The 115,343-nt window shown below is 60.8% G+C and carries 96 protein-coding genes and 6 pseudogenes (1 of these 102 running past the window's edge); 67 read left to right on the top strand and 35 right to left on the bottom strand.

Annotated features, from left to right (window positions below; genetic code table 11):
- Positions 1-205: 205 nt before the first annotated feature.
- A complete protein-coding gene (map, locus tag ABOA88_RS11570) occupies positions 206-997 on the bottom strand; it encodes a type I methionyl aminopeptidase (RefSeq protein WP_196169560.1) in 792 nt (263 codons plus the stop codon).
- A gap of 129 nt (positions 998-1,126) precedes the next feature.
- Here map and pcaQ point away from each other — a divergent pair, with 129 nt between their 5' ends.
- From pcaQ to ABOA88_RS11595, 5 genes are all read left to right on the top strand, one after another.
- Positions 1,127-2,059: a pca operon transcription factor PcaQ gene (pcaQ, locus tag ABOA88_RS11575; protein ID WP_196169559.1), complete on the top strand. Its 933-nt coding sequence runs from the start codon at positions 1,127-1,129 to the stop codon at positions 2,057-2,059.
- A 205-nt stretch (positions 2,060-2,264) separates the two neighbouring features.
- Positions 2,265-3,011, top strand: a complete 747-nt coding sequence (locus ABOA88_RS11580) for an FKBP-type peptidyl-prolyl cis-trans isomerase (protein ID WP_070573011.1) — start codon at positions 2,265-2,267, stop codon at positions 3,009-3,011.
- A 263-nt stretch (positions 3,012-3,274) separates the two neighbouring features.
- Entirely contained in the window at positions 3,275-3,715 is a 441-nt protein-coding gene (locus ABOA88_RS11585; RefSeq protein WP_196169557.1) for a YkvA family protein, read from the top strand.
- 166 nt (positions 3,716-3,881) lie between these two features.
- Complete coding sequence (locus ABOA88_RS11590) at positions 3,882-4,217, top strand: helix-turn-helix domain-containing protein (protein ID WP_196169556.1); 336 nt, start codon at positions 3,882-3,884, stop codon at positions 4,215-4,217.
- Positions 4,214-4,582: a hypothetical protein gene (locus ABOA88_RS11595; protein WP_043206664.1), complete on the top strand. Its 369-nt coding sequence runs from the start codon at positions 4,214-4,216 to the stop codon at positions 4,580-4,582. The genes ABOA88_RS11590 and ABOA88_RS11595 overlap by 4 nt, the downstream gene beginning before the upstream one ends.
- Positions 4,583-4,607: 25 nt before the next feature.
- Here the strand turns inward: ABOA88_RS11595 and ABOA88_RS11600 are convergent.
- Positions 4,608-5,762 (bottom strand): annotated as a pseudogene (locus ABOA88_RS11600) (EAL domain-containing protein); the annotation flags it as partial.
- Positions 5,763-5,873: 111 nt separating this feature from the next.
- Positions 5,874-7,955: a carboxy terminal-processing peptidase gene (locus ABOA88_RS11605; protein ID WP_168166377.1), complete on the bottom strand. Its 2,082-nt coding sequence runs from the start codon at positions 7,953-7,955 to the stop codon at positions 5,874-5,876.
- A gap of 142 nt (positions 7,956-8,097) precedes the next feature.
- Between ABOA88_RS11605 and ABOA88_RS11610 the strand changes: the two genes are divergently transcribed.
- Positions 8,098-9,060, top strand: coding sequence for an NAD(P)H-quinone oxidoreductase (locus tag ABOA88_RS11610; RefSeq protein ID WP_196169554.1), 963 nt, complete (start codon positions 8,098-8,100; stop codon positions 9,058-9,060).
- A gap of 91 nt (positions 9,061-9,151) precedes the next feature.
- Here ABOA88_RS11610 and ABOA88_RS11615 read toward each other — a convergent pair whose 3' ends face one another.
- The 6 genes from ABOA88_RS11615 to ABOA88_RS11640 form a co-directional block, all read right to left on the bottom strand.
- Positions 9,152-9,805, bottom strand: coding sequence for an HAD family hydrolase (locus ABOA88_RS11615; RefSeq protein ID WP_196169553.1), 654 nt, complete (start codon positions 9,803-9,805; stop codon positions 9,152-9,154).
- A 13-nt stretch (positions 9,806-9,818) separates the two neighbouring features.
- Positions 9,819-10,808: an ABC transporter ATP-binding protein gene (locus ABOA88_RS11620; protein WP_070573021.1), complete on the bottom strand. Its 990-nt coding sequence runs from the start codon at positions 10,806-10,808 to the stop codon at positions 9,819-9,821.
- Between the two features lies 1 nt (position 10,809).
- Complete coding sequence (locus ABOA88_RS11625; protein ID WP_196169552.1) at positions 10,810-11,601, bottom strand: ABC transporter permease; 792 nt, start codon at positions 11,599-11,601, stop codon at positions 10,810-10,812.
- Positions 11,591-12,430, bottom strand: a complete 840-nt coding sequence (locus tag ABOA88_RS11630) for an ABC transporter permease (protein WP_043206657.1) — start codon at positions 12,428-12,430, stop codon at positions 11,591-11,593. Before ABOA88_RS11630 ends, ABOA88_RS11625 begins: the two co-directional genes overlap by 11 nt.
- Positions 12,427-13,233 carry an alkaline phosphatase family protein gene (locus ABOA88_RS11635; RefSeq protein WP_196169551.1) on the bottom strand — a complete coding sequence of 269 codons (807 nt, stop codon included), beginning with the start codon at positions 13,231-13,233 and terminating at the stop codon, positions 12,427-12,429. The genes ABOA88_RS11630 and ABOA88_RS11635 overlap by 4 nt, the downstream gene beginning before the upstream one ends.
- 108 nt (positions 13,234-13,341) lie before the next feature.
- Entirely contained in the window at positions 13,342-14,406 is a 1,065-nt protein-coding gene (locus ABOA88_RS11640) for an ABC transporter substrate-binding protein (protein ID WP_090343631.1), read from the bottom strand.
- Positions 14,407-14,729: 323 nt separating this feature from the next.
- Between ABOA88_RS11640 and ABOA88_RS11645 the strand changes: the two genes are divergently transcribed.
- Positions 14,730-15,443 (top strand): UTRA domain-containing protein, encoded by a 714-nt coding sequence (locus ABOA88_RS11645; RefSeq protein WP_367851117.1) that lies wholly within the window; start codon positions 14,730-14,732, stop codon positions 15,441-15,443.
- 100 nt (positions 15,444-15,543) lie between these two features.
- Here the strand turns inward: ABOA88_RS11645 and ABOA88_RS11650 are convergent, their stop codons facing one another.
- The 8 genes from ABOA88_RS11650 to minC form a co-directional block, all read right to left on the bottom strand.
- A complete protein-coding gene (locus ABOA88_RS11650; RefSeq protein WP_367851118.1) occupies positions 15,544-18,384 on the bottom strand; it encodes an RHS repeat domain-containing protein in 2,841 nt (946 codons plus the stop codon).
- 151 nt (positions 18,385-18,535) lie between these two features.
- Positions 18,536-20,686 (bottom strand): mechanosensitive ion channel family protein, encoded by a 2,151-nt coding sequence (locus ABOA88_RS11655; protein WP_196169547.1) that lies wholly within the window; start codon positions 20,684-20,686, stop codon positions 18,536-18,538.
- A gap of 44 nt (positions 20,687-20,730) precedes the next feature.
- Positions 20,731-20,895 (bottom strand): hypothetical protein, encoded by a 165-nt coding sequence (locus ABOA88_RS11660; protein ID WP_167358066.1) that lies wholly within the window; start codon positions 20,893-20,895, stop codon positions 20,731-20,733.
- Between the two features lie 155 nt (positions 20,896-21,050).
- Positions 21,051-22,340, bottom strand: coding sequence for a M18 family aminopeptidase (locus tag ABOA88_RS11665; protein ID WP_043206652.1), 1,290 nt, complete (start codon positions 22,338-22,340; stop codon positions 21,051-21,053).
- A 123-nt stretch (positions 22,341-22,463) separates the two neighbouring features.
- Positions 22,464-23,099, bottom strand: a complete 636-nt coding sequence (locus ABOA88_RS11670; protein ID WP_196169546.1) for an RluA family pseudouridine synthase — start codon at positions 23,097-23,099, stop codon at positions 22,464-22,466.
- A 115-nt stretch (positions 23,100-23,214) separates the two neighbouring features.
- On the bottom strand, positions 23,215-23,469 hold the full coding sequence (minE, locus tag ABOA88_RS11675) for a cell division topological specificity factor MinE (protein ID WP_043206650.1): 255 nt from the start codon (positions 23,467-23,469) through the stop codon (positions 23,215-23,217).
- Between the two features lie 3 nt (positions 23,470-23,472).
- A complete protein-coding gene (minD, locus tag ABOA88_RS11680; protein ID WP_043206649.1) occupies positions 23,473-24,285 on the bottom strand; it encodes a septum site-determining protein MinD in 813 nt (270 codons plus the stop codon).
- A gap of 95 nt (positions 24,286-24,380) precedes the next feature.
- On the bottom strand, positions 24,381-25,142 hold the full coding sequence (gene minC, locus ABOA88_RS11685) for a septum site-determining protein MinC (RefSeq protein ID WP_196169545.1): 762 nt from the start codon (positions 25,140-25,142) through the stop codon (positions 24,381-24,383).
- A 110-nt stretch (positions 25,143-25,252) separates the two neighbouring features.
- Here minC and ABOA88_RS11690 point away from each other — a divergent pair, with 110 nt between their 5' ends.
- Together ABOA88_RS11690 and ABOA88_RS11695 are read left to right on the top strand one after the other, a co-directional pair.
- Complete coding sequence (locus ABOA88_RS11690; RefSeq protein WP_367851119.1) at positions 25,253-26,188, top strand: lipid A biosynthesis lauroyl acyltransferase; 936 nt, start codon at positions 25,253-25,255, stop codon at positions 26,186-26,188.
- Positions 26,189-26,203: 15 nt separating this feature from the next.
- The gene (locus tag ABOA88_RS11695; protein WP_196169544.1) at positions 26,204-27,361 is read left to right on the top strand and encodes a patatin-like phospholipase family protein; all 1,158 of its coding nucleotides are present in this window, start codon (positions 26,204-26,206) and stop codon (positions 27,359-27,361) included.
- Between the two features lie 96 nt (positions 27,362-27,457).
- Here the strand turns inward: ABOA88_RS11695 and ABOA88_RS11700 are convergent, their stop codons facing one another.
- Both ABOA88_RS11700 and ABOA88_RS11705 read right to left on the bottom strand, forming a co-directional pair.
- The gene (locus tag ABOA88_RS11700; protein ID WP_437437080.1) at positions 27,458-28,192 is read right to left on the bottom strand and encodes an MlaA family lipoprotein; all 735 of its coding nucleotides are present in this window, start codon (positions 28,190-28,192) and stop codon (positions 27,458-27,460) included.
- 73 nt (positions 28,193-28,265) lie between these two features.
- Complete coding sequence (locus ABOA88_RS11705; RefSeq protein WP_196169542.1) at positions 28,266-29,564, bottom strand: serine/threonine protein kinase; 1,299 nt, start codon at positions 29,562-29,564, stop codon at positions 28,266-28,268.
- A 223-nt stretch (positions 29,565-29,787) separates the two neighbouring features.
- Between ABOA88_RS11705 and ABOA88_RS11710 the strand changes: the two genes are divergently transcribed.
- Positions 29,788-30,153 carry a hypothetical protein gene (locus tag ABOA88_RS11710; RefSeq protein ID WP_196169541.1) on the top strand — a complete coding sequence of 122 codons (366 nt, stop codon included), beginning with the start codon at positions 29,788-29,790 and terminating at the stop codon, positions 30,151-30,153.
- An 86-nt stretch (positions 30,154-30,239) separates the two neighbouring features.
- Here the strand turns inward: ABOA88_RS11710 and ABOA88_RS11715 are convergent, their stop codons facing one another.
- Positions 30,240-31,784 (bottom strand): glycoside hydrolase family 17 protein, encoded by a 1,545-nt coding sequence (locus ABOA88_RS11715; protein WP_367851120.1) that lies wholly within the window; start codon positions 31,782-31,784, stop codon positions 30,240-30,242.
- 217 nt (positions 31,785-32,001) lie between these two features.
- Between ABOA88_RS11715 and ABOA88_RS11720 the strand changes: the two genes are divergently transcribed.
- From ABOA88_RS11720 to ABOA88_RS11765, 10 genes and pseudogenes are all read left to right on the top strand, one after another.
- Entirely contained in the window at positions 32,002-32,862 is an 861-nt protein-coding gene (locus tag ABOA88_RS11720; RefSeq protein ID WP_196169539.1) for a glycine betaine ABC transporter substrate-binding protein, read from the top strand.
- Positions 32,863-33,074: 212 nt separating this feature from the next.
- Positions 33,075-33,386, top strand: coding sequence for a DUF485 domain-containing protein (locus ABOA88_RS11725; protein WP_070091671.1), 312 nt, complete (start codon positions 33,075-33,077; stop codon positions 33,384-33,386).
- Positions 33,383-35,047 (top strand): cation acetate symporter, encoded by a 1,665-nt coding sequence (locus ABOA88_RS11730; protein ID WP_043206636.1) that lies wholly within the window; start codon positions 33,383-33,385, stop codon positions 35,045-35,047. The genes ABOA88_RS11725 and ABOA88_RS11730 overlap by 4 nt, the downstream gene beginning before the upstream one ends.
- Positions 35,048-35,441: 394 nt before the next feature.
- Positions 35,442-36,065 carry a response regulator gene (locus tag ABOA88_RS11735; RefSeq protein ID WP_367851121.1) on the top strand — a complete coding sequence of 208 codons (624 nt, stop codon included), beginning with the start codon at positions 35,442-35,444 and terminating at the stop codon, positions 36,063-36,065.
- Positions 36,066-36,076: 11 nt separating this feature from the next.
- Positions 36,077-39,268: a transporter substrate-binding domain-containing protein gene (locus tag ABOA88_RS11740; protein ID WP_367851122.1), complete on the top strand. Its 3,192-nt coding sequence runs from the start codon at positions 36,077-36,079 to the stop codon at positions 39,266-39,268.
- 131 nt (positions 39,269-39,399) lie between these two features.
- Complete coding sequence (locus tag ABOA88_RS11745; RefSeq protein WP_196169537.1) at positions 39,400-39,882, top strand: CS1 type fimbrial major subunit; 483 nt, start codon at positions 39,400-39,402, stop codon at positions 39,880-39,882.
- Between the two features lie 99 nt (positions 39,883-39,981).
- Positions 39,982-42,483, top strand: coding sequence for a TcfC E-set like domain-containing protein (locus tag ABOA88_RS11750; protein ID WP_196169536.1), 2,502 nt, complete (start codon positions 39,982-39,984; stop codon positions 42,481-42,483).
- A 62-nt stretch (positions 42,484-42,545) separates the two neighbouring features.
- Positions 42,546-43,280 (top strand): molecular chaperone, encoded by a 735-nt coding sequence (locus ABOA88_RS11755; protein WP_196169535.1) that lies wholly within the window; start codon positions 42,546-42,548, stop codon positions 43,278-43,280.
- A gap of 42 nt (positions 43,281-43,322) precedes the next feature.
- A pseudogene (locus tag ABOA88_RS11760) lies at positions 43,323-45,302 on the top strand (AAA family ATPase); the annotation flags it as partial.
- 63 nt (positions 45,303-45,365) lie between these two features.
- Positions 45,366-45,569, top strand: coding sequence for a carbon storage regulator (locus tag ABOA88_RS11765; protein ID WP_367851124.1), 204 nt, complete (start codon positions 45,366-45,368; stop codon positions 45,567-45,569).
- Here ABOA88_RS11765 and ABOA88_RS11770 read toward each other — a convergent pair.
- The 5 genes from ABOA88_RS11770 to mnmC form a co-directional block, all read right to left on the bottom strand.
- Positions 45,558-45,785 carry a YheU family protein gene (locus tag ABOA88_RS11770; protein ID WP_043206612.1) on the bottom strand — a complete coding sequence of 76 codons (228 nt, stop codon included), beginning with the start codon at positions 45,783-45,785 and terminating at the stop codon, positions 45,558-45,560. The genes ABOA88_RS11765 and ABOA88_RS11770 overlap by 12 nt on opposite strands.
- A gap of 89 nt (positions 45,786-45,874) precedes the next feature.
- A complete protein-coding gene (locus tag ABOA88_RS11775) occupies positions 45,875-47,059 on the bottom strand; it encodes an osmoprotectant NAGGN system M42 family peptidase (RefSeq protein ID WP_196169512.1) in 1,185 nt (394 codons plus the stop codon).
- A gap of 99 nt (positions 47,060-47,158) precedes the next feature.
- Positions 47,159-48,901: an N-acetylglutaminylglutamine synthetase gene (gene ngg / locus ABOA88_RS11780; RefSeq protein WP_196169511.1), complete on the bottom strand. Its 1,743-nt coding sequence runs from the start codon at positions 48,899-48,901 to the stop codon at positions 47,159-47,161.
- Between the two features lie 3 nt (positions 48,902-48,904).
- Positions 48,905-50,692 (bottom strand): N-acetylglutaminylglutamine amidotransferase, encoded by a 1,788-nt coding sequence (locus ABOA88_RS11785; protein ID WP_196169510.1) that lies wholly within the window; start codon positions 50,690-50,692, stop codon positions 48,905-48,907.
- Positions 50,693-50,833: 141 nt separating this feature from the next.
- Positions 50,834-52,810 carry a bifunctional tRNA (5-methylaminomethyl-2-thiouridine)(34)-methyltransferase MnmD/FAD-dependent 5-carboxymethylaminomethyl-2-thiouridine(34) oxidoreductase MnmC gene (gene mnmC / locus ABOA88_RS11790; protein WP_367851125.1) on the bottom strand — a complete coding sequence of 659 codons (1,977 nt, stop codon included), beginning with the start codon at positions 52,808-52,810 and terminating at the stop codon, positions 50,834-50,836.
- 144 nt (positions 52,811-52,954) lie between these two features.
- Here mnmC and pap point away from each other — a divergent pair, with 144 nt between their 5' ends.
- Positions 52,955-54,448: a polyphosphate:AMP phosphotransferase gene (pap, locus tag ABOA88_RS11795; protein WP_196169508.1), complete on the top strand. Its 1,494-nt coding sequence runs from the start codon at positions 52,955-52,957 to the stop codon at positions 54,446-54,448.
- Positions 54,449-54,675: 227 nt separating this feature from the next.
- Positions 54,676-55,638, top strand: coding sequence for a DMT family transporter (locus tag ABOA88_RS11800; RefSeq protein WP_043206606.1), 963 nt, complete (start codon positions 54,676-54,678; stop codon positions 55,636-55,638).
- An 84-nt stretch (positions 55,639-55,722) separates the two neighbouring features.
- Here the strand turns inward: ABOA88_RS11800 and ABOA88_RS11805 are convergent, their stop codons facing one another.
- Entirely contained in the window at positions 55,723-57,117 is a 1,395-nt protein-coding gene (locus ABOA88_RS11805) for a class II fumarate hydratase (RefSeq protein WP_196169507.1), read from the bottom strand.
- A 157-nt stretch (positions 57,118-57,274) separates the two neighbouring features.
- Here ABOA88_RS11805 and ABOA88_RS11810 point away from each other — a divergent pair, with 157 nt between their 5' ends.
- The 7 genes from ABOA88_RS11810 (at position 57,275) to ABOA88_RS11840 (ending at position 65,135) form a co-directional block, all read left to right on the top strand.
- Positions 57,275-57,796, top strand: coding sequence for a DUF2059 domain-containing protein (locus tag ABOA88_RS11810; RefSeq protein WP_196169506.1), 522 nt, complete (start codon positions 57,275-57,277; stop codon positions 57,794-57,796).
- A gap of 10 nt (positions 57,797-57,806) precedes the next feature.
- A complete protein-coding gene (locus ABOA88_RS11815) occupies positions 57,807-58,103 on the top strand; it encodes a BolA family protein (RefSeq protein ID WP_196169505.1) in 297 nt (98 codons plus the stop codon).
- Between the two features lie 116 nt (positions 58,104-58,219).
- Positions 58,220-59,152 carry an oxygen-dependent tRNA uridine(34) hydroxylase TrhO gene (gene trhO, locus ABOA88_RS11820; protein ID WP_196169504.1) on the top strand — a complete coding sequence of 311 codons (933 nt, stop codon included), beginning with the start codon at positions 58,220-58,222 and terminating at the stop codon, positions 59,150-59,152.
- A 3-nt stretch (positions 59,153-59,155) separates the two neighbouring features.
- A complete protein-coding gene (locus ABOA88_RS11825; protein WP_334280343.1) occupies positions 59,156-59,788 on the top strand; it encodes a DsbA family protein in 633 nt (210 codons plus the stop codon).
- The gene (locus ABOA88_RS11830) at positions 59,781-61,613 is read left to right on the top strand and encodes an ABC transporter ATP-binding protein (RefSeq protein WP_367851126.1); all 1,833 of its coding nucleotides are present in this window, start codon (positions 59,781-59,783) and stop codon (positions 61,611-61,613) included. Before ABOA88_RS11825 ends, ABOA88_RS11830 begins: the two co-directional genes overlap by 8 nt.
- A gap of 236 nt (positions 61,614-61,849) precedes the next feature.
- Positions 61,850-64,306, top strand: a complete 2,457-nt coding sequence (locus ABOA88_RS11835) for an EAL domain-containing protein (RefSeq protein ID WP_367851127.1) — start codon at positions 61,850-61,852, stop codon at positions 64,304-64,306.
- A 43-nt stretch (positions 64,307-64,349) separates the two neighbouring features.
- Positions 64,350-65,135: a TenA family transcriptional regulator gene (locus ABOA88_RS11840; protein WP_196169500.1), complete on the top strand. Its 786-nt coding sequence runs from the start codon at positions 64,350-64,352 to the stop codon at positions 65,133-65,135.
- A 100-nt stretch (positions 65,136-65,235) separates the two neighbouring features.
- Here the strand turns inward: ABOA88_RS11840 and ABOA88_RS11845 are convergent, their stop codons facing one another.
- From ABOA88_RS11845 to ABOA88_RS11860, 4 genes are all read right to left on the bottom strand, one after another.
- The gene (locus ABOA88_RS11845) at positions 65,236-65,976 is read right to left on the bottom strand and encodes a YciK family oxidoreductase (RefSeq protein WP_196169499.1); all 741 of its coding nucleotides are present in this window, start codon (positions 65,974-65,976) and stop codon (positions 65,236-65,238) included.
- 151 nt (positions 65,977-66,127) lie between these two features.
- Positions 66,128-66,799, bottom strand: a complete 672-nt coding sequence (gene mupP, locus ABOA88_RS11850; RefSeq protein WP_196169498.1) for an N-acetylmuramic acid 6-phosphate phosphatase MupP — start codon at positions 66,797-66,799, stop codon at positions 66,128-66,130.
- A 2-nt stretch (positions 66,800-66,801) separates the two neighbouring features.
- The gene (gene ubiG / locus ABOA88_RS11855) at positions 66,802-67,500 is read right to left on the bottom strand and encodes a bifunctional 2-polyprenyl-6-hydroxyphenol methylase/3-demethylubiquinol 3-O-methyltransferase UbiG (protein ID WP_070091629.1); all 699 of its coding nucleotides are present in this window, start codon (positions 67,498-67,500) and stop codon (positions 66,802-66,804) included.
- A gap of 61 nt (positions 67,501-67,561) precedes the next feature.
- The gene (locus ABOA88_RS11860) at positions 67,562-68,884 is read right to left on the bottom strand and encodes a TRZ/ATZ family hydrolase (RefSeq protein WP_367851128.1); all 1,323 of its coding nucleotides are present in this window, start codon (positions 68,882-68,884) and stop codon (positions 67,562-67,564) included.
- 109 nt (positions 68,885-68,993) lie between these two features.
- Here ABOA88_RS11860 and mtnA point away from each other — a divergent pair, with 109 nt between their 5' ends.
- From mtnA to ABOA88_RS11940, 16 genes and pseudogenes are all read left to right on the top strand, one after another.
- The gene (mtnA, locus tag ABOA88_RS11865; protein ID WP_196169496.1) at positions 68,994-70,070 is read left to right on the top strand and encodes an S-methyl-5-thioribose-1-phosphate isomerase; all 1,077 of its coding nucleotides are present in this window, start codon (positions 68,994-68,996) and stop codon (positions 70,068-70,070) included.
- A 277-nt stretch (positions 70,071-70,347) separates the two neighbouring features.
- The gene (gene gyrA, locus ABOA88_RS11870; RefSeq protein WP_367851129.1) at positions 70,348-73,119 is read left to right on the top strand and encodes a DNA gyrase subunit A; all 2,772 of its coding nucleotides are present in this window, start codon (positions 70,348-70,350) and stop codon (positions 73,117-73,119) included.
- A gap of 175 nt (positions 73,120-73,294) precedes the next feature.
- Positions 73,295-74,380, top strand: coding sequence for a 3-phosphoserine/phosphohydroxythreonine transaminase (gene serC, locus ABOA88_RS11875; RefSeq protein ID WP_168166382.1), 1,086 nt, complete (start codon positions 73,295-73,297; stop codon positions 74,378-74,380).
- Positions 74,380-75,474 (top strand): prephenate dehydratase, encoded by a 1,095-nt coding sequence (gene pheA, locus ABOA88_RS11880; protein WP_023379266.1) that lies wholly within the window; start codon positions 74,380-74,382, stop codon positions 75,472-75,474. Before serC ends, pheA begins: the two co-directional genes overlap by 1 nt.
- A 118-nt stretch (positions 75,475-75,592) precedes the next feature.
- On the top strand, positions 75,593-77,833 hold the full coding sequence (locus ABOA88_RS11885; RefSeq protein ID WP_196169494.1) for a bifunctional prephenate dehydrogenase/3-phosphoshikimate 1-carboxyvinyltransferase: 2,241 nt from the start codon (positions 75,593-75,595) through the stop codon (positions 77,831-77,833).
- Complete coding sequence (cmk, locus tag ABOA88_RS11890; RefSeq protein ID WP_196169493.1) at positions 77,830-78,516, top strand: (d)CMP kinase; 687 nt, start codon at positions 77,830-77,832, stop codon at positions 78,514-78,516. The genes ABOA88_RS11885 and cmk overlap by 4 nt, the downstream gene beginning before the upstream one ends.
- 124 nt (positions 78,517-78,640) lie before the next feature.
- Positions 78,641-80,320, top strand: coding sequence for a 30S ribosomal protein S1 (gene rpsA, locus ABOA88_RS11895; RefSeq protein ID WP_043206589.1), 1,680 nt, complete (start codon positions 78,641-78,643; stop codon positions 80,318-80,320).
- A gap of 341 nt (positions 80,321-80,661) precedes the next feature.
- Complete coding sequence (ihfB, locus tag ABOA88_RS11900; RefSeq protein WP_367851130.1) at positions 80,662-80,961, top strand: integration host factor subunit beta; 300 nt, start codon at positions 80,662-80,664, stop codon at positions 80,959-80,961.
- Positions 80,962-80,980: 19 nt separating this feature from the next.
- Positions 80,981-81,244 carry a LapA family protein gene (locus ABOA88_RS11905; protein WP_367851131.1) on the top strand — a complete coding sequence of 88 codons (264 nt, stop codon included), beginning with the start codon at positions 80,981-80,983 and terminating at the stop codon, positions 81,242-81,244.
- Positions 81,245-81,558: 314 nt separating this feature from the next.
- Positions 81,559-82,983 (top strand): annotated as a pseudogene (locus ABOA88_RS11910) (MBL fold metallo-hydrolase RNA specificity domain-containing protein).
- A gap of 64 nt (positions 82,984-83,047) precedes the next feature.
- Positions 83,048-83,320 (top strand): annotated as a pseudogene (locus ABOA88_RS11915) (IS5/IS1182 family transposase); the annotation flags it as partial.
- Between the two features lie 420 nt (positions 83,321-83,740).
- Positions 83,741-84,994, top strand: coding sequence for a flippase (locus tag ABOA88_RS11920; RefSeq protein WP_440127977.1), 1,254 nt, complete (start codon positions 83,741-83,743; stop codon positions 84,992-84,994).
- Complete coding sequence (locus tag ABOA88_RS11925; RefSeq protein ID WP_367851133.1) at positions 84,994-86,259, top strand: hypothetical protein; 1,266 nt, start codon at positions 84,994-84,996, stop codon at positions 86,257-86,259. Before ABOA88_RS11920 ends, ABOA88_RS11925 begins: the two co-directional genes overlap by 1 nt.
- On the top strand, positions 86,256-87,191 hold the full coding sequence (locus ABOA88_RS11930; protein ID WP_367851134.1) for a phosphotransferase: 936 nt from the start codon (positions 86,256-86,258) through the stop codon (positions 87,189-87,191). Before ABOA88_RS11925 ends, ABOA88_RS11930 begins: the two co-directional genes overlap by 4 nt.
- A 42-nt stretch (positions 87,192-87,233) precedes the next feature.
- A complete protein-coding gene (locus ABOA88_RS11935; RefSeq protein WP_367851135.1) occupies positions 87,234-88,349 on the top strand; it encodes a glycosyltransferase in 1,116 nt (371 codons plus the stop codon).
- A 107-nt stretch (positions 88,350-88,456) separates the two neighbouring features.
- Entirely contained in the window at positions 88,457-89,533 is a 1,077-nt protein-coding gene (locus tag ABOA88_RS11940) for an acyltransferase family protein (protein ID WP_367851136.1), read from the top strand.
- Between the two features lie 177 nt (positions 89,534-89,710).
- Here ABOA88_RS11940 and ABOA88_RS11945 read toward each other — a convergent pair whose 3' ends face one another.
- From ABOA88_RS11945 to tnpB, 3 genes are all read right to left on the bottom strand, one after another.
- Positions 89,711-89,971, bottom strand: a complete 261-nt coding sequence (locus tag ABOA88_RS11945) for a DUF6429 family protein (RefSeq protein ID WP_367851137.1) — start codon at positions 89,969-89,971, stop codon at positions 89,711-89,713.
- A gap of 68 nt (positions 89,972-90,039) precedes the next feature.
- Positions 90,040-91,572, bottom strand: coding sequence for an IS66 family transposase (gene tnpC / locus ABOA88_RS11950; RefSeq protein ID WP_367851138.1), 1,533 nt, complete (start codon positions 91,570-91,572; stop codon positions 90,040-90,042).
- An 18-nt stretch (positions 91,573-91,590) separates the two neighbouring features.
- Complete coding sequence (gene tnpB / locus ABOA88_RS11955) at positions 91,591-91,950, bottom strand: IS66 family insertion sequence element accessory protein TnpB (protein ID WP_367851139.1); 360 nt, start codon at positions 91,948-91,950, stop codon at positions 91,591-91,593.
- 160 nt (positions 91,951-92,110) lie between these two features.
- Here tnpB and ABOA88_RS11960 point away from each other — a divergent pair.
- Positions 92,111-92,248: pseudogene (locus ABOA88_RS11960) on the top strand (IS630 family transposase); the annotation flags it as partial.
- A 22-nt stretch (positions 92,249-92,270) separates the two neighbouring features.
- Here ABOA88_RS11960 and ABOA88_RS11965 read toward each other — a convergent pair.
- Together ABOA88_RS11965 and ABOA88_RS11970 are read right to left on the bottom strand one after the other, a co-directional pair.
- A pseudogene (locus ABOA88_RS11965) lies at positions 92,271-92,456 on the bottom strand (transposase domain-containing protein); the annotation flags it as partial.
- A gap of 225 nt (positions 92,457-92,681) precedes the next feature.
- A complete protein-coding gene (locus ABOA88_RS11970) occupies positions 92,682-93,527 on the bottom strand; it encodes a class I SAM-dependent methyltransferase (RefSeq protein WP_367851140.1) in 846 nt (281 codons plus the stop codon).
- A gap of 588 nt (positions 93,528-94,115) precedes the next feature.
- Between ABOA88_RS11970 and wbpA the strand changes: the two genes are divergently transcribed.
- The 21 genes from wbpA to ABOA88_RS12075 all read left to right on the top strand — a co-directional run.
- Positions 94,116-95,429 carry a UDP-N-acetyl-D-glucosamine 6-dehydrogenase gene (wbpA, locus tag ABOA88_RS11975; protein ID WP_367851141.1) on the top strand — a complete coding sequence of 438 codons (1,314 nt, stop codon included), beginning with the start codon at positions 94,116-94,118 and terminating at the stop codon, positions 95,427-95,429.
- Between the two features lie 16 nt (positions 95,430-95,445).
- Entirely contained in the window at positions 95,446-96,396 is a 951-nt protein-coding gene (gene wbpB, locus ABOA88_RS11980; protein ID WP_367851142.1) for a UDP-N-acetyl-2-amino-2-deoxy-D-glucuronate oxidase, read from the top strand.
- Between the two features lie 7 nt (positions 96,397-96,403).
- Complete coding sequence (gene wbpD / locus ABOA88_RS11985; RefSeq protein ID WP_367851143.1) at positions 96,404-96,979, top strand: UDP-2-acetamido-3-amino-2,3-dideoxy-D-glucuronate N-acetyltransferase; 576 nt, start codon at positions 96,404-96,406, stop codon at positions 96,977-96,979.
- A gap of 93 nt (positions 96,980-97,072) precedes the next feature.
- Complete coding sequence (locus ABOA88_RS11990) at positions 97,073-98,182, top strand: DegT/DnrJ/EryC1/StrS family aminotransferase (RefSeq protein ID WP_367851144.1); 1,110 nt, start codon at positions 97,073-97,075, stop codon at positions 98,180-98,182.
- Positions 98,179-99,456 carry a lipopolysaccharide biosynthesis protein gene (locus tag ABOA88_RS11995; RefSeq protein WP_367851145.1) on the top strand — a complete coding sequence of 426 codons (1,278 nt, stop codon included), beginning with the start codon at positions 98,179-98,181 and terminating at the stop codon, positions 99,454-99,456. The genes ABOA88_RS11990 and ABOA88_RS11995 overlap by 4 nt, the downstream gene beginning before the upstream one ends.
- The gene (locus ABOA88_RS12000; protein WP_367851146.1) at positions 99,450-99,992 is read left to right on the top strand and encodes an acyltransferase; all 543 of its coding nucleotides are present in this window, start codon (positions 99,450-99,452) and stop codon (positions 99,990-99,992) included. The genes ABOA88_RS11995 and ABOA88_RS12000 overlap by 7 nt, the downstream gene beginning before the upstream one ends.
- 10 nt (positions 99,993-100,002) lie before the next feature.
- A complete protein-coding gene (gene pseC, locus ABOA88_RS12005; protein ID WP_367851147.1) occupies positions 100,003-101,142 on the top strand; it encodes a UDP-4-amino-4,6-dideoxy-N-acetyl-beta-L-altrosamine transaminase in 1,140 nt (379 codons plus the stop codon).
- Between the two features lie 8 nt (positions 101,143-101,150).
- The gene (pseF, locus tag ABOA88_RS12010; protein ID WP_367851148.1) at positions 101,151-101,837 is read left to right on the top strand and encodes a pseudaminic acid cytidylyltransferase; all 687 of its coding nucleotides are present in this window, start codon (positions 101,151-101,153) and stop codon (positions 101,835-101,837) included.
- On the top strand, positions 101,834-102,466 hold the full coding sequence (locus ABOA88_RS12015; protein WP_367851149.1) for a pseudaminic acid biosynthesis-associated methylase: 633 nt from the start codon (positions 101,834-101,836) through the stop codon (positions 102,464-102,466). Before pseF ends, ABOA88_RS12015 begins: the two co-directional genes overlap by 4 nt.
- A gap of 1 nt (position 102,467) precedes the next feature.
- Complete coding sequence (locus tag ABOA88_RS12020; protein WP_367851150.1) at positions 102,468-103,616, top strand: N-acetyl sugar amidotransferase; 1,149 nt, start codon at positions 102,468-102,470, stop codon at positions 103,614-103,616.
- The gene (hisH, locus tag ABOA88_RS12025) at positions 103,613-104,236 is read left to right on the top strand and encodes an imidazole glycerol phosphate synthase subunit HisH (protein ID WP_367851151.1); all 624 of its coding nucleotides are present in this window, start codon (positions 103,613-103,615) and stop codon (positions 104,234-104,236) included. The genes ABOA88_RS12020 and hisH (ABOA88_RS12025) overlap by 4 nt, the downstream gene beginning before the upstream one ends.
- The gene (gene hisF, locus ABOA88_RS12030) at positions 104,230-105,012 is read left to right on the top strand and encodes an imidazole glycerol phosphate synthase subunit HisF (RefSeq protein WP_367851152.1); all 783 of its coding nucleotides are present in this window, start codon (positions 104,230-104,232) and stop codon (positions 105,010-105,012) included. The genes hisH (ABOA88_RS12025) and hisF overlap by 7 nt, the downstream gene beginning before the upstream one ends.
- Complete coding sequence (gene pseG, locus ABOA88_RS12035; RefSeq protein ID WP_367851153.1) at positions 105,009-106,526, top strand: UDP-2,4-diacetamido-2,4,6-trideoxy-beta-L-altropyranose hydrolase; 1,518 nt, start codon at positions 105,009-105,011, stop codon at positions 106,524-106,526. The genes hisF and pseG overlap by 4 nt, the downstream gene beginning before the upstream one ends.
- A complete protein-coding gene (gene pseI / locus ABOA88_RS12040) occupies positions 106,523-107,575 on the top strand; it encodes a pseudaminic acid synthase (protein WP_367851154.1) in 1,053 nt (350 codons plus the stop codon). Before pseG ends, pseI begins: the two co-directional genes overlap by 4 nt.
- Complete coding sequence (locus ABOA88_RS12045) at positions 107,575-109,005, top strand: hypothetical protein (RefSeq protein ID WP_367851155.1); 1,431 nt, start codon at positions 107,575-107,577, stop codon at positions 109,003-109,005. Before pseI ends, ABOA88_RS12045 begins: the two co-directional genes overlap by 1 nt.
- A 164-nt stretch (positions 109,006-109,169) precedes the next feature.
- Complete coding sequence (hisH, locus tag ABOA88_RS12050) at positions 109,170-109,769, top strand: imidazole glycerol phosphate synthase subunit HisH (RefSeq protein ID WP_367851218.1); 600 nt, start codon at positions 109,170-109,172, stop codon at positions 109,767-109,769.
- Position 109,770: 1 nt separating this feature from the next.
- The gene (locus ABOA88_RS12055) at positions 109,771-110,544 is read left to right on the top strand and encodes an AglZ/HisF2 family acetamidino modification protein (protein WP_367851156.1); all 774 of its coding nucleotides are present in this window, start codon (positions 109,771-109,773) and stop codon (positions 110,542-110,544) included.
- Complete coding sequence (locus ABOA88_RS12060; RefSeq protein WP_367851157.1) at positions 110,534-111,652, top strand: N-acetyl sugar amidotransferase; 1,119 nt, start codon at positions 110,534-110,536, stop codon at positions 111,650-111,652. The genes ABOA88_RS12055 and ABOA88_RS12060 overlap by 11 nt, the downstream gene beginning before the upstream one ends.
- Positions 111,653-111,696: 44 nt before the next feature.
- Positions 111,697-112,893, top strand: coding sequence for a glycosyltransferase family 4 protein (locus ABOA88_RS12065; RefSeq protein WP_367851158.1), 1,197 nt, complete (start codon positions 111,697-111,699; stop codon positions 112,891-112,893).
- Positions 112,894-112,896: 3 nt separating this feature from the next.
- Complete coding sequence (locus tag ABOA88_RS12070) at positions 112,897-114,108, top strand: glycosyltransferase family 4 protein (RefSeq protein WP_367851159.1); 1,212 nt, start codon at positions 112,897-112,899, stop codon at positions 114,106-114,108.
- A 42-nt stretch (positions 114,109-114,150) separates the two neighbouring features.
- Positions 114,151-115,343, top strand: partial view of a hypothetical protein gene (locus ABOA88_RS12075; RefSeq protein ID WP_367851160.1) — the beginning only. 1,234 nt of this gene lie beyond the right edge of the window; the window shows 1,193 of its 2,427 coding nt (coding positions 1-1,193); the start codon lies at positions 114,151-114,153; its stop codon lies off the right edge, out of view.

Consider the following 115,343-nt stretch of genomic DNA (forward strand, 5'->3'; position numbering starts at 1 on the left):
AATACCGGCCTGTCACGCCGGGGGTCGCGGGTTCGAGTCCCGTCCGCTGCGCCATATTCCAGCTTCCAGGGCCCACTGAACACCCGGAAGCCACAAAAAAGCGACCTTAGGGTCGCTTTTTTGTTTTTGTCCTTTCTTATCCAGGCTTCGCAAGCGTTGGCGCTCGGCATCGTAATTGGGGCGTCCCCTACGCCCCTTCCGGAATTCAAGCCATCGCGGTTGCCCAGGCCTTTTCTTCCTCGCGTAGCGTCAGCACTTCTACCCCAGTCTCCGTCACCGCCACGGTATGTTCCCACTGGGCCGACAGCGAATGATCGCGGGTAATTACGGTCCAGCCATCGCGCAAGGTGCGTGTGCCACGCCCACCCTGGTTGATCATCGGTTCGATGGTGAAGACCATGCCGGGCTTGAGCTTCATGCCCATGCCCCGATGGCCGAAGTGCAGCACTTCAGGGCCTTCGTGCATCTGCTGGCCGATACCATGGCCGCAGTATTCCCGGACCACGCTGTATCCTGCCGCCTCGGCATGAACCTGGATGGCATGGCCGATATCGCCGAGGGTGGCACCGGGGCGAACCTGGGCGATGCCTTTCCAGAGCGCCGTATAGGTGGTATCCACCAGGCGTCGGGCGTCACCGCTGACCTGGCCGAGACAGTACATTTTCGATGAGTCTGCAATATAGCCGCCCTGTTCCAGGGTGATGTCGACGTTGATGATCGACCCTTCCCTGAGCACCTCATCGGCCTTTGGCATGCCATGGCACACCACATGATCCACGGAGGTGTTCAGCGCGTAGGGAAAGCCATACTGCCCCTTGCTCGCCGGCCGCGCCTTGAGCGTCTGTACGATGAAAGCCTCGGCGCGGTCGTTGATCTGCAGGGTGGTCACGCCAGGGCGAATGAAACTGTCCAGTTCAGCGAACACCTGGGCCAGCAGTTGACCTGCCCGGCGCATGAGGTCGAGTTGGGCCGGGGTCTTGAGGATCACTTGGGACATTGGCAGGGCTAGAATCGCAATGGCAAAGGGTAGCCAGAATAGCCCTACAGACGAGGCATGCGCCACCGCTTGCCACGGAGGGCAAACAGGTGCTTGAAGCGCGAGGCCCGAAGCTGCAAGCTGCCGAGCATGAACCTCGATACCCGCATCAAGTACCGCCATCTGTTGTGTTTTCTGGAGATTGCCCGCCAGGGCAGCCTGGCCAGGGCTGCCGATGTATTGGCGATCAGCCAGCCTGCGATATCCAAGACCCTGCGCGAGCTCGAACAGCTGCTCGAAACCCGCTTGTTCGAGCGCACCCGCCAAGGCGTCGAATTGACCGGCGCTGGCACCTTGTTCATGCGATATGCCGGCCCCAGCGTCCAGGCTCTACGTGAAGGCGTGGGTAGTGTTCGTGGTGAGGCGCGGGCGCCGTCGCAGGTGCGCATCGGTGTGTTGTCGACAGTCGAGAGTTTGCTCATGCCAGAGGTGCTGTGCCGGCTTCACCAGCGGCATTCGGCCTTGGTGATCGAAGTGGTGACTGGCGCCAGTGCGCAACTGCTTGGGCAGTTGCGTCTGGGTGAGCTGGAGCTGGTTGTAGGGCGCATGACCGACAGCCCCCAGATCCAGGGGTTGTCCTTCGAACATTTGTACAGCGAGTCGATGAGTTTGGTGGTACGGCCCGGCCATCCTTTGCTGGCGCGCCGCCCCGTTGAACGCGCGCGGGTTGGCGACTACCCGCTGGTCCTGCCGCCCCAGGGCACGACCATCCGCCAGCACGCTGATAGCCTGTTCGTGCAGTGCGCGATCCAGATGCCAGCCCAGCGCCTGGAGACCTTGTCCTTGGCCTTGAGCCGTCGTTACCTGCTCGGCAGCGATGCGGTCTGGGTGGCGCCGCGTGACGCGGTACTGATCGACCTGGGGCGTGGCGAGTTGGTCGAACTCGACCTCGGTGTGCGCGAGCCTGGTGGTTCGGTGGGCATCTGTCGTAATGCCGCGTTGCCCCAGGGTGTGCCTGGACAATGGGTATGCGAGGTGCTGCGTGAAGTCGCAGGGCAGTACCGGGATGGCCTATATCCGTGAGCGTGCAGGCCTTTGGCCATGCCGGAGGTGCGCGGGCAGCTCGAATCTGACGTACGTAGGGACAATGACACCTTCAATTGATCGGAAATATCCGTGAACTTATCGGACATTCCCTGCTCTCATGCCGGTAGCCATTGGTCACGGCCGCCTGCTAAGCTCGCGGCTTTACCTGATTGCCCTTATGGCGCATGAACAAGGAACTAGCATGAAACAGCATCGTTTGGCGGCTGCGGTTGCCCTGGTTGGCCTGGTCCTGGCGGGCTGCGACGCTCAGACCAGCAGCGTCGAGCTGAAGACTCCGGCACAGAAAGCCTCCTACGGTATCGGCCTGAACATGGGCAAGAGCCTGGCTCAGGAAGGCATGGAAGACCTTGATTCGAAAGCAGTAGCTCTCGGTATCGAGGATGCGGTTGCCAAGAAAGAGCAACGCATCAAGGATGAAGAATTGGTCGAGGCTTTCACCGCGTTGCAGAAGCGCGCCGAAGAACGCCTGGCCAAGGCCAGCGAGGAAGCGGCTAGCGCCGGTAAGAAATTCCTCGAAGAAAACGCCAAGAAGCCTGGCGTGGTCACCACTGCGTCGGGCCTGCAGTATGAAGTGGTCAAGAAAGCCGATGGCCCACAGCCCAAGCCTACCGACGTCGTCACTGTCCACTACGAGGGTAAGCTGATCGACGGCAAGGTCTTCGACAGCTCCGTCGAGCGTGGCAGCCCGATCGACCTGCCTGTCAGCGGTGTGATCCCTGGCTGGGTGGAAGGCCTGCAACTGATGCACGTCGGCGAGAAGTACAAGTTGTACATCCCGGCTGACTTGGCTTACGGCGCCCAGAGCCCGAGCCCGCTGATCCCGGCCAACTCGGTCCTGGTGTTCGACCTGGAACTGATCGGTATCAAGGATCCGGCCAAGGCAGAAGGCGAGGCCGAGGCTCCGGAAGCCGAAGCACCTGCCAAGTAATCGCGCTGTTCACAACGCCCCGTCTCGACGGGGCGTTGTCGTTTCTATGGTTTGACGAAGGCGAACCTCGCCGTGGCTGTACAGTCGTAGCAAGGGTAGGGCAGCCTGAAGCAAAACGTTTGCGGTTTGAAACGACTGTGTAAAAAACGCCCGATCTGAGTGAGACCCTTGCCCTGTGGGCACCCCGCGTCGGAAACTGCACCCTGTTCACAAGGTTATCCACAATAAATGTGGATAACCTTCCCTGCCGATATGGAGGCCTCATGAGCGCACCCTGGAATTTCGCCCGCTTCCTGCCCTTGGCGGAGCGCCTGCTCAGCCGTGGCCGTCTGCCGGCCCTGTTGTTCGCCGTGGCGCGCAAGGGGCCGAAGCTGGGCCAACTGCGTGAGGATGTGCGCCTGCTTCAGGCCTTGTGCCTGGCGTGGTGGCGTGGCGAGTACCGGGCCATCAGCCCCAAGGCGCTGATCACGGTGGTGGCTGGCCTGCTGTACTTCGTAAGCCCGCTGGATGCCATTCCCGATTGGCTGGTGGGCGTTGGTTTTCTCGATGACATCGCCGTGCTCGGTTGGGTGCTCAAGACCGTGGCCGATGAATTGAACCGCTTCAAGGCCTGGCGCGACAGCCAGGCACCCGAGCGGCTGCGGGTGGTGGAGCGGCTGCCGGAGACCCCTGAAAGCCTGCGCCTGGAGCGTCGCGCACCCTGAGGATCGGGCCCGGATTCCCTGCCGCTCTCACATGAGGCTGAGCATATTTCGGTATGAAAAACGCTGATCTACCCGACCTGCACACACGACCGCGCTTGGACATATAATTGGCATAAGGATTATGCCTACGGATTACATGCTGTAATCCTACGTAAAGGGGGTTGTAATGGGTATTCAGGTCATTAGCCGGGACGGTCAACCCGAGTACGCCGTAGTTCCCTGGGAGCAATATCAGGCGTTGCTCAAGGCTGCCGGGCAGGCGCCTGCCAGCGTCGAATCGAAAGCCACTGCCGCCGCCGAGGCGCCGAGCCTGGCGTCATTGAGCGAACTGACACGATTGCGTGAAGCCAAGGGTCTGGCACCGGAACAACTGGCGCGCAGTGTCGGTATCAGCCCGGCCTATCTGGGCATGATCGAGTCCGGCGAGCGCCAGCCAGACGCTGCGATCCTACGCAGCCTGGCCTGGCATCTGGGTATCGCTGGCTGGAGCGAGCCATCATGAGCCAGGTCAGGATCAGCCGACAGCATTGGGAGAGCCTGCTGGGCGAACTCGATGTGGCCCGCCGTCAACGTCACCTGCTCACCTACCGCGCCTTGATCGAACGCCTGCAGCTTCCCAGCCCGGCCATGCAGACCTTGACCGCGGCCCTGGAGTACCTCGCCGTCCTCGATGCCCGTGCCGATCAGCCACTGCGCAGCTCGCTGGTGATCAGCCAGGGCGCCAGCCGCCTGCCGCGTACCGGCTTCTTCGAGTGCGTCGAGCGCCTGGGGCGTTTCTCCGGGCCGGTCGATGGCCTGGAAGCGGCGTCCTGGCATGCCTCCGAGGTGGTGCGGGTGTTCGAGTACAGCTATCCGGAACATGCCTGACGCAGCACGTTCAGGCTGCTGCCTGCTCGGTGATCAACCGCAGCAGGTCAAGCACTCGTCCTATGCCCAGATAACGGCCGTTGTGGGTGATGACAAAGTCCTCATCGAGGCGTTGGCGAACCCGGCTGGTGATCAAGCGGCTGGCTTGGCGTAGTGACTGCAGACGCTCCATGGCCAGAAACTCCACGCTCATCAGCTGCGCAACCGCCTTGGCCGGAGTGGCCGGCAACCCCTGCCGATGGATAAGGCCGCACGGTCTGCCCTCATCATCCAGCACGGCCAGGGAATTGACCCCCGCGCAGGCCTCGAAGGCATCCAGCACCTCTTCTATCTTGCTATCAACCGTCACTGCCCGCTGCTCGATCAGCAACGCCCCTAAATCGTCGGGCCTGGCCCTGGGGTCAGGCGTCTCGCGGTTCGTCTGCAGCAGCGGCAGGAAGCCTTCGCGTGGCGGATACTCCTGTGGGCGGCCGAGCAAATAGCCCTGAACCAGATCCACGCCCATTTCCCCAAGTACCGCCAGTTCTTCGGCCAGCTCGATGCCTTCGGCGATCACCTGGGCCTTTGAGGCACGGGCGATCTGCAGGATGGAACCGACGAATTCGCGCTTGAGCGGGTCCTGGTGGATACCGTCGATGAAATGTCGATCGATCTTCACGTAGTCCGGCCGCAGCTCCGACCACAGGCGCAGGCTGGAATAGCCCGCGCCCAGATCGTCCAGGGCGATGGAAAAGCCCATGTCGCGGTAGTGGTGCAAGGCGTTGGACAACAACTGGAAATCGTCGGTCGGGGTGTGTTCGGTCAGCTCGATGACCACCCGGCTCGGGGGCAGCCCGACCTGCTCCAGTAGCTTAAGGGTGCGGCCGGAGGGGTAGTGGGGTTCGAGCAGCGACTCGGGGGAGACGTTGAGAAACAGCTTGCCCTCCAGTGCCTGGTCGCAGAACCGTCGGCAGGCACTGTCGCGGCAGGCTTCTTCCAGTTCGGTGAGGCGACCGGCCTGGTGGGCGATGGCGAACAGGTTCAGAGGCGCGTGCAACGGGCTGTTGGAGGGGCCGCGACTGAGTGCCTCGTAACCGAGGACGCGGCGTTCGGAAAGGCAGATGATCGGCTGGAACAAGCTGTGGATGCTGCGTTGAGCCAGGATGGCGCTCAATGCGCTGAGCTGTTCGGTGACGGTCATGGACTGCTTCCTGAAAGAAAAAGGGCCGGGCGCTTGCGCGTCCGGCCCTTCTATTTCACGACAGTCGAATGACTATTTGATGACAGGTCACATTATTCTGCCATCACGTTCTCAGTGCTTGGCCACCTGCGAATTGAGGCTCAGGTAGTCAAGCAGGATGCGCCCTGTCTCGGACAGGTAGGCATCGTCTTCCGGCTTGGTGTCCTCGTCCTCGGTGGGCAAGGCGTCCTCGTCTTCCTTCTTGAGCTCCTTGAGTGGCTCTTCGCCCTTGGCCTTGCGACGGATGTTCTCCAGTGCCAGTTGCTTGGCTTCGATCTCGTCGTGGCGGGCGCGGCGCTCCTGCTCGTTGAGGCTGACAGTCTTTTCGTTCATCAGCTTCTGGGTCAGGGCCAGGCGATCGCGGATATAGGCAAATTCCGGATCCTTGGCGCTACGCGCATCGTGACGGGCCTTGAGCTCGGTCAGGAACGGCTTGAACGGGTCCATGGCCGGGCGCACGACAGGGCGGATGGTGTCCCATGGCATGGCTTCGGGCAGGGCGCTTTCGCCGATTTCCTTGGTGTCGATGATCGATGGGTAGTCGATATCCGGCAGCACGCCCTGGTGCTGGGTGCTCTGTCCGGAAACCCGGTAGAACTTGGCCAGGGTCAGTTTCAGCTCGCCGTGATTGAGCGGCTGGATGGTCTGCACGGTGCCTTTGCCGAAGGTCTGGCCGCCGATGATCAGGGCACGATGGTAGTCCTGCATGGCACCGGCGAAGATCTCCGAGGCCGAGGCCGAGAGGCGGTTGACCAGCAGGGCCAGCGGGCCTTTGTAGAAGGCACCGGGGTTTTCATCCTCGAGCACGTCGACACGGCCGTCGCTGTTGCGCACCAGCACCGTCGGGCCTTTCTCGATGAACAGGCTGGTCAGTTCGGTGGCTTCCTGCAGGGAGCCGCCGCCGTTGTTGCGAAGGTCGATGACCACACCGTCGACTTTTTCTTTCTGCAGCTCGGTGAGCAGCTTCTTCACGTCGCGGGTAGTGCTCTTGTAGTCCGGATCGCCTGCGCGATAGGCCTTGAAGTCCAGGTAGAAGGCTGGAATCTCGATGATGCCCAGCTTGTACTCGCGCCCATCCTGCTTGAGCTTGAGCACCGACTTCTTGGCGGCCTGCTCCTCGAGCTTCACCGCCTCGCGGGTGATCGACACGATCTTGCTGGTTTGGTCGTTGGGCGCGTTGCTGGCCGGGATGATCTCCAGGCGCACCACCGAGCCTTTCGGGCCGCGGATCAGCTTGACCACTTCGTCCAGGCGCCAGCCGACCACGTCGACCATTTCCTTGTTGCCCTGGGCCACGCCGATGATCTTGTCGGCCGGTGCCACCTGCTTGGTCTTGGCCGCCGGGCCTGCCGGCACCAGGCGCACGATCTTGACCTGGTCGTTGTCACTTTGCAGCACAGCGCCGATACCTTCGAGCGACAGGCTCATGTTGATATCGAAGTTTTCCGCGTTATCCGGCGACAGGTAGTTGGTGTGCGGATCGTACGACTGGGCGAAGGTATTGATGTAGGCCTGGAAGATATCCTCGGCACGGGTCTGGTCCAGGCGCGACAGTTGGTTCTTGTAACGCTTGGTCAGGGTTTCCTGGATCTGCTTGGGATCTTTGCCTGCGATCTTCTGGCGCAAGACTTCATCTTTGACGCGCTTGCGCCACAGGTCGTCGAGTTCGGCCTCATTCTTCATCCACGGGGCATCCTTGCGGTCGACCAGCAAGGTTTCGCGGGTGGTGAAGTCCATTTTGTCGACGCCCTTGTCCAGCTCCGCAAGCGCGAAGTCCAGGCGCGATTTCACGCGGTCCAGGTAGCGCTTGTAGATGGTGAAGCCAGGCTCCAGGTTGCCGCTTTTGAGGAAGTCATCGAACTGGGTCTTCCACTTGTCGAACTGGGCGATGTCGGCGGCGGTGAAGTAGCTACGCGAGGGATCGAGCAGCTTGATGTAACTGTCGTAGATGATGATCGAACGGGCGTCGTCCAGCGGCGGCTTGCTGTAGTGGTGGCGCTTGAGCAGTTCCACTACGTTGAGACTGGCGACAATCTCGTCGCGGTCAGGCTGCAGGCTGTCCCACTTGTTGGCGGCCGATGCATTGCCGCCGAGCGTGAGACTGCCGAGGCCGATCATGAGGGCGAGGGCGGTGCTGGGCAGGAAATGCTTCATGCTGATTCGACGTAAAGGCAATTGATCACGCATAGTAGGCCGTCTTTTCCGTTCGCCGGCTCCAGGAGAGCCGGACGCATACTGCAAAAAGCCCGGGACATGGCGATCCCGGGCTCAGTCATGACTCAACTATGGAGGCACTGTGAAGGCATTGCAAGGCGTTGACGGACATGTGGCCTGGGTAGAAGCCGAGCGCCCGGCCTGTGATGCGGGTCAGGTCCGAATCCGTGTGGCTGCAGCGGGACTCAACCGTGCCGATCTGCTCCAGCGCGCAGGCTTGTACCCGCCGCCCCCTGGTGCCAGCCCGTACCTGGGCCTGGAGTGCGCGGGGGTGATCGCGGAGGTCGGCCCGGGCGCGGATTGGCGTGTTGGCGACCGGGTTTGCGCATTGCTCGCAGGTGGCGGCATGGCCGAGGAGGTGGTGGTCGATGCCCGTCATGTCCTGCCGGTCCCCGAAGGCCTGAGCCTGCACGAGGCGGCAGCGATCCCTGAGGTGTATGCCACGGCCTGGCTGAACCTGTTCCAGCTGGCGGGCCTGCAGGCCGGTGAAAAGGTCTTGGTACATGCTGGGGCCAGTGGAGTGGGGTCGGCGGCGATCCAGCTGTGCAAGGCGTTTGGCAACCCCGTGTGGGTCAGTGTCGGCTCGCAGGATCGTCTGGCCTACTGCCAGGCGCTGGGTGCGACCGGTGGCGTGGTGCGCAACGAGAATCTGGAGGCGCTGGAAGGCTTCGGCCCGTTCGATGCGATCCTCGATCCGGTGGGGGCCAGCTACGGGCCGCTCAACCTAAAGCTGCTGGCCCGAGACGGGCGTTGGGTGATCATCGGTCTTATGGGCGGGCGCAAGGCCGAGCTGGACTTGGCGCAACTGCTGGCCAAACGGGTGCAGGTCACAGGTTCCACACTGCGCAACCGTGACGATACCTTCAAGGCTGAACTGCTGCGCGACCTGGGCCAACAGGTGTGGCCGCTGTTCAGCGAGGGACGGCTTTCACCGCAACTGGTGGACACCTACCCGGTGGCCTTTGCCGAGGCGGCGTTTGCGGAGCTGTCGAGCAACCAAGTGTCGGGCAAGCTGGTGCTGGTGATCGACCCTGGCTTGGTGTAAGCCGGGCAGGCCTATTCGCGGGTAAACCCGCTCCCACGGGGCTGGTGGGAGCGGGTTTACCCGCGAAAGGCCGGAACAGGCGCTGTGAGTATCAGCTCCAGCTCAGGATCGGCCACCCATTGATCTGCGCATGCTCACGCAAGACCGGATCCGGGTTGACCACATGCGGGTAGTCGACTTTCAGCAGCAGCGGCAGGTCATTGCGCGAGTCCGAATAGAAGCTGGCGCCTTCGAGGTTCTCCTGCTCTTGGTCCAGCCACTCCAGCAGGCGGGTGATCTTGCCTTCACGATAGGTCAGCACACCATGGGTCTTGCCGGTGTACACGCCATTCACCGCTTCCAGCTCGATGGCCAGGTATTCGTCGACGCCCAGACGCGCCGCGATCGGTCCCACCAGATGGGTTCCCGAGGCGGAGATGATCAGGATGCGGTCGCCACGCTTGCGATGTTCGGCAATGCAGCGGCAGGCGTCGCCAAAGATGATCGGTTCGATCACGTCCTCGACCCAGGGCTCGATCAGGTGTTCGACCTCCTCGAGGGTACGTCCTGCTATCGGCTCCAGGCTGAAGGCCATGTACTCCTCCATCTGCAGGTGGCCCTTGCCATACGCTTGCATCAATTCCTGGTCGCGGCGCAGGAATTCCTTGCCGTCGACCCAGCCCAACTGGGCCATCTGCTTGCTCCACAGCGAGGCGCAGTCACCGTGGATGAGGGTTTCGTCCAGATCGAATATTGCCAATGCCATTGTGTTGTTCTCCTTAGGCCACTTCTCGTAGCGCCGTGGGGTCGATCGACAGGGACACCCGCTGGCCATCGGCATGCAGGTCGGCCGATGAACGATTGAGCACGTCCACCACCAGTTCCACGCCACGCACCTGCACCCGGTAGCGGATGACGTTACCCAGCAGGCTGTGGCTGCGTACCTGGCCTTCGAGCTCGCCGTCCAGGTGCAGGCTGATGGCTTCCGGGCGGATCGCCAGGCGGGCGGCCACCGGGCGTTGCAACAGGCGGCTGGCGGCGTCCGGGTCGAGCAGGTTGTAGTTGCCGATGAAACCTGCGGCGAACAGGTCCACGGGCGCTGTATAGAGGGTTTCGGCATCCCCGCTTTGGACGATGCGTCCCTGGTTCATCAGGAAGATGCGATCGGACATCGTCAGCGCTTCTTCCTGGTCGTGGGTGACGAAAATCGTGGTCAGCCCCAGCTCGCGCTGGATCGCACGGATCTGCTCGCGCAGGTGCTTGCGGATACGCGCATCCAGGGCCGACAGTGGTTCGTCGAGCAACAGCAGACGAGGGCGGGTCACCAGCGATCGGGCCAGGGCCACGCGCTGGCATTGGCCGCCGGAGAGCTGGTGCGGATAGCGCCCGGCAAAACTGCCTAGCTCCACCAGCTCCAGGGCCTCGCGAACCCGGGCCTGGCTCTCGTCGGCCTTGGTCTTCTGCATGCGCAGGCCAAAGGCGACGTTCTGCTCCACGGTCATGTTGGGGAACAGCGCGTAGCTCTGGAAGACCATGCCGATGCCGCGCTTCTGCGGGCTGACAGGCACCAGGTCCTGGCCATCGAGCAGGATCCGGCCGCTGTCCACTGGGGTGAGGCCGGCGATGCAACGCAGCAGGGTCGACTTGCCGCAGCCGGAGGGGCCGAGCAGGGTGACGAACTCGCCGCGTTCGATCTGACAGTCGATGTCGTGGAACACCGGGCTGCCGGCATAGCTTTTGTGCAGTTTCTGTACGCTGACGAAGCTCATGTCAGGATTTGTCCTTGTTCAGGCGATTGGCGACCCAGGTCAGCACCAGCACGAAGGCGAAGTAGGAGATTACCAGTGCACTGTTGAAATGGCCGCTGCTGTTGCGCATGTTGTTCAGGTACACCTGCAAGGTCTCGTAGCGTGTACCCACCAGCAGGTTGGCGAAGACGAACTCGCCGAACAGGAAGGAAAACGACAGCAGCAGTGCCACCATCAGGCCCTTGCGCAGGTTCGGCAGCACTACCAGGAGCGCAGCCTGCCAAGTGCTGGCACCGAGCAGTTGGGCGGCGTCCATCAGGTCGCGCAAGTTGATCGCCTGCAGGTTGTTGGTGATCGCCCGGTACATGAAGGGCAGGGCGATGGTGAAGTAGCAGCCGATCAGGATCCAAGGCGTACCGACCATGGCCATCGGGCCACTGCCATACAACTGCAGCAGGCCCACCGAGGACACCACCGGTGGCACGGCGAACGGCAGGAGGATGAGGATGTTCATCAGCGCGTCCAGCCGGGGAAAGTGGTAATGCACCACGAACAGCAAAGGCAGGATCAGCACCACCGACAGCACCAGCGCCCCCACGCACACCAGCAGCGACTGGCCGAAGGCCGCGAGAAAGCGTGGCTCGCTCCACAACGCCAGGTACCACTTGAAGGTGAGGCCGCTGGGCAGCAGGCTCGCCGACCAACTGGTGGCCAGGGAGTAGAGCAGGGTGCCGGCCAGCGGCAACAGCAGGATGATGAACAGCAGGTACACCACAACCCGGTGATAGAGGCTGGTGCGAGGTTCAGCGCGCATGGTAGCTCCTCTTGAGCAGCCATTGATGGACCACGGTGACCAGTGTCATCAGCCCCACCAGCACCATGGCCAGGGCGCTGGCCAGGTTCGGGTCCAGGGTGATGTCGCCGGCCACCAGGGCCGCGATGCGGATCGGCAGTACGTTGAAGTTGCCGGTGGTCAGGGCGTAGACGGTGGCGTAGGCGCCCAGAGCGTTGGCCAGCAGGATCACGAACGTCCCCAGCAGCGCCGGAGCCAGCACCGGCAAGCCGATGTGCCGCCAGAACTGCCAATGGCTCGCGCCCAGCAGTGCTGCCGACTCGCGCCAATCTTCACGCAGGGCGTCGAAGGCCGGGTAGAGCAGCAGTACGCCCAGGGGAATCTGGAAGTAGGTGTACACCAGGATCAGACCGCTCTTGGAATAGATGCTGAAATCCTCGAGCAGGCCCACCTGCTTGAGCAGCAGGGTCAGGGCGCCGTTGAAGCCCAGCAGGATGATGAAGGCGAAGGCCAGCGGCACGCCGGCGAAGTTGCTGGTCATGTTGGCGAAGGCGCTGACGAAATCACGCAGGCGTGAATCCACCTGGCGCAGGGAGTAGGCACCGAGGGTCGCGATGACGATGCCGAACAGGCTCGACCAGAAGCTGATCTCCAGACTGCGTTGTAGCGCCTGCAGGTAGAACTTCGAGGCGAAGACCTTACTGAAGTTGGCCAGTCCCCAGCCGCTTTCACTCTGCAGGCTGTTGATGGCCACCCAGGCCAAGGGCGCGATCTGGAAAACGATGAAGAACACGGCAAACGGGAGCAGGCAGAGCAAGGCCAGGTAGCGGCCACGTTGGCTGGCATTCACTTGAGCAGCTCCCGGCAGACTGGCTTGTCATGGGGGGCGCCGAGCAGCTCGCAGATCGTGCCGCACAATTCGGTCTGCAGGGGCGTGGCCGCGGGGTCCAGGCTGAAAGCGTCACCGAACACGAACAAGGGCACCTCGCGCTCCTCGGCCAGCAAGCCATTGTGCGAGCGGTCGTTGTTCATGCCGTGGTCGGCGGTCACCAGCACCTGGTAGCCCTCCTGCAGCCACAGCGGCAGGTAGTCGGCCAGCAGGATGTCGGCGCTGCGAGCGGCATTGCGGTACTGGCTGCTGTCCAGACCATGGCGGTGCCCGGCGTCATCGATGTTCATCGGATGCACCAACAGGAAGTTCGGCGCATGGCGCCGACGCAGGTACTCGGCATCGGCCAGCAGGTGCGAGTCGGGGTAGTGGTCGGCGTAGTAGAACAGGCCGTGCTGGATCGGCAGCTTCGGCGCATGGGTGTGACGGTCGCGCAGCGGGTCGAAGGGCGAGCGGTTGTACAGCTCGCTGAACCAGTGATACGCCGCCGCCGCGGTCCCCAGGCCCGCTTCGCGGGCATAGTGGAAGACACTGCGCTGGGTGGACAGACGATTGATGTTGTTGTGCACGATGCCGCTGTCGATAGGCGGGACACCGGTGAGAATGCATTCGTACAGCGGGCGTGACAGCGATGGCAGCTCGCACTCTACGCGGTACAGGGCGGCACGGTCGGCCTCGACATAGGCATGCAGATGACCCATGGCATGGTGGGCCACCTGATGGTTGAGGCCGTCGAGCAGGACCAGGATGACGTTGTGTTGCATGGTGGCTCCCAGTGGAGCTGCAAGCTGCAAGCTACAAGCGGCAAGAAGAAGCAGGCATGTCGATCACCGGCTTTGACTTGAAGCTTGCAGCTTGGCACTTGAAGCTTTTTATTCCATCTCGATGATCACTTGCTCTTGCCACATCTGCGGCAGCTTCTTGGAAGTGGCCTCCCAGGCCTCGGCATTCTTGATCGGTTGGGCGGCGCTGTACTGCTCGTTCGGCAGCAGCTTGGCCTGCACCTCGGCCGGCAGCTTCAGGTGCTCGGCGCGAATCGGACGGGCGTGGCCGATGGCCAGGTTGGTCTGGCCGGCATCACTGAAAATGTACTCACGCGTCAACTTGGCCGCGTTGGGGTGCTTGGCGTACTTGTTGATGATAGTGGTATAGCCGGAGATCACTGATCCATCGGACGGGATCAGCACCTCGAAACGCTTGGGATCGATCTGCTCCCGGTAGCTCAGGCCGTTGAAGTCCCACACCACGCCGACTTCCACTTCACCCTTCTCTAGAGTCTGGATGGTCGGGTTGGCCAGCGACAGGCGCTTTTGCTGGGCGAGTTTGGTGAACAGTTGCAGGCCTGGCTGCAGGTTGCTCTCGTCGCCCTTGTAGGCGATGGCTGCGGCGAGCACGCCGTTGGCAGCCTGGGCGGCGGTGCCTACGTCGCCGATGGCGACCTTGTACTTGCCTTTTTCCAGGTCGTGCCAGGTTTTCGGGCGTTCGCTTTCCTTGACCAGGTCCTTGTTGATGATGAACGCGATGGTACCGGTATAGGCCAAGGCCCAGTGACCGTCCTTGTCCTTGGCCCACTCTGGAACTTGATCCCAAGTACTGGGTTTGTACGGTTGGGTCACACCTTTGGTGGCGGCGATGGGGCCGAAGGCGGCGCCCACGTCACCGATGTCGGCACTGGCATTGTCCTTCTCGGCATCGAACTTGGCGATCTCCTGGGCCGAGCTCATGTCCGTGTCGCTGTGCTTGAGCCCGTATTTGCTGGCAAGGTCCGCCCAGGTGCCTTTCCAGTTGGCCCAGGCATCGGGCATGCCCACGCTATTGACGGTGCCTTCCTTGCGGGCGGCCTCTTCCAGGGCCTTGAGATCGGTATCGGCGGCCATGGCCGAGGTGCACAGGGCGATGGCCGAGCCCAGCAGTGACGCCATGAAGAACTTTTTCATCCGAAGCTCCTTTGGTGGGGCCTTGCAGTGTTGTTGTAGGAAAACCGTTCGTTTGCGAACCTTTGGTCTAGGTCAGCAATCCTCGAGCCAAGGTAGGCCGGTTGCGTGACAGTTTGATGTACGAGCAGGCCAGCAACCCTGCGGTGCAGGCCCTGGCACTACAGCGTAGACCAGATCGCAGGCCTTTATTCGCAAGGCCTTGCTCGTTTCCTGGGCCAGCACTGGTAGTCTTTGTCACAGGATGTTCATCAGCCGTCCCTAGGCTTGCACTATTCTCCAATTGCCCAACATTGGGGCTGGACTAGTCCATACAGGTAACCTTGATGCACTCGACGCCACCGCGCGCGGTAACAGCCATCTGCCATGCCTTGCAGGAGCAGATCGAACACGGCCTGCTGGCGCCGGGCGGCAAGCTGCCGGCCGAACGCAAGCTCAGTGAGGTGTTCGACACCACGCGCATCACCCTGCGCGAGGCCTTGGTGCAACTGGAGGCCCAGGGGCTGATCTATCGCGAGGAGCGGCGGGGTTGGTTCGTGGCGCCGGAGCGGCTGACCTATGACTTGATCGAGCGCAGCCACTTCCATGCCATGGTCCGGGAGCAGGGGAGGGTGCCCAGTACCGAGCTGCTGTCGGCTCGGTTGCAACCGGCCTCGGCGGCAATCTGTGCGCGATTGCGTTTGCCGGCGTTGTCCAGCGTGGTACAGATCTGCCGCTTGCGTCGTATCGACGGTCGCGCGGTGCTGTATGCCGAGCATTACCTGAACCCCAGGTATTTTCCTGGGATCCTGGAGTTGGATCTCGGTCAGTCGCTGACCGAGATCTATGCCAGAGCCTATGGGATTGCTTATGGCCGAGTATGCTTCGAGATCCTGCCGACCGCGTTGCCGGCTCCGGCTGCCGCAGCCCTCAAGGTCTCGGCGGGTAGCCCGGGGTTGCATGTCACCCGGGTCAACAGCGACCAGCATGGGCATCTGATCGACTGTGACCTGGAATATTGGCGTCATGATGCGATATGCATTAGAGCGGACGCCGGTTGACGTTCATGGTTTCCATGCTGTTGCTGTTCTGGATGAGCGCCGTCAGTCCTGGCTCACCCGACCTCCATGCCGGGTCTGAAGCGCTTGGAGTTTGGAGGGATTACTGAGCGGCGGGTTTATGGCTGGCGACCAACGCTTTCAATCCGTTCAGCCCGGTTATGGCCGCGTCATATGCTTTTCGATAGACCGTTTCTCTGATCCAGTGATTCTCGAAGGCGGGATGGTTTTTTGAGCGAACGCAATATTCGAGGAAGCCCGAACGCCCTAATATGGGATCGATATGCTCGCGTTTTACGCTGAGTTTTCCAAATTCTGCGTCGATGGTCGCTTTGAGTCTATGGAGCAGCGCCTCAGTTGTTTCAATGTCCGCCGCCAGTTGTTGGATGAGGTCGTCCTTGGATATATTTTGGGATTTCAACAGCTCTTTCGTGCCCTTGTACATGGAGGAAAAGGGAACAGAAAGTGGAAGTGGCGCTTGGTCCGCAGCCTCAAGTACACCGTTTACCAGCTTGTTCGCAGTGACGTCGACTGCTTTCTCCCCGATCTTCTCCAGATTGATGTTCTCTTTTCTAAACACCTTGAGTTTGTGACTTATCCCACCTTTTGATTTTTTTTCCAGTCGCTTCGCCATATCGGTGTCCGGTACTGCATGAAATTCCGGAAGTGCTTTTTCCGCCGCTTTTTTAGCGACGTAGGCGCCTGCGAATGTTCCAACAACAGGTACAACGGAACCCAGTACACCCCCTCCTATACCTGCGAGTACACCTATGCCCTCCCGGACAGTTCCTCCTGCTACGTACAACGCTGCACTGCCTCGTTTGCTCTGCAAAAATGCCTCTACCTCCATCCGGGTATTTTGTATTTCTTGAGGGGCCGCCTCGAGCGCGGCATATTCGTAATAGACCCCCTTGGAGGACAGTCCCATCCCATCTTCCAATGTCGCCGGATTGTTGCGCACCATTCGATAGAGATTTATCCCGTCTATCGCAACGGCCGGATCCGCGCTCAGCCATCGTCCGCTCCAGGGTTGATAATAGCGGTAGCCGTAGTAGCACAGCCCTGTGGCATCGCGTTCTTTGCCCGAATAGCGCACGGTCTTGTAATCGGCTTCGACTTGGCTTCGGGCAGTCCAGACGGCCGTCCCCCCGAAAGGGTAATACTCTTCCTGACTGATGATCTGACCGTTGTCGTCCAACTCAAGACTGATGCTGTCGATGGCATTGCCATAGCTGTAGCGCACCGAGTCGTTGCTCATACCGGTTGGTACACCGGTTTCCCAGTGCAGTAGCCGCGCATTGACGCTGGTTGTTTGATCGAGGATGACGTGAAGCGCTTCTTTGAGGGAGTTTCCATTGGAACGGGTGCGCAGTTCCAAACCTGGTAAATAGAGCACCCGTTGAGTGCTGGTGTGTTGTGTATGGTTTTTCGCTATGCGTTGGTTCTTTGCGTCGTAGCGGTAGGTTTCCTGAAGCGCTGTCTCGGCGTTTTGCGTAAGCCATACCACCTCGGCCAGCTCCCCGCGTGAGGTCCAACGCAAGGGTTGACCGGGTTGGAGTTGCAACTGATTGCCCGAAGCGTCGAACAGAGAGTCGACCGTCGCGGGGTCTTCAGTGAAGTTGTGCGCGACGGCCCGGTTGGTACGGTCAGATACCGTCATGCTGAGGGTGTAGTTGCCCTGGGAAGCCGGTGAGCGATGGCATATACGGATCAAGTTGCCCCCGCAATCATAGTGGTAGCTGCGGGTGTAGTTGGTAAATGCACCGTCATTGGCGGGCAGTGGGATCGTGGGAGAGGGGGGCTTGGAATGTTGTCGCGCAATATTGGCCATTTCACGACCGCTGGCGACGACCAACTGATACAGGCTGTCATAACGGTAGCGGTTTATCGGTACGATTTTCTGGTTGCGCCAGAATCGCGTTGCTTCGGCGTCGTTGCGTACGCTGAGGACATTGCCGACGGGATCGTATTCGTACCGTAGATCCTGAAAAACTTTCGGTTCTTGTCGCGCGCCGCCAAGGCGTTCGGTCTTGCAGTGCATAAGGCGCAGGGTCGCAGGTTCGTAGGCGTAGGTAGTGACGACGCCATTACCCTGCTCTTCACGCAATTTATGCCCGGCGGCTGAGTACGCCACGAATTTCAAGACAACCTTTACCTTCCCGTCTTTAAGTATCAGGTAGCTGCTGGTGAGCTGGCCTGCCACGTCGTACGTCTGGGCTCGGATATGGCCGAAAGCATCGCATTGGCTGACTTGGGTCCCGGTAGCATCGGCACGACACGAAGTGGCAAAGGTGCCAGCTGTCATCGATTCATCCCAGGCGGACTCATCCTGCCCTTGCCAATCCGCCTCCAGATCCTCCGCCAGCAGTCTACGCATGGATGACAGCACCACCCCCGTCAATCCGACGCTATTCACTTCGGTGCAGCCGGCGGTGTCATAGTGTCGTACGCATTGGCCTGCAAGGTTTTGCCCCTTGACCGCTTCCGTATCGCTACCCCAGAACAGGCGTTCTATGACGCGTGTCTCTTCTGCGCTGGTCTGTTCGCTGATGCTCAAAAGTCTTCCTGCGAGGGAGGATTCTTCATAGGCCCAGCGGCGAATGACCCCCATGGCGCTGATTCGCAGCAGCGCGCGCCCCTGGGCATCGCTCAATGCCAGCGTGGTACCTGCATCGACACTCTCGGTACACAACGCCTCGCCAGTCAGTGATGGGTGGATGCTGTAGTTGGGCTTGAGGTTGGCGTCAATGCCGTCGCGCGAATGCAGGCGAGGATCGATGCTCTGAACGAGCTGTCCTCGTGCGTTGAATGTATGGCGGATGATACGTTCATCGAGCGTCGAGGGCGTGTCTGGGTGGCGATGGTAACCAATCTCACGTATGCCGAGCCCCCGGTTGTCTCGTACAGTGACGGTCGGCGTGCCTTTATGCAGCGAAAAATCCATGGTTTTGCTTCTTTAATCATGTTGGCGTTTCCCACATCGGTGGGTGGTTTACGATTCAGCATGATCAGAGGTTTATGTGCCAACAAGGCGAACAATGCTTAGTGGTGGCCAGGAAAAAGTACTGCACTTCACAGTTTTTTCCTGGTTGTATCTATGTGGCGGGAGATTCGCCAGTGCTGCCTCCACCCGCCGTCACGACCTGCACCGACAACCGTGGCGTCGCCAGATCCAGCCCTGCTTCATCGAGCTGGCGCTTCAAGGCCAGGTTGAACGCCCGCGACACCTCCCATTGCTTGATGGGCGCCGTCTTGAACCGCGCCCGCAAGATGGCCGACCCTGATTCGAAGCTCTCTACCCCCTGCAGCTCCAACGGGGACCAAATGTTGCGCCGCATCAGCGGGTCGTTGCGCAGCTTTTGCCCGACCTCGCGAATCAAGGTGATTGCCTGGTCGATCGCCATGCTGTGGGGAATGGCCACCCGGAAAATCGCATAACCGAATTCTCGCGAGTAGTTCTTGATGCTCTTGATCTCGCTGAACGGAATCGTATGCACGATGCCGTCGATGTCCCGCAGTCGCACGGTGCGGATGGTCAGGCCCTCGACCGTGCCCAGGTGGCCCCCCACATCCACGTAGTCGTCGATGGCCAAGGAGTCCTCGATGATGATGAACAGGCCGGTGATCAGATCGGCTACCAGCGACTGGGCGCCGAAACCGATCGCCAGGCCGATGACACCGGCACCGGCGAGCAGTGGGGTGACGTTCATGCCCATGTTGGCCAGGGCGACGATCACCGCGATGATGAAGATCGCCACGAACATGACGTTGCGGATCAGCGGCATCATGGTTTGTGCGCGGGCGTTGGCCATGCCCCGGCGTGAGCGCACCAGGGCGTGATGCACGGCTGTGTCGGCCAGGATCCATACCAGCCAGGCGGCGATCATGGTTCCGGCCAGGCCTACCAGGCGCATGCTCACGTCATGGCCATCGCCCTCGGCGAAGTTGATCATCGACAGGCCCCAGACCCGCAGGCCAAGTTCGATGAACACCAACCAGATGAACAGGTGTACCAGGGCGTAGCCGAAGTTGCGCAGGCGCTCGGCGTATACCTCCTGGCGGCGGTTGGCGCGCTTGGGATTGGCCGCATGACGGCGCACCAGGCCGTTGAGCACCATGCATACCACCACCAGCACGGTGCACATCAGCGATTGGCGCAGGGCCGTGCTGGTGTCACCGGCCGAGACGAACGTGGCGAACAGCGAGACAGCCACCAGGATCAGCGCGGGTACGAACCAGAAGCTGCCGAGGATCTCGATGGTGTCACTCAGGGTTCGTCGTGTCAGGCGGCGGGACAACGGCTGGTTGCGAATCAAGTGAGCGATGGGGCGGCGAAAACGCAGGATGAACAGGCCGGTGCACACCGCCGCCACCACATTGGCCAGGGTCGCGAGGGCATGGGCCAGGTGGCTGCCCAGGGCGGTCGTCATGCGCGGGTCGCTCATTGCCTCGCCAAACGCGGCGAAGCTGCCGATCAGCCACAGCGGGCGGAACGCCTGATGGCGCAGGATGTACAGGGCGCGATGGCGATGCGGGCCGTCGAGCAGTGAGAAGGCGATCACGCAGATCGCCGAGAACAGGGTGCCGACCACCAAGGCGTAGGCCAGGACCATGGCCAGTGATTTGCCCAGGGAAGAGGGTAGGGCGAAGCTCAGGTAGACCGTGAACACCAGTGCCACCATCCAGGGCCCAAGCTTGCGCAAGGCAAAGCGGACCAGGTCCCAGGTGCGTGGGTGTTGGGGCAGCTCTTCGGTCAGGCCGAAGCGCAGGCGCACGCGATGGCCGATCCAGTTGAAGGCATACGCCAGCAGGCTCCAGACCGCGATGATCGCAGCGAAGCCGAACAGGATCGCCGGCCATTGATGCACGGGAACGATCAGGGCCGCTAGCTCCTGCTGGGCCTGGTCGATTTCCAGGGACCAGCGCCGGAATGGGCTGGCGTCGCCGCTGAATTGCTTTTCCAGGTCGTGCAACGCGCCGCCGATCAGCCCGAGCACGCCCTGTTCGACGGTCGGTTGCGACTGTTTGGTGGCATCGCGCAGTTTTTTCAGGTCGGCCAGCAGCTTGGCGCGTTGTTGGTCGTTTTCCAGGTTCTTGATCACCTCATCGAGCGACTTGCCCAAAGGCTCGGTCGCCTCCGGCTGCGCTGGCGCACTCGATCCGAGCAGGCTTGGCAGACCCGCCGCCTGGACCGGGGTGATGAACATGAACAACAGCAGGAACAGGCAACGCAGGAGTGCAGGCACCGGGAAATCTACCTCAGGTCAAACGATTGACCGAGTGTAGAGGTTTATGAGGGCAGTTGCTCCAGGATCTTCCAGCAAGTGAGACCGAAGATACCCAGGGTTCCGATCCACATCATCAGTACGCCGATATTGCGTTCGCGCAGGCTGAAACCGATGGTCAGCAGCAGCAGGAACAGGAAGACCGGCAGGAACAGCGACAGGAACGTCATGGACAGGAATCCTTCTGAAAGATAGGGCCATGCTTTAAGCATAGCGGCTCGGGGCGCAGGCGAGATTGATCAGGGACAGGCATCGAGCCTGTCGACAGACTATCGGTGGGTGTTGGCGACGCCGGGGCTGGGCCGCAGAGCGGCCCTTGGCCCACTCAGGGCAGTTCGCGGCTACGGTAGAACGCGGTGAGCACCTTCACCAGGTGCGCCAGGTCATGGCTGCCGCATAGCTCGCGGATCGAGTGCATGGCGAAGGTCGGCAGGCCGATGTCCACCGTGCGCACGCCCAGGTGGCTGGCGGCGATCGGGCCGATGGTCGAGCCGCAACCCATGTCGCTGCGTACCACGAAGCTCTGTACCGGTACTTCCTCGGCCATGCACAGATGGCGGAAGAAGCCCGCGGTTTCGCTGTTGGTGGCGTAGCGCTGGTTGTTGTTGACCTTGATCACGGGGCCCGCATTGAGCTTGGGCCCATGGTTGCCGTCGTGCTTGTCGGCATAGTTGGGGTGCACGCCGTGGGCGTTGTCGGCCGAGACCATCAGCGAGCGCTGGATGGTGCGCACGTAGTCGTCGCCATCGGGCAGCAGGCGCTGCAGGGTCTGTTCGAGCATCGGGCCGTCGGCGCCGCAGGCTGAGCAGGAACCGACTTCCTCGTGGTCGTTGCACACCAGCACGCAGGTTTCGTCGCTGTCCGCCGCCAGCAGGGCCTGCAGACCGGCGTAGCAGGAAAGCAGGTTGTCCAGGCGGGCAGCGGCGATGAAGTCGCCATTGAGGCCGATCAGCGCGGCATCCTGGGTGTCGTAGAAGCTCAGCTCGTAATCCAGCACCACGTCGGCATTGAGGTCGTGTTCGCGGGCCAGTTGCTCGGTGAGCAGGGCGCGGAAGTCCACGCGCTCGTCACCGGCCACCTGGGCCAGGATGGGGGGCAGTTCGAGCTGAGGGTTGATCGCCCAACCTTCGTTGGCGGTGCGGTTGAGGTGGATCGCCAGGTTCGGGATCACCGCGATCGGCAGCTTGAAGTCCACCAGCTGGCTCTCGACCTTGCCGTCGCGACGGAAGGTGACCCGGCCGGCCAACGACAGGTCGCGGTCGAACCAGGGCGCGAGCAGCGCGCCGCCGTAGACCTCGACGCCCAGTTGCAGGAAGCCGTGGCGTTGCAGTTCAGGCTGTGGCTTGACCCGCAGGCACGGACTGTCGGTATGGGCGCCGACCATGCGGATACCGCCGAGCAATGGCGATTGCTTGCCCAGCTTGATGGCGATGATCGAGGAGTCGTTGCGGGTCACGTAATAGCGGCCACCCGGCACCGTGGCCCAGCTGTCGCGCTCGTCCAGGCGCTGATAGCCGGCGGCCTCCAGACGTTGGGCGAGGCTCGCGGTGGCATGGAAAGGCGTCGGGGAGGCCTTGAGGAAATCGATCAGGCCGGCATTCAGGGAATCGCGCATAACTCACTCCGGTTCGAGCTTCAAGCTTTAAGCTGCAAGCTTCAAGCAAGAGCGGCAGTTGGGGCAAGTTCCACGCCATCCGCTTTGGCTATTTCTTGCAATTTGTCGCTTGAAGCTTGTAGCTCAAAAAGGTGCCGGGCACTCGAACTTCAACCGCTCGCCCGTCACCGGGTGGGTGAAGCTCAACATGCTCGCATGCAGGCACAGTCGATCGTGGGCGGCCAGGGCTTGAGGGTTGGCATACAGGCGATCGCCCAGCAGTGGGTGGCCGATCGACAGCATGTGCACGCGCAATTGGTGCGAGCGCCCGGTGATTGGGGTCAGCTCTACCCGGCAGTATTCGCCACAGCGCTCAAGGATGCGCCAGAAGGTCAGGGCATGCTTGCCCTGTTCGTGGTCCACCACATGGCGGGGTTTGGTCGGTGGGTCGTAGCGCAGGGGAAGGTCGATGCTGCCGCTGTCCAGCGCCGGTTGCCCCCAGCACAACGCGGTGTAGGCCTTTTCGGTCTCGCGGTCATGGAACTGGCGCGAAAGCTCGCGGTGGCTGTCGGCATCGCGGGCCAGCAGGATGATGCCGGAAGTTTCCCAGTCCAGCCGATGAACGATCAGCGCATCAGGATAGCCGTTCTGCTGCAGACGGGTGATCAGGCAGTCCTTGTTGTCCTCGGCGCGACCTGGCACCGACAGCAACAGTGTCGGCTTGTTGACCACCAGGATGGCAGCGTCTTCATGGAGGATCTGGACGTTCGACAGCGGCATTGCAAAGTCTCTTTGGAAAGCACTGTGGGAGCGGCTTGTCCAATGCTTGCGTCAGCCTGGGCTGGCACGATCATCGGACAAGCCGCTCCCACAGGGGCGACCCGAAATAGCTGGATCAGCGATCGGGCAGGGTGATGTTCAGCTCCAGGATCGAGCAGCTACCCTGGTTCTCAAGCTCGATATGCACGTCGTCGCTGCCGATATTCACGTACTTGCGGATCACTTCCAGCAGCTCTTTCTGCAAGGCTGGGAGATAGTCCGGCTCGCTACGCTGGCCGCGTTCGTGCGCCACGATGATCTGTAGACGCTCTTTCGCTACCGACGCGCTGCTTTGTTTCTGTCTGCCACGAAAGAAGTCAAAAAGGTTCATGGTTTATTTGCCTCCAAACAGGCGCGCGAAGAATCCTTGCTTCTGCACATCGATGAACCGCAGTGGCTTCTCTTTGCCCAGCAGGCGGTCGACAGTGTCGCTGTATGCCTGACCGGCATCGCTCTGGTCGTCCAGGATCACTGGAATACCTTGGTTGGAGGCCTTGAGCACGGCCTGGGATTCAGGAATCACCCCCTTGAGCTTGATCGCCAGGATCTCTTCGACGTCGGCGATGCTGAGCATTTCGCCCTTTTCGACGCGCTCAGGGTGGTAACGGGTGATCAGCAGGTGTTCCTTGATCGGCTCCTCGCCGTTCTCGGAGCGGCGCGACTTGCTCGACAGGATGCCCAGCATACGGTCGGAGTCACGAACCGAGGAGACTTCCGGGTTGGTCACCACGATGGCCTCGTCGGCGAAGTACATCGCCAAGTGAGCGCCCTTCTCGATGCCGGCCGGGGAGTCGCAGATAACGAAGTCGAAGGATTCCTTGAGCTCCATCAGGACCTTCTCGACGCCTTCCTGGGTCAGGGCGTCCTTGTCGCGGGTCTGGCTGGCGGCCAGCACGAACAGGTTTTCCAGTCGCTTGTCCTTGATCAGGGCCTGCTGCAGGTTGGCTTCGCCGTTGACCACGTTGACGAAGTCATACACCACGCGGCGCTCGCAGCCCATGATCAGGTCGAGGTTACGCAGGCCCACGTCGAAGTCGACGATGACAGTCTTGTAGCCACGCAGTGCGAGGCCGGTACCGATAGCGGCGCTGGTGGTGGTCTTGCCCACCCCCCCCTTGCCGGAAGTAACCACGAGAATCTTGGCCAAGGTGTTTCACCCCTAAATAAACGGGACGCGTGTCCCTGCAAATACAAAAAACGGCAACGGGAAAAAGTTGCGCTAAAAATGCCGGCAAGTATCCGTTAAAGACGGGTGATGTTCAACACATCGCCGGACAGGCTGATCTGCACGCCAGCCCCCCACAGCGGGTCGCGGCGCAGGTCTTCGCACACCTTGTACTGACCGGCGATGGAGACCATCTCCGCTGTCATCTGCTGGCAGAAGATACGGGCCCGGGTGTTGCCCTTGATACCGGCCAGTGCGCGACCGCGCATGGCGCCGTACACATGGATGTTGCCATCGGCGAGAAGTTCCGCGCCGGGGCTGACCGAGGCGGTCACGATCAGATCGCCGCCCTGGGCGTAGATCTGCTGGCCGCCGCGGACCGGCGTCGTGATGATGCGGGTGGGGCGCACTTCAGGTTCAGCCGGAGGTGGTGGCGGAGCTGGCGCGGGTTCGGGTTTCTTCACCTCAGGCTCCGGTTCCAGTGGCCGCTCACGCGCACCGGAGGGCGGCAACACGGGCAGGTCGATGGCGATCGCCGCGGCGATGTCCTCGATCCGACTGGCCCGCACGGCCAGGGTGCGCAGGCCATGGTGCCGGCAGACGCGCATGAGGCCGGGCAGGTCGATCGTCCCGCTGTCGGCCGGCAGCTTGTCCAGGGCCAACACCAAGGGGGTATTGCTGAAAAAATTGGGGGCCTGGGCCACTTTCGCCGCCAGTTGCCGGTCGAGGGCTTCGAGGTCGTTGCGCGCCAGCTCCAGCACAGTGATGGCAAGCATGCTGCCCTTGAGCTGGAAGACGGGTGCGGTATCGGAGGTCGGGTTGAGGCTCATGGTCTGCATAGACGGCTTGTTGCGAAAAAAGTGCCCTGACTTATAACGATAAGACCCGTTGGCCGCAACCGCAGGCGAACCGATGTAGAATGGCCACCTTTGTCTTGCCGGAAGCTTCAATGGAACGCCCGCGTTTTTGTCCGTATTTTCTTCACCCACGATTTTGGGGCCTTTGGTTGGGCCTTGGCCTGCTGTGGCTGGTAGCCCAGTTGCCATACCGTGCCCTGCTGGCCTTGGGCCGTGCCTTGGGCGCGCTGATGTATCGGGTCGCCGGTGAGCGCCGGCGTATTGCCGCGCGCAATCTGGAGCTGTGTTTCCCGGAGCTGTCGCGCGACGAACGGCAACATCTGCTCAAGGAAAACTTCGCTTCGACCGGCATCGCCTTCTTCGAGATGGCCATGAGCTGGTGGTGGCCCAAGCCGCGCTTGGCCCGTCTGGCCCATATCGAAGGCCTGGAGCACCTGCAGGCCGCCCAGCGCGAGGGGCAGGGTGCCATCCTGATGGCCGTGCATTTCACCACCCTGGAGATCGGCGCTGCCTTGCTGGGCCAGGCTCATACGATTGACGGCATGTACCGTGAGCACGGCAACCCGCTGTTCGACTACATCCAGCGCCGTGGCCGCGAGCGCCACAACCTCGATTCGCTGGCGGTGGAGCGCGACGATGTGCGCGGCATGCTCAAGCTGCTGCGCGGCGGCCGCGCCATCTGGTACGCCCCGGACCAGGACTACGGCGCCAAGCAGAGCATCTTCGTGCCGTTGTTCGGCATTCAGGCCGCGACCGTCACGGCGACCACCAAGTTCGCCCGCCTGGGCAAGGCCCGGGTAATCCCCTTCACCCAGAAGCGCCTGGAAGACGGCAGCGGTTATCGTTTGGTCGTTCACCCTCCGCTGGAGGATTTCCCTGGCGAGACCGAAGAGGCCGACTGCCTGCGTATCAACCAGTGGGTCGAAGGTGTGCTGCGGGAGTGCCCGGAGCAGTACCTGTGGGCCCACCGGCGCTTCAAGTCGCGTCCGCCGGGAGAACCGCGGCTTTATGACAAGAAAAAACGCTGATCGCGGGTGACAACGATGGCGCCACTCCCCACCACAGGCCTGATCCTCTCCGGCGGCGGCGCTCGTGCCGCCTATCAGGTGGGTGTGCTGGCCGGTATCGCCGAGTTGCTGCCGCCGGGCGCGGCCAATCCGTTCCCGGTGATCGTGGGGACCTCGGCGGGCGCCATCAACGCTGTCACCCTGGCCAGTGGTGCCACGCGCTTCACCGAGGCGGTGCAGCGGCTGACGACCTTCTGGCAGAACTTTCGCAGCCACCTTGTGCTGCGCAGCGACTGGCCCGGTGTCATCCGCCAGGCCAGCCGCTTCGTCAGCCACAATTTGTTGGGGATCGGCGGTCAGGTCCCGGTGGCGCTGCTCGACAGCAGCCCCTTGCGGGGTCTGCTGCAATCACATCTGGATCTCGATGGAATCGGCCACTCCCTGGCTGCCGAGCAACTCAGGGCGGTGGCCATCACTGCCTTCGGCTATGAGTCGGGCCAGGCGGTGACGTTCTATCAGGGGCGCGGCACTATCGAGCCCTGGTTGCGCCATCGGCGCATCGGCGTCCCGACGTCCCTGACCATCGAGCACCTGCTGGCGAGCTCGGCGATCCCGTTGCTGTTCGCCCCGGTCAAGCTCGACGAGGAATACTTCGGCGATGGCGCGGTGCGCCAGTCGGCGCCGATCAGCCCAGCGCTGCACCTGGGCGCCAGCCGGGTGCTGGTGGTAGGGGTCAGCGGCAACCCGCAGCGGCCTTCGGCACCGATGCCGAACCAACGGGTATTCAGTGGGCAGCAGCCCAGCCTTGCGCAAATCGGGGCGCACATGCTCAACAGCACGTTCATCGACAGCCTCGAGGATGACATCGAGCTGCTCCAGCGCCTGAACCACCTCAGCCACCTGCTGCCGGCACACCTGAATGCCCGGCGTCTGGGCCTGGCGCCCATCGATGTGTTGGTGGTAGCGCCCAGTCAGCCGCTGGACGAGATCGCAGCGCGTCATCGCCGCGAACTGCCGGCGGCACTGCGCTTGTTCCTGCGCGGGCCGGGGGCGACCCGTACCAGTGGCGCGGGGGTATTGAGCTATTTGTTGTTCGAGGCCAGCTATTGCAGTGAGCTGATCGAGCTGGGGCGCAAGGATGCCCTGGCCAAGCGGCGGGAGCTGTGTCAATTCCTGGGGTTGAATACCCCTTGATGCTGCTGAGGGCCGCGCCCTCGATTCGCGAGTAAAACCGCGCCCACAGGCTTCTCGTGCGTGGGCGCGGGTTTGCCCGCGAAGGGGGTGAAGGACTTACTCGGCGATTTGCAGCTTGCGTGCCTGGGTGTACACGTAGCGCACCTTTTCGTACTCGAACGGTGAGTTCAGTTGCCCGTAGCGGAAGTTGGTGGTGTAGCGTTTGTCCACTGCCCGCAGCACGGTGATTTCCGGGTGATCGCTGCTGGCATCGGCAACATTGAGGAAGTTCGCCTCGCGTTCGCCCACATAGTCCACCACCAGCCCGGTGGTGTCGCGCAGGTTCGACGGCCCCAGAACCGGCAGCATGATGTAGGGCCCGTCGGGCACCCCATAGAACCCCAGGGTCTGGCCGAAGTCTTCACTCTGGCGCGGCAGGCCCATCGTGGTCGCCGGATCCCACAGTCCGCCCACGCCTATGAGGGTGTTGAACATCAGGCGTGCGGTGATCTCGGCCGAGCGCTTGGCCTTGAGCTGCAACAGGCTGTTGAACAGGTTGGGCACATCGCCCAGGTTGTTGAAGAAGTTGCTTACCCCGGTGCGTACGAAGCGTGGGGTGACGTAGCGGTAACCCTCGACCACTGGCAGCATCACCCACTGGTCGAAGCGGTAGTTGAAGTGATAGATGCGCCGGTTCATCGACTCCAGCGGGTCATAGACGTTCAGCGCGGTGAGGGTGGAGCGTTCGAACTCGCGCTGGTCGAGCCCGGGGTTGAATTTGAGTTCGCGCAGCGGGTCGAGGAAACCGTCGGACTCCACCGTCGGGGAGTCGGCCTTGTCGACTTCGACCACGCTGGCGCGGGGCGCTGTCTCGGCTGCCAGGGCGTTGCCGGCGACGAGCAGGGCGGTGACGAGCAGCAATTTGTTAACCACGGAAGAACTCCAGCATCGCATCGCTGTTGACGCGGTAGTTGAGGTTGCCGCAATGGCCGCCATGAGGGTAGAGCGTCAGGCGATCACCGAACACCCTGCGCAGGAAACCGATATCGCCAGGGCCGAGGATGACGTCGTCGGCATTGTGCATCACGGCGATCTTGGGGCTGTCCCGCAGGTAGTCTGCCAGTGCGTAGAGACTCACCTGGTCGATCAGTTGCAGTACGCTGCCGCCATCGGTGCGGGCTCGCCACATGGGGATCACCTGCTCGGTGATGTAGCACTCGAAATCGCACTGCAGTGCACGCTTGAAGAACGGCGTGAGGCTGCTGCCTTCGGTGATCGGGAACTTCGGCGGAATGATCAGGCCACGGCGGTTGACCAGGTCGGAGGTGAAGGCGATGTCGGCCGCCGAGAAGCGGAACGAGGTGCCGATCAGCATGGCCATCTGCTCGTTGGACAAGTGCTGGCGCGACTTCTGGAAGTCGTAGAGCAACGCCTCGTTGAGGTCGATGTAGCCCTTCTGCTGGAAGTACAGGGTGAGCTTTTCCAGCATCAGCTCATAGAACGTGGTGCTGTGATCGATGCCCTTGACCCGGGTCTGCACCAGCTTGTCCAGGTTGCTGACCGAGGTATAGAGGTTGACCGGTGGGTTGAGCAGCAGCACGCGCTTGAAGTTGAAGCTGCGCCGGGTCTCGTCCAGGTGGCTGACGAAGGCTGCGTCGAGGGCACCGAGGCTATACCCGGTGAGGTAGAACTCGCTCACCGGCAGGCGCGGGTGTTGGGCGCGCACGGCTTGCATGACGCGATACAGATCCTCGGCATCGTCCTTGCTCACGCCCGGCGTGGCAAAGCGCGAGGCAGCGCTCATGAAGTCCCAACTGGTGGGCGAGGACAGTTGCACCACATGGAAGCCCGCCTGGTAGAAGAGCTTCTTGAGGTATTCGTTGATGCTGCTGGAATAGGGCGCGCCGGTGCCGGCGATGAGAAAGATCAGCGGAGCCTCGTGATCCTGGCGGGCCAGACGGTACTTGAGCTTGCGCACTGGCCAGAAGTTGTCCGGCAAGGTGAAGGCTCGCTCCGGACGCAGGTTGAGGCTGTAGTCGGATTGGCTGATGTCCTCGTCGTTGGGCAGCGTGGGGCGCTGCTCTGGCGGCGTGGTGGCGATGGTGGCCTCGAACGGATTGGTCAGCGGATAGCCATAGCTCGCGGCGTCGATATCCCGCGCCGAGGCGGCTGTGGCCAGGAGCAGGCCGCAGAGCGAGGCGACGAGGCACAAGGGTCGTAGCATGGGATCCCCCAAGAAAGTACGTAAGGCAAATCGCTACCTAGGACCATGATAAGCAGGCCAAAGTTGCCTGCCGCAGTGTTCTCTGTCGTGCCAGATGTTGCCGCGACAGTCTACAGCGCGGCAAACGGTCATCCTTGGAACATAGCCACCGTGGCGGATTTTGCCTTGCAAGGTGGGCAAGGGCGTTTATGCTGGCGTTCATTTTCAACCCGTTGGAGTTCCCATGGCCCGCTCGCTGCCCATCGCCCTGTTGCTGCTGTTGCTGTCGGCATGGCTGGCTGCCAGCTATGGGGTGCGTTATGGGCTGATGGAGGATGCCCGCTGGGTCGGGCTGTGCAGCGCGGCGCAGGGGTACTGGCAATGCCAGGCCCGCGCGTGGCTGGGATTGGGCATCCATCATCAGGTGCTGGCCTGGGGCGCGCTGGGTATTTCGCTGCTGGCGCAGTGGGTGCCGGGGCGGGGCGGGTGGGGGTTGGCTGTGCTGGGGCTGTTGTTCGGGATTCCGGCTTTGGTGCTGTATACCGCGAGCATTGCGGTATTCGCGGTGGTGCTGGCGGGGTTGAGGTTGGTTCGACAGCCTGCGAATTAGCCAACAGCCGGGAGACCCTGCTTGTGGGTAAACCCGCTCACCGTGGGACTTGCGGGCGCGGGTTTACCCGTGAAGGCACCTCTTTTTTAGTTTTTGCGCAGACTGCGCCACAACGCTGCGACCATCGCCGCGCTGACAACCGTCCAGCCCCACGCCTGGATATTGTTCACCCCTTCGATGAACAACTGCGGCGCGATCCCGGCTCCGACAATGAACGCCAGCAACGCGATCTCGGCCCTGGGCGCCGCCACGGGGCGCGCGAGGTAGACAGCTGCCGGCAGCACCAGCGCCGCCGTGGGGAAACTGCGATAACGCGGGTCGAACACCATCGCCAGCATGCTCACCGCCGCCGCGAAACCCGCCGCCAGCAGCCACCATCGGGCATGACGTTCCAGCCAGGCGAACAGACGTTCGCGCCAGCCGCCGCGTGCGGCCAGTGCCAGCGCACCATGGGCCAGCACCACCAGGTTGAGCCCGGCCAGCAATCCTGACCACACCCATTCCCCGGTGAAACGCGCGTTCGTGCGCATCAGTTCGCCCCACAACCCCAGGCTCGCGGCACCCAGCGCGGCCAGCAGCGGCAGCAGCGTGGCCGCGTGCCGATTCCCAGGTCGTCCAGCCAACAGCAAGGTAGCAGCAAACAGCAGGACACCTGCCAGCCACCACTGCGGCCAGTACGGCAGATTGCTTACCGGCCCTTCGAGCACGCCTTTGTCCTGGCGGTCGGCGTCGTACAGCCCCCAGTAACCGCCAACCGCCCCCTCGCTGGCGCGCTTCCAGGGCTGGTCGAAGGCTTCGATCAGGTTGTAGCGCCAGCCATTGGCTTCGGCCAAGGCAACGAAACCACGGATGAAGCGCGCTTCGTTGGCTCGGCTCGGTGTGGCGGTTTCGCGCTGGCGCCCTTCGCTGGGCCAGCCGGTCTCGCCGATGAGAATGTCCTTGGGAGCAAAGCGTGCGCCGAACTGTCGGCGTACATCGGCCACATGGGCCAAGGCGTCGTCGATGCCGCGGGGGGCGTCTTCCCAGTAGGGCAGCAGGTGAATGGTGAGAAAATCCACCTCCGGTGCTATCTCGGGGTGCTGCAACCAGAACTCCCAGACATCGGCATAGGTCACCGGTACTTTCACCTGGCTTTTGACCCGAGCGATCAAGCCAGCCAGGCGTTCGCCGGTCACCTCCTTGCGCAGCAACGCCTCGTTGCCCACGATCACGGCGCTGACTACATCTGGATTGGCGTTGGCCGAGGCGATCAGCGCGTCGACTTCCTTGTCGGTATCCACCGGGTTGGCATTGACCCAGGCGCCAAGCATCACCTTCAGCCCATGTTTGCGCGCCAGGGCGGGAATCGCCTCAAGACCGGTCATCGAGTAGGTGCGTATGCACTCAAATCGCTCGGCCAGCAGCGCAAGGTCTGCGTCCATGCGGGCCGGGCGCAAGCGGAAGGGTTGGTCGAACGGCGACTGGTCCTTGTCGAACGGTGTGTAGGACGCGCACTGCAATTTGTGCGTCGGGCTGGCCACATCGGGTAGGTGCACCGGCTTGCCAAGCCCGTACCAGAACGCCCCGAGCCCGACCAGGGCGAGCAGGCAGGCAAACAGGTAGTGGGGCAGAAGGCGTGTGCTGCTGGGCATCGGGCGGTCCGTCGTCAGGCGCAAAAGTCTAGATGATAGCCGCAAACGCTCTAGATCAAGCATTCACCATGCAAGGATCACGCAGGGCGCAGGATTGGACGGTGATTGATGGCGATTTGCTGTCGTTTATCGGTCGGTAAAGGTCGTGCTCAGAGCAGGTCGGCTATGGTCTGAGGATGATGATGCAGCTTCCGAGACCTGACGAGGGGATGCTTTGATGGCTACGTTTACAAGAATGCGACGTTTCCTGGGTGTGGGGACAGCCCTGGTTTTGGCCATGAGCGCTGCACAGGCAATGGCCAAAGAAGTGAGCATAGGTTACGTGGATGGTTGGTCCGACAGTGTGGCAACCACCTATGTGGCCGCTGAAGTGATCAAGCAGAAACTCGGTTATGACGTGGACCTCAAGCCCGTCGCCACCGGCATCATGTGGCAGGGTGTGGCCACCGGTAAGCTCGACGCCATGCTGTCGGCCTGGCTGCCGGTCACCCACGGGGAATACTGGGGCAAGAACAAGGACAAGGTGGTCGACTACGGCCCCAACTTCAGGGATGCCAAGATCGGCCTGATCGTGCCGGAGTACGTCAAGGCTGCCAGCATTGCCGACCTCAAGACCGATGAAAGCTTCAAGCACAAGATCGTTGGCATCGACGCCGGTTCCGGCGTGATGCTCAAGACCGACCAGGCCATCAAGGACTACGCCCTGGACGGTTACAAACTGCAAGCCAGCTCCGGCGCGGCGATGACCGCTGAACTGGGCCGCGCCTACGCCAAGCAGCAGTCCATCGCCGTGACCGGCTGGGTGCCGCACTGGATGTTCGCCAAGTGGAAACTCAAGTTCCTTGAAGATCCAAAAGGTGTGTACGGCGCCGCCGAAACCGTCAACAGCATCGGCAGCAAGGAACTGGCGACCAAGGCGCCGGAAGTGGCCGAGTTCCTGAAGAACTTCCACTGGCAGTCCAAGGATGAAATCGGCGAAGTCATGCTGGCCATCCAGGAAGGTGCCAAACCTGATGCCGCGGCCAAGGATTGGGTTGCCAAGCACCCAGAGCGCGTGAAGGAGTGGACCGGCAAGTAATCAGCTTCCGTAGTCGACTCTGCTGTTTTCGCGGGTAAACCCGCTTCCACAGGTATTGCACAGGCCTGTGGGAGCGGGTTTACCCGCGAATTTGTTACGCAATCTGTAAAACACCATTGCATCTAAGACTAAGGTCGTCTGGTTGGTGTCCATCGGCGGAATAAAGTAAGGGCGGGTTCTCCCTTATTTGCGTTGCTGCTAGGACAAAAACAATGAACGACAGCATCTACCAATCGATACAGAACAGTCCGCGCTTCAAGGAACTGGTCACCAAGCGCGAGCGTTTCGCCTGGATTCTTTCGGCGATCATGCTTGGTCTCTACTGCAGCTTCATCCTCCTCATCGCCTATGGCCCGCAAATCCTGGGCACCAAGCTTAGCCCTGACTCGTCGATCACCTGGGGCATTCCCTTGGGCGTCGGCCTGATCGTTGCGGCGTTTGTCCTGACCGCTATCTACGTGCGGCGCGCCAATGGCGAATTCGATGAGCTGAACAAAGAGATCCTCAAGGAGGCGCAACAATGATCCGCCAAGCCAAAGCCCTGGCCGTCCTGGCCTGCGGTGCTTTCGCACCCGCCGTGTGGGCCGCTGATGCCCTGACCGGCGAGGTGCACAAGCAGCCGCTCAACGTCTCGGCGATCGCCATGTTCGTGGCCTTCGTCGCCTTTACCCTGGGTATTACCTACTGGGCCTCCAAGCGCAACAAGTCGGCCTCGGACTACTACGCCGCGGGCGGTCGCATCACAGGTTTCCAGAATGGCCTGGCTATCGCCGGTGACTACATGTCGGCCGCCTCCTTCCTGGGGATTTCCGCGCTGGTGTTCACCTCCGGCTATGACGGCCTGATCTATTCGATCGGCTTTTTGGTCGGCTGGCCGATCATCCTGTTCCTGATTGCCGAGCGTCTGCGCAACCTGGGCAAGTACACCTTCGCCGACGTGGCTTCCTATCGTCTCGGGCAGAAGGAAATCCGCACGCTGTCGGCTTCCGGTTCTCTGGTGGTCGTGGCGTTCTACCTGATCGCCCAGATGGTCGGTGCCGGCAAGCTGATCCAGCTGCTGTTCGGCCTGGACTACCACGTTGCGGTGATTCTGGTGGGTATCCTGATGTGCCTGTACGTGCTGTTCGGCGGCATGCTGGCCACTACCTGGGTACAGATCATCAAGGCCGTGCTGCTGCTCTCCGGTGCCAGCTTCATGGCGCTGATGGTGATGAAGCACGTGGGCTTTGACTTCAATACCCTGTTCTCCGAGGCGATCAAGGTCCACGCCAAGGGCGAGGCGATCATGAGCCCGGGTGGCCTGGTCAAGGACCCGATCTCGGCGTTCTCCCTGGGTCTGGCGCTGATGTTCGGCACCGCCGGCCTGCCGCACATCCTGATGCGCTTCTTCACCGTCAGCGACGCCAAGGAAGCGCGCAAGAGCGTGCTCTACGCCACCGGTTTCATCGGTTACTTCTACATCCTGACCTTCATCATCGGCTTCGGCGCGATCCTGCTGGTTAGCACCAACCCGGACTTCAAGGACGCCGCGGGCGCCCTGATCGGCGGCAACAACATGGCGGCGGTGCACCTGGCCAATGCCGTGGGCGGCAGCGTGTTCCTGGGCTTCATCTCCGCAGTGGCCTTCGCCACCATCCTGGCGGTAGTGGCGGGCCTGACCTTGGCCGGTGCCTCGGCGGTGTCCCATGACCTGTACGCTAGCGTCTGGCGCAAGGGCAAGGCCAACGACAAGGACGAGATCCGTGTGTCGAAGATCACCACCATCGCCCTGGGCGTACTGGCGATCGGCCTGGGCATCCTGTTCGAGAACCAGAACATCGCCTTCATGGTGGGCCTGGCCTTCTCCATCGCTGCCAGCTGCAACTTCCCGGTGCTGCTGCTTTCGATGTACTGGAAGAAACTGACCACCCGCGGCGCCATGATCGGTGGCTGGATGGGCTTGGTTAGCGCCGTGGGCCTGATGATTCTGGGCCCAACCATCTGGGTGCAGATCCTTGGCCACGAAAAAGCCATCTATCCGTACGAGTACCCGGCGCTGTTCTCCATGCTCATCGCCTTTGCCGGTATCTGGTTCTTCTCTGTGACCGACAAGTCCAAGGCTGCCGAGGACGAGCGCGCGCTGTTCTTCCCACAGTTCGTCCGCTCGCAGACCGGTCTGGGGGCCAGTGGCGCGGTTTCCCACTAAGGTCTTTCTTCTGCTGTCATGACGCCCCGCTAGTCGGGGCGTTTTTATTGGCTATGAGAAATTTCGCAATGCCATAGGACGTTTCGCAGTTTCATTGGGACCAGTCTCGTTAAAAACGTAAGCCGGATTGCCCACACTTCTCGCTTCGACCCCGTACTCCTGCAAGGCCGATTGACGACCTCATGGGGCGTTTTTACACGTTGAAGCCCGTCGGCTGATGGATGACTGGATGTAGGCGTCGTCTGACGTGCCAAACGGATATTTCCTATTACGTTTGGGAGGCGTCCGACTATTCATATGCGTCAATCAGCGAACAATAGTTCCAGTGATAGTCAATTGGCCACTATCGGGCTTCTGCAAAGGCCAACTGCTGATTTGTAAAGGATGACACTCCATGAAAGTTGTGATCGTGGACGACCACCCCTTCATCCGTTCCAGTGTGAGCATGCAACTTCGCCAGGACAGGCTCGAGGTGGTCGGCCAGGCAGATAACGGCGTCGATGCCGTGCGCCTGGTACGCGAGCATATGCCGGACCTGGTGGTGCTGGATCTTGTGCTGCCCGATATGGATGGCCTGCAGGTTCTGCTCCGGATTCGGGAAATGCCACAGCCACCGAAGGTCCTGGTGCTGACTTCGCACCTGGCCGATTACTTTTCCTTGCGGTGCATGCGGGCAGGGGCGTCGGGGTTTTTGTCCAAGAGCGACAATCTCGACGAGCTGAGCAAGGCCGTGCTGGCCTTGCGCTCCGGCTACAGTTATTTCCCGGATGTGTCGTACAGCTCCGTCAACCACAAAGACATGATCACCACCGAGGCTCAACGCATCGCCGCGCTCAGTGATCGTGAAGTGATCATTTTCCAGTACCTGGCGCGTGGCTTGAGCAACAAGGTTATTGGCGAATTGATGCTGATCAGCAACAAAACGGTCAGTACCTACAAGACACGTCTGTTGGAAAAACTCAGGGTGAGCTCGTTGATCGAGCTGGCCGACCTCGCTCGCCGCAACCAGCTCATCTAGAACATTTCTCCGTGCCCTTACGTCTTTTACTGACGGCGTTGCTGTATTGCATCGCCGTCACCGTCGCCCATGGTGCTCCACAGCTCAACACGCATCCCTTTTCCGAAGGTGCTGAGCGGCCGGACCTGGACAATCGACAGCTTCGCTGGTTGTGGGAGCGCCGCACCTTGCGCCTGGGGGTGATCGATCGAGAGAACCCGCCGTTCGAAATCCTGGGCACAGGCTTGTCTTTCGAAGGTATAACCGCCGATTACGCCAGCCTGTTGGCCGCCCAGTTGCGGCTACAGGTGAAGGTCAAGGTGTTCACCTCCTTCGACAGTGCAGTCAAAGGCTTGCGAGCGGGTGATATCGACCTGCTTGGCTCGATGACAGTGGAGCAGGCCAAGGCCCAAGGCTTGCGTCTGTCCCGCCCCTACGTCAGCGATGCGCCCACCTTGTTGGCGCCGAGCGTGCGTGTGCCCCTGGACCCTAGGCAGGCTGTGCGTCTGGCAATGGTCGACGGCTACCGTGCACTGGATCAGGTGGGGGCGGCCTTCCCCCTGTCTCAGTTGCAAACCTACCCTTCGCCGGCGAGCGCCTTGGCCGCGCTGTCGCTTGGCCAGGCGGACCTTTACCTGGGCAGCGAGCAGGGGGTGCGCTATGTGTTGGGGCGCAATGAGTCTGGTGGTTTCGAGGAGGTTGGGCGTGCCAGCCTGCCTGAGCAGATGCTCGGCTTCGCCATGGCCGAGGACGACAGCCCGTTGGCGGACCTGGTCGATACAGCTCTGGGCAGCCTCTCAGTGTCCCAGCGCCTGGAAGTGAGCAAGCGCTGGCGGCCCACGCTGATCGACAGTCACCATCCCGAACCTCTGCAATTGAGCGTCGCCGAGCAGCTCTGGCTGCGCGACAACCCGCGTGTGACGGTATTGGCCGATGAGCATCTGGTGCCGTTGAGCTATCACGACGCCAATGGCAGCTGGCGGGGCATGAGCCTGGACGTCCTGCAACTGATCGAGCGCCGCACCGGCTTGCAGTTCGATGTTCGGCCCGGCGGTACCATCGAGCGGATGATCGATCAACTGCGTCAGGGGCAGGCGCAGTTGATCGCCGGCTTGCCCGATAGCCCGGGACGGCGCCGATACTTGAGCTTCAGTCGTGCCTATCTGAGTGCACCGCGGGTATTGGTGACGCGCGATGAGCCCCAGGCGCCGACGGCGCTTGCGCAGTTGCAGGGGCAGCGGTTGGCGCTGGTCCAGGGCAGCGCCGTGCAGGATGAACTGCATCAGCACTATCCAAAGCTTCGTCAGTTGAACGTTGCAACCCCGGTGGACGCGCTGCACGCCGTGGCCAAAGGCAAGGCCGCCGCTGCCGTGCTGACCTTCGATGACGCCCGGCCCCTGATCATCCGCTGGTACCCGGGGCGCTTGAAGGTCGGCGCCAGCCTGGCACTGCCGCCTGTGCATTTCGCCTTGGCGAGCCTTCGCGGGGCGACGGAGCTGCAAGGCATCATCAACAAGGCCATGTTCAGCCTGGCGCCACAGGAAATCGACGCGCTGGTGCGCCGCTGGCGCAACCCCATGATCGTCGCCGACGGCAACTGGCCTCGTTATCGGGCCACGGTAATGGCAGGCTTTGCCGTGATCGTCGTATTGCTGGCCATGGCATTGCTGTGGGTGCGTTACCTGCGGCGCCTGCACCTGCAATTACGGGGGGCCAAGCAGGACGCTGAGCAAGCCAGCCAGGCCAAGACCGACTTCCTGGCCACCATGAGCCATGAAATCCGCACCCCCTTGCATGCGGTGCAGGGCATGCTCGAACTGGCCCAGCGCAAGGCGGCCCAAGGGGTACTCGATCGGCTGGCCATCGAGGTTGCCAGCGATGCGGCACGTGGCCTGCTGGAACTGATCGGCGACATACTCGATATCACGCGTATCGAGTCCGGGCACCTGAAACTGGTGCTTGAGCGGGTTCGATTGAATGAGCAGGTTGCCCGGGTCGTGCAGCTCTTTGCGCAACAGGCCAAAGGTAAAGGACTGGAGTTGCTCCTGGATACGCAAGGTCCGGTCGAAGCGCAGGTGATGCTCGATCCGCTGCGGTTCAAGCAAGTGCTGGCAAATCTGTTGAGCAATGCGGTCAAGTTTACGCCGCAAGGCCATGTGCGTGTGCGGTTGCGGGCACGGCAGGATGAAACGAGGCTGCTGGTCGAGTTGCATGTCGAGGACACCGGTATCGGCATCGATGCAGCCGAACTGGACGCGCTCGGCCAGCCCTTCCGCCAGGCCAGCAATCAGCGGCAATCGGCCCGTTGCAGCGCCGGCCTTGGCCTGGGCATCAGCCGCAGCCTCTGCCAGATGATGGGTGGCGACCTCAGGTTGCATAGCGTCCTGGGGCAAGGAACGCGCGTGGAACTGAACCTTGACCTGGCGCTGGCACCTGAGCGTGAGCAGGCCCTGCCCGCCAGTGCGCCACCGGCCATGGCGGGGGAGCTGCGCTTGCGAGTACTGGTGGTCGATGACTATCCGGCCAATCGGCTGCTGCTGGCCCAGCAACTGGACTTTCTCGGTCACCATGCCCGGGTGGCCGAGGATGGCTCACAGGCGCTGCGCCTGTGGCTCAAGGAGCACTTCGATGTGGTGATCAGCGACTGTAACATGCCGCAGCTCAATGGCTATGCCTTGGCGCGGGCCATTCGCGAACACGAGCGTCGCAGCGGCAGGTCGCGTTGCCGCTTGATCGGCCTGACGGCCAGCGCCATGACGCGCGAGCGCCGGCGGTGTCGTGCCGTCGGCATGGATGATTGCCTGTTCAAGCCGCTCGGCCTGGATAGCCTGCAACGGGCATTGGCCGATGGCATGCGCCAGCAAGACGCAGAGCAGCCCATGCTCGACCTCGAACACCTGCTGCGTCTGGTCAACCGGGACCAGGTAGCGCTCAAGGCCTTGCTGGGCGACCTGCGCAGCAGTAACCAAGAGGACCTGCAGCGCCTGGAGGCCGTGGGCAACGATGCGTCGGCGTTGGCGGGGCTGGCCCATCGCGTCAAGGGCGGGGCGAGAATCGCCCGGGCTGATCGACTGTACGAACGGTGCGAACAGCTCGAGCGAAGTTGTGCCACGCAACCACTGGATGTCGAGCGCCTGCGTAACGATGTCCAGGCGCTGCGCCGAACGATGATGCAGCTGGAGCATCAATTGGCGAGGATGCCGGCCCGCGGTGTTCAAGGCTGAGCACCGTATGAAATTTCTACAGTACGCTCGGAGCGGTCCTGCATATACACGTACAGCGCTTGTCGATAATTCACTCCGTCAGCGGCGAATTGCCGAGATGACATTTCAGATTTTTCAAGGAGATGAATGGAATGAAAGCGCGTTTTCTGGCTATCCCTTTTCTGGCTCTGGCTGCAGGTTCGGTGACAGCCGCCGAGACGATCGAGAAGCAGATCCAGGTCATTGCCCAGGTACCGACCGAGAAGTTCTATGTCGAGCCGGTCGGCAACTGGATGGACGATCCGCAAGCGCTTACCTGGAACCCGCAGCGTGAGGACTTCAGCGAAATTCGTCGTCAGTTCCAGGCCAAGAGCACCATCGGTCCCGTGACGGCCTTCCTGCTCAACCAGCCAGAGGTCGTCAGCGGTATCGACAAGTTCGGTCTGAACGTCACCCTGGCTGGCAAGGCGCTGGGCCTTACGCCTGTTCCGCTGTTGACCAAGGAGCAGGCCGCTGCCGGCACCACCATGGATTTCGTGGTCAGCGCGGTGAAACCCACCGGTGGTTATAAGGCCGGCTCCTATCAGGGCATGGTCAACATGATGTTCGAAAGCGAAGCCCCAGGCGGCGCCTGATTCCTCTCTGCGGCATACCGCACTCCCTCTTCATTGCCTCCCTCCGCTGCTCTATGTTCTTCGAGCGGCAGGGGGTAGGCTTTGCCTGCGGAAAGAGTCATGTTCCACTTCATTGCACTTCACCGTTATCTGCGCGGTTGGCTGGTCTGTAGTACCTGCCTGATGCCCTTGCAGGCCTGGGCCGAATCTCAGGTTCCACCTTCTGTGGTTCGCCAATTCGATGGGTTGCCGCGCGAGTTCGAGGCGCATTTCTTCGACGTGCCGCTGGCGGTTCGCGTCGAGCTGGATGGGCGTTACCTGGGCGACGCCATGGTGATCCTGACCCGCGACGAACGCGTGCAACTGCTCGAGTTCACCGATACCCAGGAAAGCCGCGAATCGCCTGTGGTTCGGCGTCAATGGCAGGAGCGTCTGCAGGCCGGGCGCCTGCTTGGAGACTGCACTCGCAACTGCCCTGATGGGTTGCAGGCCATTCATTACAGCCTGGCCAACTCCCAGCTCTCCCTGGTCACAGCCAATGCCGAAAACAGCGTGGATCATCTGCGTTATCACAAGATGCCTGAGGGTGGCAGTGTGGGTTTGCTCGTGCGTAACCAGCTCAACCTTGTGCATGATGGTGACGACACCACCGGCCGCATCGCCTTCCAGGGCCAAGGCAGCCTGGGCAACTGGACCACGGTCGCTGACGCCCAGGCCGACCGCGTCAGCCAGAGCCAAGTGGGCACGCGCTATCGCATGGACCAGCTCTATGCCGAGCGTCTGCTCGAGCAGAATTTCTTCCGTTTGGGTTACTTCACCCCAGGCGCCCAGGGCTTGACGCGCCAGCCCACATTGCTGGGCGACGCCCCCGATACCACGCTTGGGTTGATGTTCGGCAGCAGCGACAGCCTGCTGATCGACAACGGCCAGCCCAGCTCCACACCGATCTATGTCACGCCCAACCGCCAGGGGATCGTCGAGATCTATCGCAACGGTGTGCTGATCAACAGCCAGCCGGTACAACCGGGTCTGCAGACCCTCGATACCCGTGTATTGCCCGGTGGCATCTACGAGGTGGAAGTGCGCCTGGTCGAAGACGGTCAGGAGACCTCGCGTACCGAGGCTTTCATCTACAAACCTTCTAACTGGCGCAACCCGGAAAGCCGCTGGCGCTACAACGCCTACCTGGGGCAGCAAACCAGCCTGTTGAACAACTGGGGATATGAGCGTCAGGACAGCTTCGGCGGCGGCGTGATGAGCAATTACCTGCTGCATCCGCGTGCGGTGCTTGGCTTGTCCGCGCAGCGCGTGGACGAGGCGCTGCAGTACGGCACTTCGCTGGACTGGGATGTCCTGGAGCGGCTGAAGCTCTATGGCAACGTCAATTACACCGAAGACCGTGGCACGGGCTACGACATGCAGCTCATCCAGTCCTACGCCCAGGGGTCGATGGTGCTCAGTCACAGTCAGTCCTGGGTCGAGACCGGCCGTACCCATCGGGGCGAGGCGTCCCGGCAGGAGCAACGCAGTCAGTCGAGCCTGTCCCTCAGCCACCGGGTCACCCAGCGCAGCAATGCGACCTTGCGCCTGTCCCACAGCTCGGGTTCAGCCAGCGGCACGGGCATCGACCTGGGCTGGGCGTTTTTCGGCAAGATGTTGGGCTCCGACGCCAACTGGCGTCTTTCGGTGTTCGACCGGCCCGGTACCGCCAGCAGCGGCGATGCGCGCAGCCGTGGCGTCAACCTGACGTTGAGCATGAACCTGGGCGGGCCGGGCAAGCGTATCGCTGCTAGCCTGGGCAGCCGTACCTCGCGTGATGGGCGCAGCGACCAGCACGCGTCGGTGTCCTATCAGCAGGATGTGGACGCAGGTCCTGTGCAAAGCCTGGGCGTCAGTACGACGATCGACCGCTACGGCACCGGTTTTGGTAGCAATGTCCAACTGCAAAGCGACAGCCTGTACGGGGATGCGTACGCGCAAACCTCGACGATCAACAACACGCTCAGCGCCGGCCTGAACCTGCAGAGCATCGCGGCCTTCGGCGGCGGCAAGATGGCCATGAGCGGCCAGTACCTGACTCACGAGGCGGGCCTGATCGTGGATGTGGATTCCGATGTCGATGGCCTGAAACTGCGCGCCGACGACCAGCAGGGCAGCAGCGCCACCTTGCGCCCGGGTCGCAACATCATCCCGGTCACGGCGTTCAAGTCAGGTCATGTGCAGTTCGACTTCGACGGTGACGATGCCCCGGCTGCTGTCATTCAGCCGTCGGGCCTGGACTATCACCTCAACCGGGGGGGCGTGGAGTACCGCCAGTTGCATGTGATGCGCACGGTCACGGTGCTTGGCAGGCTGCTCGACGAGAAAGGCCAACCCATGCGTGGCGCGCATGTCATCAATCATGCCAGCCGCGGTGTCAGCGAAGCCGATGGGTTCTTCTCGGTGGAGATGAGCCATTCCACGCCGACTTTGGAAATTCGCCAGGCCGGTACGGTGAGCTGCCTGCTTAGCCTGCCAGTGAACAGCTTGAAGCGCGAAGGCGATGTGCTGCTGGCGGGCGACCAGGTGTGCCGCACCAGCAGCCTGGCCGATCGCGGTAACGCACCCGAAGGTGATTCATGAGAGGCGGCCTGCGGTATCGAGACCGCAGGCCAAGGATGTCGTTAGCAAACCGGAGGTTGGAAATGCATGGGTTCAAATCGCTGTGCCTGGCGCTATTGTTGGTGCCACTGGTGGCCAAGGCAGGCCCAGAGCTCAACGTTGGCGGTCTCTACGACTACCTGGAGGACGGCAAGAGCACCCTGCTTAAGCGTATCTACAACGGGGGGGACGCCACGGCCTTCGTCAAGGTCAGTGTTGCCGAGCTGGTCTATGGGGCAGATGGTGTGCCAAAGGAAGTGGACCTGGAGCAACTGCCGCTGGAGCAGCGTGGCGTGATCGCCAGCCCCGCACGACTGATCGTGCCGGCGCGCGGCATGCAGGCCGTGCGCCTGCTGTATCGCGGCGAGCGTGACAAGGAGCGCTACTTCCGCCTGCGCTTCGTGCCTGTGCTGCCGGAGAAAAACGATGGCTTCGCCATCAGCGCGGCTGACGCCAAGCAGTACAGCGATGCCCTCAAGGCCGGCGTTCAACTGCTGGCCGGCTACGGCACTTTGCTGTTCGTTCGCCCCCAAGGCGCGCACTTTCGCACGCCCATGCATCGGGAGGGCGCGGACTTCGTGGTGGTCAACCAGGGCAACAGCACGGTGGTGCTGGACAACTTCCGACATTGCGTTCGAAACGGCACCGAATGCGTTGCAGGTACCAAGCATCACCTGTTGCCTGGCGTGATGCGCAAGTTTCCCGAGCGGCCAGGGCGTGAGTATCGCTTCGAGTTGCTCGAAGGAGGGCTGCGCCAGGAGCTGGCGTTCAAAGACTGAAACAGCCCGTTGTCCATACACGCTAACCAGGAGGGCGTGTTGATGTGGTGTTTGCCCCAAGGATTGCAAGCGACCGCGGTGCTGCTTGTTCTTCTGTTGTCGTCGTGGGCCGAAGCGGCCAATGTCACCATTGGCGCGCGGTTCCGTACCGAGACGGGTAATCATTTTCTGTTTGCGCTGATTTGCCAGCAGCCCGACTTGGCTGAAGGGCTTTCGCGCCATTGCGGTCTGGACCTCCAGGCCCTGCAGGTCGAGCTGAAACGACGATTGAAGGATCAACCCGGCGGTAATACCCAGAGCGTGGTGTTCTCCGAGTCGTTGGTCGGAGTCTTGGACGACGCCTGGGAGCGGGCCTGCGTGCAATGGGGACATTCGTCGATTGGTGCGGCTTGTTGCTGGGCGTCATGGTTCGAACAGGGCGCAGCGCATCATCTGGAAGTGGCCTCCCTGCACGCCTGGCTTGCCTGCGATACGTCCGCGGCAGTGGCGTGGTTGCGCACTCAAGGCCCGGCGCAGCGGACACCTGGACGGCAAGCAGGGGCACTGGAGGCGTACGGCCACAACCTGACCCAGCAAGCGCGCGAGCAGCGTCTTGATCCTGTCATCGGGCGTGAAAAGGAAATTCGCCAAGTCATCGATGTCTTGCTGCGTCGTCGACAGAACAATCCGCTGTTGGTCGGGGAGCCCGGTGTGGGAAAGACTGCACTGGTAGAAGGGGTCGCGCAGCGCATTGCGGCCGGCGACGTGCCGCAAATCCTGAAAAACTGCGAAGTCTACAGTCTGGACCTAGGCCTGCTGCAGGCAGGGGCGAGTGTCAAAGGCGAGTTTGAGAAGCGCCTGCAAAGCCTGGTGGACGAAGCGGCGGCCTCGCCTGTACCGGTGGTGCTGTTCATTGACGAAGCCCATCGACTGCAAGGCGCAGGTGGCATGGCTGGGCAGAACGATGCGGCGAACATGCTCAAGCCGGCGCTCTCCCGAGGCCAGTTTCAGGTTATCGCCGCGACCACCTGGGCCGAGTACAAGAGCATCTTTGAAAAAGACGCCGCGCTGGCGCGTCGTTTCCAGTTGATCAAGGTCGAGCCACCGAGCGAAACATCCGCCATTGCGATGCTGCGCCATGTCGCTCCGCTGCTGGAGCGGCACCATGGGGTGACCATTCTCCACGAAGCGATCGAAGCGGCCGTGCGGTTGTCGTCGCGTTACATCATCGATCGCCAATTGCCCGACAAGTCCCTCGCATTGCTGGATACGGCGTGTGCTCGGGTCGCCCTCTCCCAAGCCCATGTTCCGCACGCCTTGGAAGACCTGGACGCACAACTGGCCAGTCTGGTCAGCCATCGGGATTGGTTGGCGCGCGAGAAGCGCGAGGTTCGGCTGCTGGAGGAGCTTGTCAGCACCCAAGCACGGCTCCAGCGAGCTCGAGAGGATGTTTACCAGCAATGGCAGCAGCAAAGAGCCTGGGTACAAGAAACGCTTGCCGGAATGCCCGCTGGCGATGTCGCCAGCCGATCCCTGGCCGAGGCGCATGAACAGCAGGTGATGGTCCATGTCCACGTCGATGCGATGTGCGTGGCGCATGTGCTTTCGGGCTGGACCGGAATCCCGCTTGGCAAGCTCAAGGAGCGCACGCAAGCCAGCGAAGCGACGTTGCTGGGCCAACTGCAAAGCCACGTGGCCGGTCAGGAACCGGCATTGAAGGCGCTGGCCCGCAAACTGTTCATCACTCGAGCGGGGCTGCAGGCACCGGACAAGCCGGCAGGGGTGTTCATGCTGGCCGGCCCCTCGGGGGTGGGCAAGACAGAAACGGCGTTGGCATTGGCAGAGGTGTATGGCTCAGGGCCAGAGAGCCTGATCACGCTGAACATGTCCGAATATCAAGAGGCGCATACGGTCTCTGCACTCAAAGGGGCACCGGCCGGCTACGTAGGCTATGGCAAAGGCGGAAGATTGACCGAAGCGGTCAGGAAGAGACCGCACTGCGTGCTGTTGCTGGACGAATTCGAAAAAGCTCACCCCCGCGTTAAGTTGTGTGTTTGAAAGGGCCCGAGGCAGTCTCTCGTTTTCCGTTGGATTGGAGAGTCAGACATGCTGGTGATAGGGCGTCAGGTGGGGCAGGGCATCAAGATCCGGGACGACATCACGATTCGGGTGTTGTCCGTGCAAGGGGGGGAACAGGTACGCCTGGGCATCGAGGCTCCAGCCCATATCACGGTAAATCGTGAAGAGATCAGCGACAGCGTCAAACAAGCCCTGGCGCAGCGGCGTCAGGGCAAGCAGTCAGTCGAATAGCTCCCTGGGCACTTCGTGCTTGGCCAGCAATTGGCATTGCTGACTTTCAAGATCGAACAAAATGAACGCCTGACCCTTGGCCAGTGCCTGGCGGACCCGCAGTACGCGGGTTTCCAGGGGCGTGTCGTCGCCGTTATCGGTGCCGTCGCGGGTAACGAAGTCCTCGATCAAGCGGGTGAGGGTTTCGGCTTCGAGTTGGTCGTAAGGGATCAGCATGGTCACAAAGTCTTGGCTGGGATGGGGTGCATGCTACGCCAATCGCGAGGGGCTTGCCTGAGGCTACTGCGTCTCCTCGCCTCAGGCGCTCAAGTCTTGTTGCCAATCAGGCTGTCCACTGCCGGCACCCTCGTCTCGCTTTCCATCTGGGCATCATGCTCCAACTGATGGCTGAATCGCTCGAGCGATGCGTTGGCGGGGTGCGAATCGCTGGCGAATACCGGTGGACTGAGCAGATAAGCAGCCAGCAAGCGGCTGAGGGCGGCCAGGCTATCGATATGGGTGCGCTCATATCCATGGGTGGCATCGCAACCAAACGCCACCAGCGCGGTGCGGATATCGTGCCCGGCCGTGACGGCCGAATGGGCATCGCTGAAGTAATAGCGGAAGAGGTCACGGCGCACTGGTAGGTCCTGGTCGCCAGCCAGTTTCAGAAGGTGCCGCGAGAGGTGGTAATCATAGGGGCCTGAGGAGTCCTGCATGGCCACGCTCACGGCATGTTCGCTTGAGGCCTGCCCGGGCGCCACCGGAGCGATGTCGATGCCGACGAACTCGCTCACGTCCCAGGGCAGCGCCGCAGCGGCACCAGAGCCTGTCTCTTCGGTGATGGTGAACAGCGGGTGGCAGTCGATCAACGGTTGGTGGCCGCACTCCACCACGGCCTTGAGTGCTGCCAGCAGTGCTGCCACGCCAGCCTTGTCGTCCAGGTGTCGGGCGCTGATATGACCGCTTTCAGTGAACTCCGGCAGCGGATCGAAGGCGACGAAGTCGCCAATGGCTATCCCCAGTGCCTCGCAGTCGGCGCGTGTAGCGCAGTAGGCATCCAAACGCACTTCCACATGCTCCCAACTGATCGGCATCTGATCGATGGCAGTGTTGAAGGCATGCCCGCTCGCCATCAGTGGCAGCACGCTGCCGCGGTACACACCCGTGTCGGTGAACACGCTGACGCGGCTGCCTTCGGCGAATCGACTGGACCAGCAGCCCACCGGCGCCAGGGCCAGGCGGCCGTTATCCTGCAATTGGCGCACGCTGGCGCCGATGGTGTCCAGATGCGCCGAGACCGCGCGGTCGGGCGTGTTCTGACGGCCTTTTAGCGTGGCGCGGATGGTGCCGCGGCGGGTCAGTTCGAAGGGGATGCCCAATTCGTCCAGGCGTTCGGCCACGTAGCGCACGATGGTATCGGTGAAGCCGGTGGGGCTGGGGATGGCGAGCATTTCCAGCAGCACGCGTTTGAGGTACTCGAGATCGGGTTCGGGGTGTCCGTTAGACATCAGGTACTCCTTGGGTTGGCGCTGTTCTCTTCGCGGGTAAACCCGCTCCCACAGAGCCGCGCCGAGCCCAATGGGAGCAGGTTTACCTTGTGCACGGTTTCATGTCGGTGCTCGGCTGTGGGGAAAGAGCAGGTCGACGAAGCGCTCGGCGGTCGGTTGCGGCTCGTGGTTGGCCAGGCCCACCCGCTCGTTGGCTTCGATGATCACGTAGTGCGGGTGCTCGGCATCGCGCACCATCAGGTCCAGGCCCACCACAGGGATGTCCAGGGCGCGCGCGGCGCGCACGGCGGCGTCAGCCAGTACCGGATGCAGGCGCTCGGTGACGTCTTCGAGCGTGCCGCCAGTGTGCAGGTTGGCGGTGCGGCGCACGGCAAGGCGTTGTCCTGCCGGCAACACACTGTCGTAGTCCAGGCCCGACGCACGCAAGGTGCGTTCGGTCTCCTCGTCGAGCGGGATACGGCTTTCGCCTCCGGTGGCGGCCTGGCGTCGTCTGCTTTGGGCTTCGATCAAGGCCTGGATGCTGTGTTTGCCGTCCCCGATCACCTGGGCCGGGTGACGGATCGCTGCCGCCACCACTTCGAAGCCGATGACCACGATGCGCAGGTCCAGGCCTGGGTGATAGCTTTCAAGCAGCACCCGGCTGTCGAAGCGGAGGGCCTGCTCGACGGCCTGGTCGATCTCCTCCAGCGTCCCCAGGTTGACTGCGACACCTTGGCCTTGTTCGCCGTCCACCGGTTTGACCACCACGGCGCCGTGCTCTTCGAGAAAGGCCAGGTTGTCATCGGCATTGCCGGCCAGCTGTTGAACCGGCACGCGCAGACCGGCGGCGTCCAGAACGTGCTGGGTGAGACGTTTGTCCTGGCACAAGGTCATGCTCACGGCACTGGTCAAATCGCTCAAGGATTCGCGGCAACGGACGCGGCGCCCGCCCAGGCTCAGGGTGAACAGGCCGGCGCTGGCGTCGTCGACCTGCACGTCAATGCCGCGCCGGTAGGCCTCGTCGACGATCAGGCGGGCATAGGGGTTGAGCGAAGCCTCCGGGCCAGGGCCCAGGAACAGTGGCTGGTTGATGCCGTTCTTGCGCTTGACCGCGAAGGTCGTCAGGTTGCGAAAACCCAGCTTCTTGTACAGGCGCTTGGCTTGGCGGTTGTCGTGCAACACCGACAGGTCCAGATAGGCCAGGCCGCGGCTCATGAAGTGCTCGACCAGATGACGCACCAGCACTTCGCCGACACCTGGGCGGGTGCATTGCGGATCGACGGCCAGGCACCACAGGCTGCTGCCATGTTCAGGGTCATCAAAGGCCTTGCTGTGGTTCAGGCCCATGACGCTGCCGATCACAGCGCCCGTGTCTTCGTCCTCGGCCAGCCAGTACACCGGCCCTCCCAGGTGATGGGGGGTGAGCAGCTCTGGGTTGACCGGTAGCATGCCGCGTCCTTGGTAAAGGGCGTTGATGGCATGCCAGTCAGCGTCGGCCTGAGCCCGGCGGATGCGAAATCCGCGGAACACGCGTTGCGCAGGGCGGTAGTCGGTGAACCACAGGCGCAGGGTGTCCGAAGGGTCGAGAAACAACTGTTGCGGGGCCTGGGCCAGCACTTGTTGGGGAGCGGCGACATAGAGGGCGATGTCTCGCTCGCCGGGATGCTCGTCGAGCAACGCCTCGGCGAGCACGGCCGGATCAGGGTAGGTGTGGCCGATCAGCAGCCGGCCCCAGCCGCAATGTACCGCGCGGGGTTGGCCGTGGGGTTCGCTGCCATCACCGGCCAATTGCGCCTGCAGGCGCTCGTAGGAGGGGGCTTGTCCGCGTAGCAGGCGCTGGCCATAGGCGGTTTGCGCTTTCATCGGTCAGATTCCTTGTTCGCTGAGCCAGAGGTTCAGGGCGGCCAACTGCCAAAGCTTGGAGCCTCGCAGCGGCGTCAGTTGACCCTGAGGATTGCTCAGCAGGCGATCGAGCATGGCCGGGTTGAACAGGCCTCGGTCCTGGCTCGGGTCGGTCAGCAGTTCACGAACCCAGTCCAGGGTGGCGCCTTGCAGGTGTTTCAGACCCGGCACCGGGAAGTAGCCCTTCTTGCGGTCGATCACCTCGTGGGGGATCACCCGTCGCGCCGCAGCCTTGAGCACGTGTTTGCCGCCGTCGGGCAGTTTGAATCGGGCCGGGATGCGCGCCGACAGTTCCGCCAGGCGGTAATCGAGAAACGGCGTGCGGGCTTCCAGGCCCCAGGCCATGGTCATGTTGTCGACGCGTTTGACCGGGTCGTCGACCAGCATCACGGTGCTGTCCAGGCGCAGGGCCTTGTCCACTGCCTCGCTGGCGCCAGGGCGGGCGAAGTGCTCGCGGACGAATTCGCCGGCCGCGTCGCTTTCCAGCAGCCACGGGGCCTGGACCGTGTCGCGGTACTCGGCATGGTCGCGGTCGAAGAAGGCGGTGCGATACGCCTCATAGGCATCGTCGGCGCCGTCCACCTGCGGGTACCAGTGGTAGCCGGCGAACAATTCATCGGCGCCCTGGCCGCTCTGCACCCCCTTGCAGTGCTTGGCCACTTCCCGCGAGAGCAGGTAGAAGGCGATGCAGTCATGACTGACCATCGGCTCGCTCATGGCGCGGAACGCCGCCGGCAGCTGTTCGATGATCTCGCGCTCGTCGATGCGCAATTGATGGTGGCGCGTGCCGTAGTGGCGGGCGATCAGGTCCGAATACTGGAACTCGTCCCCGCGCTCACCGCCAGCATCTTCGAAACCGATGGAGAAGGTCGAGAGATCGTCCACCCCTACTTCGCGCAGCAGGCCGACCAACAAGCTGGAGTCCACGCCGCCGGAGAGCAGCACGCCGACGTCCACCGCCGCCCGTTGGCGGATGGCCACGGCGTCACGGGTGGCGTCGAGCACGCGTGTGGTCCAGTCTTCCAGGTCCAGGTGCTGTTCATCCTGCCGAGGGCCGTAGTGCAACTGCCACCAGGTCTCACGCTGCACCGCACCGTGGTGGTCGATGCGCATCCAGGTCCCGGGCTCGAGCTTCTGCACATTGGCCAGCAAGGTGCGAGGCGCCGGTACCACTGCGTGGAAATTCAGGTAGTGGTTGAGCGCTACCGGGTCGATCATCGGATCGATATCGCCGCCCTTGAGCAGCGCGGGCAGTGTGGAAGCGAAGCGCAAGCGCTCGCCGTTGCGCGACAGGTACAACGGTTTGACGCCGAGACGGTCGCGGGCTAGGAACAGGCGCTGGGCATCGCGTTCCCAGATGGCCAGGGCGAACATGCCGTTGAGCTTGGGCAGCAAGGCTGCGCCCCAGGCGTGATAGCCCTTGAGCAGCACTTCGGTGTCGCCGTCGGAGAAGAAGCTGTAGCCCAAGGCTTTGAGTTCTTCGCGCAGTTCGGGGTAGTTGTAGATGGCGCCATTGAAGACCATCGACAGGCCCAGGGTGTTATCGACCATGGGCTGGGCCGAGGCGTCGGACAGGTCCATGATCTTCAGACGCCGGTGGCCGAGGGCGATCGGGCCCTGGCTGTGGAAGCCCCAGGCGTCGGGGCCACGAGGCGCCAAGCGATGGGTGATGCGCTCTACCGCAGCGAGGTCCGCCGGGCGAGGGGCTTGGTCGATGGGGGTGAAACGTAACTCTCCTGCTAATCCGCACATAGGTCCTTACCGGTTTTGCCGTTGGGGAATATGCGCCCCGAAATGGGGCACATATGGGACTGACCCATGTGGGTTGTGAGAGTTTTAGATCAATCTGTTATATGGGTTGAGCGACCCCTTTGCGGGTAAGCCGCAGCCTGTCTATTTGCCGCGAATCAACCGGCGCAACGCAAACCGGTTCGGATGACACGCCTGCGCCACCGCGCGCGGCAGCGGCAGCGGTTCACCGCACACCCAGGCTGCGACCAGCTCGCCGCTCAACGGCGCGGTGATCAAGCCTCGCGAACCATGGCCGCTGTTCACGTACAACCCGTCGAGCCAAGGGCAGGGCGTGTCCGGCACCTGTCGCGCGTCTTTAGCGAGCACCGCATAGGCGTCGGTGAACGCTTGCGCATCCGCCACGGGCCCTACGATCGGCAAGTAGTCTGGGCTTGTGCAGCGGAACGCCGCTCGGCCTTGCAACTGGGCGGGGTCCAGCACGCTGGTATTGAGCCGCTCGGCCAGGTCCGTGGAGATTTCATCGAGCAGGGCCAGGTTGCCCTGGTGTTCGGCGACAGTCGGTGCCAGATCGTCATTATGAAAGTCGAAGCTTGCGCCCAAGGTGTGCTCATCGCCACGCGGCGGCGCGACGTAGCCTTCGGCACACACCACGGTGCGCAAGGCGCGGCTTGCCTCGGTGGCCGGCAGTCGGGTGATCTGTCCGCGGATACGCTTGAGCGGCAACTCGGCGCAGGCCTCGAAGCGGCGGATCTCGGCGGCGCCGGCGAGCACCACCACTGGCGCGCTGGCCAGCAGGTGCTCGCCGTCCCACGCTTGCCAAAGGCCATCGGCTTTGCGCAGTTCAATCACGTCCTGATGAGTCAGCAACTCGATGTGCGGATGTTGCAGCTGCGCCTGGCACAGCGCTGGCGGGTGCACCCAGCCGCCTTCGGGATAGAACAACCCACCGGCAGGCAGTGCCACACCTGCGACCGACTCGGCCTGGGCCTGATCGAGCACGTGCAGCAATGTGCTGTCGAAGGCCTCGGCCAGCTTGGCCTGGCGCTGTGCTTCTTTGTCGTCGAAGGCCAATTGCAGCACACCGCAGTCGTCCCAGTCCTGGCCGCGTTGCAACTGTTGCAGCCAACGGCGGGTGTAGCCGAAGCCCGAGAGGATCATCTGCGATAGCGTCGTACCGTGGGCCGAGAGTTTCAGGTAGAGCACGCCCTGGGGGTTGCCCGAGGCTTCCTGGGCCGGGGCGTCGTGGCGCTCCAGGACGCTGACCTGCCAGCCTCGGGCCGCGAGGCTGGCAGCCGTGGCGCTACCGGCAAGGCCGGCACCGATGACCAAGGCATGCCGCGGGCCTTGCACAGGGGCAGGGCGGGCGTACCAGGGTTCGGCTGGGGCGGGTTGCGCGGCGGGCCAGCCCTGGAACTGGCCGTGCATGACTTCCCATTTCTTGCCGATACCTGGCACCTTGCGCATGGCAAAGCCTGCCGCGATCAGGCCACGACGCACCCAGCCGGTGGTAGTGAAGGTGCCCAGTGTGGTGCCGGGCCGGGACAGCCGGGCCAGTTGCGCGAACAGCTCCGGCGTCCACATGTCGGGGTTCTTCGCCGGGGCGAAGCCGTCGAGGAACCACACATCGACCTGCGCGTCGAGCGTAGGCAACTGCGCCAGGGCATCGCCCACCATCAGGGTCAGGGTCACCCGCCCATGGTCGAAGCTGAACTGCTGGAAGCCGCCATGCACCGCCACGTACTGTGCCAGCAGCGGCTGCCAGTAAGGTTCGAGCTGCGGCCACAGCTGTACCGCGCGGGCGAGGTCTTCACGGGTTAGCGGGTACTTTTCGACGCTGACAAAATGCAGGCGCGCACCCAGTGGGGCGTGTTCGGCGAACAACTGCCAGGCACAGTAGAAATTCATGCCCGTGCCGAAGCCGGTCTCGCCGATCACCAGGCAGTCCTGGGGCGTCAGGGCGGCGCAGCGTTCACGCAGGCGGTTCTGTTCGAGGAAGACATGCTGGGTTTCCTCGATGCCTTCGTTCTTGGAGAAGTAGACGTCGTCGTACTGCCGCGAGTGAGGGCGGCCCTGGTCGTCCCAGTCGATCTGGGCGTGTTGTAGCAAGGTATCAGGCATGGTTGGCTCAGCATGTCGCGGGAGGGCGATTTTAAGCCATTTGCGCACCTGTCGCTGCGCCAACCGAACAGAACCGAATTGGACCTGAAGCCTGGCGCACAATCCGCTAGTCTTGGTTATCCATTGAAGGAGCCAAGGCAACTCATGTTCGAATCCGCCGAAATTGGTCACAGCATCGACAAGGAGGCTTTCGAGGCCGAAGTACCCGCCCTGCGCGAGGCGCTGCTCGAAGCCCAGTACGAACTCAAGCAGCAGGCGCGCTTTCCGGTGATCGTGCTGATCAACGGCATCGAGGGCGCCGGCAAGGGCGAGACGGTCAAACTGCTCAACGAGTGGATGGACCCGCGTCTGATCGAGGTACGCACCTTCGACCAGCAGACCGATGAGGAACTGGCCCGTCCACCGGCCTGGCGCTACTGGCGGGCTTTGCCGCCCAAGGGGCGCATGGGCGTGTTCTTTGGCAACTGGTACAGCCAGATGCTTCAAGGACGGGTCCATGGCCTGTTCAAGGATGCGGTGCTCGACCAGGCCATCACCGGCGCCGAGCGCCTGGAGCAGATGCTCTGCGACGAGGGCGCGCTGATCATCAAGTTCTGGTTCCACCTGTCCAAGAAACAGATGAAGGCGCGGCTCAAGGCGCTCAAGGACGACCCGCTGCACAGCTGGCGCATCAGCCCGCTGGACTGGCAGCAATCGCAAACCTATGACCGCTTCGTGCGTTTCGGTGAGCGTGTGTTGCGTCGCACCAGCCGCGACTACGCACCCTGGCATGTGATCGAGGGTGTCGATCCGTACTACCGCAGCCTGGCGGTGGGGCGCATCCTCCTGGAGAGCCTGCAAGCGGCGCTGGCCAACGATCCGAGTAGCAAGCACAAAGGCAACGTGGCGCCATTGGGGCGCAGCATCGACCAGAAGAGCCTGCTCGGCGCGTTGGACCTGAGCCGGCGCCTGGACAAACACGACTACCAAGAGCAACTGGTCACCGAACAAGCCCGCCTTGCAGGGCTGCTGCGCAACAAGCAGATGCGCCGCCATGCACTGGTGGCAGTGTTCGAAGGCAATGACGCGGCGGGCAAGGGCGGGGCGATCCGCCGGGTGGCCGCGGCGCTCGACCCCCGTCAGTACCGCATCGTGCCGGTCGCCGCGCCCACCGAGGAAGAGCGCGCCCAGCCTTACCTATGGCGTTTCTGGCGGCATATTCCGGCGCGAGGCAAGTTCACCGTCTTCGACCGCTCTTGGTATGGCCGGGTCCTGGTGGAGCGGGTGGAGGGCTTCTGCACCCCTGCCGACTGGATGCGTGCCTATGGCGAGATCAACGATTTCGAGGAACAACTGACCAACGCGGGCGTCGTGGTGGTGAAGTTCTGGCTGGCCATTGACCAGCAAACGCAGCTGGAGCGCTTCGAGGAACGCGAGCAGATCCCGTTCAAGCGCTACAAGATCACCGAGGACGATTGGCGCAACCGCGACAAGTGGGACATGTACGTCGAGGCGGTGGGGGACATGGTCGACCGCACCAGTACCGAGATCGCGCCCTGGACCTTGGTCGAGGCCAACGACAAGCGTTGGGCGCGGGTGAAGGTGCTCAAGACCATCAACGAGGCGTTGGAAGCGGCATTCCATAAATCCCGCAAGTAAGTGCTTGGCTGTTGGCCTTTTTCGCGGGTAAACCCGCTGCTACAGGCTTGTGATGAACCTGTGGCAGGGGGCCTGCGAAAAGGCCAGGGCAGGCGACACGGGAAATCCTGGCATGCCCGCAAGGAATGACCCGATGAATTCTTTTCCCGCGACTTTTCCCCAGCCCCGTACTCCAAGCCCTTAGAATTTCCAGTACCCCCACCCGCAGGGCCTGATTCGAGGACGCTATGCACATTTCTTCCGGACGCTGGGGCTACGGCCTGTTCCTGGCACTTCTGACCGCGTTTCTCTGGGGCATCCTGCCGATCAAGCTCAAGCAAGTCCTGCAGGTGATGGACCCGATCACCGTCACTTGGTACCGCCTTACGGTTTCTGGCTGCCTGTTGTTCGCCTGGCTGGCGGTCAATCGGCGCTTGCCGGCCGTCGGCAAGCTTGGACGCAAGGGCGCAGGCCTGATCGCCGTGGCGGTCTTCGGCCTGATGGGCAACTACGTGCTGTACCTGATCGGGCTCAACCTGCTCAGCCCTGGCACCGCACAATTGGTGGTGCAGATCGGCCCGGTGTTGTTGCTGGTGGCCAGCGTGTTCGTATTCAAGGAGCGCTTCAGCCTGGGACAGGGGCTTGGGTTGTTGGTGCTGCTGGCTGGATTCGGGCTGTTCTTCAACCAGCGGCTCGAAGAGCTGCTGACCTCGTTGGGCGTCTATACCACTGGCGTGCTGACCATTCTGCTGGCCACGAGCATCTGGGTGTTCTATGCCCTGAGCCAGAAGCAATTGCTCACGGTGTGGCATTCACAGCAGGTGATGATGGTGATGTACCTGAGCTGTGCGCTGTTGCTGATGCCCTGGGCGCATCCATTGGAGGCTTTGCAGTTGAGCCCGCTGCAAGGCTGGCTGTTGCTGGCGTGCTGCCTCAATACCTTGGTGGCGTACGGAGCGTTTGCCGAGGCGCTGGCCCATTGGGAAGCCTCGCGGGTGAGCGCGACCCTGGCCCTCACACCGTTGGTGACGTTCCTCGCCGTGGCCGCGGCGGCCGTGCTGTGGCCGGATTATGTGCAGGCTGAAGACATCAATGCCCTGGGATACGTCGGGGCGGTGACGGTGGTGGTGGGGTCGGCCCTCGTGGCGTTGGGGCCTTCCCTGATGGCCGGCTGGCGTGCGCGGCGGGCGCGATTGGCACAGGTTCAGTGAGCCAGGGGCGGCTGTGCCGCCAAATGCAGGTCGTGCCAGCTCCCACAGCAGGGCTGGCGCAAACTTGTCTGCACGGCCTGACGGTCAGCCTTTTGCACCGGGCGCCAACATGTTCTCTGGCCGTACCCATTGGTCGAACTGCTCGTTGGTCAGGTACTTGAGCTCAAGCGCCGCCTCACGCAGTGTCTTGCCCTCGCTGTAGGCCTTTTTGGCGATCTCGGCAGCCTTGTCGTAACCGATGTGCGGGTTGAGGGCGGTCACCAACATCAGCCCACGCTCCAGATGCGCGGCCATCTGCTCGGCATCCGGCTCGATCCCGGCCACGCAGTGCTGCTGGAAGTTGCGGCAGCCGTCGGCCAGCAGCTCGATCGATTGCAGCAGGTTGTGGATGATCACCGGCTTGAACACGTTCAACTGCAGATGCCCTTGGCTGGCGGCAAAGCCGATCGCCGCGTCATTGCCCAGCACCTGGCAGGCGAGCATCGACAGGGCCTCGCACTGGGTCGGGTTGACCTTGCCGGGCATGATCGAACTGCCCGGTTCGTTGGCCGGCAGGCGTACTTCGGCGAGCCCTGCGCGCGGACCGGAGCCGAGCAGGCGCAGGTCGTTGGCGATTTTCATCAAGGCCACGGCCAGGGTCTTGAGGGCCCCGGCCAGGGTGGTCAGCGGCTCATGGCCGGCCAGGGCGGCGAACTTGTTCGGCGCGGTGACGAAGGGTAGGCCCGAAAGTGCCGCAAGCTCCGCGGCGATGGCCTCGGCGAAGCCGTGCGGAGCATTGAGCCCGGTGCCCACCGCAGTCCCCCCCTGGGCCAGCTCGTACACCGCCGGCAGGCTGGCACGAATGGCGCGCTGGGCATAGTCAAGCTGGGCGACGAACGCCGAGACCTCCTGGCCGAAGGTGATGGGCGTGGCGTCCATCATGTGGGTACGACCGGTCTTTACCAAGTGCTGGTGGCGCGCCGACAGCTCGGCCAGGCCCGCCGACAGCTCGGCGATCGCCGGCAGCAGTTTGTCGTGCACGGCCTGCGCGGCCGCGATGTGCATGGCGGTGGGGAAGCAGTCGTTGGAGCTCTGCGAGCGGTTGACGTGGTCGTTGGGATGTACCGGCGCCTTGCCGCCGCGACCTTTGCCGGCCAGCTCGTTGGCGCGCCCGGCAATGACTTCGTTGACGTTCATGTTGCTCTGGGTGCCGCTGCCGGTCTGCCAGACGACGAGCGGAAACTGGTCGTCATGTTCGCCTTGGAGCACTTCGTCGGCGGCCTGTTCGATAAGACGGGCGATGTCGGCCGGCAGGTCGCCATTGCGGTCGTTGACCCGCGCTGCAGCTTTCTTGATCAGCGCCAGGGCGTGCAGTACAGCCAGGGGCATGCGCTCCTTGCCGATGGCGAAGTTGATCAGCGAACGCTGGGTCTGCGCGCCCCAGTAGGCGTCCTCTGGAACTTCGACCGGGCCCAGGCTGTCTGTCTCGATACGGCTCATGCTGCGTTCACTCCTTTGTCAGTCCGAAACCGCAGTTTAGGCCCTGATTCGATCGAGCGGTTCCGTCGCTCGTCCTGCCACTTGAGCACTATGGCGCCACGGCGCAGAATGCTCTCCCCGAGGTACCCGCCTCCCTTTCTTTCATGAAGGAAATGCAATGACTCGTCTTCGCGTCCTCTGTGCCGCCGTCGTCCTGGCTTGCGCCAGCGGCCAGGTACTCGCCGCCACTGCCAGCCACAACGCTGCCGCCGAGAAATTCCTGACTCTGGTCAACGCCGACAAGCTGGGCACCCCGGTGTACATGCAAGTCCAGCAGATGTTCGCCCAGCGTTTCGCCCAGACCAAGGCGCCTGAGTCCAAGAAAAACGTGCTCGACAGCTACCAGGCCAAGGCCAATGCCGCCCTGGACAACGCCATCGGCTGGAAGAAAATCAAGCCGAAAATGGTCGATATGTACACCCAGACCTTCACCGAGCAGGAGCTCAAGGACCTGGTCAAGTTCTATGAGTCGCCGTTGGGCAAGAAGGTCCTGCGCGAGATGCCCCGCGTGACCCAGCAGTCGGCCCAGATGACCCAGCAGAGCCTCGAGCCTGCGGTACCTGTGGTCAACAAGCTGCTCGACGACATGACCAAGGAACTGGACCCGAACGCCGGCAAGGCCGCCCCTGCCAAGAAGTGAGTGACGCCCGATGAACATGCAGCAACGCATCGAACAGCAGTTGGCCGCCCTGGTCCCGGCGCACCTTGAGGTGCTCAACGAGAGCCACATGCACAGCCGTGGCCAGGAGACTCATTACAAGGCGGTGATCGTCAGCGAGCAGTTCGCCGGGCTCAACAGCGTCAAGCGCCACCAGAAGGTCTACGCCACCATGGGTGAGCTGATGGGCCAGATCCACGCCCTGGCGATCCATACCTATACGTCCGAGGAATGGGCCAAGGTCGGTGCAGCGCCGGCCTCGCCGGTCTGTGCCGGCGGTGGGCACTGAATCCCTTCCGCCGTTCTGGTACAATCCGCGACATCCGGGGGCCGCTAAAGCGGCCCCCTGCTTTTTGTCAAACCCGGTCCGCCCCTTACGAGGGTGACCACCTGGAGAGTTGTTTCATGTCACAAGCTATCGTCGTGGCGGCGCTGTACAAGTTCGTCACCCTGGAAGACTACGTCGAGCTGCGCGAGCCGCTGCTCCAGACCATGGTCGACAACGGCGTCAAAGGCACCTTGCTGTTGGCCCTGGAAGGCATCAACGGTACCGTCTCGGGCACCCGTGAAGGTATCGACGGTCTGCTCACCTGGCTGCGCAACGACCCGCGCCTGGTCGACATCGACCACAAGGAATCCTACTGCGACGAGCAGCCGTTCTACCGCACCAAGGTCAAGCTCAAGAAAGAGATCGTCACCCTGGGCGTGCCGGGCGTTGACCCGAACCACAAGGTCGGTACCTACGTCGAGCCCAAGGACTGGAACGCCCTGATCAGCGACCCGGAAGTGCTGCTGATCGACACCCGCAACGACTACGAAGTGGCCATCGGCACGTTCAAGGGCGCCATCGACCCGAAGACCGAGACCTTCCGCGAGTTTCCCGACTACATCAAGGCCAACTTCGATCCGAGCAAGCACAAAAAGGTTGCGATGTTCTGCACCGGCGGCATCCGCTGCGAAAAAGCCTCCAGCTACATGCTCGGTGAAGGCTTCGAGGAGGTCTATCATCTTAAGGGTGGGATCCTGAAGTACTTCGAGGAAGTGCCTCAGGAGCAGAGCCTGTGGGATGGCGACTGCTTCGTTTTCGATAACCGTGTCACGGTGCGTCATGACCTGACCGAGGGCGAATACGACCAGTGCCATGCCTGCCGCCACCCGATCAGCGTGGAGGACCGTGCGTCCGAGCACTATTCGCCAGGCGTGAGCTGCCCGCATTGCTGGGACAGCCTGAGCGAGAAGACCCGGCGCAGCGCCATCGACCGGCAGAAGCAGATCGAACTGGCCAAGGCTCGCAACCAGCCCCACCCGATCGGTTACAACTACAAAGCCGAGGCTTGATGCATGTCCGCACGCCTGCTGTATGTGATGGACCCGATGTGTTCCTGGTGCTGGGGTTTCGCCCCGGTGGCCGAGGCGCTGATCGCCCAGGCGCGTGAGGCTGGCGTGCCGACGCGCTTGGTGCTGGGCGGCCTGCGCTCGGGCAGCAGCGCCCTGGATGCCTCGACCCGTCGCTACATCCTCGAGCATTGGCAGGCGGTGGCCGAAGCCACCGGCCAGGCGTTTCGCTTCGAAGGCGCCATGCCGGACGGCTTCGTCTACGACACCGAGCCCGCCTGCCGCGCCCTGGTGGCAGCGCGCGAGCTGGACGCCGAGCGGGTCTGGCCTCTGCTGGGGTTGATTCAGCGGGCGTTCTACGAGCAAGGGGTGGACGTTACCCGCGCTCCGCAACTGGTGGAGCTTGCCGAGCAGGCCGGTTTTGACCGAGGCCATTTCTCCGAGGCGTTTTCCCGGGCCGATACCCGTGCCGCTACCGCGGCCGATTTCAGTTGGGTGCAGGACCTGGGCATCGCCGGCTTTCCGACGTTGCTGGCCGAGCGCAACGGCCAGCTGGCCTTGTTGACCAACGGCTACCAGCCGCTGGACCGGCTGCAACCCTTGCTCGGCCGCTGGCTGCAGCAGGCCGCCTGTGCTTGACCTGCCAGGGTCATCCGACCCTGTGCCGGGGAAGGCCCCCGCCGTGGCCGATCGTCTGAGCTGGGCGGAGATCCGCCGCTTGGCGTTGCATCACAAGAAGTCCCTGTGGTCCGCCAACCTCGTGGCCGTGCTGGCGGCCCTGTGCAGCGTGCCGATCCCTTTGCTGCTGCCATTGCTGGTGGACGAAGTGTTGCTCGGCCATGGCGATGCGGCGCTCAAGTGGATGAACCGCTTCCTGCCGGACAACTGGCAGGTGGCGGCCGGCTACATCGGCCTGATGCTGATCGCGACCCTTGGCCTGCGCCTGGCTGCACTGGCCTTCAACGTGTTGCAGGCCAAGCTGTTCGCGGGCCTTGCCAAAGACATCGTCTACCGCCTGCGCATTCGCCTGATCGAACGGCTCAAGCGGATATCCCTCAAGGAATACGAAAGCCTGGGCAGTGGCACCGTGACTACGCATCTGGTGACTGACCTGGACACCCTGGACAAGTTCGTCGGCGAGACCTTGAGCCGCTTCCTGGTCGCTGTCCTGACCTTGACCGGCACCGCCGCCATCCTGATCTGGATGCACTGGCAGCTGGCGCTGTTGATCCTGCTGTTCAACCCCCTGGTGATCTACTTCACCGTGCAACTGGGCAAGCGGGTCAAGCACCTGAAGAAGCTGGAAAACGACAGCACCGCGCGCTTCACCCAGGCCTTGGCCGAGACCCTGGACGCGATCCAGGAGATCCGCGCCGGCAACCGCCAGGGTTACTTCCTCGGTCGCCTCGGGCTGCGCGCCCGGGAAGTGCGCGACTATGCTGTGGCCTCCCAGTGGAAGAGCGACGCCAGCGGGCGCGCCAGCGGGCTGTTGTTCCAGTTCGGTATCGATATCTTCCGCGCCGCGGCCATGCTCACGGTGCTGTTCTCCGACCTGTCCATCGGCCAGATGCTGGCTGTATTCAGCTACTTGTGGTTCATGATCGGGCCGGTGGAGCAACTGCTCAACCTGCAATACGCCTACTATGCCGCCGGCGGCGCCCTGAGTCGGCTCAACGAGCTGCTGGCGCGTGCCGACGAGCCGCAGTATCCGGCAGCGGTCGACCCCTTCGCCGGGCGCGACACGGTCGGCATCGAAGTGCGCGACCTGCGCTTTGCCTATGCCGACGAGCCGGTGCTCGAGCACTTGGATCTTTCCATCGCCCCAGGCGAAAAAGTGGCTATTGTCGGGGCCAGCGGTGGCGGCAAGAGCACCTTGGTACAGCTGCTGCTGGGCCTGTACAGTGCCCAGGCCGGTACCATCCGCTTCGGTGGTGCGAGCCTTCAGGAGATCGGCCTCGAGGCGCTGCGCGAGAATGTCGCGGTGGTGCTGCAGCACCCATCGCTGTTCAACGATAGCGTGCGCGCCAACCTGACCCTAGGCCGTGACTGCACCGACGAGGCCTGCTGGCAGGCCCTGCGCATCGCCCAGCTCGATGCCACCATCGCCGCGCTGCCCCAGGGGCTGGACAGTGTGGTGGGGCGCTCCGGCGTTCGTCTGTCCGGCGGTCAGCGCCAACGCCTGGCGATTGCCCGCATGATCCTCGCCGAGCCCAAGGTGGTGATCCTCGACGAGGCCACTTCGGCCCTGGACGCTGCCACCGAATACAACCTGCACCAGGCCATGGCGCGGTTTCTCAATGGCCGTACCACATTGATCATCGCCCACCGGCTGTCGGCGGTTAAACAGGCAGACCGGGTGCTGGTGTTCGATGGCGGGCATGTGGCCGAAGATGGCGGTCACCAGCAGTTGATTGCCGAAGGCGGGTTGTACGCCAAGCTGTATGGGCATTTGCAGCAGAGCTGAACGTGCCAGGGGGCCGCTGCGCGAAAGCGGGTACCGCCAGGGTTGGTGCCATTCCCCGCAGCGCCTGTTTCGCGGGTGAGCCCGTTGCCACAGCTGGGGCGCGTGATCAGGCCAATGCCAGCAACGCTTTAACCCGCTTCAACTCCCATTAAAAACCCCGCCGTCCTGCTGGCAAATGACCTACGCTGTGCTTGTCTGGGTCGACATGCGCCTTTCTGCTCAGTGACAGGGATTACATGAAGGGAAATCGGACTCTCGAAGCGCCAAGGCTGCTGGGCATCATCTGGCCCTTCATCGCCGTTGTGATTTTCCAGATGCTGCTGGGCAGCATGAGTCTCTACGCATTGTCTGCCGTACGCGCCTATGTGGCAGGCGAAAGCCTGTGGTCCAAAGCCCAGAAGGACGCCATCTACTACCTGAGCCTGTACGCCGATACCCGTGACGAACGCACTTACCAGCGTTACCTGCAGGCAATCGACGTGCCCAAGGGCGACTACCAACTGCGCCTGGCGCTGGACCGACCCAACCCTGACATCGAGGCGGCGCGCAAAGGTGTCCTGCAAGGTGGCAACCACCCGGATGACGCCTCCCGGATCATCTGGTTCTACCGCAATTTTCGCCACGTCAGCTATATGGAAACCGCCATCGCTTACTGGGACATCGGCGACGACTACCTGCGCCAGCTCGATGGCGTGGCCCGGGAGATGCGCAAGGGGTTCGTCAATGGGCAGGTCACCACCGGCGACCTGGACCGCTGGCGTGCACGCATCGTCTCCATCAACGAGGGCGTGACACCGGCTGCCAAGGCCTTCAGCGACGCACTGGGCGAAGGGTCGCGGATGTTGCTCAGGATGCTGATGATCACCAATCTCGCGACGGCACTGTTTCTCATCAGCATCGCCTGGCGTCGTTCGAGCAAGCTGCTGGCCCAGCGCCAGGCATTTGCCCAGGCCCTGCAGGCCGAACGGGAGCGGGCGCAGATCACCTTGCAGTCCATTGGCGATGCGGTGATCACCACCGACGTCGACGGCTGCATCGTCTACATGAACCCGGCCGCCGAGCTGCTCACCCACTGGCAGGCCAGCCAGGCCCAGGGCATGCCGCTGGCGGCGTTGTTCAGCCTGGTGGACGAGCACGCCGAGCACGATAACCGTACCTTGGTCGAGCAGGTGCTCAGCGGCAGTCTCAAGGGCGGCTCCGAGCATGCCCGGCTGATCCAGCGTCTTGACGGCAGCACGGTGTCGATCAACCTGGTCGGCTCGCCGATCGTCAGCGATGGCCAGGTCAGTGGCCTGGTGCTGGCGTTGCATGACATGACCCAAGAGCGCCAGTACATCGCCAGCCTCTCCTGGCAGGCGACCCACGACGCCTTGACGGGCCTGGCCAACCGCCGCGAGTTCGAGTATCGCCTCGAGCAGGCCCTCAACAGCCTGGCGCGCCAGCCCGGACGGCATTCGCTGATGTTCCTGGACCTGGACCAGTTCAAGCTGGTCAACGACACCAGCGGCCATGCCGCCGGCGACGAGTTGTTGCGCCACATCTGCGCGGTACTGCAGGCTGGCCTGCGCGAGGGGGACACCTTGGCGCGGCTGGGTGGCGATGAGTTCGGTGTGCTGCTGGAGAACTGCCCGCCCGAACAGGCCGAGCGCATCGCCGAGCAGCTGCGCCAGACCGTGCAGAGCCTGCATTTTGTGTGGAAGGGCCGGCCGTTCGTCACCACCGTAAGTGTGGGGCTTGTGCATATCGCCCAACCGGCCGGCACCCTGGAAGCCTCGCTGCGGGCGGCTGACATGGCCTGCTACATGGCCAAGGAGAAAGGCCGCAACCGGGTCCAGGTGTACCACGCCGACGACAGTGAGCTGTCCCTGCGCTTTGGCGAAATGGCGTGGATCCAGCGCCTGCACGTGGCCTTGGAGGAAAACCGCTTCTGCCTTTATGCCCAGGAAATCGCGCCGCTTTCGTCCATGGAGGGGCCTGGCCATCTGGAGATTCTGCTGCGCCTGCACGATGAAAGTGGCCGCACCATCCTGCCCAGCACCTTTATTCCGGCTGCCGAACGCTACGGTTTGATGACCGCCCTGGATCGCTGGGTGGTGCGCAACGTGTTCCAGGTCATTCGCCAATGCCTGGATGAGGGCAGGGAAGGGCCGTTGGCCATGTGCGCCATCAACTTGTCCGGTTCGAGCATTGGTGATGACAAGTTTCTGGAATACCTGCGCTGGTTGTTTGGCGAGTATTCGATTCCGCCGCGGCTGGTCTGCTTCGAGATCACCGAAACCAGCGCCATCGCCAACCTGGGCAGTGCGATTCGTTTTATCAACGAGTTGAAGGGGCTGGGCTGCAAGTTCTCGTTGGATGACTTCTGCGCGGGTATGTCGTCATTCGCGTATTTAAAACATTTGCCTGTAGACTTCCTGAAGATCGACGGAAGTTTCGTGAAAGACATGCTCGACGATCCGATCAACCGCGCGATGGTCGAGGTGATCAATCATATCGGGCATGTCATGGGCAAACGGACCATTGCCGAATTCGTCGAAACGCCGTTGATTGAACAGGCGTTGCAGGAGATCGGCGTGGATTATGCCCAGGGTTACCTCATCGAGCGGCCGCAGGTGTTCACCTGCGACAGCCTGCAACGCCAACGAATAGCCGCAAGGCCCCTGTTGCACCGGGCGCCTGGGACCTTTCGTTGAAGAAGGTGTCGTCCGGAAATCACATGGATTCAAGGAGCAGAAAGTGATTGATACCTTCGTACGAATCGGCCCATTGATGGATGCCGCCAGTTACCCCGATTGGGCCCAGCAATTGATCGAAGAGTGCCGCGAAAGCAAGCGGCGGGTGGTGGAGCATGAGTTCTACCAGCGCTTGCGCGATGGCCAGCTCAAGCAGGCCACCATTCGTCAGTACCTGATCGGTGGCTGGCCGGTGGTCGAGCAGTTCTCCCTCTATATGGCCCACAACCTGACCAAGACCCGCTTTGCCCGTCACCCAGGCGAAGACATGGCCAGGCGCTGGCTGATGCGCAACATCCGCGTTGAGCTCAACCACGCCGACTACTGGCTGCACTGGTGCCAGGCCCATGGGGTCACCTTGGCTGACCTGCAGGCCCAGGAGGTCCCGCCGGAGCTCAATGGCCTCAATGACTGGTGCTGGCGGGTATGTGCCACCGAGTCGCTGGCGCTGTCGATGGCCGCGACCAACTATGCGATCGAAGGCGCGACAGGGGAATGGGCGGCGCTGGTGTGCTCCACCGACACCTATGCCCTGGGCTTCCCCGAGGACATCCGCAAGCGTGCGATGAAGTGGCTGAAGATGCATGCCCAATACGATGATGCGCACCCGTGGGAGGCACTGGAGATCATCTGTACGCTGGCGGGCGAACACCCGACACCGGGCTTGAGGGCCGAGCTGCGTAGGACAATTTGCAAGAGCTATGACTGCATGTTCCTGTTCTTGGAACGGTGCATGCAGCTGGAGCATCGTCAGCCAGGGCGTCTGCGGCCGGCGCTGGCCATAGGGTAAGGCCTGGGGCGCATTACACCCCATCGCAGGCTCCTACAGGGGCAGCGCGGTACCTGTAGGAGCGGGCTTGCCCGCGATCGGGTCAGTCATGACGGCCCTGTCACTGGGCGTCGAATGCCTGGCCGTTCACCCCGGCACTGTCCGGGCCCATCAGATACAGGTACAGCGGCATGATCTCTTCGGGCAGCGGATTGTTCTGTGGGTTCTCGCTCGGGTAGGCCTGGGCGCGCATCGCGGTACGGGTGGCACCTGGGTTGATGCTGTTGGCGCGCACCGGCGCTACGCCGTCCAGCTCGTCGGCCAGGGTCTGCATCAGCCCTTCGGTGGCAAACTTCGACACACCATAGGCGCCCCAGTATGCGCGGCCCTTGCGGCCGACGCTGCTGGAGGTGAACACCACCGACGCGTCCTCGGACAGTTTGAGCAGCGGCAACAGCGTGCTGGTCAGCATGAAGGTGGCATTGACGTTTATGTGCATCACACGCATGAAGTTCTCGCCCGAGAGCTGCTCCAGCGGCGTGCGCGGGCCAATGATCGAGGCATTGTTGAGCAGGCCGTCGAGGCGGCCGAACTGCTCTTCGATCATTACTGCCAGTTCGTTGTACTGGTGGGGCAGGGCGGTCTCGAGGTTGAACGGGATCACTACCGGTTGCGGATGGCCGGCCGCCTCGATGTGGTCGTAGACCTCGTTGAGGTTGGCTTCGGTCTTGCCCAGCAACAGCACGGTCGCCCCAAGGGCAGCATAGGCCTTGGCGGCGGCGGCACCGATACCACGGCCAGCGCCGGTGACCAGAATGATCCGGCCTTTGAGCAGGTCGGGGCGGGCGGTGTAGTCGAACATATCAGGTGTCCTTGTTCGTCAATCTTGCACGGTCCCCTGTGGGAGCGGGTTTACCCGCGAATACGTACGATCAGGCACCGATGTTGCCTGGCCGGGCGCATTCGCGGGTGAGCCCGCTCCCACAGGGCTTCGCTTGGGGTCGCATCAGTGGTCAGCACCCGCACAGGGCGCTGTCGATCACCTTGCGCAGTTCCAGCGGGTGGTCCACAACCACGTCGGCTCCCCAGTTGTTGGGGTTGTCCTGGGGATGAATATAGCCATAACGCACCGCCGCCGTGCGGGTGCCGGCATCACGGCCGGACTCGATGTCGCGCAGGTCATCGCCGACGAACAGGACGCTGGCCGGGTCCAGGTCCAGGGTCTTGCAGGCGAGGATCAGCGGCTCGGGGTCGGGCTTGCTGTTTTTCACGTGGTCCGGGCAGATGAGCAGGGCCGAGCGCTCGGCCAGGCCCAGGCGCTGCATGATCGGCTCGGCGAAGCGCACTGGCTTGTTGGTGACCACGCCCCACAGCAGGTTGCCTTTCTCGATGTCCTGGAGCAGCTCGGCCATACCGTCGAACAGCTTGCTGTGCACGGCGCAGTCGCGTTGGTAACGCTCCAGGAACTCCAGGCGCAGAGCTTCGAAGCCTTCGGCGTCCGGATCCATGGTGAAGGTGGCTGCGACCATGGCCCGGGCGCCGCCTGAAATCACGTCGCGAATGCGCTGGTCATCGATGGCCGGCAGGCCACGATCGGCCAGCATGGCCTGGCAGATGGCGATGAAGTCCGGCGCCGTGTCCAGCAGGGTGCCGTCCATGTCGAAGAGTACTGCTCGCAAACGCATGCTCATTCCTCGCGCAGGGTCTGGATCATGTAGTTGACGTCGACGTCGCTGCTGAGTTTGTAGTGCTTGGTCAGCGGGTTGTAGGTCAGGCCGATGATGTCTTTCACCTCGAGGCCCGCGACGCGGCTCCAGGCGCCCAGCTCCGACGGGCGGATGAACTTCTTGAAGTCGTGGGTGCCGCGCGGCAGCATCTTGAGCACGTATTCGGCGCCGATGATCGCCAGCAGGTACGCCTTGGGGTTGCGGTTGATGGTCGAGAAGAACACCTGGCCGCCCGGCTTGACCAGGCGATGGCAGGCGCGAATCACCGAGGAGGGGTCAGGCACGTGCTCGAGCATTTCCAGGCAGGTGACCACGTCGAACTGGCCGGCCATTTCCTCGGCCATGTCTTCGGCGGTGATGCGGCGGTACTCGACCTCGACGCCGGACTCCAGCTGGTGCAGTTGGGCCACTGCCAATGGCGCCTCGCCCATGTCGATGCCAGTGACGCTGGCGCCACGCAGGGCCATGGCCTCGCTGAGGATGCCGCCGCCGCAGCCGACGTCCAGGACCTTCTTACCGGCCAGGCCTACGCGCTCGTCGATCCAGTTGACCCGCAGTGGGTTGATGTCGTGAAGCGGCTTGAACTCGCTCTCGCGGTCCCACCAGCGGTGAGCCAGGGCTTCGAACTTGGCGATTTCGGCGTGGTCGACGTTGCTCATGGAACAATCCTCTGAATCTTCGATAAAAGTGTTACAGGCGCAAACCCAAGGCTTGCGGCCGTCATTCGTGGCCTGCTATGCGCGCGCCCCAGGCGCGCGCCGTGGCCGTCAGGGCCTGTTCGTCCATCTGCGTCAGGCGTCGGTCGTCGAGCAGTTGGTGGCCGGCGACCCAGACATGCCGCGCGCAGTCGCGGCCTGTGGCGTAGATCAGTTGCGAAACCGGGTCGTGCACGGGTTGCTGGGCCAGCCCCGAGAGGTCGAAGGCCACCAGGTCGGCGGCCTTGCCCAGCTCCAGCGAGCCGGTGACCGCCTCCAGACCCAGGGCGCGGGCACCATTCAAGGTGGCCATGCGCAGGGCCCGGTGGGCATCCAGGGCGGTGGCGGAGCCGGCGACCGCCTTGGCCAGCAGGGCCGCGGTGCGGGTTTCGCCGAGCAGATCCAGATCGTTGTTGCTGGCCGCACCGTCGGTGCCCACCGCCACGTTGACCCCGGCCTGCCATAGCCGTTCCACCGGGCAGAAGCCACTGGCCAGCTTGAGGTTGGACTCGGGGCAATGGACAACGCTGGTGTCGCTTTCTACCAGCAGGGTGAGGTCATCGTCGCTGACCTGGGTCATGTGCACCGCCTGCAGCCTTGGGCCCAGCAGGCCGAGACGGGCCAGGCGCGCGAGCGGGCGCTCGCCGTTCTCGGCCAAGGCTTGTTCGACTTCGCCGGCGGTCTCGTGGATATGCATGTGCAGCGGGGCGTCGAGCTGGTCGGCGATGACGCGGATCTTCTCAAGGTTCTGATCGCTGACCGTATAGGGCGCGTGAGGCCCCAGGGCGACACTGATGCGTGGGTGGTGGCGCAGGTCATCGAACAGCTCGATGGCCTGGTGCAGGCCTTCGTCGGGCGTGCGGGCACCAGGGATGGGGAAGTCCAGCAGAGGGACGGCGATCTGGGCGCGGATACCGCTGCGGTGCACGCGGTCGCAGGCCTCCCGCGGGAAGAAATACATGTCGGCGAAGCAGGTGATGCCGCCCTTGAGCTGCTCGGCGATGGCCAGGTCCGTGCCATCGCGCACGAAGGCTTCATCGATCCAGCGGCCTTCGGCCGGCCAGATGTGCTCCTTGAGCCAGGTCATCAACGGCAGGTCGTCGGCCAGCCCGCGCAGCAGGGTCATAGCGGCGTGGCCATGGGCGTTGATCAGGCCGGGGCACAGCAGGCAGTCGGGCAACTCGCGTACTTCCCGTGCGACCGGTGCCCGGTCACGTGGACCGAGCCAGGCGATCAGCCCGTCACGGATGCCCAGGGCGTGCTCCTTGAGTACCACACCGGCCGGCTCCACGGGGACCAGCCAGCCCGGTACGAGCAGCAGGTCGAGGGGGGAGGGGGCTGTGGGCATGCGAGGGGCACCTGGTTCGGTTGAGTGAAGCGCGCAGTATACCCGAGCGTCCAGGGCTGAGGCTCGCTATAATCGGCCGCTTTTGATCAGCGAACGACGGGGAGAGGCGATGCGCGAGCGACTTTTGGCGGCGGAGAAGGTGACCGGCATCCAGTGGCGCAATGGCACCTTGCATCTGCTCGACCAGCGCCTGCTGCCTGTCCGTGAGCATTGGTTGGCCTGCACCGACGTGACGGCGGTAGTCGACGCGATCCGCCAGATGGCGGTGCGCGGTGCGCCGGCCATCGGCATCAGCGCTGCCTACGGCCTGGTGCTTGCCCTGCGCCAGCGCCTGGCCGAAGGGGAGGACTGGGAGCACGCGCTGGAGGAAGATTTCCTTGCCCTTGCCGAAGCCCGGCCCACGGCGGCCAACCTGTTCTGGTCGCTCAACCGCATGCGTGAGCGCCTGCAGCGTCTGCGCGCAGACGAAGACGTGCTGGCGGTCATGGAGGCCGAAGCGGTGGCTATCCATGAAAGCGACCGCGAAGCCAACCTGACCATGGCCCAGCACGGCCTGGAGCTGATTCGCCGCCAGCAGGGCAACGCGCAGACCATCCTCACCTACGGCAACGCCGGTGCCCTGGCCAGTGGCGGTTTCGGCACGGCACTGGGGGTGATCCGCGCAGCCTACCTTGAGGGCATGGTGGAGCGGGTCTACGCCGGCGAAACCCGCCCCTGGCTGCACGGCTCGCGCATCACCGCCTGGGAGCTGGCTCACGAAGGCATCCCGGCGACCCTGTGCGCGGATTCTGCGATGGCCCACCTGATGAAGACCAAGGGCATCACCTGGGTGGTGGTGGGCGCTGACTGCATCGCCGCCAATGGCGATGTGGCTGGCAAGATCGGCACCTACCAACTGGCGGTCGCGGCCATGCACCATGGCGTGCGCTTCATGGTGGTGGCGCCGAGCACCACCATCGACCTGAACCTGGCCACCGGCGAGGACATTCCCCTTGAGGAGCGCGAGGCCGACGAGCTGCTGGATATAGCGGGCAACCGTGTGGCAGCCGAGGTGGAGGTGTTCAATCCGGTATTCGATGTGACGCCCGCGGACTTGGTCGATGTGATCGTGACCGAGCGAGGCGTGGTAGAGCGGCCTGATACCGCCAAGATTGCCCAGTTGATTTGTCGCAAGCGTTTGCACTGACCGCTCGGGATTTTACGGTGATCTGACCTGGGGGGAGGAAAAACAGCGTTTTTCCTGGCGCAGCGGCAACCTGCCATATCTCCCACGCCCCACGCCTTTGTGATACCATCCGGCAGTTTCCAGGGCCGCTCGTTGAGGCGGCCTTCATTGCGCAGATCCATGGCTCAACTCATTGATTTGTCGTAAGTCGTCGCACCCCTTTGCGTGCGGCGGCGAGCTTCGTTCGTCCTACGAGGGAAACGACGAAGTTTCACCAGAAAAAGGAATCAGGCTTCTCATGGGCGAACTGGCCAAAGAAATCCTCCCGGTCAATATCGAAGACGAACTGAGACAGTCTTACCTCGACTACGCGATGAGCGTGATTGTCGGGCGTGCGCTGCCCGATGCGCGTGACGGCTTGAAGCCCGTGCATCGCCGCGTTCTCTACGCGATGAGCGAACTGGGCAACGACTGGAACAAGCCGTACAAGAAGTCCGCGCGTGTGGTCGGTGACGTCATCGGTAAGTACCACCCCCACGGCGACATTGCGGTCTACGACACCATCGTGCGTATGGCCCAGCCCTTCTCGCTGCGTTACCTGCTGGTCGATGGCCAGGGCAACTTCGGTTCGGTCGACGGCGACAACGCCGCGGCCATGCGATACACCGAAGTGCGCATGGCCAAGCTGGCCCACGAGCTGCTGGCCGACCTGCACAAGGAAACCGTCGACTGGGTGCCCAACTATGACGGCACCGAGCAGATTCCGGCGGTCATGCCGACCAAGATCCCCAACCTGCTGGTCAACGGTTCCAGCGGTATTGCCGTGGGCATGGCGACCAACATCCCGCCGCACAACCTGGGCGAGGTCATCGACGGCTGCCTGGCGCTGATCGACAATCCCGAGGTGTCGATCGATGAGCTGATGCAGTTCATCCCCGGTCCCGATTTCCCAACTGCCGGCCTGATCAACGGCCGCCAAGGCATCATCGAGGCCTACCGCACCGGCCGTGGCCGCATCTACATGCGCGCCCGCTCCGAGATCGAGGACATCGACAAGGACAAGACCGGCGGTCGCCAGCAGATCGTCGTCACCGAGTTGCCGTACCAGCTGAACAAGGCGCGGTTGATCGAAAAAATCGCCGAGCTGGTCAAAGAGAAGAAGATCGAAGGCATCACCGAGCTGCGCGATGAGTCCGACAAGGACGGCATGCGCATCGTCATCGAGCTGCGTCGCGGCGAGGTGCCGGAGGTGGTGCTCAACAACCTCTATTCGCAGACCCAGCTGCAGAGCGTGTTCGGCATCAACATGGTTGCGCTGATCGACGGCCGTCCGCGTCTGCTCAACCTCAAGGACCTGCTCGAGGCGTTCGTCCGCCACCGCCGTGAAGTGGTGACCCGCCGTACCGTGTTCGAGCTGCGCAAGGCGCGTGAACGTGGGCACATTCTTGAAGGTCAGGCGGTTGCGCTGTCCAACATCGACCCGGTGATCGCCCTGATCAAGGCCTCGCCAACCCCTTCCGAGGCGAAGGAAGCCTTGGTCAGCACTGCCTGGGAATCCAGCGCCGTGCAGGTCATGGTCGAGCGTGCCGGTGCCGATTCCTGTCGTCCGGAAGACCTGCCGGAGCAGTACGGCCTGCGTGATGGCAAGTATTACCTTTCGCCGGAACAGGCCCAGGCTATCCTGGACCTGCGCCTGCACCGCCTGACCGGCCTGGAGCACGAGAAGCTGCTGGCCGAGTACCAGGAGATTCTGGAGCAGATCGGCGAGCTGATCCGCATCCTGAGCAGCGCCGAGCGCCTGATGGAAGTGATCCGCGAAGAACTCGAAGCGATCCGCGCCGAGTACGGCGATGCCCGTCGCACCGAAATCCTCAACGCCACCCACGACCTCAGCTACGGCGACATGATCCCGGAAGAAGAGCGCGTGGTGACCATTTCCCACGGCGGCTATGCCAAGACCCAGCCGCTGTCCGCCTACCAGGCCCAGCGCCGTGGCGGCAAAGGCAAGTCGGCCACTGGCGTGAAGGATGAGGATTACATCGAGCACCTGCTGGTCGCCAACAGCCACGCCACCCTGCTGCTGTTCTCCAGCAAGGGCAAGGTGTACTGGCTCAAGACCTACGAGATTCCCGAAGCGTCCCGCGCCGCCCGTGGTCGTCCGCTGGTCAACCTGCTGCCACTGGAAGAAGGTGAGCGCATCACCGCCATGCTGCAGATCGACCTCGAAGCCCTTCAGCAGAACGCCGATGGCGACGAAGAGCTGGAGGATGCCGACGACACCGTGCTCGAAGGGGAAGTGATCGAGGCCGAGGAAGTCGACGAAGAAGACGGCGACACCCCGGAATGGGTGGCAGAGCCGACCGGCGCCTACATCTTCATGGCCACCGCCTCCGGTACCGTGAAGAAGACCCCGCTGGCCCAGTTCGCCCGTCCGCGTTCCAGTGGCCTGATCGCCCTGAAGCTCAAGGAAGGTGACACCCTGATTGCCGCGGCCATTACCGACGGCGCCAAGGAAGTCATGATGTTCTCCGACGCCGGCAAGGTGATCCGCTTCGCCGAAAGCGTGGTGCGCGAAATGGGCCGTACCGCCCGTGGTGTTCGCGGCATGAAACTGGGCAAAGGGCAGCAGGTGATCTCCATGCTGATTCCTGAGTCTGGCGCGCAGATCCTCACCGCCTCCGAGCGTGGTTTCGGCAAGCGTACCCCGCTGTCCAAGTTCCCCCGTCGCGGCCGTGGCGGCCAGGGCGTCATCGCCATGGGTACCAAGGGGCGTAACGGTCTGTTGATCGGTGCGATCCAGGTGCAGGAAGGCGAAGAGATCATGTTGATCTCTGACCAGGGCACCTTGGTGCGTACCCGTGTGGGTGAGGTCTCCAGCCTGGGCCGTAACACCCAGGGTGTGACCCTCATCAAGCTGGCAACCGACGAGACGCTGGTGGGCCTGGAGCGAATTCAGGAACCGTCCGAAGATCCCGATGAGCTGATCGACGGGGACGAGGAGGGCGTCGAGGTCGATGCGCTGGATGCAGTCGACGACGGTGGTGCCGCCGAAGAGGCGCCACAGGAGTAACTCAGCGCAACACCCCCGAACGGGGCGACCATGGTCGCCCCGTTTGACTGATTACAGCAGGCAGCGTCCTCAAGGGCGGTGCACTACCTGAGGGCGCGGGTAAGCCCGCTCCTGCAGGGTTCTCGGCAGTATCGAAGATTGTAGATTTGTACTATTTGGCAGAGCGAGAGTGGATGTGAGCAAACGAGCCTTTAACTTCTGCGCAGGCCCTGCCGCGCTTCCTGACGCTGTCCTGCAGCGTGCCCAGGCCGAAATGCTGGACTGGCGTGGCAAGGGCTTGTCCGTGATGGAGATGAGCCATCGCAGCGACGACTACGTGGCTATCGCCGAAAAGGCCGAGCAGGACCTGCGCGACCTGCTTTCCGTCCCCTCCAACTACAAAGTCCTGTTCCTGCAGGGTGGTGCCAGCCAGCAGTTTGCCGAGATCCCGCTGAACCTGCTGCCTGAAAACGCCACGGCCGACTACATCGAGACTGGCATCTGGTCGAAGAAGGCCATCGAAGAGGCGCGCCGCTTTGGTCACGTCAACGTCGCGGCTAGCGCCAAGCCTTACGATTACTTGGCTATCCCAGGTCAGAACGAGTGGAACCTGACCAAGAACGCTGCCTATGTCCACTATGCGTCCAACGAGACCATTGGTGGTCTGCAGTTCGACTGGGTTCCGGAGACCGGTGACGTCCCTCTGGTGGTCGACATGTCGTCCGACATCCTGTCGCGCCCGATCGACGTCTCCCAGTACGGCCTGATCTATGCCGGTGCGCAGAAGAACATTGGTCCGAGCGGCCTGGTGGTGGTGATCGTGCGCGAAGACCTGCTCGGTCGCGCCCGTAGCCATTGCCCGACCATGCTCGACTACAAGGTCGCAGCTGACAACGGCTCGATGTACAACACCCCGGCCACCTATTCCTGGTACCTCTCGGGCCTGGTATTCGAATGGCTCAAGGAGCAGGGCGGTGTCGAGGCCATGGAGCAGCGCAACCGCGCCAAGAAGGACCGCCTGTACGGTTTCATCGACGGTAGCGAGTTCTACACCAACCCGATCAGCCACAATGCCCGGTCGTGGATGAACGTGCCGTTCCGCCTGGCCGACGAGCGCCTGGATAAAGCCTTCCTGGCCGGTGCTGATGCCCGTGGCCTGCTCAATCTCAAGGGCCATCGTTCGGTCGGCGGCATGCGCGCCTCGATCTACAATGCCCTGGGTCTTGAGGCGGTCGATGCCCTGGTGGCCTACATGGCCGAATTCGAGAAGGAGCACGCTTGATGTCCGATCAGGAACTCAAGGCGCTGCGCGTACGCATCGACAGTCTCGACGAGAAAATCCTCGAGCTGATCAGCGAGCGTGCCCGTTGTGCCCAGGAGGTGGCCAAGGTCAAGACCGCCTCCCTGGCTGAAGGCGAGAAGCCGGTGTTCTACCGGCCCGAGCGCGAGGCTGCTGTGCTCAAGCGCGTCATGGAGCGCAACAAGGGGCCGCTGGACAATGAAGAAATGGCGCGGTTGTTCCGCGAAATCATGTCTTCCTGCCTGGCCCTGGAAGAGCCTCTCAAGGTTGCTTACCTCGGCCCTGAAGGCACCTTCACCCAGGCCGCGGCCATGAAGCACTTCGGTCATGCCGTGGTCAGCCGCCCGATGGCTGCCATCGATGAAGTGTTCCGTGAAGTGGCGGCAGGTGCCGTCAACTTCGGCGTGGTGCCGGTGGAAAACTCCACCGAAGGCGCGGTCAGCCATACCCTGGACAGCTTCCTCGAGCACGACATGGTGATCTGCGGCGAAGTCGAGCTGCGCATCCACCATCACCTGCTGGTGGGCGAGAACACCAAGACCGACAGCATCACGCGCATCTATTCCCACGCCCAGTCCCTGGCCCAGTGCCGCAAGTGGCTGGACGCGCACTACCCGAATGTCGAGCGCGTGGCGGTGTCCAGCAACGCCGAGGCCGCCAAGCGGGTCAAGGGCGAGTGGAATTCGGCGGCCATCGCCGGCGACATGGCGGCCAATCTGTACGGCCTGACTCGCCTGGCCGAGAAGATCGAGGACCGCCCGGACAACTCCACGCGCTTCCTCATGATCGGCAACCAGGAAGTGCCGCCTACCGGCGACGACAAGACCTCGATCATCGTCTCGATGAGCAACAAGCCAGGTGCTCTGCACGAGCTGTTGGTGCCTTTCCACGAGAACGGCATCGACCTGACCCGTATCGAGACCCGTCCGTCGCGCAGCGGCAAATGGACCTACGTGTTCTTCATCGACTTCGTCGGCCATCACCGTGATCCGCTGATCAAGGCGGTGCTGGAGAAGATCAGCCAGGAGGCTGTGGCGCTCAAGGTGCTGGGGTCCTATCCGAAGGCGGTGCTTTGATAGAAAACCTTTGGTTTTCGCGCGGTACCTGTGGGTGCGGCCTTGTGTCGCGATGGGCTGCCCTGCAGCCCCCTGCGGTCTCACTGACTGGCATAGTTTCTAAACAGGGTTCGCACTCGTGGTAGATGCAGTTACAACCAAACCCGCGCCGATCATCGGTCGCCTGGTCGTCGTAGGCCTGGGCTTGATCGGCGGGTCATTCGCCAAGGGGCTGCGCGAAAGCGGCCTGTGCCGGGAGGTGGTCGGCGTCGACCTGGATGCCCAGTCGCGTAAGCTGGCCGTTTCGCTCGGCGTGGTCGATCGCTGCGAGCAAGACCTCGACGCTGCCTGTGTCGGCGCCGATGTGATCCAGTTGGCCGTCCCCATCCTGGCGATGGAAAAGGTCCTGGCCCATCTCGCGCGCCTGGACCTGGGTGATGCAGTGATCACTGATGTGGGCAGCGCCAAGGGCAATGTGGTGCGTGCTGCGCGTGAGGCCTTTGCCGGACGCCTGTCGCGTTTCGTCCCGGGTCACCCGATCGCCGGCTCCGAGCAGAGCGGGGTGGAGGCCTCCAATGCCGCACTCTTCCGCCGCCACAAGGTTATCCTCACGCCGCTGCCGGAAACCGACCCGGCCGCCGCGGCCCTGATCGACCGCCTGTGGCGCGCGCTGGGTGCCGATGTGGAACACATGCCGGTGGAACGCCATGACGAAGTCCTGGCTGCCACCAGCCACCTGCCGCACCTGCTGGCGTTCGGTCTGGTCGATTCCCTGGCCAAGCGCAATGAAAACCTGGAGATCTTCCGGTACGCTGCGGGAGGCTTCCGCGATTTCACGAGAATCGCCGGCAGTGACCCGATCATGTGGCACGACATCTTCCTCGCCAACCGCGAGGCTGTCCTGCGCACCCTGGATACATTTCGCAGCGATCTCGACGCCTTGCGCGACGCGGTCGATGCAGGGGACGGGCACCAGCTGCTGGGTGTATTCACCCGCGCCCGGGCTGCCCGCGAGCATTTCAGTAAAATCCTGGCCCGCCGGGCCTATGTGGACGCTATGAACGCCAACGATCTGATTTTCCTGGCCCAACCTGGTGGCCGCCTGTCCGGACGGATCCGCGTTCCGGGCGACAAATCGATTTCCCATCGCTCGATCATGCTTGGCTCGCTGGCCGAAGGCACCACCGAGGTCGAAGGTTTCCTCGAGGGCGAGGACGCCCTGGCAACCTTGCAGGCCTTCCGTGACATGGGGGTGGTCATCGAAGGCCCACACCATGGCCGTGTGACCATCCACGGCGTCGGCCTGCACGGCCTCAAGCCGCCGCCTGGCCCGATCTACTTGGGTAACTCCGGAACTTCGATGCGTCTGCTGTCGGGCCTGCTGGCTGGCCAGCCGTTCGATGTCACCATGACCGGCGATGCCTCGCTGTCCAAGCGCCCGATGAACCGTGTGGCCAACCCGCTGCGCGAGATGGGTGCAGTGGTCGAGACCGGCCCTGAAGGCCGTCCGCCGCTGACCATCCGTGGCGGCCACAAGCTCAAGGCGCTCAATTACACGCTGCCGATGGCCAGTGCCCAGGTCAAATCCTGCCTGCTGTTGGCTGGCCTGTATGCTGAAGGCACCACGACCGTCACCGAGCCTGCGCCGACCCGCGACCACACCGAGCGCATGCTGCGTGGCTTTGGCTATGCGGTCGAGACCAATGGCCCGGTCGCTTCGCTCACGTCGGGTGGCAAGCTCAGCGCAACCCGCATCGAAGTACCGGCGGACATCTCCTCGGCGGCGTTCTTCCTGGTCGCGGCGTCCATCGCCGAGGGTTCGGAATTGGTACTCGAGCACGTCGGCATCAACCCGACCCGTACCGGCGTCATCGACATCCTGCGCCTGATGGGCGGCGACATTACCCTGGAAAACCAGCGTGAGGTTGGCGGCGAACCGGTCGCGGACCTGCGCGTGCGCGGCGCCAAGCTCAAGGGTATCGAGATCCCCGAGCACCTCGTGCCGCTGGCGATCGATGAATTCCCGGTGCTGTTCGTGGCTGCAGCCTGCGCGGAAGGGCGTACCGTGCTGCGCGGCGCCGAGGAGCTGCGCGTCAAGGAATCCGACCGCATCCAGGTCATGGCCGACGGACTGCTGACCTTGGGCGTGAAGTGCGAGCCGACCCCCGATGGCATCATCATCGACGGTGGCCAGATCGGCGGTGGCGAAGTGCATGGTCACGGTGACCACCGCATCGCCATGGCCTTCAGTGTCGCCTCGCTGCGTGCCAGCGCGCCGATCCGCATCCATGACTGCGCCAACGTCGCCACGTCCTTCCCGAACTTCCTGGCGCTGTGCGCCGAGGTTGGTATTCGTGTCGCAGAAGAGGGCAAGTCGTGAGCTCGCAAGCGCCAGTCATCACCATCGACGGGCCAAGCGGTTCGGGCAAGGGCACGGTCGCGGGCATTCTGGCCCGCGAGCTGGGCTGGAGGCTGCTTGATTCCGGCGCCCTGTACCGCCTGCTGGCGTTCAATGCCGTCAACCATGGCGTCGACCTGACCAACGAAGAGTTGCTCAAGGCCTTGGCCGCCCATCTGGATGTGCAATTCGTCGCCGCCGAACCGGGTAAGCTGCAACAGATCATCCTCGAGGGTGAGGATGTCAGCAACGTGATCCGCACCGAAACCGTCGGCGCCGGCGCCTCGATGGTCGCTTCGCTGCCAGCGGTGCGTGAAGCGTTGCTGCAGCGTCAGCGCGCCTTCCGCGAAGCGCCTGGCCTGATCGCTGACGGTCGCGACATGGGCACCGTGGTCTTCCCGGACGCGCCCTTGAAAGTGTTCCTCACCGCCAGCGCGGAGGAGCGTGCACGGCGTCGCTATTTGCAGTTGAAGGGCAAGGGTGATGATGTTAGTCTGGCGAGTCTGCTAGATGAGATTCGTGCGCGCGATGAGCGTGACACCCAGCGTGCGGTGGCCCCGCTGAAACCAGCGGCCGATGCCATCCAACTGGACTCCACCGAGTTGTCCATCGAGCAGGTGTTGCAACGTATCAGGAGCGAGCTCGCCCAGCGCGATCTGCTCTGATAGCCAGGAGAACAGGCAGGGGCACCAGTCAACGTCCTGCCGGTTTTCCTTTATATGAACGAAACCCACATTGTCTGGAATGTGGCTATGGGCGTCTGTTTCGCCCGAATCTACAGGAATTAAAATGAGCGAAAGCTTTGCAGAACTCTTTGAAGAAAGCCTGAAAACCCTCAATCTGCAGCCGGGCGCGATCATCACCGGTATCGTTGTCGACATCGACGGCGACTGGGTTACCGTTCACGCTGGTCTGAAGTCCGAGGGCGTCATCCCGCTCGAGCAGTTCATCAACGAAGCTGGCGAGCTGACCATCAAGGTCGGTGACGAAGTTCACGTTGCGCTGGACGCGGTCGAAGACGGCTTTGGCGAAACCAAGCTGTCCCGTGAAAAAGCCAAGCGCGCCGAGTGCTGGATTGTTCTGGAAGCAGCTTTCGCCGCCGAAGAAGTGGTCAAGGGCGTTATCAACGGTAAGGTTAAGGGCGGCTTCACTGTCGACGTTAACGGCATCCGTGCGTTCCTGCCGGGCTCCTTGGTTGATGTCCGCCCAGTGCGCGATACCACCCACCTGGAAGGCAAAGAGCTGGAATTCAAGGTCATCAAGCTGGACCAGAAGCGCAACAACGTTGTCGTTTCCCGTCGCAGCGTGCTGGAAGCCGAGAACAGCGCCGAGCGCGAAGCCCTGCTGGAAACCCTGCAGGAAGGCCAACAGGTCAAGGGTATCGTCAAGAACCTCACCGACTACGGCGCCTTCGTGGACCTGGGCGGTATCGACGGCCTGCTGCACATCACCGACATGGCTTGGAAGCGCATCAAGCACCCGTCGGAAATCGTCAACGTTGGTGACGAAGTCGATGTTCGCGTCCTGAAGTTCGACCGTGAGCGCAACCGCGTTTCCCTGGGTCTGAAGCAAATGGGCGAAGATCCGTGGGTTGCCATCACCTCGCGCTACCCAGAAGGTACTCGCGTACAGGCTCGCGTTACCAACCTGACCGACTACGGCTGCTTCGCTGAGCTGGAAGAAGGCGTTGAAGGTCTGGTACACGTTTCCGAAATGGACTGGACCAACAAGAACATCCACCCGTCGAAAGTCGTTCAGGTTGGCGACGAAGTGGAAGTCATGGTTCTGGACATCGACGAAGAGCGTCGTCGTATCTCCCTGGGCATCAAGCAGTGCAAGTCCAACCCATGGGAAGACTTCTCCAGCCAGTTCAACAAAGGTGACAAGATCACCGGTACCATCAAGTCGATCACCGACTTCGGTATCTTCATTGGCCTGGACGGCGGCATCGACGGTCTGGTTCACCTGTCCGATATCTCTTGGAACGAGTCCGGCGAAGAAGCCGTACGTCGCTTCAAGAAGGGCGACGAGCTGGAAACCGTCATCCTGTCGGTTGATCCAGAGCGCGAGCGCATCTCCCTGGGTATCAAGCAACTGGAAGACGATCCGTTCTCCAACTTCGTTGCTCTGAACGACAAGGGTGCAATCGTTAAGGGTATCGTCAAGGAAGTTGACGCCAAAGGCGCCATCGTTACCCTGGCCGACGACATCGAAGCTACTCTGAAGGCTTCCGAAATCAGCCGTGACCGCGTTGAAGACGCGCGTAACGTCCTGAAGGAAGGCGAAGAGATCGAAGCCAAGATCATCAGCGTCGACCGCAAGTCCCGCGTTATCAGCCTGTCCATCAAGTCGAAGGACGACGCTGAAGAGCGCGAAGCTATCCAGAGCCTGAAAAACGCCGCTCCGGAAGCTGCTGCCGACACCACCATGGCTGCGCTGCTGCGCGAAGCTATGGCCAAGCAGAACTAAGTTCTGTTTGATCGGTAAAAAAGGGCGACTTCGGTCGCCCTTTTTTGTGTTCGCAAAAAACAAGTAGACGACACCGTCGCGCTCGCGCGCCATTTCTGTCGGCGTTGGCGAAGCCTGCGATGGGCTGCAAAGCAGCCCCAGAATCATTCCGCCTTCGTCAAATCAACTCGCTGCACCCCGTAGTGGCAATTAAGCCAATCCCTCCTGGCCATCCTTTGTCTCAACCTCCCTGCAATCTTGAATTTTTTTATTAAGTCAAGATGCACCCTGTTCAAATCCATCGGGGCGTGCTACAAACTGGTTAAGCAATGATCTAGCTGCTTGATAACGAAGGGAAAAATATGACGAAGTCGGAGCTGATCGAACGTATTGTCACCCATCAAGGGCTGCTCTCGTCCAAGGACGTGGAGTTGGCCATCAAGACCATGCTTGAACAGATGTCACAGTGCCTAGCCACGGGTGATCGCATCGAGATCCGGGGTTTTGGCAGCTTTTCTTTGCACTACCGCTCACCGCGGGTAGGGCGTAACCCCAAGACCGGCCAGTCGGTGAATCTTGAAGGCAAGTACGTGCCGCACTTCAAGCCCGGCAAGGAGCTGCGTGATCGGGTCAACGAAGAAGAAGACCACGTCTCGCACTGATTGAAGAAGGAACAGCCTGATGCGTAACCTCAAGCGCGCCGTGGCGGCGTTGTTCGTGCTGCTGCTGGCGGCGGTGGTCCTGTTCTTCGTCCTGGAGAACCAGCAGGCCGTGTCCCTGGTGCTGTTCGGTTGGGCAGCGCCTGCAGTCCCGGTAGCAGTACTGGTGATTGCCGCACTGGTCGTCGGCCTGGCAGTCGGACCATTGCTTGGCGCCTATGGTGTCCTGCGCAGCAAGCGCAAGATCCGCGCCTCGGCCCGCCAGGCGGCCCTTTCCGGCAATTAAGCCTCAACGCGATCTTCTGCGCTGGCGGGGCTGCTTTGCAGCCCTTTCGCGACACAAGGCCGCTCCTACAGGTACTGCACAGCTTTCAGGCTCGACGCTGATGCTGTAGGAGCGGCCTTGTGTCGCGAAAGGGGTGCGAAGCGCCCTCAGCATTACCTCTGCCACCGCATACCAAAGGCAAGGCACGAATCTCGAAAGGACGGGCAATCAGAGAGTCATCCTACACTCCCCCGGGTAACTCACGATGTGACAGTAACTGAAGCGCATGGGGTAATAGTGCACTTCGTTGCCCGCACTCGAAAGGTCCCAACGGAATGGACTACCCCAAGCTTTCGCACCACGGCGGTACTCGCGCTGTCACCGGTTCCTGTCATCAACTCCACCTCGACGACACCATCAGCCTGCTGATCGATTGCGGTATCGAGCAAGGTGTCGACGCCTCACCTGACGCGCAAAGTGCTCCACTCGGCTTCGATATCAGCGGCATCCAGGCGTTGATCATCACCCACGTCCACCTCGACCATGTCGGCCGTATCCCCGCACTGCTGGCCGCCGGCTTTCGCAGCCCGATCCTCCGCAGCGAGCCCTCCGCAAAGCTTCTGCCGCTCATCCTCGAAGACGCCTACCGGCTTGGCATCAGCCGCGAGCCCGTCCAGGTTGCACGCTTTCTGGAACTCGTGAATCGCCTCATTACTCCGTCGCCGTTCGGGCAATGGCACGACATCGTCGATCATGACGGTGTCCAGTGCCGCATCCGCTTGCAGCGCGCCGGACATCTACTGGGCTCGGCCTATGTCGAATATGATGTCCGTCATTCGCGGCAGGGCGCCAGCACCCGCGTGGTCTTTTCCGGAGACCTCGGTGCGCCTGACAATCCCTTGCTATGCCCTCAACAGCCGCCCGAGCGAGCCGACCTGCTGGTGCTCGAAAGCACCTATGGCGACCGCCTGCACCCGAATCGCAGTGAGCGCCAGCAGCGGTTGACGTCCGCCATCGATCGCGCGCTTGCAGACCTCGGTACGATCCTCAATCTGGCGTTTAGTCTGGGGCGTACCTAGGAGCTGCTTTATGAGCTCGAGGACATTCTCCACCGCAAGGCGCTTCTAAGTGGTGAGGAGAAAGGCGGTGATGACCCTGTGGACTGGTCCCGGTTGCCGATCATTCTCGACTCCCCCTTGGCCCAGCGCGTTACCCAGGCCTACCGGGAGTTGCATCGTTACTGGAATGCGGAGGCTCAGCAGCGTTTGGGCGCAGGGCGCCAACCGCTGGGTTTCAACCAGCTCGTCTGTGTCGATAGCCACACCAAACACCTGCAGGTCGTCAACTACCTCAAGAGCACCGGGCGACCGGCGATTGTGATTGCCGGGAATGGCATGTGCTCCGGCGGGCGGATCGTCAATTACCTCAAGGCGATGCTGGGTGATCCGCGGCATGAGGTGTTGTTTGTGGGGTACCAGGCCAAAGGTACCCCTGGGGCGATCATCCAGGCCGGGCGAAGTGAAACGGTCGAAATGGAGGGTGAAAGGTATGAGATCCGCGCGAAGGTGATGACGTTGGAGGGGTATTCGGGCCATGCTGACCAGGCAGGGTTGGTGCGGTTTGCGCTGGGGCAGGGCGTGCCGGCGAGGCGGATAGTGCTTGTGCATGGGGAGAGGAGTGCCAAGCGGGCTTTGGCTCGTGCTCTGAGGCAGCGCTATGCAATGGTTGGGCGCATGGTGGACGTTTCGTTTCCAGGGTGATTGCTGTCAGGAGTGGTAGACAAAATAAATTAAACATCTCCCCCGCCTGGTGTGTGCATCCCTCGTTGAAACGGGTCTCACCTCTCATCCCGATACATTTCAAAAACGTTGAAACTGGGGCGGGGATTACACGCGTGAAGCAGCGCGCCAAGGGGGCTTTCAGCCACTTGACCCTCGCAAGTGCTATGACTACAACAAACACACCGACGTCAGTTGCCAGAGCAACGATGCTGCTTGACTGATTGCCGAACGGACACTGGTTGCCGATCTGCTTGAAACCCAAGGAGGTCTTAGCGTGCCGCCGCGCCACTGTCGACGGACGCTGCTCAAGACCTGCTAGCCTTGCATCATGATCGGTTGTTCACCATGAGCTAGGCATAGGCATGGTTCGTTGAGGCGCACACACTCGCTCGCGGACTGACGGCATGATTTTGTCTCCGCCCTCCTAAAGGCGTGAAGTCTATCGAGCATGCTGGTAAATTGGTCCGCCTTCCAAAGCTGGTGTTGCACCCCGGTAGTATGGTCCGCCGCTTTGGCGTGCGCGCACTGGTTGTCGGCTTTACGTGGATGCTTTGGAACGTGAAGCGACGATGCCCTATGGTCTATTTCACTTCATTATGAAATCAATGCATTTATCTCCCCATGACCTGCACAACGTTTGCGCCTTGGTACGCCAAGCAATACAAATCTGCATTGTGAGCCTTGATCAAGGTGTGCTGGGAGTAGGTGAATGAGGTTTTCTGGAAATACCAGCTGGATGCTTCTAGAGCAGTTCGTGAGAACTGGAGTTGCTTTTTTTATCGGTATCTATTTGGCTCGGTATCTAGGGCCTAAACAGTTTGGTTTGTTGAGTTACGGTTTGAGTCTCGTCTTGATCGTGCAAGTGTTTGCCCGCTTGGGCATGGACTCCATTTTGACCAGGGAAATTTCCAGAAGTCCAGAATCGGCCGATGACCTCAAGGCCACTGCTGTATGGTTGATGTTGGCCGGATCAGTTATCGCGGTGATTGCGCTATGGACCGGCCTGAGGTTAGTGGGTGAAAGTAGTGACATCGTTGAAATCGTCGTTATTCTATTAGTTTCGGTGCCTTTGCAGTGTCTTTATGTCGTCGATTATCACTGCCAGTCACAGCAGAAGGCAAAGTTATCCTCTTTGTTGAAAGTATCCGTATTGCTGGCGGGAGGGGGCGCGAGGGTGGTGTTGGTGTGTTACGGCGCGCCTTTGTCGTGGTTCGTTGTGCTGGTGCCCGTTGAGGCGTTGGTGATGGCGCTGGCGTTTGGGTTTCTCAATCAGCGGCTGTCTGGCGCCAGTCCATTTGCACGACCCAGCTTTGAAACGGCACGTAAATTGGTTGGGGATGCTTGGCCGATGGTACTATCGAGTCTTTCGGTCATATTGTACCTGCGGATAGATCAAGTCATGATTCAGCATATGCTCGGACATCAAGCGCTCGGCTTCTACTCTGCTGCCAGTAAGATATATGAGGGGTGGGTGGTGTTGCCGGTGGTGCTGAGTGTCGCGGCCCTGCCACGTCTGGTGAAGGCGCGAGCAACAGATGTCGCTCTGTACGAACGAGAACTGTGCATGTTGTTTTCGATCGTGTTCTGGGGGGGGGGCAGTGTCGCGATTATTTGTTTCTTCTTTTCCGATACGATTATCAGGCTGTCATTTGGCCAGGCATTTCTACCCAGCGCTGAAGTGCTGAGCGTGTCAATGTGGGCTGCTGCATTTGCAGGGCTTGGATCAGTGAGTGTCAGGTACTTTGTAGTGGAGGGTTTGACTCGCCTTAATTTGCATCGGACTGTTGTTGCGTTGTTGCTCAATGTCGCTCTAAACTTTTTTATGATTCCTCGCTATGGGATACAGGGGGCGGCGTATTCGACGCTTATCTGTCTTTCGTTCTCTAATTTCTTCATGGATATACTGGATCCTCGCCTGCGACGGCTTGCAATCCTGAAATCCAAGGCATTGATTATGTATCCGCTTTGGCATTCCAAGGAGGCGGGGTGATGCAGTCTGGCAAATATTGGAAAGGGAAAATCGGATATTCTTTGGAGCAGGCGGACGGAAGCTTTTCCCATGGTTTAGCCCGGGACCTGCACATTGTTGTGGTCTGGGAAAAGGGACGTGGTGCAGATGAGCAGGTTCTGCGCGAGGTGTCTGCGGCGTTCAATGTGCTTGCGGTCTGCACCATCGGCTGGTCGCCCGATAAAGTTGATGAAAACTTCAAGCGCTTTTACAAGCATGTCGACAGTAGCCGTGTAAGAGGTAAGGCAGAGCAGGTGGGTGGTGGCGAATTCCTGTGTATCGTCATCGAGGATACTTCGCCGGAGTATCGTTATCGTCAAACGGTTTCTGGTAGCGTCGAACTGGTCAATACCAATATTCTTGGTTTGAAGAGATCGGTGAGGGAGAAAGTGGGTGGGTATTATATCCACTCAAGCGGCTCGCCAGAAGAATTTTATGAGCAAGCTGTTTTATTATTTGGTGAAGAGCGGCTCCAGGCTATTGTTGATGGTGAGTTTCGCTCGACTCGAACCTCCCTCGCTGAAGATCTCGCTGGTGCACAGGGATGGTCCAGTTTTTCCGAGTTGTTTTCGGTATTGCGTTACTGTAGTGATTACGTTGTTTTAAGAAATTTCGAATTCTTGCCGAATGATTTTTTTGAAAATGACAAAGATGTCGATGTTTTATGTCGGCATGCCGGCGATTTCGTGGCGGCGGCGAATGCGCAGGTCCTGAGTGCTGATGGTGGCGTGCATAAGCTTTCCGTCACTGTGGCGGGTAAGCAGGTTCCGTTTGATATCAGATGCGTGGGGGACAACTACTACGATGCTCAATGGCAGAGCGACATTCTGCAGCGAAAAGTACTGGCCGAAGGCGGGATTCTTACCCCGCGGGCAGACGATTATTTTTTCTCGTTGTTGTATCACTCAGCGATACAGAAGCAAGTGGTTAAGCCTGTCTATGCAGCGCGGTTGAGTGCACTAGCGGAGCGCCTGGGACTGGATTTTGTGGAGGGAGAAACGTTCGCCTCGGCGAAGAAAATGGCGTATGTACTCGAAGGCTTCTTGCGTGCGCAAGGGTATCGATATGTTGAGCCGCGCGATGTCGAAGTTTATCGAAATCATGCGGTGCTGGCCCATATGGGCGCCTCTGTAGGGGGCGGTAAGAAGGGGCGCGTATTGAAAGTCATGCGCTATATTGTGCCGGTTGGCTGGCGACGTTTCATTCCACTTCGGCTGAAGCGTTATTTTCTCGGTCTTGTGCAATGAGTAGTTTGCTTAGAGATGTCATAGAGTTGCTATGCCGTCCACTGCAAGTGGTGATTGCACGGCTGCTAGACACCATCCTTGCTCGAGGGGGGTGGCGACGATTCCCGTGGCTGATTGTTGCTTATCGGCTTACCGCTCGCTACTGCAACAGGCTTTCCTTCAAGGAAGTCAAACGCTTGTTGATGATTGATGCAGAGCACTCGATACGCTCGCTATCTGTCACTGCGACGGGGGTGCTGCAGTGCTTCTGCGCGGATAGGCTTTTCATGATCCCCGGTGGGGATGTCTCGGCGCATTCTCTGGCGCAGAGTCACCAGAATTGGCAAGCACTCCGGGCCGGTGGTTGGCCGACACTGGCCGGTTATGAATTCGAGTGTCATCATGCTGATACTGTCTATTCGATGGAACTGTTGGCATCCCCAGCCTCAAGCCAAGAGGCGGTGACGATCCTGAGCCAGATTGCGGACAGCCGCAAGGGTGCTCTGCAGGCGTTCGAGTGGCAACCGCTGATTGATCGGTTGGCCAGGTTCTTCTGTATGGACGCATTTGAGGTCGTGCAGCGCTGTGAGCAGAGGGTGGCGTTTGGGCTGCTGCACGGGGACTTCCATGTAGGCAATATCATGCGCAGCAAGCAGGGGGACCTGGTATTGATAGATCTCGACAGGCTCTGCAGTCGTGCTCCGCAATTTATCGATCACCTGAATTTCAAGGTGTACCAGCGCGAGCAAGAGCTCGCGCGCTCTTGGTTGTCGGTTATCGCAACGGGTGATATTGATCTGGAGGGCTATTCTCGCGAGCAGTGGTTGGCCTACATCCTGTTCCGCAGCGCGGCTGAGGTGTCTAGTTATACTCCGGGGATTCGCTATCGAAAACGATTCAAGTCAGCTGTTTCAGCCATTGATACTATGTTCGACACAACGGTTGCTGAATGACTTGCCTGTCGGGCAGGTTATCCGAAGGTCTGGAGAGAACGCGTGAGTAATGCAGTTTCCGGTGAGCACGTGGTCTTCACATGTGTTCGGGACGCCAGCAAGAATGGCGGGGGGGTTGCGGGCGTAGCTTTGCCTTTGCATCAGGCTTTGTCGGAGGAGGGGGCGAATTATCGAATTCTCTATGAGTTTGGTGAGTCGAACCTGGCAGGAAGCCGTTCTCACTCCACTTTGGAGGACTTGCAAAACCTGGGGTCAGGCGGACTGGTCCACGTACATGGGCTGTGGTTCCCGTTTGAGACGCGTGTATGCCGTGAAGCGTTGAAGCGCAATATGAAACTTGTGATCAGTCCGCATGGGATGCTAGATCCATGGGCGATGAAGCAGAAGCGCTGGAAAAAGACCATTGCGTGGACGCTTTATCAAAAGCGCCTTCTTGAAAAGGCGGATCTGCTCATCGTGAACTCCGAGCAGGAGAAGCGTAACGTGCTCAGGCTGGGTGTCCGTGCTCCCATAGCCGTTATCCCGAACGGGGTAGCACTTGACGCGGCTGGTCGGGGCATGACTCGTCAGCAGGACCAACGCACTGTGTTGTTTCTGTCTCGAGTTGCGCCAGGGAAGGGCGTTCCGGAGTTGCTGGAGGCCTGGAGCCGGATTCCGGATAAGCGCGGTTTCAGGCTTCGTATAGTCGGATACGCCGACACAGCCTATCAGCGGAAAATTGAAAGGCTGATAGCGCGCTTGGGTATAAGCGCTACGGTTGTATGGGAAGGGCCGTTATATGGGCGGGCAAAGTGGCAAGCTTATTGCGATGCAGACTATTTCATTCTCCCTTCCCACAGTGAGAATTTCGGAATCGTCGTTGCAGAGGCGCTCGTGGCAGGGTTGCCGGTTATTACAACTGATCAGACCCCATGGCAGCACCTAGCTGAAGAGGGCGCTGGCTGGATTTGTGGAGTAGGCGCCGAGGCGGTTGAGCAGGCATTGCGTGCTGCACTTGTGTTGCCCGAGTTTGAACGCTTGTCGATGGCTAAAAACGCGCGGTCGGTTTCAGAAAATTACAGCTGGCACAGAATTGCCAGCCGTTACCATGAAGCCTATAGCTGGTTGCAAGGAGGGTTGCGGAAGCCTGACTGGGTGGACGACGGCCCGAGAAAATGAAGCCAGCGGGCCGGCGCTGCGGTTTGGGTAGCCACAGTGCGCAGCGCCTGTTCTCTTAAGTATCGCTGGTGGCTGAGTGTTGAAACGATGGTCTACTTTGAGACGGCATGATGATTTCGCGTGAAGAGTCATTACGGTTGGACATGTTGCGGTTTCCATTGATTGTTGGGGTTGTATTTATCCACAACTTTGACGTTTCGGTGGCATTCCAGTCCGAGCAGGTTGGTATTGCAAGCTCGAGCCTAGTTGTCGACTTTATCAGGAATTTTCTATCTCAAGGGGTTGCCAGGATTGCGGTTCCGCTGTTCTTTCTGATGTCGGGCTACCTGTTTTTTTTGAAGTTCGACGTTTCGCTGGCCGGGTATGCTCAAAAGTTGAGTTCACGGCTCAGGACGTTGTTCATTCCGTTGGTGTTCTGGAATTTGATGATGCTTGCGCTGATGGCGGTAGCGCAATCAATACCCGTAACTGCAAGCTTTTTCTCAGGGCGTAATTCTCTGATTTCTCAGCTTGGTATTCTCGATATCATCAATGCTATTTTTGGAATCGGGCGGATGCCTATCGCTTATCAGTTCTGGTTCGTGCGAGACCTGATCGTTCTGGTGCTGGTTTCTCCCCTGATTTATCTGGTCGGCAGGCACTTGTTCTGGTTGGTTCTGGCATTGCTCCTCCCTCTGTGGGTTGCCGATATCTGGCCCTTGCCGCTCCCTTCTATTGAGGCGCTTTTGTTTTTTTTCCTAGGGGCCAGGCTGGGAATTTGCAAAAAAAGTCTGTTTGCGCTGGATGCTCAAGGTCTGAAAATTGCCTGTGTCTACGTAATACTCGCAGTGCTGGACGCCGTTGCGAGCGGTACCACCTCAGGTGAGGGCGTTCATAAGTTGGCCATTCTGTTCGGGGTGATTACGGCGCTTTGGGTGACAGGGCTGGTGATTCGTTCGGAAGTGTTTACGGATCGCTTGGTGAGGCTGGGGGCGACAAGCTTCTTTGTCTATGCAGCGCATGAGCCGCTGCTGACAGTGTGCAAGAAACTGATCTATAGGCTGCTACACCCAGAGTCTCCCATCCTGATCCTGACGATATACTTGGCACTACCGATTTTTATCATTTCAGTAATTGTCTGGCTGTACCCTCGACTCCAGAGGTGTCTTCCGGGGTTCGTGGCGGTTGTCAGTGGTGGGCGTTAGGGTGATATGAAGCTTGCTGTAGCCGATCCATAGACCTCACCTAGTGCAAGTCTGTTTACTGTGGTATTACCGGCTTGTGGTTCCATGGTGGCAGCGTTTCGTAATCTTCAATCGACGGTATGTGATTCATGGGTAAGCGATCCATAAACCCCACCCGTTACATGAAGGACGGGGAAATCAGGTATTCGAGTCGGGCACCTGCCCCGCTTGAGTCTTTAACCCGAACAACTGGTCAGCTAGCTGTCGGCCTCGCTCCAGCCCCTCCGCCGTCAACCAGATGGATTTGTTTCTATTAACTGGATCACTGATGAAACCCTGTTCATGCAGTCGATTCATGATCTCGAAGTCAAATCCTTTCCACGCGTTACCTTTGTCGGAGCTATAGGCTGCCAACAAGGCAAGCACTGCGTCTTCAATCAGTTTTTCGTCGTATTCCATGGTCGTTACCCCGCTCTTGTCCTTCAAGCGCTTCGTAGGCCCCATCTGACCCACGATGGGGGGAGCACTTAACTATGTATTTTAGGCGTGCAATTCCACGGCAGCAGCGCTTCGTAGTCTTCCACGGAGGACGCCTGCGGCAGGCGTTCCAGTGCGTGGCGCAGCCACGCATAGGGCTCTTGGCCGTTGGCTTTGGCCGTCTCGACCAGGCTGTAAAGTTGCGCACTGGCCGTCGCCCCTCTGGGCGTGTCACTGAACAACCAGTTCTTTCTGCCGATGACAAACGGGCGGATCGCGCGCTCGGCGGCGTTATTGTCGATCGGCAAGTCTCCTTGCTCGACGTAGCGTTCCAACTTGCTCCAGTTGCTGGCCAGATAGCCGATGGCTTTACCCAACGCATTCTGGCTCGTGACCTGGGGCTGCGTTTTCTCTGTCCAGCTTTTCAACTGGGCCAGCACTGGTTGACTGCGCGCTTGGCGGGCCAGCTTGCGATCTTCATCGCTGCCTTCCTTAAGGTCGCGCTCGATGCCATAGAGCTTGTTGATCAAATTCAGTGCGATGTCTGCCCGCCCAGTTTTACCCTTGGGCTGCACTTTCTGCGCTTCGACGAACTTACGACGTGCGTGCGCCCAGCAGCCCAACCGCTCCACGCCGTCCTGTGCAGCCAGCGCGTTGTAACCGGCGTAGTCGTCGGTCATGACATAGCCGCGATAGCCATCCAGCAGGCGCGTCGGCACCTCCTGCGCTCGGCTAGTGGCGTAGTCGAAAAGGATCACCGGGCGATCAGGTGGGCCGCCGGTTTGTACCCACATCCAGGATTGGCTGCTGGGCTCACGGCCAGGCTCTTTCAACACCTGCACACGGGTTTCATCACAGTGAATGATTCGACTGTTTAACAGGCTTTCGCGCATCAGATTCAGCAGCGGCTGAAAGTGCTCGCTGCATTGAATCGCCCAGCGTGCCAGGGTTTGGCGCGGGATATCGATACCGTGGCGCCCCAGCACTTTTTCGAAGCGGTGAAGCGGTAGGCCGTCTACGTATTTGGTGGTGAGCAGCATGGCCAGCACACTCGGGCTAGCCATGCTCTTCTCGATCACCTGGGCAGGCTTGTCCGCTGTTACGGGCGCTGACTCGCAGTCGCGGCAGCCATAAACCTTGCGAACATGTTTGATGACGCGAATCTGCATCGGGACGATTTCAAGCTGTTCGCTGACTTCTTCACCAATGGCATGTTTGCGGCAGCCACAAGCGCAAGTCAGTTCATGCTCGGGCAGTTCGTGGACAACTTCGATACGCGGCAAATCAGCCGGCAGCGGCTTGCGTTTGCCACGGCGCTTGGTCGGCGCAACGACTTCTTCGTCGTCAGCTTCATCCAAGGTTTCTGCCAGGCTTTCCGCTTCGTCGAAGAGCGGCAATTGTGGCGTCGCCACATCGCCTGTCTGCTCGGTCTTGCGCCCGAACAGGCGCTGGCGCAACAGCGCAACTTCCTCTTCGAGATGAACGATCTTGCCCTTGTCGGACGCGCGCTCGTTGATCATCTGCTCAAGCAGTTGCTTGAGCAGAACAGGATCGTCAGGGAGGTTTTCGGGCATGGAAATCATGCCGCGGATTATACCGAATCAGGCGACGAAACGAGGGGTCAAGACCTGATGCGGACGGTTACGCCAGCGGTCGAAGCCGTCGAGTAGCCAGTTCAGTTCCTGGACGGTCAAGACAATGGCTTCGTCAGTGACATCGGGCGAGGTTTTGAAACGTTCGGACTCCAAGCGTTTGAGCCACAGGCAGAAGCCGTTGCGCTCCCAATACAGGATCTTCACGCGGTTGCGCGGCTTGTTGAGGAAGACGAAAAGCACCGGGTCGAACACCGCCACCTTGATATCGAGTTCGACCAGCGCAGCCAGGCCATCGATGGACTTTCGGAAGTCGACGGGCTTGGGGTAGAGGTACACTTTTTCGACTTTGGCGTCGGGTCGCATCATGGTCAGCGAGCTCCAGAAAGAAATCGGGAGCACAGCATCGGGGATCAGGTAGGCGCTTTGAATGTGGGGTTCATGGAGCGCTTACTTTGTCAGTACGCTTGAACGCGACAGCAAGTATCGTTGCGGCGCGGGTAACTGCCTTGCTTGCTGAGGCAGTGGAGCAGCTCGCCCGCGCTATAGTGCATTTCACGCCGACTTCGGTTTATGGTTGAATCTGGTTGAGCGCTTTTTCTCAATGCAGAGCGAGAAGTGGATCAAGTGCCAAGCACACGCCAGTGTGACGGATGTGGGTAAGAGTCCGGCCAACCCGTCTTGCGTGACTAAGCCGGACGCCACCTATGCGGCAGCAGCTCCGCAATCTCACTGGCCCGCTGCGTCGGCAGGCGTTTGAGATAGGCATATGGGTCATGTCCATTGTTCCGAGCCGACTGGATCAAACTCATGGTCGCAGCCGCGCGTTTGCCACTGCGAAGTGACCCTGCAAAGAGCCAGTTCTTACGTCCTAGGTGCGGTAGGTGGGGTTTATGGATCGGTTACCTGACAAAGGAGCGAGCAACCTGGCTAATTGCCGACCAGGCCGAAACCGTGGATGACCTGTGAGCAGGCACCTGATGGGCTCGGAAATAGTCATCCATGACTTCCGCGTTGTGGCACATTGAGTAGCTTGGAGGCGAAGCACCATGATCAACTACAGAGCGCCCCATTGGACACCCGTTCGCACAATGCCGGGATCAAGATCGCTGAAGGATGTACTGTGCCCGAGGCTGGTGGCCATAGCTGACACTAAGGTTCTTCTGAATTACTTTTAGACCTACAGAGGCGGCGCACTTCTCTACTTGACTCGGAGTGTGCCGAATCGGGTAGATTTTCGGTGAGTAGTCTCCCATTGGGTGGTCTGACGCGATGCGGTAGTCTGCGACGGCGTCGGTCAATTCTACAATGATTACTCCACCCGGATTCAATTTTCCCGCATACGGCGCAAGGAATTCAGTCAACAGTTTTTCTCGAAGCTCGTCCGAAGTGATGCCAGAATGGCGTTGTTCGTTATCATAGTTTCCCATCCACGCAGAAAAGACCCAGTGCATGGCAGTTATGACATCATAACCTTCATGATTGAAGGATGGAGCAAACCCGTCTGCCTGGTAGAATTCGGCTTTGTAATTTCCCATTTTAGCGATCGAATTGGCAACATCCACACACTCGTGCAAATAGTCGAATCCGCCGACGCCATGGAATCCATGGTCCTCAAGATGAAAAGCCATAATTCCTGTTCCACATCCCGTCACCAGCACACGGGCGTCTTTCTGGAAGTTTTTAACGATGTAGTCAAGAGCGAAATTTGTAAGCGGATCATGATCACCTCGCTCATACGCAGTATAGAACCATGAAGCCTGCCCATCAATAACAGCAAAACCCTTATCCTTGATCATCTTCTTGATCGCGCTTTTGGATACTTTAGTCCCCACGTAAGTTGTCTTTGGCTTGGCGCGCCTTATCTCAATGCCAAAATAATTTTCGGCAGCATTTTTTACAAAAAATTTGATATCACTTTTCAAGCAGATTAGAGCATTTTTCATACAACTTCCCTGATCCTTGACACTTTGCATTTGACATGAATTTTTAGCAGCATTGACGACACAAATTCTAGCTAGATACTACCAGTAATTCTCACTTCAGCCTATTCCGACGCCGTCGCGCTTGTCAGCGATTGGGCGAATAGACCCGTAGGCTCGCCCTGCCAGGGCAAGGAGGTGCGTGATCAGACCGGTCCCATCAGCACCGCAAGAGCTGCTCACCGGAGATGCCACGGTAACCTTGCCCCACCTCGCAGCGGGGGAACCATGAATGTTCTTTCTGCCTAGGGGGATTTTGCCTGTGCTTTCATAGGAGTGGCCTCCTGTCCAGTCGTCAGCTGCATATTTCTCAGAAGCCTTCCCGGCGCAGGAAGGGCATAATGTCCTGCTTATGTCCCAAGCTGCTGAGGATCCCATGCAGTGTTGAGGGCGTGGTCAGCGACGCTGCTTGGTTGAGGTACTGTCGCTTTATCGAGTTTTTGGCGAGTAGCGATACCGGTTTTGGCGAACGATGACATCATCGGAAAACAGGGTCGGCCTTGGCTGGTGCTTGAACTGTTTCAGTTTTAAGAGAAGGGGAGTTTCATCAATATGTCGGTTACCAAGCGAGAATCCATCGCCAAATTCAAGGAGCGGGAGGCACTGATAGGTATTGTCGGGCTGGGCTACGTAGGCCTTCCGCTGATGTTGCGTTATAACGCCATTGGTTATCGCGTGCTGGGTATTGATATCGATGAATCCAAGACCACTCGTCTGAATGCCGGAGAGAGCTATATCGAGCATATCCCGGCCGCGCGCATTCGTGCCGCCCGCGACAGTGGTTTTGAGGCGACCTGTGATTTCCGACGTGTTGCCGAATGTGACGCCCTGATTCTCTGCGTGCCGACGCCGCTGAACAAGTATCGCGAGCCGGACATGAGCTTCGTGATCAATACCACTGAAGCCATCAAGCCCTATCTGCGTGCCGGCCAAGTGGTCTCGCTGGAAAGCACTACTTATCCAGGTACCACCGAAGAAGAGCTGCTGCCACGTGTCGAGCAGGGCGGTCTGAAAGTGGGCGAAAGCATCTTCCTCGTCTACTCGCCGGAGCGTGAAGACCCGGGCAACCCCAATTTCGAGACCCGTACCATTCCCAAGGTGATCGGTGGTCATACGCCTGCGTGCCTTGATGTCGGCATCGCGCTGTACGAGCAGGCGATCGACCAGGTTGTGCCGGTCAGTTCGACCAAGGCTGCCGAGATGACCAAGCTGCTGGAGAACATCCATCGCGCGGTGAACATCGGTCTGGTCAATGAAATGAAAGTAGTGGCTGACCGCATGGGCATCGACATCTTCGAAGTCGTCGATGCCGCGGCTACCAAACCCTTCGGCTTCACCCCCTACTACCCCGGCCCTGGCCTGGGAGGGCATTGCATCCCGATCGACCCGTTCTACCTGACCTGGAAAGCGCGCGAGTATGGCTTGCATACCCGTTTCATCGAGCTGTCCGGCGAGGTCAATCAGGCGATGCCGGAATACGTTGTCAACAAGTTGATGGACGGCTTGAACGACAAGGCCAAGGCACTGAAGGGCAGCAAGGTGCTAGTGCTAGGTATTGCCTACAAGAAGAACGTCGACGATATGCGCGAGTCACCCTCCGTAGAGATCATGGAACTGCTCGAGGTCAAAGGGTGCCTGGTTGCCTACAGTGACCCCCACGTGCCGGTTTTCCCGAAAATGCGTGAACACCATTTCGATCTGTCCAGCGTCGCACTGACTGCCGAAAGCCTTGCTTCGTTCGATGCCGTCGTCCTGGCCACCGACCACGACAAGTTCGATTATGAGCTGATCCGTCAGCATGCTCGACTGGTCGTCGACAGCCGCGGCAAGTACCGTGTGCCAGAAGCCCATATCATCAAAGCCTGATTGCAGGAGTGCTGCTTTGAAACGTTTTGCCCTCATCGGCGCTGCCGGTTACATCGCTCCTCGTCATATGCGTGCTATCAAGGACACGGCCAACGAACTGGTATCGGCCTACGATATCAATGACTCAGTCGGCATCATCGATAGCCTCTCGCCTCAGAGCGAATTCTTCACAGAGTTCGAGCGCTTTATCGAGCACGCTTGGCAGCTCAAGCGCGACAGCGCGACAGCTCTGGATTATGTCTCGGTTTGTTCGCCCAACTACCTGCACCATGCACATATTGCTGCGGGCCTGCGCTTGGGCTGTGACGTGATCTGCGAAAAGCCGTTGGTGCCGACGCCGTCGATCCTCGACGAGTTGGCTCAGGTGGAGCGTGAGACAGGCAAGCGGGTATACAACATCCTGCAACTGCGCCACCACCAGGCCATTCTCGATCTCAAGGGGAAGGTCGCCCGGGAGCGGCGCAATGACAAGTACGATGTCGAGCTGACCTACATTACCTCCCGCGGCAAGTGGTACATGGAGAGTTGGAAGGGCGACTCGCGCAAGTCGTTTGGTGTGGCCACCAATATCGGTGTGCATTTCTACGACATGCTGCACTTCATTTTCGGCAAGTTGCAGCGTAACGTCGTGCACTTCGCTAACGACTACAAGGCGGCTGGTTACCTGGAGTACGAAAAAGCTCGGGTACGCTGGTTCCTGTCGATCGACGCGCAGGACTTGCCTGAGTCGGTCAAGGGCAAGAAGCCTACCTATCGCTCCATCACTGTGGACGGGGAGGAGATGGAGTTTTCCGAAGGCTTTACCGATTTGCACACCACGAGCTACCAGGAAATCCTCGCAGGTCGTGGTTATGGTATTGAAGACGCACGCCATTGCGTGGAAACGGTCAATACCATCCGTTCGGCCGTGATCGTTGCGCCACGGGATGGTGAAGGCCACCCGTTCCTTGAAACGCTGCAGCGCTGAGGCCGGCATGAATTACCAGGTCCATGCTTCGGCCATCGTCGACGACGGTGCGCAGGTTGGTGATGGTTCGCGCATCTGGCATTTTGTCCATATCTGTGCCGGCGCGCGTATTGGGAGGGGGGTATCTCTCGGGCAGAATGTCTTCGTTGGCAACAAAGTCGTCATTGGCGACAATTGCAAGATCCAGAACAATGTCTCTGTCTACGACAATGTGACCCTGGAAGAGGGGGTGTTCTGTGGGCCGAGCATGGTGTTCACCAATGTCTACAATCCGCGTTCGTTGATCGAGCGCAAGAGTGAGTACCGCGACACGCTGGTACGCAGAGGTGCCACTCTGGGTGCCAACTGCACCATCGTGTGTGGTGTGACCATCGGTGAATATGCCTTTGTGGGGGCTGGTGCGGTGATCAATCGCGATGTGCCAGCGTATGCATTGATGGTAGGTGTGCCCGCTAGGCAGATTGGCTGGATGAGCGAATTTGGTGAGCAACTGGATCTGCCTGTTGAGGGGCAGGCATCTGCGTCATGTGTGCACAGTGGGGCCCGATACGTCCTTAGTGGCAAACGGCTGAGCAGAGAGTAGTAGGGCTGCTGCACCGATTGGCAGGCACAGGATTGAGCGACGTGGCTGTGTGTTGTCAGGTTTGTCGCAAATTGCTTATAAAAGAAGATTTTTATGGAATTTATCGATCTCAAGACCCAGTACCGCGATCTGAAGGATTTGATCAATCAGCGTATCGAGCGTGTACTCGAGCATGGTCAATACATCATGGGGCCGGAAGTGATCGAGCTCGAGTCACGTCTTGCAGAATATGTAGGTGTCAAGCATTGCGTCGGCGCAAGCAGTGGCACCTGCACGCTTCTGATCGCCATGATGGCGCTGGGGGTTGGGCGAGGCGATGAGGTCATTACCACGCCATTCACATTTATCGCCACAGGTGAAATGATCGCCTTGCTGGGCGCCATCCCGGTTTTCGTCGACGTTGAGCCGCGTACCGGCAATATCGATCCGGCAAGGATCGAGGCGGCCATTACTTCGCGAACTCGGGCGATCATGCCGGTCAGCCTGTATGGGCAGTGTCCGGATTTCGACGCGATCAACGCGGTAGCTGAAAAGCACGGTTTGCCAGTCATCGAGGATGCGGCGCAGTCCTTTGGGGCCACCTATAAAGGCCGCCGGTCCTGCTCGTTGAGCACCATCGGTTCCACCAGTTTCTTCCCATCCAAGCCGCTGGGAGCCTACGGCGATGGTGGTGCGTTGTTTACCAATGATGATCAGTTGGCCAAGGTCATGCGCGAGATTCGTGTTCATGGTCAGGACCGCCGTTATCACCATGCGCGAATCGGTATCAATGGTCGCCTTGATACGCTGCAGGCTGCCGTACTGCTGGCCAAGCTCGAGCGGTTCGACTGGGAGGTCGCGCAGCGTTCCAAGGTGGCGGCACGGTACGACCGCCTGATTGCCGAGCATTGTCCGCAGGTGTTCACGCCCTGTGTCCTGCCGGAAAGCAACTGTGTGTATGCTCAGTACACTCTGCAGGTCGACTCCCGGGAGGCGTTGTCCAGCGCCCTCAAAGAGCTCGGTATTCCCACGGCTGTGCACTATCCTGTGCCGTTGCACCTTCAACCGGTATTTGCGCATCTCAACCACGGGGTGGGGGCCTTCCCGATTGCCGAGGCTTGGAGTAGCCGCGTACTGAGTTTGCCGATGGGGCCAGACATGACAGAGGAACAACAGGCACAGGTGGTTGGCGCGTTGCAAAACGCATTGCGGCATACGGCATGAGTGGGGTTAAGCGGCTGCTGAACTCTGCGGCAACCTATACGCTGGCGAATGTTATCAACAGCGCCATTCCGTTTTTACTGCTCCCGGTGCTTACCAGGGTCCTGGCGCCGGCGGAGTACGGTATGGTCGCCATGTTCACCACCGTGATAGGGCTATTCTCGGCGTTCACTGGGTTGAGCCTGCATGGTGCAGTCAGTGTCCGTTACTTCGATAGTGAGACAGATCACCCCCGCTTCGTAGGTGCCTGTCTTAGCATACTGGCCATCAGCACAACGCTTGTGCTGATGGCTGTCTGGCTGATGGCCGGCCCCATCGCCCGCACAACGGAAATTCCCGAGAACTGGTTGCTGATTGCAGTACTGGTGTCGGCCGCTCAGTCTATCATTCAGATCCGCCTGGTAATGTGGCAGGTCAGGAATGAAGTAGTGCGATATGGCATATTCCAGATATTGCAAACATTACTGAATCTCTCGCTGTCACTTGCCTTGATTTTCTTGTTTGGCATGGACTGGGAGGGTCGGGTGCTGGGTATCACGGTGGCCGTGTTCCTCTTCGCGGCGCTAGGATTGTATGGCCTGCAACGGCGACGGCTGATTCGATGGAGCCTGGCGCGAGATTATTTCCGCTCGGCCTTGCGCTTTGGTGTACCGCTTATCCCTCATGCGGTGGCCGGGGTTGTGATGGCAATGAGTGATCGTTTCATTGTTACCCACTTGCTGGGCGTCGGTGAGACGGGAGCCTATGCCGTGGGAGTACAAATGGGCATGGTCGTGGGGTTGCTCGCGGATGCGTTTGTTAAGGCGTTTGGCCCGCATCTGTTCTCGGAACTGAAAAAACGCAATGAGTCATCTAATCTACGCATAGTGCGCCAATGTGCCGTGGTCTTCGCTGGTTTCCTGGTGTTTGCGCTCGTCTATGTCGCGTTGTTGCCGTACCTCTATCCAGTCATTGTTGGTGAACGGTACGCCGGTTCGTTGCTGATTGCGCAATTGATCGGCTTTGGCAATGCCTTCATCGGCATGTACTACACCATAGCGGGCTTTTTGTTCTTCTTCGAGCGAACGGTCTTAATTGCAAAGTTGACAGTAACAATAGGCTTTTTGAGCGCCGTGATGACTTGGGTGCTGGTCGTTCAGTTCGGTGTTGTTGGCGCCGCATGGGCCTATGTTTCCGTCCAGTTCATGTTGTTTACGGGGGCGTGGTTCCTCGCCCAGAGAGTTTATCCTCTGCCTTGGCGCTCTCTGCTTAAGTTACGGAGTGCTTCAGGATGCTGAGCCGCGTGAACCGAATTTTTGTCAGGGGGCTATTGGCTCTGACGGCACTTTACTGGCGGGCGATTTATTCTTCGTTTCGAGCGCGTTACGACGTGTCGTCGGGATTCCGTTTCAATGGCAAGAATATCTTGCTTTATGGCGAAGGCATCATAAGCCTTGGCGAGAACAGTTACATCGGGGAAAACTCCACGGTACACGCTTCGTCTGGCCATCGTGTGCAGATGGGGGGCGGATGTCATGTTTCATCCAACGTCCGGATCTTCACGGAGTCCGTGCTTCCGGACAGTGATTTTCGCATCAAGCCGGTGCCTTCGAAACGCGGCAATGTGATAATCGGCGACGCATGCTGGATTGGTGCGAACGTGCTGATCAACCCTGGTGTGTCCGTTGGTGCAAACAGTGTCGTTGGGGCAAATAGCGTAGTCACTCGAGATATCCCGCCTGACGAAATTTGGGGCGGTGTACCGGCAAAATTAATCAGGAAGAAGCGGCAGCCAGATCCGGGTGCGACTTCTAGCCATAGTAAAGACATGTGATGTAGGGCTTATGATTCCATACGGTCGGCAAAATATTAGTGATGACGATATTGCATCGGTCGTCGAGGTGTTGCATTCCGAGTGGCTGACTCAGGGGCCAGGCGTTGCAAGCTTCGAGCAGGCGGTAGCTGAGGTATGCCGGGCCCGGCATTCGGTAGCGGTCAGCAATGCCACCTGCGCTTTGCATATCGCTTGCCTTGCGCTGGAGGTTGGCCCGGGTGATCTTGTCTGGACCAGTCCTAATACGTTCGTCGCCAGTGCCAACTGTGCTCGGTACTGTGGTGCCGATGTCGACTTTGTCGATATCGACCCGCAGACACTAAATCTGAGCGTGGTGCGCCTGGCAGAAAAGCTGCAGACGGCACGACAGGCCGGACGCTTGCCGAAGGTGGTCATTCCAGTGCACTTCGCCGGGCGCAGCTGTGACATGCGGGCTATCGCCGAGCTGGCCAAGGAGTATGGTTTCCGGGTCATCGAGGATGCCTCGCACGCAGTCGGCGCCGAGCACGAAGGGATGCCAGTGGGTGCCTGCCAGTACAGCGATATTGCGGTGTTCAGTTTCCATCCGGTGAAAATTATCACCACAGGGGAGGGCGGCATGCTGATGACCAATGACCTGGCTATTGCCCGGCGCTTGGTTCGGTTGCGCAGCCATGGCATCGCCCAGAATAGCGATGACCTGCTCAGCACTCCCCAGGGGCCATGGGAGTACCAGCAGATCGAGCTGGGTTACAACTACCGCATGACAAATCTGCAGGCAGCGCTGGGGGCGAGCCAGCTCAAGCGCCTACCCCAGTTCATTGCACGTCGGCGTCAACTGGTTCGCCAGTATCACGCCCTGCTCGCGGACTTGCCCGTCATCTTGCCGCAAGCCAGTGAGGAGTCGGCCTGGCATCTGTACCCGATCCGGGTGCCCGCCGAGCGCCGCCTGGATGTGTTTAAGCAGTTGCGCGCTGCTGATGTATGGGTGCAGGTGCATTACATCCCGGTCCATACACAGCCCTACTACCGAAACCTTGGATTCAACCTCGGTGACTTCCCTGAGGCAGAGGCTTATTTCGCCGAAGCCTTCAGCCTGCCGCTGTTCTACGACTTGACCGATGAAGAGCAGTGTACGGTCGTCCAGTTGTTGCGTGAGGCCTTGTCTTGAGGGTGGCCGTGATCCCTGCGCGGGGTGGTAGCAAGCGCATCCCACGCAAGAACATCAGAATGTTCTGCGGGCGGCCGATGATCGCCTGGTCTATTCTCGCCGCTCAGCAAAGTGGGTTGTTCGAGCGTATCATTGTCACCACTGACGATGAGGAAATCGCCGAAGTGGCGTGTGCCTGGGGGGCGGAAGCCCCGTTCGTGCGCCCGCCCGAACTGTCCGACGACTATGCCGGGACCACTGAGGTAATCGCCCATGCCACGCGCTGGCTGGAAGAGCAGGGTGTGGCTGTCACGGCAGTTTGCTGCATTTATGCTACTGCACCGCTGATCCAGGCCGACGACCTTGTTCGAGGCCTGGATATTTTGCAATCGGGTGATTGGGCATATGCTTTCTCAGTTGCGGAGTTTTCGCCTTCAGTCTATCGCGCTTTTGAGGCATTGCCCGAAGGTGGACTCGGCATGCTGTTCCCCGAGTTTTTCTCGACGCGCTCCCAGGATTTGCCCGTCGCCATGCATGATGCCGGCCAGTTTTATTGGGGGCGACCTGATGCCTGGGGGAAAGGGGTGAGGATTTTTGATCGGCATTCGATGCCGGTTCCCATCCCGCGCTGGAGGGTTCAGGACATTGATGACGAGGACGATTGGATCCGCGCTGAAATGATTTTCAAACAATTGATGAGTGACCAGAGACAATGAGTGCATCGGATTTTGTGACACCGCAAGAAGAGTTCTGGGCGGGTGAGTTCGGTTCCGAGTACATCGGCCGCAACGACAGCCAGCAGTTGCTGGCGTCCAACCTGAACTTCTTCACCAAGGCGCTCAAGCAGGCTGGCCGGATCACATCGGGCATTGAGTTCGGTGCCAACATCGGTATGAACCTGCGTGCTTTGCAGCTACTTTACCCAGGTATTGATCTGCATGGCGTCGAGATCAATCCTGATGCCGCAGCGCAGTTGCGTACACATGTTGGCCAGGACAACGTCTACCAAGGGTCGATCTTCAACTATCCGGTGGATCAGCAGGTCGACCTTTCTCTCATCAAGGGTGTGCTCATCCATATCAATCCAGACATGCTGCCGGTGGTTTACGAGAAGCTCTACAACGCTTCCCGCCGCTTTGTTCTGGTATGCGAGTACTACAATCCAGCGCCTGTTGCCATTTCCTATCGCGGACACTCCGACCGCCTGTTCAAGCGTGATTTTGCGGGTGAGATGATGGAAAAATATCCCGACTTGAAACTGCTGGACTACGGTTTCGCCTATCGCCGCGATCCGGCCTTCCCACAGGATGACATCACCTGGTTCCTGATGGAGAAAGGGGTCTGACATGCTGAAGTACTGCGTTCGCTGCGTGATGCCGCACACCAAGCCGGATCTGCACATCGACGAAGAAGGTGTCTGTAATGCATGCCGTTCCTACGAAAAGCGTAAGGAGGTCGATTGGGACCAGCGCAAGAACGAACTGCTGACCTTGCTCGAGAAATATCGCCGTCATGGCAGCAACTGGGATTGCATTGTTCCGGTCAGTGGCGGCAAGGACAGCACCTATCAAGTCATCCGTATGCTGCAGTTGGGGTTGAACCCGCTGTGTGTGACATCGGCGACCTGTGATCTGAGCGAGATCGGCCGCAGGAACATCAGGAACCTACAGCGTCTGGGTGTAGATCACGTCGAGTTTTCGCCCAACCCGCTGGTGCGGGCCAAGCTCAATCGCATAGGTTTGACCGAGGTGGGCGACATCTCCTGGCCCGAGCATGTAGGGATCTTCACGATTCCGGTACGCGCGGCTGTCCAGTACAACGTGCCACTGATCGTCTGGGGTGAAAACTCGCAGAACGAGTATGGCGGGCCGGCAGCGGCCACGGAAAACAACACGCTTACCCGTCGCTGGCTGGAGGAGTTCGGTGGGTTGCTGGGGCTGCGTGTATCCGACCTGTCCGAGACCTACGGTATCGAACAGCGTCATCTGCTGCCTTACCAGTATCCTTCGGACGAGGAACTCCAGCGCGTTGGCGTGACCGGACTATTTCTCGGGCACTACCTGCCATGGGATGGGTTGTCCAACACCCTGATTGCCCAGGCCAACGGTTTCGTGACCTACGACGAGCCGGTTGAAGGGTCGATGGTCAATTACGAAAACCTGGACAACCACCAGACGGGGATCCACGACTACTTCAAATACCTCAAGTTCGGTTTCTCCCGGGCTACGGATATCGCCTGCCTGCATGTGCGACGTGGTCGGATTACTCGTCAGGACGCCATCGAAATCGTCAAGGCTCGCGATGGCAAGTTCCCCTGGACTTACCTGGGTAAGCCCATTGCGGAAATCCTCGAGCCGCTGGAAATGACCACAGATGAGTTCATCAAGATCTGCGACCGGTTCACCAACAAGAAAATCTTCAAGCGGGATGCTTCCGGTGCATTGGTCAAGGATCGTCATGGCAATCTGGTGAAGTTGAATCACGACAACGTATGAAAGTCGCCATCATCAACTATGGAGTGGGCAACCTGGGCTCGGTCCGCCGGGCCTTCGAGGACCTTGGGGCCGAGCCGGTGATTGCCAATCATCCATCGGCTCTGTACGACGTGAATCGTATCGTGTTGCCGGGAGTGGGGGCTTTCCAGGACGGTATGGCCCACCTCGACCGCGGTGGCTGGACCGAAGTACTGAAGGAAGTTGTTGGTGGGCAGGGTAAGCCACTTCTGGGGATCTGCCTGGGCATGCAACTGCTGGCCAGTGAAGGCCATGAGAACGGCATCACGCCTGGCCTGGGGATGATTCCCGGGCAGGTGCGGCGTCTGGACGAGCTGGGCTGCACGCTGCGCATACCTCATGTCGGCTGGAATGAAGCCTGTCAGGTTAATGACGACGTGCTCTTCTCTGGTATTCCGAATGCCTCGGACTTCTACTTTGTCCACAGCTATGCCTTTGTTCCCGACCAGCCTGAACATTTGCTGGCAACGGTTCCTTATGGCGTCGACCTGACAGCGGCGGTGCGACGGGAGCATATATTCGGCTGCCAGTTCCATCCGGAGAAGAGCTCCAAAGCCGGTCGACTTGTACTTAGCAATTTCCTGAGCTATTCGCCATGCTGAAGGTTCGTGTCATCCCTACGCTGCTCTGGAAAGGGTTGGGCCTGGTGAAGGGGGCCGGCTTTGACAGCTGGCGGCGGGTTGGGCCGGTGTTGCCGGCGATCAAGGTCTATAACGCACGTGATGTGGATGAACTGATCCTGGTGGACATCACTGCCACGCAGGAGGGTGAGCTGCCAGACCATGACTCGGTGTGCGACTACTCCGAAGAGTGTTCTGTGCCGTTGACCGTTGGTGGCGGCATTACCTGTGTGGAGCAGGTGTTGATGTTGTTGCACAGCGGTGCCGACAAGATCGCCGTCAACAGTGCCGCTTATGCAAACCCTGCCCTGATCGATGCGGTAGCCTCGCGCTTTGGAGCGCAATGTGTCGTGGCCAGCATCGATGTCAGGCGCACGGAGGATGGTGGTTACCGTTGCTTCAGCCATGCAGGCACCGTGGATGCTGGCCGTGAGGTGGAGGAGTGGGCGCGAGAGCTGGCGGCACGTGGCGCAGGCGAGATCCTGCTGACGTCCATCGATCGTGACGGAACCCTCGGGGGATACGACCTGGCCTTGGTGGAACGCATTGTCCGGGCAGTGGATATCCCCGTCATTGCCTCCGGAGGCGCGGGCAGTTATCAGCACATGATTGATGTGGTCCAGCAGGCCGGGGCTTCCGCCGTGGCGGCCGCCAGCATCTTCCATTTCACCGAATTGACGCCTGCGGGGGCCAAGGCTGCGATGCAGGCCGCTGGTATTCCGGTGCGACGCAATTTCGTGGGGGCGGTGGAGTCTTGAATATCGCATTGCGTGTCGATGCCAGCCAGCACGTCGGTACGGGGCATTTCATGCGTTGTCTTACCCTGGCCGACACCCTTGCCCAACGTGGTGCGCGCTGTGTGTTCCTGAGTCGGCTGCTACCTCTGCCGCTACAGCAATTGCTGGAAAGCCGTGGGCACACGCTAATCGCTCTACCGCCAAGCGAGGAGGGGGCACCCGATTCTGATCTGGTGCATGCCGCTTGGCTGGGTTGCAGTCAGGATGCCGATGCCGTCGATTGTCTAAGGGCGTTGCAGAGTCAAGCCTTGGACTGGTTGGTTGTGGACCATTACGCACTTGACTGGCGCTGGGAGTCTGCGCTGCGTCCGGCTGTGCGCAAGATAATGGTGATCGATGACCTGGCGGACCGTCGGCACGATTGCGACTTGCTGCTCGATCAGAACCTGTATCGCGACATGCATGCGCGCTATGGCGGGAAGGTGCCTGCTGGGTGTCAGCTGTTGCTGGGGCCGCGCTTCGCGCTTCTACGCGACGAGTTCAGTCGCATGCGTGCCAGTATTTCCGTCCGCGATGGGGGCGTTCAGCGCCTCCTTGTATTCTTCGGTGGTGCTGATCAACATAACCATACCGGTCAGGCGCTGGCGGTACTGCCAGCGGTCGCCTCTGAGGGCCTTGAAGTCGATGTGGTGCTCGGTGCACTGCATCCGCAGCGCAGTGCGATTGAAGCCCTGTGCCAGAGCCGGGGTTATCGGTGTCATGTGCAGACCACGCGGATGGCTGAACTGATGGTTCGTGCCGACCTGGCGATCGGAGCCGGGGGGACGGCCACCTGGGAGCGATGCAGTCTTGGGCTTGTGACGCTGGCGGTTAGCACGGCTGACAATCAGGTACGGCAACTGGCCGATGCGGCGAGCGAAGGGTTGGTTTATATGCTGGCCCCAGGTACTGACTTCCAGGCGAGCTTGGCAATGCACCTGAAGAGCCTGCAAGAGAATGCTGCGCTGCGCGAGCTGATATCCAGGACCGGAATGGCTACGGTGGATGGTCTGGGTGTGCAGCGTCTGGCTGCGCGGATGGGGTGTACGGGGGTCAGCATGCGCCTGGCTGGACCGCAGGACTCCGAAGCGTTGCATCGCTGGCGCAACCATCCTTCGATTCGGGCTGTTTCACGCAATACCGCGGAAATTGTCTGGGAGGATCACTCGCGCTGGTTTGCCGCAGTGCTGGCGGACATCCGGCGTACGCTGCTGATCGGCGAGCAGGGTGGCGAAGCGGTGGGGGTCGTGCGTTTCGACCTGGAAGAAGACGGTGCGGCTGAGGTTTCCATCTACCTTGTGCCTGACGCCACCGTGAGCTGTCGCGGCAGTGATCTGCTACAAAGCGCCGAAGACTGGCTCGTCCAGCATCGCCCGGAAGTGTGCCGGCTAGATGCGCAGGTCAAGGGTAGCAATCGGCGCTCCAATGGATTGTTCATGGCCGCAGGCTATGGCATCGACAACACTCGATTTTCGAAGAAGCTGCGTGACTTATGAGTGAATCAATCAAAATCGCAAATCGCCAGATCGGCCTGGGTCATGCGCCTTTCGTCATTGCCGAAATGTCGGGCAACCACAATCAGTCCCTGGAGCGTGCCCTGGAAATCGTTGAGGCAGCGGCAAGGTCTGGTGCCCATGCGCTGAAGATCCAGACTTACACGGCGGACTCCATGACGCTGGACTTGGATGAGGGTGAGTTCCATATCAGCGACCCCAATAGCCTGTGGGCAGGTACGTCGCTGTATAAGCTCTATGGCGAAGCGTTCACGCCGTGGGAATGGCACAAGCCGATCTTCGACCGTGCGCTGGAGCTGGGCATGATCCCGTTCAGTACCCCGTTCGATGACAAGGCCGTCGATTTCCTCGAGGCGCTGAACGTACCTTGTTACAAGATTGCCTCCTTTGAGAACACCGACTTGCCGCTGATCCGCCGCGTGGCGGCCACTGGCAAGCCGCTCATCATTTCCACCGGCATGGCTTCCGTGGCAGAGTTGGACGACACCGTGCGCGCCGCGCGTCAGGCTGGTTGCAAGGACCTTATCCTGCTCAAGTGCACTAGTACCTACCCGGCGACGCCACAGAACACCAACATTCTGACCATCCCGCACTTGCGCGAGTTGTTTGGCTGCGAAGTGGGCCTGTCCGATCATACAATGGGCATCGGTGTATCCGTGGCCAGTGTGGCCCTGGGGGCGACGGTGGTGGAGAAGCATTTCACCCTCTGCCGCGCTGACGGTGGGGTCGACAGCGCCTTTTCCATGGAACCGGCCGAAATGGCCCAACTGGTCGTTGAGAGTGAGCGCGCGTGGCAATCGCTGGGGTGCGTCAGCTACGGCGCTACCGCGGCGGAAGAGAAAAGCCGGGTATTCCGTCGCTCTATCTACGCCAGCGAGGACATCGCGGAAGGCGAAGTGCTGTCCCAGGTCAACGTACGCATCATTCGGCCTGGTCTCGGGCTGCCCCCCAAGTATTTCGAACAGGTGATCGGTAAACGGGCCAGGCAGTTTATCAAGCGCGGTACCCCTATTAGTTGGGATCTGATCTAGTGCGACCGAGCTTTGCGCAACTCCTTGAGATTGAGAATGACCCAACCTTTCTGACGTTTCGCTGCACCCGCAGCGGCGCGTTGATCTGGCCGTTGGTGCGTAACCAGTTTTTCCGCCAATTGATCTCCGATCTTTACTACCAGCAGGCGCCGTTGATCGCTTCGGTGCCGGCCGTGCCGCGTCGGCAGGCGTTGGCGGCGTTCTCTCAGGTGGCGCGGCACAATTTCAGCCATCGCGGTCTGCGTGGCGATGTGCTGGTGATCGCAACGGGCGCGGGCAGCTTCCTGCGCGATGGCCTCTGGTTCAATCGAATCACCGACTACCTCGTAGAGGCATCCGCAGCCGATACAGTCACCGTCGAAGGTGTGGTGGACTGGAATGTACCCAGTCCGCGCTGGAATCAGCGTGTTTCCTACTGGTTGCCCTGGCAGGGCACTATCACTGTGGCTGGCCGGTTGTTGCAGCGCGGTACCCACCTGTCGACCGCTCGCGAGGTGCTTCAACATGCCCGGCAGCGGGCTCAGCAATTGTTTGGCCTGAGCATCGCCGAGCCATCGATGGATATGCTGGTGGGAATGCTGGCGCGCAAGCTCGCGCGGTTGCCGGTCATGCACCATGCCTACCGGCGTTTGTTGGAGAAGGTCCGGCCGCGGCTGGTGCTGATGGAGCAAGCCTGCTATGGCGATTTCTCGCCGCTCAACCAGGTCGCGCGCGAGATGGGTATACGCGTGGCTGAACCACAACATGGCATGGTGTCCGGTGGTCACGACGCCTATTGCTATGCGCCCTTGCTGCGAGACAGCGAAGCGTACAAGAACTGCCTGCCGCATGATTTTCTTGGTTATGGCGCTTGGTGGAACGCGCAGATCAATGTGCCGGTGGAAAAGTGGGTGATCGGCCATCCCCATTACACCGAGCAACGACGGGTAATGCCCTCAGCTGCAGCGGTACAGGGCGATATCCTTCTGCTGGGTGACGGCATCGAGTTCGACCTGTATCTGGGGTTGGCGACCGAGCTTGCCGCTCTGTTGCGCGGGCGCTACCGTGTCGTCCTGCGGCCTCATCCGTTGGAGCGTGCCGAGGTCCATCGGCGATTTCCGCAAGGCCAGGCCGGTGACGTTGTCATTGATCCCAATCGGGATATCTATAGCTCCTTCGCCACCGCGCATGTCGTGGCCGGAGAGGTCTCGACGGGGTTGTTCGAGGCTATTGGCGTTGCGGGCAAGGTATTACTCTGGGAAACCGCCAAGGCGCGCTTCAGCTATCCTAGTCATCCGTTCTCAGGCTTTGAGGATGCAAAAGGTTTTGTCGAGGCCATGTCCGCACCCAATGGCGCGCAAGTAACCGTCGTGCAAAACGATATCTGGGCGAATGACTGGGCTGTCAATTACCGGCATTACCTCGACCAGGTCCTCTATCGCGCACGTTAAATGTCCGTCGCGGTTGCTGTTGGCTATTACCCTGCGGTGCGGCAAAGTCGACCAAAACAGGGTATTCTTCCTGGCTATTTCAATGGGCCGTGTGTGCGAGAGCGCAGGCCTGTACGCGAAGTAACCTCAATCGATAGTGAATACTGGTCGTGCAAAAAATTTCTGTGATTGACTATGGCTGCGGCAACCTCGCTTCGGTCGTCAACATGATTCAGCACGTGGGCGGAGAGGCGCAGATCATTCGTTCACCCGAACAACTGGCCGACGCTGGCAAACTCATCTTGCCGGGCGTGGGGGCTTTCGATCACAGCATCGGGCACCTGCGCGGGGGGGGGTGGGTGGCACCGCTGGAGCAGGCGGTGTTCGAGCGCGAGGTACCTATCATGGGGGTTTGTCTGGGCATGCAGTTGCTGACCCGTGGAAGCGAGGAAGGGCAGGCCCCTGGGCTTGGCTGGATCGACGCCCAGGTCAAACGCTTTCGTGTGGCTCAGGCGGGGCTCAAGGTGCCTCACATGGGGTGGAACGAGGTGCGCCAGATGCGTGCCGATGTGCTGCTGCCGCCCGAGGACAGCCCGCGACGTTTCTACTTCGTGCATTCGTACCGGGTCGAGTGCGCCGATCCGGAAGATGTGCTACTCGAGTGTGAATACGGCGAAACCTTCGTCGCGGCGTTTCGCCGGGCGAACATCTGGGGGTTCCAGTTCCATCCAGAGAAGAGCCATCGGTTCGGCATGACGCTTTTCCGAAATTTTCTGGAGGTTTGACGTGCTCAAGCACCGTGTGATCCCTGCGTTGCTGCTACGCGAGGGAGGTCTGGTGAAGACCCTCAAATTTCGCAAGCACAAGTACATCGGTGACCCGGTCAATGCCATTCGTATCTTCAATGAAAAGGAAGTCGACGAGCTGGTGTTGCTCGATATCGATGCCAGCCGCCTGGGGCGTGAACCGGACTATGAACTGATCGAAAGCATAGCCGCCGAGTGCTTCATGCCGTTAGGCTATGGCGGTGGCATCTCCACGGTCGAGCAGGCGCGGAGGATCTTCTCGTCCGGAGTGGAAAAGGTCGTTCTGCAGACTTCCGCCTTTGCCAACCCTAGTCTGGTTACCGAGATTGCAGAGCGCTTCGGCAGCCAGAGCGTGGTGGTGTCCGTGGATGTCAAACGGGACTGGTTGGGGCGCTATCGTCTCTGGTCGTCCTCGCAGCGCAGTGCATTGAAGGAAGATTGGCTGACCGCCCTCAAGACGATGGTTGCCGCAGGTGCAGGCGAAGTGCTGCTGAACGCAGTTGACCGTGACGGTATGCAGCAAGGTTATGACCTGCGCCTCATCCAGGAAGCAGCACGGTCAGTGGATGTGCCGCTGATCGCATTGGGTGGCGCCGCCGGCTTGCAGGATTTCGTTGAGGCGACGAAGGCGGGGGCCTCTGCCGTGGCTGCGGGCAGCTTTTTCGTACTGCAAGGGCCACACCGGGCGGTGTTGATCAGCTACCCAAAATATTCAGAGCTAGAATCGCTTTTCAGGGGCAAAGATGTCGGCTAAAGAACACAAGGTCTGTACCCGTTGCGTAATGGATGATAGTGCCGCCGGCATCGTGTTCGACGAACACGGCGTATGCAACTACTGCACGTACTTTCAGCAGCGCGTCAATGGCGTGGTTTTCGCGCCGGACGCAGAGCGTGTACAGCAGCGCAAAGCCTTCATCGAACAGGTGAAGAAAGCGGGCAAAGGCAAGAAATACGACTGCATCATCGGGCTTTCCGGTGGCGTGGACAGTTCCTATGTCATCCATCTGGCGATGGCCGAGGGGCTTCGTCCGCTGGCCGTGCACATGGATAACAACTGGAACTCCGAACTGGCGGTCAACAACATCAAGAACCTGGTGACGCACTTGGGTGTGGACCTTTATACCCACGTGATTGATTGGCCCGAATACAAAGGGCTGATGCAGGCGTTCTTCGATGCTGATGTCATTGATGTCGAACTGCTCTACGACAATGCCATGCTGGCGGTGAATTACGAACAGGCCAGGCGTTACGGCATCAAGTACATCCTTTCCGGCAGCAACTCGGCGACCGAAGGTATGCCGATGCCAGAGGACTGGAACTGGCGTAAGTGGGACAAGCGTAACATCAAGGCAATCGCGCGGCGCAACGCGGTGCGTATCAAGACCTTCCCGATCATGGGGACCACCGGGTACATCTATAACCGAGTCGTGCGCGGTATCCAATGGGCGTCTTTCCTGGATCTGTATGATTACCAGAAAGATCAGGCACTGGACCTGCTGGAGCAGAAGTACGCATACAAGCGTTACCCGTACAAGCACTATGAGTCGGTGTTTACCCGTTTTTATCAAGGTTTTATTCTGCCGCAGAAGTTTGATGTGGATAAGCGCAAGTTGCACCTGTCGACGCTGGTCATGAGTGGCCAGATGGCGCGGGACGAGGCGTTCGAGCATCTGCAGAAATCGCCCTACGCGTCGGCCGAAGAGCTTGAACGTGACCGCAAATACTTCCTCAAGAAAATGGGCTGGAGCGAAAGCCAGTTGCAGGATTATCTGCAACGGCCAGCCGTCCCGCACGACACCTATCCCAGCGAGCGCTTCGCCTGGGATCTGCTGCGCAAGCTCTATCAAATGAAACGCGGCTGAGTCGGCTCGATAAGGTTATCGGTATTGCTCTGTAGGAACTTCTTGTGAACGTCTTGTATTTGCATCCGGCAGCAGCGTTTGGCGGTGCATCGAAAAGTCTTGTCGAACTCTATGCTTTGCTGCATCAGGAGGGCGTGCGTGGCACCGTTCTGACGCCTGAAGGCGCGGTCTGCAAGTCTTTTGCCGATGCGGGGTTGCAGGTGCACGCCGTGCGTGGCCTCAGTCAATTCGACAATACCCGCTATGGTTATTATCGAAAAATTCGCTGGATCATTCCGCTACGTGAACTGTTTTTGCTACCCAGCTCGTTGCTTGGGTTGTGGAGACTTCGTCATCGATCGTTCGATCTGATTCATATCAACGAGATCACCTTGCTACCACTTGGGCTGGTCGCCCGATGGCTGTTCCGGGTGCCATTGGTTGTGCATGTGCGCTCCTTGCAGCGCAAGCCCGGTGAAGGGCGGCGTACCCGCTGGGTGAATACGCTGCTACGCCGCTATGCCGATGCAGTGGTAGCGATCGACCATACGGTCGCCGCGACGCTGGCGGCTGATCTGCCTCTGAGCGTGATTCACAACGGCCTCAAGATCTCGCAGCCCGCACTGGTCTGCCGGGAAAGGAGTGACGACGGCGTGGTGTCGGTCGGTTTTCTCGGGGGCTTGATTCCTCTCAAGGGGATTTTCGAACTGGTCGAGTCGATACATATTCTCAAACGGCGCGGCGTTCGCATCCAGTGCTTGATCGCTGGTGAAAATGCGCGTCAGTTATCTGGGCTGAAAGCGTGGGTGCTGGGCAAGTTCGGTTTTGCAAGGGATGTGCGCAGCGAGCTTGAGGAAATCATTCAGCGTGAACAGCTTGCCGACCAGGTCAAACTGCTCGGTTTCGTGGGCGATGTCCGTTCACTGTATCCACAATTGGACATTCTCTGCTTCCCTACGCACCTGGATGCTGCGGGCAGACCGGTTTTCGAAGCTGCGTTCTACTCCGTTCCAAGCGTGGTCGCTGTCGCGAACCCGGTGCCGGATGCCTTGCTTCACGAGGTTACCGGTCTTGCGGTACCCACCCCGGATCCGGAATTGATCGCCGATGCCTTGCAGCGTATGGCAGAGTCGCCGCAGTGGCGTCGTGAGCTGGGCAGGCAGGCGAAAGTCTGGGCTGAGCAGAACTTTTCCATCGAGGCCAACGCGGCACTCATGCTCGAACTGTACCGACAAATTCATTCATCACGGACGAGGCCTTGAACTGTGCGCATTTTGGTGCTGTCCCAGTACTTCTGGCCGGAGAGCTTCCTCATCAACGACATCGTGCGCACGCTTGACGAGCAGGGACACAGTGTCATGGTTGCTACTGGCAAACCCAATTACCCGGACGGCAACATCTTTTCTGGCTACCGCGCGAGGGGCACTCAGCGCGAGCACTTCGAGGAGAGTATCGAGGTGGTTCGGGTGCCGCTGTGGCCGAGGGGTAGAGGGGGAGCCAAGAACCTTATCCTCAATTACCTTTCTTTCGTTTTCTCCGGGTTGCTGTTACTGCCCTGGATGCTTCGGGGGCGGCAGTTCGATGCGATCCTGGTCTTCGCGCCGTCTCCGGTTACCCAAGCCATTCCGGCCATCGCCCTCAAGTGGCTGAAGAAAGCCCGCTTGGCCCTCTGGGTTCAGGACCTCTGGCCGGAGAGCCTGTCCGCTACCGGGTTCGTGCGCAATCGACACGCACTCAGGGCGGTAGGCTGGATGGTCAAGGCAATTTATCGCTGCTGCGACATGCTGCTCGTGCAATCGCGTGCGTTCGTCGAGCCGGTCTCACGGTATGCGGCCAAGGAAAAGATCCACTATTACCCCAACTCCATGAATGCAGGTTCGGTGCGCTCGGCACTGGATATCGGGCCTGAACTCAAGACGCTGCTCGAGCAGCACTTCTGCGTTGTGTTCGCCGGTAATCTCGGCACCGCTCAGGCGCTTGATACCTTGGTTCAGGCGGCAGTTGAACTAAGGGATGATCCACAGGTGCGCATAGTCCTGGTGGGGAGTGGCAGTCGCATGGAGTGGTTGATATCTCAGCAGCAGGAGTTAGGGTTGAACAATCTTGTCCTGCCTGGGCGTTTTCCGATGGATACGATGCCGCAGATTTTCCAGCGCTCGTCCGCATTGCTGGTTTCTCTGACTGATGAAGAAGCCTTCGCCCAGACCATCCCAAGCAAGATTCAGGCTTATCTCGCCGCTGGACGGCCTATCATTGCTGCAATGAACGGAGAGGGGGCTAGAGTGGTCTGTGAAGCGGGAGCGGGCATGGCATCCCCTGCGGAACAGGTCGCTCCACTGGTTGCCAACATCAGGCGAATGAAGGCGCTGGCCGCGATTGAGCGGGAAACCATGGGGCAGGCTGGTAGGGCGTACTTTGATGCCCATTTTGAAATGCATAGTCAGGTGACTCGCCTGGTCGAGCTGCTGGAGCGCTGACAGCGTATAACGGGATCTCCCTTCTAAGGATACGATGATACGATGATGCGTGTGATCGTTTTTCCGGTTGCCTTCATGGCGAACACTTTTGCCATGATGCTGGTCATGATCGGACTCAGCTTGTTTGGCAAGCCTGGTCTGGCGGCGGATTTCGGGCTCATCCACGGCGCCACGGTGGCGCTGTTCTACTCGTTCTCGGGCAATGCGCGCAGCCTCGTTCTGGCTGAGTCCGCGCAGATCAATCCGGCCGGTCTCCTGCGCTTGCGTTTGATCCTGCTGTTGCCGTTGGGTGTGCTTGCCTGGATGTTGTGCGTGCCGGTGGTCGATGGTGGCTGGCTGTTTGTCTTGTTCCTGGTGGTGCGCAGGTCTGCGGAGTGGATTGCGGAAATCTTTCTCAGTGAGCAGGAGTTGAATCATCGACACACCGTTGCGATGAGTTTTCTGTTCCTGCAAGGCGCCTTGAGTCTTTTACTGTTGCTTGTCCTGCTGAGTGACGAGCCGTTCGCCCTGCCGGCGATTCTGCTCTGGGCGCTATCGCCTTTGCTGGTATGCCTGGGCAGGGGGGGGGCATGGCGTGTGCCGGGTGGTTGGGCGCCGCTGATCGCCAGCGTGCGGCTGTTGCTTCCGCATTTCGGCTCGACTGCGGTAATCGGTGTATCCGTTTACGTGTTCCGTCTGTTCATCCTGCTGGTAGCCGAAAAGCAGGTCGCTGGTGATCTGTTTTCCGCCTTTGCGCTGGGTGGCATTCTGGGAACGGTCTTTTCCCAGGCATTGGGGCCGACCATGGTTCGTCAGGAGCGGCAGGGCTCCGGAGCCGGTCGTCTGCAAAAGTTGTTCAGCCTCATGTTGTTGGCCATGGCGCTGGTCGGCTTGCTGTTGGCGGCAAGTGCATGGGTGGTTCCACATTGGTTCGAGTGGACTCACAAGAGCCAGCTTTTCTGGCTAGCGGTGGGATGCTCCCTGGTGGGCGGCGTCGTCATGGTGCTGGCCCAGCGTATTCGTCTGCGGATTCTGCAGCATCAGGAAGGTGGTGACGTGTTCGGCTCGGACATACTTGCGAACCTGTTGCTTGTGTCCTGTATCCCGTTCCTGTTCTACGGGCTGGGCGTGCAGGCGCTGTCCTTGCTGTACCTGATCGGTGCACTGCTGTCGTGGGTGTTCTACGCAAGCGAGCGCCGCGGCCTGCTGCCAACGGTCGAGACGGAGTGGTTCACCCAGCGCAATGTGCTTCTGCT

Origin of the sequence: Pseudomonas sp. PKS (genome assembly GCF_051913525.1) — a bacterium.
In the GTDB taxonomy this organism is placed as follows: domain Bacteria; phylum Pseudomonadota; class Gammaproteobacteria; order Pseudomonadales; family Pseudomonadaceae; genus Aquipseudomonas; species Aquipseudomonas guariconensis_D.

Excerpts from the sequence above, each read along its gene's own strand:
- map (WP_196169560.1), bottom strand. The coding sequence starts at position 997 with ATGTCCCAAGTGATCCTCAAGACCCCGGCCCAACTCGACCTCATGCGC.
- pcaQ (WP_196169559.1), top strand. The coding sequence starts at position 1,127 with ATGAACCTCGATACCCGCATCAAGTACCGCCATCTGTTGTGTTTTCTG.
- ABOA88_RS11580 (WP_070573011.1), top strand. The coding sequence starts at position 2,265 with ATGAAACAGCATCGTTTGGCGGCTGCGGTTGCCCTGGTTGGCCTGGTC.
- ABOA88_RS11585 (WP_196169557.1), top strand. The coding sequence starts at position 3,275 with ATGAGCGCACCCTGGAATTTCGCCCGCTTCCTGCCCTTGGCGGAGCGC.
- ABOA88_RS11590 (WP_196169556.1), top strand. The coding sequence starts at position 3,882 with ATGGGTATTCAGGTCATTAGCCGGGACGGTCAACCCGAGTACGCCGTA.
- ABOA88_RS11595 (WP_043206664.1), top strand. The coding sequence starts at position 4,214 with ATGAGCCAGGTCAGGATCAGCCGACAGCATTGGGAGAGCCTGCTGGGC.
- ABOA88_RS11605 (WP_168166377.1), bottom strand. The coding sequence starts at position 7,955 with ATGAAGCATTTCCTGCCCAGCACCGCCCTCGCCCTCATGATCGGCCTC.
- ABOA88_RS11615 (WP_196169553.1), bottom strand. The coding sequence starts at position 9,805 with ATGGCATTGGCAATATTCGATCTGGACGAAACCCTCATCCACGGTGAC.
- ABOA88_RS11620 (WP_070573021.1), bottom strand. The coding sequence starts at position 10,808 with ATGAGCTTCGTCAGCGTACAGAAACTGCACAAAAGCTATGCCGGCAGC.
- ABOA88_RS11625 (WP_196169552.1), bottom strand. The coding sequence starts at position 11,601 with ATGCGCGCTGAACCTCGCACCAGCCTCTATCACCGGGTTGTGGTGTAC.
- ABOA88_RS11635 (WP_196169551.1), bottom strand. The coding sequence starts at position 13,233 with ATGCAACACAACGTCATCCTGGTCCTGCTCGACGGCCTCAACCATCAG.
- ABOA88_RS11640 (WP_090343631.1), bottom strand. The coding sequence starts at position 14,406 with ATGAAAAAGTTCTTCATGGCGTCACTGCTGGGCTCGGCCATCGCCCTG.
- ABOA88_RS11645 (WP_367851117.1), top strand. The coding sequence starts at position 14,730 with ATGCACTCGACGCCACCGCGCGCGGTAACAGCCATCTGCCATGCCTTG.
- ABOA88_RS11650 (WP_367851118.1), bottom strand. The coding sequence starts at position 18,384 with ATGGATTTTTCGCTGCATAAAGGCACGCCGACCGTCACTGTACGAGAC.
- ABOA88_RS11660 (WP_167358066.1), bottom strand. The coding sequence starts at position 20,895 with ATGACGTTCCTGTCGCTGTTCCTGCCGGTCTTCCTGTTCCTGCTGCTG.
- ABOA88_RS11665 (WP_043206652.1), bottom strand. The coding sequence starts at position 22,340 with ATGCGCGATTCCCTGAATGCCGGCCTGATCGATTTCCTCAAGGCCTCC.
- ABOA88_RS11670 (WP_196169546.1), bottom strand. The coding sequence starts at position 23,099 with ATGCCGCTGTCGAACGTCCAGATCCTCCATGAAGACGCTGCCATCCTG.
- minE (WP_043206650.1), bottom strand. The coding sequence starts at position 23,469 with ATGAACCTTTTTGACTTCTTTCGTGGCAGACAGAAACAAAGCAGCGCG.
- minC (WP_196169545.1), bottom strand. The coding sequence starts at position 25,142 with ATGCAGACCATGAGCCTCAACCCGACCTCCGATACCGCACCCGTCTTC.
- ABOA88_RS11690 (WP_367851119.1), top strand. The coding sequence starts at position 25,253 with ATGGAACGCCCGCGTTTTTGTCCGTATTTTCTTCACCCACGATTTTGG.
- ABOA88_RS11695 (WP_196169544.1), top strand. The coding sequence starts at position 26,204 with ATGGCGCCACTCCCCACCACAGGCCTGATCCTCTCCGGCGGCGGCGCT.
- ABOA88_RS11705 (WP_196169542.1), bottom strand. The coding sequence starts at position 29,564 with ATGCTACGACCCTTGTGCCTCGTCGCCTCGCTCTGCGGCCTGCTCCTG.
- ABOA88_RS11710 (WP_196169541.1), top strand. The coding sequence starts at position 29,788 with ATGGCCCGCTCGCTGCCCATCGCCCTGTTGCTGCTGTTGCTGTCGGCA.
- ABOA88_RS11715 (WP_367851120.1), bottom strand. The coding sequence starts at position 31,784 with ATGCCCAGCAGCACACGCCTTCTGCCCCACTACCTGTTTGCCTGCCTG.
- ABOA88_RS11720 (WP_196169539.1), top strand. The coding sequence starts at position 32,002 with ATGGCTACGTTTACAAGAATGCGACGTTTCCTGGGTGTGGGGACAGCC.
- ABOA88_RS11725 (WP_070091671.1), top strand. The coding sequence starts at position 33,075 with ATGAACGACAGCATCTACCAATCGATACAGAACAGTCCGCGCTTCAAG.
- ABOA88_RS11730 (WP_043206636.1), top strand. The coding sequence starts at position 33,383 with ATGATCCGCCAAGCCAAAGCCCTGGCCGTCCTGGCCTGCGGTGCTTTC.
- ABOA88_RS11735 (WP_367851121.1), top strand. The coding sequence starts at position 35,442 with ATGAAAGTTGTGATCGTGGACGACCACCCCTTCATCCGTTCCAGTGTG.
- ABOA88_RS11745 (WP_196169537.1), top strand. The coding sequence starts at position 39,400 with ATGAAAGCGCGTTTTCTGGCTATCCCTTTTCTGGCTCTGGCTGCAGGT.
- ABOA88_RS11750 (WP_196169536.1), top strand. The coding sequence starts at position 39,982 with ATGTTCCACTTCATTGCACTTCACCGTTATCTGCGCGGTTGGCTGGTC.
- ABOA88_RS11755 (WP_196169535.1), top strand. The coding sequence starts at position 42,546 with ATGCATGGGTTCAAATCGCTGTGCCTGGCGCTATTGTTGGTGCCACTG.
- ABOA88_RS11765 (WP_367851124.1), top strand. The coding sequence starts at position 45,366 with ATGCTGGTGATAGGGCGTCAGGTGGGGCAGGGCATCAAGATCCGGGAC.
- ABOA88_RS11770 (WP_043206612.1), bottom strand. The coding sequence starts at position 45,785 with ATGCTGATCCCTTACGACCAACTCGAAGCCGAAACCCTCACCCGCTTG.
- ABOA88_RS11775 (WP_196169512.1), bottom strand. The coding sequence starts at position 47,059 with ATGTCTAACGGACACCCCGAACCCGATCTCGAGTACCTCAAACGCGTG.
- ngg (WP_196169511.1), bottom strand. The coding sequence starts at position 48,901 with ATGAAAGCGCAAACCGCCTATGGCCAGCGCCTGCTACGCGGACAAGCC.
- ABOA88_RS11785 (WP_196169510.1), bottom strand. The coding sequence starts at position 50,692 with ATGTGCGGATTAGCAGGAGAGTTACGTTTCACCCCCATCGACCAAGCC.
- mnmC (WP_367851125.1), bottom strand. The coding sequence starts at position 52,810 with ATGCCTGATACCTTGCTACAACACGCCCAGATCGACTGGGACGACCAG.
- pap (WP_196169508.1), top strand. The coding sequence starts at position 52,955 with ATGTTCGAATCCGCCGAAATTGGTCACAGCATCGACAAGGAGGCTTTC.
- ABOA88_RS11800 (WP_043206606.1), top strand. The coding sequence starts at position 54,676 with ATGCACATTTCTTCCGGACGCTGGGGCTACGGCCTGTTCCTGGCACTT.
- ABOA88_RS11805 (WP_196169507.1), bottom strand. The coding sequence starts at position 57,117 with ATGAGCCGTATCGAGACAGACAGCCTGGGCCCGGTCGAAGTTCCAGAG.
- ABOA88_RS11810 (WP_196169506.1), top strand. The coding sequence starts at position 57,275 with ATGACTCGTCTTCGCGTCCTCTGTGCCGCCGTCGTCCTGGCTTGCGCC.
- ABOA88_RS11815 (WP_196169505.1), top strand. The coding sequence starts at position 57,807 with ATGAACATGCAGCAACGCATCGAACAGCAGTTGGCCGCCCTGGTCCCG.
- trhO (WP_196169504.1), top strand. The coding sequence starts at position 58,220 with ATGTCACAAGCTATCGTCGTGGCGGCGCTGTACAAGTTCGTCACCCTG.
- ABOA88_RS11825 (WP_334280343.1), top strand. The coding sequence starts at position 59,156 with ATGTCCGCACGCCTGCTGTATGTGATGGACCCGATGTGTTCCTGGTGC.
- ABOA88_RS11835 (WP_367851127.1), top strand. The coding sequence starts at position 61,850 with ATGAAGGGAAATCGGACTCTCGAAGCGCCAAGGCTGCTGGGCATCATC.
- ABOA88_RS11845 (WP_196169499.1), bottom strand. The coding sequence starts at position 65,976 with ATGTTCGACTACACCGCCCGCCCCGACCTGCTCAAAGGCCGGATCATT.
- mupP (WP_196169498.1), bottom strand. The coding sequence starts at position 66,799 with ATGCGTTTGCGAGCAGTACTCTTCGACATGGACGGCACCCTGCTGGAC.
- ubiG (WP_070091629.1), bottom strand. The coding sequence starts at position 67,500 with ATGAGCAACGTCGACCACGCCGAAATCGCCAAGTTCGAAGCCCTGGCT.
- ABOA88_RS11860 (WP_367851128.1), bottom strand. The coding sequence starts at position 68,884 with ATGCCCACAGCCCCCTCCCCCCTCGACCTGCTGCTCGTACCGGGCTGG.
- mtnA (WP_196169496.1), top strand. The coding sequence starts at position 68,994 with ATGCGCGAGCGACTTTTGGCGGCGGAGAAGGTGACCGGCATCCAGTGG.
- gyrA (WP_367851129.1), top strand. The coding sequence starts at position 70,348 with ATGGGCGAACTGGCCAAAGAAATCCTCCCGGTCAATATCGAAGACGAA.
- pheA (WP_023379266.1), top strand. The coding sequence starts at position 74,380 with ATGTCCGATCAGGAACTCAAGGCGCTGCGCGTACGCATCGACAGTCTC.
- rpsA (WP_043206589.1), top strand. The coding sequence starts at position 78,641 with ATGAGCGAAAGCTTTGCAGAACTCTTTGAAGAAAGCCTGAAAACCCTC.
- ihfB (WP_367851130.1), top strand. The coding sequence starts at position 80,662 with ATGACGAAGTCGGAGCTGATCGAACGTATTGTCACCCATCAAGGGCTG.
- ABOA88_RS11905 (WP_367851131.1), top strand. The coding sequence starts at position 80,981 with ATGCGTAACCTCAAGCGCGCCGTGGCGGCGTTGTTCGTGCTGCTGCTG.
- ABOA88_RS11920 (WP_440127977.1), top strand. The coding sequence starts at position 83,741 with ATGCTTCTAGAGCAGTTCGTGAGAACTGGAGTTGCTTTTTTTATCGGT.
- ABOA88_RS11925 (WP_367851133.1), top strand. The coding sequence starts at position 84,994 with ATGCAGTCTGGCAAATATTGGAAAGGGAAAATCGGATATTCTTTGGAG.
- ABOA88_RS11930 (WP_367851134.1), top strand. The coding sequence starts at position 86,256 with ATGAGTAGTTTGCTTAGAGATGTCATAGAGTTGCTATGCCGTCCACTG.
- ABOA88_RS11940 (WP_367851136.1), top strand. The coding sequence starts at position 88,457 with ATGATGATTTCGCGTGAAGAGTCATTACGGTTGGACATGTTGCGGTTT.
- ABOA88_RS11945 (WP_367851137.1), bottom strand. The coding sequence starts at position 89,971 with ATGGAATACGACGAAAAACTGATTGAAGACGCAGTGCTTGCCTTGTTG.
- tnpC (WP_367851138.1), bottom strand. The coding sequence starts at position 91,572 with ATGATTTCCATGCCCGAAAACCTCCCTGACGATCCTGTTCTGCTCAAG.
- tnpB (WP_367851139.1), bottom strand. The coding sequence starts at position 91,950 with ATGATGCGACCCGACGCCAAAGTCGAAAAAGTGTACCTCTACCCCAAG.
- ABOA88_RS11970 (WP_367851140.1), bottom strand. The coding sequence starts at position 93,527 with ATGAAAAATGCTCTAATCTGCTTGAAAAGTGATATCAAATTTTTTGTA.
- wbpA (WP_367851141.1), top strand. The coding sequence starts at position 94,116 with ATGTCGGTTACCAAGCGAGAATCCATCGCCAAATTCAAGGAGCGGGAG.
- wbpD (WP_367851143.1), top strand. The coding sequence starts at position 96,404 with ATGAATTACCAGGTCCATGCTTCGGCCATCGTCGACGACGGTGCGCAG.
- ABOA88_RS11990 (WP_367851144.1), top strand. The coding sequence starts at position 97,073 with ATGGAATTTATCGATCTCAAGACCCAGTACCGCGATCTGAAGGATTTG.
- ABOA88_RS11995 (WP_367851145.1), top strand. The coding sequence starts at position 98,179 with ATGAGTGGGGTTAAGCGGCTGCTGAACTCTGCGGCAACCTATACGCTG.
- ABOA88_RS12000 (WP_367851146.1), top strand. The coding sequence starts at position 99,450 with ATGCTGAGCCGCGTGAACCGAATTTTTGTCAGGGGGCTATTGGCTCTG.
- pseC (WP_367851147.1), top strand. The coding sequence starts at position 100,003 with ATGATTCCATACGGTCGGCAAAATATTAGTGATGACGATATTGCATCG.
- ABOA88_RS12015 (WP_367851149.1), top strand. The coding sequence starts at position 101,834 with ATGAGTGCATCGGATTTTGTGACACCGCAAGAAGAGTTCTGGGCGGGT.
- ABOA88_RS12020 (WP_367851150.1), top strand. The coding sequence starts at position 102,468 with ATGCTGAAGTACTGCGTTCGCTGCGTGATGCCGCACACCAAGCCGGAT.
- hisH (WP_367851151.1), top strand. The coding sequence starts at position 103,613 with ATGAAAGTCGCCATCATCAACTATGGAGTGGGCAACCTGGGCTCGGTC.
- hisF (WP_367851152.1), top strand. The coding sequence starts at position 104,230 with ATGCTGAAGGTTCGTGTCATCCCTACGCTGCTCTGGAAAGGGTTGGGC.
- pseI (WP_367851154.1), top strand. The coding sequence starts at position 106,523 with ATGAGTGAATCAATCAAAATCGCAAATCGCCAGATCGGCCTGGGTCAT.
- ABOA88_RS12060 (WP_367851157.1), top strand. The coding sequence starts at position 110,534 with ATGTCGGCTAAAGAACACAAGGTCTGTACCCGTTGCGTAATGGATGAT.